Annotated in this window: 108 protein-coding genes and 3 riboswitches (2 of these 111 cut by a window edge); of the genes, 70 read left to right on the top strand and 38 right to left on the bottom strand. The window is 72.2% G+C overall.

Annotated elements, in window-relative coordinates; translation table 11 throughout:
• A protein-coding gene (locus ACFFR3_RS15365) for a hypothetical protein (RefSeq protein WP_364373963.1) crosses the window boundary here: on the top strand, positions 1–306 show its 3' end. It extends 1,137 nt beyond the left edge of the window; only the last 306 of its 1,443 coding nucleotides appear in the window; its start codon lies beyond the left edge, outside the window; it ends in the stop codon at positions 304–306.
• 71 nt (positions 307–377) lie between these two features.
• Here ACFFR3_RS15365 and ACFFR3_RS15360 read toward each other — a convergent pair whose 3' ends face one another.
• The 6 genes from ACFFR3_RS15360 to ACFFR3_RS15335 all read right to left on the bottom strand — a co-directional run bounded on the left by ACFFR3_RS15360 (position 378) and on the right by ACFFR3_RS15335 (position 7,735).
• A complete protein-coding gene (locus ACFFR3_RS15360; RefSeq protein ID WP_345400999.1) occupies positions 378–3,377 on the bottom strand; it encodes an FtsX-like permease family protein in 3,000 nt (999 codons plus the stop codon).
• On the bottom strand, positions 3,374–4,186 hold the full coding sequence (locus tag ACFFR3_RS15355; RefSeq protein ID WP_379483310.1) for an ABC transporter ATP-binding protein: 813 nt from the start codon (positions 4,184–4,186) through the stop codon (positions 3,374–3,376). Before ACFFR3_RS15355 ends, ACFFR3_RS15360 begins: the two co-directional genes overlap by 4 nt.
• A gap of 147 nt (positions 4,187–4,333) precedes the next feature.
• On the bottom strand, positions 4,334–4,996 hold the full coding sequence (locus tag ACFFR3_RS15350) for an ATP-binding cassette domain-containing protein (protein WP_364373954.1): 663 nt from the start codon (positions 4,994–4,996) through the stop codon (positions 4,334–4,336).
• Between the two features lie 185 nt (positions 4,997–5,181).
• Complete coding sequence (locus ACFFR3_RS15345) at positions 5,182–7,026, bottom strand: PH domain-containing protein (protein ID WP_379483309.1); 1,845 nt, start codon at positions 7,024–7,026, stop codon at positions 5,182–5,184.
• Positions 7,023–7,514, bottom strand: a complete 492-nt coding sequence (locus tag ACFFR3_RS15340; RefSeq protein ID WP_379483308.1) for a PH domain-containing protein — start codon at positions 7,512–7,514, stop codon at positions 7,023–7,025. Before ACFFR3_RS15340 ends, ACFFR3_RS15345 begins: the two co-directional genes overlap by 4 nt.
• Positions 7,511–7,735 (bottom strand): hypothetical protein, encoded by a 225-nt coding sequence (locus tag ACFFR3_RS15335; protein WP_345401023.1) that lies wholly within the window; start codon positions 7,733–7,735, stop codon positions 7,511–7,513. Before ACFFR3_RS15335 ends, ACFFR3_RS15340 begins: the two co-directional genes overlap by 4 nt.
• 111 nt (positions 7,736–7,846) lie before the next feature.
• On the opposite strand from ACFFR3_RS15335, the gene ACFFR3_RS15330 reads away from it, so the two are divergent.
• Both ACFFR3_RS15330 and ACFFR3_RS15325 read left to right on the top strand, forming a co-directional pair.
• Positions 7,847–9,091: a sensor histidine kinase gene (locus tag ACFFR3_RS15330; RefSeq protein WP_364373942.1), complete on the top strand. Its 1,245-nt coding sequence runs from the start codon at positions 7,847–7,849 to the stop codon at positions 9,089–9,091.
• The gene (locus ACFFR3_RS15325; protein WP_345401032.1) at positions 9,088–9,771 is read left to right on the top strand and encodes a response regulator; all 684 of its coding nucleotides are present in this window, start codon (positions 9,088–9,090) and stop codon (positions 9,769–9,771) included. Before ACFFR3_RS15330 ends, ACFFR3_RS15325 begins: the two co-directional genes overlap by 4 nt.
• Here the strand turns inward: ACFFR3_RS15325 and ACFFR3_RS15320 are convergent.
• Entirely contained in the window at positions 9,753–10,829 is a 1,077-nt protein-coding gene (locus ACFFR3_RS15320; protein WP_379483307.1) for a phosphotransferase family protein, read from the bottom strand. The two genes, ACFFR3_RS15325 and ACFFR3_RS15320, sit on opposite strands and share 19 nt — an antisense overlap.
• A gap of 144 nt (positions 10,830–10,973) precedes the next feature.
• On the opposite strand from ACFFR3_RS15320, the gene ACFFR3_RS15315 reads away from it, so the two are divergent.
• The 6 genes from ACFFR3_RS15315 to ACFFR3_RS15290 all read left to right on the top strand — a co-directional run bounded on the left by ACFFR3_RS15315 (position 10,974) and on the right by ACFFR3_RS15290 (position 18,401).
• On the top strand, positions 10,974–12,296 hold the full coding sequence (locus ACFFR3_RS15315; RefSeq protein WP_364373933.1) for an NYN domain-containing protein: 1,323 nt from the start codon (positions 10,974–10,976) through the stop codon (positions 12,294–12,296).
• A gap of 146 nt (positions 12,297–12,442) precedes the next feature.
• Complete coding sequence (locus ACFFR3_RS15310; protein ID WP_364373930.1) at positions 12,443–13,357, top strand: C40 family peptidase; 915 nt, start codon at positions 12,443–12,445, stop codon at positions 13,355–13,357.
• Between the two features lie 679 nt (positions 13,358–14,036).
• A riboswitch (cyclic di-AMP (ydaO/yuaA leader) is annotated at positions 14,037–14,202 on the top strand.
• Between the two features lie 94 nt (positions 14,203–14,296).
• The gene (locus tag ACFFR3_RS15305) at positions 14,297–14,803 is read left to right on the top strand and encodes a C40 family peptidase (RefSeq protein ID WP_379483306.1); all 507 of its coding nucleotides are present in this window, start codon (positions 14,297–14,299) and stop codon (positions 14,801–14,803) included.
• 132 nt (positions 14,804–14,935) lie between these two features.
• The gene (locus ACFFR3_RS15300; RefSeq protein WP_345401054.1) at positions 14,936–15,745 is read left to right on the top strand and encodes a gluzincin family metallopeptidase; all 810 of its coding nucleotides are present in this window, start codon (positions 14,936–14,938) and stop codon (positions 15,743–15,745) included.
• An 11-nt stretch (positions 15,746–15,756) separates the two neighbouring features.
• Positions 15,757–17,304 carry a M48 family metallopeptidase gene (locus tag ACFFR3_RS15295; protein ID WP_379483305.1) on the top strand — a complete coding sequence of 516 codons (1,548 nt, stop codon included), beginning with the start codon at positions 15,757–15,759 and terminating at the stop codon, positions 17,302–17,304.
• Positions 17,271–18,401 (top strand): glycosyltransferase family 4 protein, encoded by a 1,131-nt coding sequence (locus tag ACFFR3_RS15290; protein WP_345401062.1) that lies wholly within the window; start codon positions 17,271–17,273, stop codon positions 18,399–18,401. The genes ACFFR3_RS15295 and ACFFR3_RS15290 overlap by 34 nt, the downstream gene beginning before the upstream one ends.
• Before the next feature lie 3 nt (positions 18,402–18,404).
• On the opposite strand, the gene ACFFR3_RS15285 is transcribed toward ACFFR3_RS15290, so the two are convergent.
• From ACFFR3_RS15285 to ACFFR3_RS15275, 3 genes are read right to left on the bottom strand one after another with little or no spacing between them, the layout of a single operon-like run.
• On the bottom strand, positions 18,405–19,262 hold the full coding sequence (locus ACFFR3_RS15285; RefSeq protein ID WP_345401065.1) for a carbohydrate ABC transporter permease: 858 nt from the start codon (positions 19,260–19,262) through the stop codon (positions 18,405–18,407).
• A complete protein-coding gene (locus ACFFR3_RS15280; protein ID WP_379483304.1) occupies positions 19,259–20,131 on the bottom strand; it encodes a carbohydrate ABC transporter permease in 873 nt (290 codons plus the stop codon). Before ACFFR3_RS15280 ends, ACFFR3_RS15285 begins: the two co-directional genes overlap by 4 nt.
• On the bottom strand, positions 20,131–21,411 hold the full coding sequence (locus tag ACFFR3_RS15275; protein WP_379483303.1) for an ABC transporter substrate-binding protein: 1,281 nt from the start codon (positions 21,409–21,411) through the stop codon (positions 20,131–20,133). The genes ACFFR3_RS15280 and ACFFR3_RS15275 overlap by 1 nt, the downstream gene beginning before the upstream one ends.
• 133 nt (positions 21,412–21,544) lie before the next feature.
• Between ACFFR3_RS15275 and ACFFR3_RS15270 the strand changes: the two genes are divergently transcribed.
• A complete protein-coding gene (locus ACFFR3_RS15270) occupies positions 21,545–22,825 on the top strand; it encodes a hypothetical protein (protein WP_379483302.1) in 1,281 nt (426 codons plus the stop codon).
• Positions 22,826–22,830: 5 nt separating this feature from the next.
• On the opposite strand, the gene ACFFR3_RS15265 is transcribed toward ACFFR3_RS15270, so the two are convergent.
• Complete coding sequence (locus tag ACFFR3_RS15265) at positions 22,831–24,582, bottom strand: AMP-dependent synthetase/ligase (RefSeq protein ID WP_364373907.1); 1,752 nt, start codon at positions 24,580–24,582, stop codon at positions 22,831–22,833.
• Positions 24,583–24,736: 154 nt separating this feature from the next.
• Between ACFFR3_RS15265 and ACFFR3_RS15260 the strand changes: the two genes are divergently transcribed.
• From ACFFR3_RS15260 to ACFFR3_RS15230, 7 genes are all read left to right on the top strand, one after another.
• Positions 24,737–25,504 carry a metallophosphoesterase family protein gene (locus tag ACFFR3_RS15260; protein WP_345401079.1) on the top strand — a complete coding sequence of 256 codons (768 nt, stop codon included), beginning with the start codon at positions 24,737–24,739 and terminating at the stop codon, positions 25,502–25,504.
• A gap of 49 nt (positions 25,505–25,553) precedes the next feature.
• A complete protein-coding gene (locus ACFFR3_RS15255; protein WP_379483301.1) occupies positions 25,554–25,991 on the top strand; it encodes an SRPBCC family protein in 438 nt (145 codons plus the stop codon).
• Between the two features lies 1 nt (position 25,992).
• Positions 25,993–27,174: an ArsA family ATPase gene (locus ACFFR3_RS15250; RefSeq protein ID WP_364373900.1), complete on the top strand. Its 1,182-nt coding sequence runs from the start codon at positions 25,993–25,995 to the stop codon at positions 27,172–27,174.
• 27 nt (positions 27,175–27,201) lie between these two features.
• Complete coding sequence (locus ACFFR3_RS15245) at positions 27,202–27,723, top strand: DUF5304 family protein (protein ID WP_345401085.1); 522 nt, start codon at positions 27,202–27,204, stop codon at positions 27,721–27,723.
• A 14-nt stretch (positions 27,724–27,737) separates the two neighbouring features.
• On the top strand, positions 27,738–28,670 hold the full coding sequence (locus tag ACFFR3_RS15240; protein ID WP_345401089.1) for an ROK family glucokinase: 933 nt from the start codon (positions 27,738–27,740) through the stop codon (positions 28,668–28,670).
• A gap of 125 nt (positions 28,671–28,795) precedes the next feature.
• On the top strand, positions 28,796–29,494 hold the full coding sequence (locus tag ACFFR3_RS15235) for an endonuclease/exonuclease/phosphatase family protein (RefSeq protein ID WP_345401092.1): 699 nt from the start codon (positions 28,796–28,798) through the stop codon (positions 29,492–29,494).
• A gap of 38 nt (positions 29,495–29,532) precedes the next feature.
• Positions 29,533–30,642: a hypothetical protein gene (locus ACFFR3_RS15230; protein WP_364373893.1), complete on the top strand. Its 1,110-nt coding sequence runs from the start codon at positions 29,533–29,535 to the stop codon at positions 30,640–30,642.
• A 25-nt stretch (positions 30,643–30,667) separates the two neighbouring features.
• Here ACFFR3_RS15230 and ACFFR3_RS15225 read toward each other — a convergent pair whose 3' ends face one another.
• Positions 30,668–31,150, bottom strand: coding sequence for a hypothetical protein (locus tag ACFFR3_RS15225; RefSeq protein ID WP_345401098.1), 483 nt, complete (start codon positions 31,148–31,150; stop codon positions 30,668–30,670).
• A gap of 46 nt (positions 31,151–31,196) precedes the next feature.
• Positions 31,197–31,955 (bottom strand): alpha/beta hydrolase, encoded by a 759-nt coding sequence (locus tag ACFFR3_RS15220; protein ID WP_345401101.1) that lies wholly within the window; start codon positions 31,953–31,955, stop codon positions 31,197–31,199.
• A 162-nt stretch (positions 31,956–32,117) separates the two neighbouring features.
• On the opposite strand from ACFFR3_RS15220, the gene ACFFR3_RS15215 reads away from it, so the two are divergent.
• Positions 32,118–32,825: a lysophospholipid acyltransferase family protein gene (locus tag ACFFR3_RS15215; RefSeq protein WP_345401104.1), complete on the top strand. Its 708-nt coding sequence runs from the start codon at positions 32,118–32,120 to the stop codon at positions 32,823–32,825.
• 61 nt (positions 32,826–32,886) lie between these two features.
• Here the strand turns inward: ACFFR3_RS15215 and ACFFR3_RS15210 are convergent, their stop codons facing one another.
• A complete protein-coding gene (locus tag ACFFR3_RS15210; protein WP_345401107.1) occupies positions 32,887–33,348 on the bottom strand; it encodes a MarR family winged helix-turn-helix transcriptional regulator in 462 nt (153 codons plus the stop codon).
• A gap of 78 nt (positions 33,349–33,426) precedes the next feature.
• Between ACFFR3_RS15210 and ACFFR3_RS15205 the strand changes: the two genes are divergently transcribed.
• On the top strand, positions 33,427–33,852 hold the full coding sequence (locus tag ACFFR3_RS15205) for a DoxX family protein (protein ID WP_345401110.1): 426 nt from the start codon (positions 33,427–33,429) through the stop codon (positions 33,850–33,852).
• Between the two features lie 17 nt (positions 33,853–33,869).
• Here the strand turns inward: ACFFR3_RS15205 and mmuM are convergent, their stop codons facing one another.
• From mmuM to ACFFR3_RS15190, 3 genes are all read right to left on the bottom strand, one after another.
• A complete protein-coding gene (gene mmuM, locus ACFFR3_RS15200; RefSeq protein ID WP_364373885.1) occupies positions 33,870–34,736 on the bottom strand; it encodes a homocysteine S-methyltransferase in 867 nt (288 codons plus the stop codon).
• Between the two features lie 61 nt (positions 34,737–34,797).
• Complete coding sequence (locus ACFFR3_RS15195) at positions 34,798–37,233, bottom strand: VIT domain-containing protein (RefSeq protein ID WP_379483300.1); 2,436 nt, start codon at positions 37,231–37,233, stop codon at positions 34,798–34,800.
• The gene (locus tag ACFFR3_RS15190; protein WP_345401119.1) at positions 37,230–37,826 is read right to left on the bottom strand and encodes a helix-turn-helix domain-containing protein; all 597 of its coding nucleotides are present in this window, start codon (positions 37,824–37,826) and stop codon (positions 37,230–37,232) included. Before ACFFR3_RS15190 ends, ACFFR3_RS15195 begins: the two co-directional genes overlap by 4 nt.
• 116 nt (positions 37,827–37,942) lie before the next feature.
• On the opposite strand from ACFFR3_RS15190, the gene ACFFR3_RS15185 reads away from it, so the two are divergent.
• On the top strand, positions 37,943–38,410 hold the full coding sequence (locus ACFFR3_RS15185) for a Dps family protein (RefSeq protein ID WP_345401122.1): 468 nt from the start codon (positions 37,943–37,945) through the stop codon (positions 38,408–38,410).
• A gap of 171 nt (positions 38,411–38,581) precedes the next feature.
• On the top strand, positions 38,582–39,604 hold the full coding sequence (locus tag ACFFR3_RS15180) for an alkaline phosphatase PhoX (protein WP_364384984.1): 1,023 nt from the start codon (positions 38,582–38,584) through the stop codon (positions 39,602–39,604).
• A 4-nt stretch (positions 39,605–39,608) separates the two neighbouring features.
• Here the strand turns inward: ACFFR3_RS15180 and ACFFR3_RS15175 are convergent, their stop codons facing one another.
• Positions 39,609–40,460: a bifunctional helix-turn-helix transcriptional regulator/GNAT family N-acetyltransferase gene (locus ACFFR3_RS15175; RefSeq protein WP_379483299.1), complete on the bottom strand. Its 852-nt coding sequence runs from the start codon at positions 40,458–40,460 to the stop codon at positions 39,609–39,611.
• A gap of 94 nt (positions 40,461–40,554) precedes the next feature.
• Here ACFFR3_RS15175 and ACFFR3_RS15170 point away from each other — a divergent pair, with 94 nt between their 5' ends.
• Together ACFFR3_RS15170 and ACFFR3_RS15165 are read left to right on the top strand one after the other, a co-directional pair.
• Positions 40,555–41,469 (top strand): lactonase family protein, encoded by a 915-nt coding sequence (locus ACFFR3_RS15170; RefSeq protein ID WP_345401131.1) that lies wholly within the window; start codon positions 40,555–40,557, stop codon positions 41,467–41,469.
• Positions 41,470–41,521: 52 nt separating this feature from the next.
• Positions 41,522–42,847: a N,N-dimethylformamidase beta subunit family domain-containing protein gene (locus tag ACFFR3_RS15165; RefSeq protein WP_379483298.1), complete on the top strand. Its 1,326-nt coding sequence runs from the start codon at positions 41,522–41,524 to the stop codon at positions 42,845–42,847.
• A gap of 159 nt (positions 42,848–43,006) precedes the next feature.
• On the opposite strand, the gene ACFFR3_RS15160 is transcribed toward ACFFR3_RS15165, so the two are convergent.
• Positions 43,007–44,476 carry an FGGY family carbohydrate kinase gene (locus tag ACFFR3_RS15160; RefSeq protein WP_379483297.1) on the bottom strand — a complete coding sequence of 490 codons (1,470 nt, stop codon included), beginning with the start codon at positions 44,474–44,476 and terminating at the stop codon, positions 43,007–43,009.
• A 152-nt stretch (positions 44,477–44,628) separates the two neighbouring features.
• On the opposite strand from ACFFR3_RS15160, the gene ACFFR3_RS15155 reads away from it, so the two are divergent.
• On the top strand, positions 44,629–45,654 hold the full coding sequence (locus tag ACFFR3_RS15155; protein WP_364384969.1) for a 6-phosphofructokinase: 1,026 nt from the start codon (positions 44,629–44,631) through the stop codon (positions 45,652–45,654).
• A gap of 137 nt (positions 45,655–45,791) precedes the next feature.
• On the opposite strand, the gene ACFFR3_RS15150 is transcribed toward ACFFR3_RS15155, so the two are convergent.
• Entirely contained in the window at positions 45,792–46,610 is an 819-nt protein-coding gene (locus ACFFR3_RS15150; protein ID WP_345401138.1) for an MHYT domain-containing protein, read from the bottom strand.
• 118 nt (positions 46,611–46,728) lie between these two features.
• Positions 46,729–47,709, bottom strand: coding sequence for an MHYT domain-containing protein (locus ACFFR3_RS15145; RefSeq protein WP_345401141.1), 981 nt, complete (start codon positions 47,707–47,709; stop codon positions 46,729–46,731).
• Positions 47,710–47,983: 274 nt separating this feature from the next.
• Between ACFFR3_RS15145 and thiI the strand changes: the two genes are divergently transcribed.
• The gene (gene thiI, locus ACFFR3_RS15140) at positions 47,984–49,180 is read left to right on the top strand and encodes a tRNA uracil 4-sulfurtransferase ThiI (RefSeq protein WP_345401144.1); all 1,197 of its coding nucleotides are present in this window, start codon (positions 47,984–47,986) and stop codon (positions 49,178–49,180) included.
• Positions 49,181–49,349: 169 nt separating this feature from the next.
• Here thiI and aroF read toward each other — a convergent pair whose 3' ends face one another.
• Positions 49,350–50,390: a 3-deoxy-7-phosphoheptulonate synthase gene (gene aroF, locus ACFFR3_RS15135; protein ID WP_379483296.1), complete on the bottom strand. Its 1,041-nt coding sequence runs from the start codon at positions 50,388–50,390 to the stop codon at positions 49,350–49,352.
• A gap of 241 nt (positions 50,391–50,631) precedes the next feature.
• Between aroF and ACFFR3_RS15130 the strand changes: the two genes are divergently transcribed.
• The 3 genes from ACFFR3_RS15130 to ACFFR3_RS15120 are packed head-to-tail and all read left to right on the top strand — an operon-like array spanning position 50,632 to position 53,212.
• Positions 50,632–51,228 (top strand): molybdopterin-dependent oxidoreductase, encoded by a 597-nt coding sequence (locus tag ACFFR3_RS15130; RefSeq protein WP_345401147.1) that lies wholly within the window; start codon positions 50,632–50,634, stop codon positions 51,226–51,228.
• 54 nt (positions 51,229–51,282) lie between these two features.
• On the top strand, positions 51,283–52,413 hold the full coding sequence (locus tag ACFFR3_RS15125) for a sensor histidine kinase (RefSeq protein WP_345401150.1): 1,131 nt from the start codon (positions 51,283–51,285) through the stop codon (positions 52,411–52,413).
• A gap of 58 nt (positions 52,414–52,471) precedes the next feature.
• Positions 52,472–53,212, top strand: a complete 741-nt coding sequence (locus ACFFR3_RS15120; RefSeq protein WP_345401153.1) for a LytR/AlgR family response regulator transcription factor — start codon at positions 52,472–52,474, stop codon at positions 53,210–53,212.
• A 797-nt stretch (positions 53,213–54,009) separates the two neighbouring features.
• Here ACFFR3_RS15120 and ACFFR3_RS15115 read toward each other — a convergent pair.
• Positions 54,010–54,849 (bottom strand): deoxyribonuclease IV, encoded by an 840-nt coding sequence (locus tag ACFFR3_RS15115; RefSeq protein ID WP_345401156.1) that lies wholly within the window; start codon positions 54,847–54,849, stop codon positions 54,010–54,012.
• A 171-nt stretch (positions 54,850–55,020) separates the two neighbouring features.
• Between ACFFR3_RS15115 and uraD the strand changes: the two genes are divergently transcribed.
• The 10 genes from uraD (at position 55,021) to alc (ending at position 63,257) form a co-directional block, all read left to right on the top strand.
• The gene (uraD, locus tag ACFFR3_RS15110) at positions 55,021–55,521 is read left to right on the top strand and encodes a 2-oxo-4-hydroxy-4-carboxy-5-ureidoimidazoline decarboxylase (RefSeq protein WP_364384956.1); all 501 of its coding nucleotides are present in this window, start codon (positions 55,021–55,023) and stop codon (positions 55,519–55,521) included.
• Positions 55,518–55,817, top strand: a complete 300-nt coding sequence (gene uraH, locus ACFFR3_RS15105; RefSeq protein ID WP_345409676.1) for a hydroxyisourate hydrolase — start codon at positions 55,518–55,520, stop codon at positions 55,815–55,817. The genes uraD and uraH overlap by 4 nt, the downstream gene beginning before the upstream one ends.
• The gene (pucL, locus tag ACFFR3_RS15100) at positions 55,818–56,678 is read left to right on the top strand and encodes a factor-independent urate hydroxylase (protein WP_364384952.1); all 861 of its coding nucleotides are present in this window, start codon (positions 55,818–55,820) and stop codon (positions 56,676–56,678) included. It abuts the gene before it with no gap.
• Between the two features lie 6 nt (positions 56,679–56,684).
• Positions 56,685–57,545, top strand: a complete 861-nt coding sequence (locus tag ACFFR3_RS15095) for an FAD binding domain-containing protein (protein WP_345401159.1) — start codon at positions 56,685–56,687, stop codon at positions 57,543–57,545.
• Positions 57,545–58,015 carry a (2Fe-2S)-binding protein gene (locus ACFFR3_RS15090; protein WP_345401162.1) on the top strand — a complete coding sequence of 157 codons (471 nt, stop codon included), beginning with the start codon at positions 57,545–57,547 and terminating at the stop codon, positions 58,013–58,015. Before ACFFR3_RS15095 ends, ACFFR3_RS15090 begins: the two co-directional genes overlap by 1 nt.
• Entirely contained in the window at positions 58,012–59,397 is a 1,386-nt protein-coding gene (locus tag ACFFR3_RS15085; protein WP_345401165.1) for an 8-oxoguanine deaminase, read from the top strand. Before ACFFR3_RS15090 ends, ACFFR3_RS15085 begins: the two co-directional genes overlap by 4 nt.
• 36 nt (positions 59,398–59,433) lie before the next feature.
• Positions 59,434–59,646, top strand: a complete 213-nt coding sequence (locus tag ACFFR3_RS15080; RefSeq protein ID WP_345401168.1) for an EF-hand domain-containing protein — start codon at positions 59,434–59,436, stop codon at positions 59,644–59,646.
• Positions 59,647–59,850: 204 nt separating this feature from the next.
• Positions 59,851–61,005, top strand: a complete 1,155-nt coding sequence (locus ACFFR3_RS15075; protein ID WP_364384945.1) for a glycerate kinase — start codon at positions 59,851–59,853, stop codon at positions 61,003–61,005.
• On the top strand, positions 61,002–62,312 hold the full coding sequence (allB, locus tag ACFFR3_RS15070) for an allantoinase AllB (RefSeq protein ID WP_345401171.1): 1,311 nt from the start codon (positions 61,002–61,004) through the stop codon (positions 62,310–62,312). The genes ACFFR3_RS15075 and allB overlap by 4 nt, the downstream gene beginning before the upstream one ends.
• On the top strand, positions 62,313–63,257 hold the full coding sequence (alc, locus tag ACFFR3_RS15065; RefSeq protein ID WP_345401174.1) for an allantoicase: 945 nt from the start codon (positions 62,313–62,315) through the stop codon (positions 63,255–63,257).
• Positions 63,258–63,324: 67 nt separating this feature from the next.
• On the opposite strand, the gene pknB is transcribed toward alc, so the two are convergent.
• The 4 genes from pknB to ACFFR3_RS15045 all read right to left on the bottom strand — a co-directional run bounded on the left by pknB (position 63,325) and on the right by ACFFR3_RS15045 (position 67,631).
• On the bottom strand, positions 63,325–65,250 hold the full coding sequence (gene pknB / locus ACFFR3_RS15060) for a Stk1 family PASTA domain-containing Ser/Thr kinase (protein WP_345401177.1): 1,926 nt from the start codon (positions 65,248–65,250) through the stop codon (positions 63,325–63,327).
• 257 nt (positions 65,251–65,507) lie between these two features.
• Positions 65,508–66,263 carry a thiazole synthase gene (locus tag ACFFR3_RS15055; RefSeq protein ID WP_379483295.1) on the bottom strand — a complete coding sequence of 252 codons (756 nt, stop codon included), beginning with the start codon at positions 66,261–66,263 and terminating at the stop codon, positions 65,508–65,510.
• Entirely contained in the window at positions 66,256–66,456 is a 201-nt protein-coding gene (thiS, locus tag ACFFR3_RS15050) for a sulfur carrier protein ThiS (RefSeq protein WP_345401180.1), read from the bottom strand. Before thiS ends, ACFFR3_RS15055 begins: the two co-directional genes overlap by 8 nt.
• Complete coding sequence (locus ACFFR3_RS15045) at positions 66,453–67,631, bottom strand: FAD-dependent oxidoreductase (protein ID WP_345401183.1); 1,179 nt, start codon at positions 67,629–67,631, stop codon at positions 66,453–66,455. Before ACFFR3_RS15045 ends, thiS begins: the two co-directional genes overlap by 4 nt.
• Positions 67,622–67,738: riboswitch (TPP riboswitch) on the bottom strand. It overlaps the preceding gene by 10 nt.
• Positions 67,739–67,791: 53 nt before the next feature.
• Here ACFFR3_RS15045 and ACFFR3_RS15040 point away from each other — a divergent pair.
• The 3 genes from ACFFR3_RS15040 to thiE are packed head-to-tail and all read left to right on the top strand — an operon-like array spanning position 67,792 to position 69,991.
• Positions 67,792–68,961, top strand: coding sequence for an NAD(P)/FAD-dependent oxidoreductase (locus ACFFR3_RS15040; RefSeq protein WP_345401186.1), 1,170 nt, complete (start codon positions 67,792–67,794; stop codon positions 68,959–68,961).
• Positions 68,962–68,991: 30 nt separating this feature from the next.
• Entirely contained in the window at positions 68,992–69,366 is a 375-nt protein-coding gene (locus ACFFR3_RS15035) for an Rv2175c family DNA-binding protein (protein ID WP_345401189.1), read from the top strand.
• Positions 69,344–69,991, top strand: coding sequence for a thiamine phosphate synthase (thiE, locus tag ACFFR3_RS15030; RefSeq protein ID WP_345401192.1), 648 nt, complete (start codon positions 69,344–69,346; stop codon positions 69,989–69,991). Before ACFFR3_RS15035 ends, thiE begins: the two co-directional genes overlap by 23 nt.
• A 94-nt stretch (positions 69,992–70,085) precedes the next feature.
• On the opposite strand, the gene ACFFR3_RS15025 is transcribed toward thiE, so the two are convergent.
• A complete protein-coding gene (locus ACFFR3_RS15025) occupies positions 70,086–71,153 on the bottom strand; it encodes a polyprenyl synthetase family protein (RefSeq protein WP_364384928.1) in 1,068 nt (355 codons plus the stop codon).
• A 104-nt stretch (positions 71,154–71,257) separates the two neighbouring features.
• Between ACFFR3_RS15025 and metF the strand changes: the two genes are divergently transcribed.
• A complete protein-coding gene (gene metF, locus ACFFR3_RS15020; RefSeq protein WP_364384925.1) occupies positions 71,258–72,178 on the top strand; it encodes a methylenetetrahydrofolate reductase [NAD(P)H] in 921 nt (306 codons plus the stop codon).
• Between the two features lie 234 nt (positions 72,179–72,412).
• Here metF and ACFFR3_RS15015 read toward each other — a convergent pair whose 3' ends face one another.
• Both ACFFR3_RS15015 and ACFFR3_RS15010 read right to left on the bottom strand, forming a co-directional pair.
• Complete coding sequence (locus ACFFR3_RS15015) at positions 72,413–72,865, bottom strand: GNAT family N-acetyltransferase (RefSeq protein ID WP_364384991.1); 453 nt, start codon at positions 72,863–72,865, stop codon at positions 72,413–72,415.
• A gap of 130 nt (positions 72,866–72,995) precedes the next feature.
• Positions 72,996–73,472 (bottom strand): YbaK/EbsC family protein, encoded by a 477-nt coding sequence (locus ACFFR3_RS15010; RefSeq protein WP_345401198.1) that lies wholly within the window; start codon positions 73,470–73,472, stop codon positions 72,996–72,998.
• Between the two features lie 99 nt (positions 73,473–73,571).
• Here ACFFR3_RS15010 and ACFFR3_RS15005 point away from each other — a divergent pair, with 99 nt between their 5' ends.
• Positions 73,572–74,399, top strand: a complete 828-nt coding sequence (locus tag ACFFR3_RS15005; RefSeq protein WP_364384921.1) for a L,D-transpeptidase family protein — start codon at positions 73,572–73,574, stop codon at positions 74,397–74,399.
• Here ACFFR3_RS15005 and ACFFR3_RS15000 read toward each other — a convergent pair.
• A complete protein-coding gene (locus ACFFR3_RS15000; RefSeq protein WP_345401201.1) occupies positions 74,396–74,956 on the bottom strand; it encodes a hypothetical protein in 561 nt (186 codons plus the stop codon). The two genes, ACFFR3_RS15005 and ACFFR3_RS15000, sit on opposite strands and share 4 nt — an antisense overlap.
• A 59-nt stretch (positions 74,957–75,015) precedes the next feature.
• Positions 75,016–75,621 carry a TetR/AcrR family transcriptional regulator gene (locus tag ACFFR3_RS14995; protein ID WP_345401204.1) on the bottom strand — a complete coding sequence of 202 codons (606 nt, stop codon included), beginning with the start codon at positions 75,619–75,621 and terminating at the stop codon, positions 75,016–75,018.
• Positions 75,622–75,716: 95 nt separating this feature from the next.
• Here ACFFR3_RS14995 and ACFFR3_RS14990 point away from each other — a divergent pair, with 95 nt between their 5' ends.
• The 3 genes from ACFFR3_RS14990 (at position 75,717) to ACFFR3_RS14980 (ending at position 78,168) form a co-directional block, all read left to right on the top strand.
• Positions 75,717–76,907 (top strand): cytochrome P450, encoded by a 1,191-nt coding sequence (locus ACFFR3_RS14990; protein WP_364365896.1) that lies wholly within the window; start codon positions 75,717–75,719, stop codon positions 76,905–76,907.
• A 6-nt stretch (positions 76,908–76,913) separates the two neighbouring features.
• The gene (locus ACFFR3_RS14985; protein WP_355429495.1) at positions 76,914–77,105 is read left to right on the top strand and encodes a ferredoxin; all 192 of its coding nucleotides are present in this window, start codon (positions 76,914–76,916) and stop codon (positions 77,103–77,105) included.
• 616 nt (positions 77,106–77,721) lie between these two features.
• The gene (locus ACFFR3_RS14980; protein ID WP_364365899.1) at positions 77,722–78,168 is read left to right on the top strand and encodes an SAV_6107 family HEPN domain-containing protein; all 447 of its coding nucleotides are present in this window, start codon (positions 77,722–77,724) and stop codon (positions 78,166–78,168) included.
• A gap of 832 nt (positions 78,169–79,000) precedes the next feature.
• Here ACFFR3_RS14980 and bldD read toward each other — a convergent pair.
• From bldD to ACFFR3_RS14950, 6 genes are all read right to left on the bottom strand, one after another.
• The gene (gene bldD / locus ACFFR3_RS14975) at positions 79,001–79,495 is read right to left on the bottom strand and encodes a transcriptional regulator BldD (protein ID WP_026214021.1); all 495 of its coding nucleotides are present in this window, start codon (positions 79,493–79,495) and stop codon (positions 79,001–79,003) included.
• 302 nt (positions 79,496–79,797) lie between these two features.
• On the bottom strand, positions 79,798–80,667 hold the full coding sequence (locus ACFFR3_RS14970; RefSeq protein WP_345401213.1) for a universal stress protein: 870 nt from the start codon (positions 80,665–80,667) through the stop codon (positions 79,798–79,800).
• 302 nt (positions 80,668–80,969) lie between these two features.
• Entirely contained in the window at positions 80,970–82,391 is a 1,422-nt protein-coding gene (locus tag ACFFR3_RS14965; protein WP_379483294.1) for an amino acid permease, read from the bottom strand.
• 9 nt (positions 82,392–82,400) lie between these two features.
• Positions 82,401–83,336 (bottom strand): carbamate kinase, encoded by a 936-nt coding sequence (arcC, locus tag ACFFR3_RS14960; RefSeq protein ID WP_345401216.1) that lies wholly within the window; start codon positions 83,334–83,336, stop codon positions 82,401–82,403.
• Position 83,337: 1 nt separating this feature from the next.
• Positions 83,338–84,345, bottom strand: coding sequence for an ornithine carbamoyltransferase (gene argF, locus ACFFR3_RS14955; RefSeq protein ID WP_345401219.1), 1,008 nt, complete (start codon positions 84,343–84,345; stop codon positions 83,338–83,340).
• Between the two features lie 16 nt (positions 84,346–84,361).
• Positions 84,362–85,606, bottom strand: coding sequence for an arginine deiminase (locus ACFFR3_RS14950; RefSeq protein ID WP_379483293.1), 1,245 nt, complete (start codon positions 85,604–85,606; stop codon positions 84,362–84,364).
• A 240-nt stretch (positions 85,607–85,846) separates the two neighbouring features.
• Here ACFFR3_RS14950 and pyrR point away from each other — a divergent pair, with 240 nt between their 5' ends.
• From pyrR to ribD, 24 genes are all read left to right on the top strand, one after another.
• Positions 85,847–86,425, top strand: a complete 579-nt coding sequence (gene pyrR / locus ACFFR3_RS14945; RefSeq protein WP_364365911.1) for a bifunctional pyr operon transcriptional regulator/uracil phosphoribosyltransferase PyrR — start codon at positions 85,847–85,849, stop codon at positions 86,423–86,425.
• Positions 86,422–87,339, top strand: a complete 918-nt coding sequence (locus ACFFR3_RS14940; protein WP_364365914.1) for an aspartate carbamoyltransferase catalytic subunit — start codon at positions 86,422–86,424, stop codon at positions 87,337–87,339. The genes pyrR and ACFFR3_RS14940 overlap by 4 nt, the downstream gene beginning before the upstream one ends.
• Positions 87,336–88,622 carry a dihydroorotase gene (locus ACFFR3_RS14935; protein WP_345409683.1) on the top strand — a complete coding sequence of 429 codons (1,287 nt, stop codon included), beginning with the start codon at positions 87,336–87,338 and terminating at the stop codon, positions 88,620–88,622. The genes ACFFR3_RS14940 and ACFFR3_RS14935 overlap by 4 nt, the downstream gene beginning before the upstream one ends.
• Entirely contained in the window at positions 88,619–89,725 is a 1,107-nt protein-coding gene (carA, locus tag ACFFR3_RS14930; RefSeq protein WP_379483292.1) for a glutamine-hydrolyzing carbamoyl-phosphate synthase small subunit, read from the top strand. Before ACFFR3_RS14935 ends, carA begins: the two co-directional genes overlap by 4 nt.
• Positions 89,712–93,011 (top strand): carbamoyl-phosphate synthase large subunit, encoded by a 3,300-nt coding sequence (gene carB, locus ACFFR3_RS14925; protein WP_345401222.1) that lies wholly within the window; start codon positions 89,712–89,714, stop codon positions 93,009–93,011. Before carA ends, carB begins: the two co-directional genes overlap by 14 nt.
• Positions 93,012–93,050: 39 nt before the next feature.
• The gene (locus tag ACFFR3_RS14920) at positions 93,051–93,902 is read left to right on the top strand and encodes a dihydroorotate dehydrogenase electron transfer subunit (RefSeq protein WP_364365924.1); all 852 of its coding nucleotides are present in this window, start codon (positions 93,051–93,053) and stop codon (positions 93,900–93,902) included.
• Positions 93,892–94,869: a dihydroorotate dehydrogenase gene (locus ACFFR3_RS14915; RefSeq protein ID WP_355420560.1), complete on the top strand. Its 978-nt coding sequence runs from the start codon at positions 93,892–93,894 to the stop codon at positions 94,867–94,869. The genes ACFFR3_RS14920 and ACFFR3_RS14915 overlap by 11 nt, the downstream gene beginning before the upstream one ends.
• Before the next feature lie 34 nt (positions 94,870–94,903).
• On the top strand, positions 94,904–95,596 hold the full coding sequence (pyrF, locus tag ACFFR3_RS14910) for an orotidine-5'-phosphate decarboxylase (RefSeq protein WP_379483386.1): 693 nt from the start codon (positions 94,904–94,906) through the stop codon (positions 95,594–95,596).
• 423 nt (positions 95,597–96,019) lie between these two features.
• On the top strand, positions 96,020–96,343 hold the full coding sequence (mihF, locus tag ACFFR3_RS14905) for an integration host factor, actinobacterial type (RefSeq protein WP_020541698.1): 324 nt from the start codon (positions 96,020–96,022) through the stop codon (positions 96,341–96,343).
• A gap of 115 nt (positions 96,344–96,458) precedes the next feature.
• Positions 96,459–97,052: a guanylate kinase gene (gene gmk, locus ACFFR3_RS14900; protein ID WP_364366960.1), complete on the top strand. Its 594-nt coding sequence runs from the start codon at positions 96,459–96,461 to the stop codon at positions 97,050–97,052.
• Positions 97,053–97,057: 5 nt separating this feature from the next.
• Complete coding sequence (gene rpoZ, locus ACFFR3_RS14895; RefSeq protein WP_043638590.1) at positions 97,058–97,327, top strand: DNA-directed RNA polymerase subunit omega; 270 nt, start codon at positions 97,058–97,060, stop codon at positions 97,325–97,327.
• Positions 97,328–97,335: 8 nt separating this feature from the next.
• A complete protein-coding gene (gene coaBC / locus ACFFR3_RS14890) occupies positions 97,336–98,844 on the top strand; it encodes a bifunctional phosphopantothenoylcysteine decarboxylase/phosphopantothenate--cysteine ligase CoaBC (RefSeq protein ID WP_379483291.1) in 1,509 nt (502 codons plus the stop codon).
• A gap of 377 nt (positions 98,845–99,221) precedes the next feature.
• Positions 99,222–99,584 (top strand): hypothetical protein, encoded by a 363-nt coding sequence (locus ACFFR3_RS14885; RefSeq protein WP_364365931.1) that lies wholly within the window; start codon positions 99,222–99,224, stop codon positions 99,582–99,584.
• A 128-nt stretch (positions 99,585–99,712) separates the two neighbouring features.
• Positions 99,713–100,900, top strand: a complete 1,188-nt coding sequence (gene metK / locus ACFFR3_RS14880; protein ID WP_345401234.1) for a methionine adenosyltransferase — start codon at positions 99,713–99,715, stop codon at positions 100,898–100,900.
• A gap of 238 nt (positions 100,901–101,138) precedes the next feature.
• Positions 101,139–103,298 carry a primosomal protein N' gene (locus tag ACFFR3_RS14875; protein WP_379483290.1) on the top strand — a complete coding sequence of 720 codons (2,160 nt, stop codon included), beginning with the start codon at positions 101,139–101,141 and terminating at the stop codon, positions 103,296–103,298.
• Between the two features lie 49 nt (positions 103,299–103,347).
• Positions 103,348–104,817, top strand: a complete 1,470-nt coding sequence (locus ACFFR3_RS14870) for a hypothetical protein (protein ID WP_379483289.1) — start codon at positions 103,348–103,350, stop codon at positions 104,815–104,817.
• A 37-nt stretch (positions 104,818–104,854) separates the two neighbouring features.
• A complete protein-coding gene (locus ACFFR3_RS14865; RefSeq protein WP_379483288.1) occupies positions 104,855–106,198 on the top strand; it encodes a hypothetical protein in 1,344 nt (447 codons plus the stop codon).
• Positions 106,199–106,253: 55 nt separating this feature from the next.
• Positions 106,254–106,802, top strand: a complete 549-nt coding sequence (gene def / locus ACFFR3_RS14860) for a peptide deformylase (protein WP_345401243.1) — start codon at positions 106,254–106,256, stop codon at positions 106,800–106,802.
• A 4-nt stretch (positions 106,803–106,806) separates the two neighbouring features.
• A complete protein-coding gene (gene fmt, locus ACFFR3_RS14855; protein WP_379483287.1) occupies positions 106,807–107,733 on the top strand; it encodes a methionyl-tRNA formyltransferase in 927 nt (308 codons plus the stop codon).
• Positions 107,734–107,919: 186 nt separating this feature from the next.
• Positions 107,920–109,413 carry an RsmB/NOP family class I SAM-dependent RNA methyltransferase gene (locus ACFFR3_RS14850; protein WP_379483286.1) on the top strand — a complete coding sequence of 498 codons (1,494 nt, stop codon included), beginning with the start codon at positions 107,920–107,922 and terminating at the stop codon, positions 109,411–109,413.
• Positions 109,414–109,668: 255 nt separating this feature from the next.
• On the top strand, positions 109,669–110,694 hold the full coding sequence (locus ACFFR3_RS14845) for a phosphatase PAP2 family protein (protein ID WP_379483285.1): 1,026 nt from the start codon (positions 109,669–109,671) through the stop codon (positions 110,692–110,694).
• Positions 110,695–110,706: 12 nt separating this feature from the next.
• The gene (gene rpe / locus ACFFR3_RS14840; protein WP_364365959.1) at positions 110,707–111,369 is read left to right on the top strand and encodes a ribulose-phosphate 3-epimerase; all 663 of its coding nucleotides are present in this window, start codon (positions 110,707–110,709) and stop codon (positions 111,367–111,369) included.
• A gap of 216 nt (positions 111,370–111,585) precedes the next feature.
• Positions 111,586–112,395: an oxygenase MpaB family protein gene (locus ACFFR3_RS14835; RefSeq protein WP_345401255.1), complete on the top strand. Its 810-nt coding sequence runs from the start codon at positions 111,586–111,588 to the stop codon at positions 112,393–112,395.
• Positions 112,396–112,471: 76 nt separating this feature from the next.
• Positions 112,472–112,602, top strand: a riboswitch (FMN riboswitch).
• Between the two features lie 110 nt (positions 112,603–112,712).
• Positions 112,713–113,157 carry the start of a bifunctional diaminohydroxyphosphoribosylaminopyrimidine deaminase/5-amino-6-(5-phosphoribosylamino)uracil reductase RibD gene (gene ribD, locus ACFFR3_RS14830; protein ID WP_379483284.1) on the top strand. 737 nt of this gene lie beyond the right edge of the window, so the window shows 445 of its 1,182 coding nt (coding positions 1–445); its start codon is at positions 112,713–112,715; its stop codon lies beyond the right edge, outside the window.

The raw sequence follows: 113,157 nt of genomic DNA, 5'->3' as shown, positions 1-113,157 counted from the left end.
TCCGCGGGCAGCGCCGAGTCCTCGCTCGGCGGCATCACCTGGGGCGAGCTGACCGACGTGAAGGGGCTGGGCGACCAGGCCCACCGGCAGTACGTCCAGTCGCGGGTCGGCGATGTGTCGGCCGGCAGCGGCTCGTACGTCATCCGCAAGGGCGCCGTGGTGATCGAGGTCGACTACACCGGACATCAGCGACCCGAGAACGCGGAGAAGAACGCGTCCAATGTCGTGCTGATGCCGGAGAAGGAGGCGTTCGAGGGCGCCCTCACCCTGGCCAAGGCCTACCTGAACGTCCTGGACGGCGGCTGACGCCACCGGCCCGATCGTGCGTGCCGGGCGCCCGTACGGCCGCCCATCCGGCCGCCCATCCGGCCGCGCGCTCAGGCGGGGGCGTCGCGGAGGCGTTCGACGCGGATGCCGCGCAGCAGCAGCTCCGACACCGTCGCCGCGGCCAGCAGCGTCACGAGCAGGGCGGCGCCCACGACGAGCGCGACGGGCGCCGCCGCGATCTCGTGCGGCAGCGGCGGCGTGACCGGCGGCTCGGTGAACTGCGGGATGCGCCGCAGCGCCGCCTGCGCCGCGACGAGCCCGGCCAGCACCCCCGACAGCGTCCCCGCCATGACCGTGATGAGCTGTTCGAGCAGCAGCGACACCCGCAGCGCCCCCATCTTGGCGCCGGACGCCTCCAGCGCGGCCAGCTCGTAGCCGCGCCGCCGGGCCGCCGTGCGCAGCGCCAGCACCGTACGTCCCAGCGCGAGCGCCGCCGCGGCCAGCGCCGACACCAGCAGCAGCAACAGCGCCAGCCCGGGACCGCGCGCCGCGAACGAGGCGGCCAGCTCGCCCGCGTGCCGCCGGCTCACCACCGACAGCCCCTGCTCGGCCAGCGCCCGCTCCAGCGCGGCCACGTCGGACGTCCGCGTCCACACCTGGAACTGGGCCTGCTCGTGCACGCCGTACGCCATCCTGTCGGCCTGCTCCAGGTCCACCACCGCGCCCGCCTCCGTCAGCCCCGGCGCGGCGGCGGAGGTGGCGACGGCGTGCACGGGGGAGGCGTAGGCGTTGTCCAGCCCTGGCAGCGCCCGCCTGCCCAGGTCCGCGACCGCGAGGGCGGCCGGCTCGGCCCGGTAGGTGTCGGGGCGCAGCGTCTGGTTGCCGACCGGGGTGATGCCGAACGTGCCGCCGCGCTCGCGCGGGTTCTCGTCCACCCGCCAGGGCGGCAGGTCGAGCGCGGTCCAGCGGCCGTCGTCGCGTACGGACATGGCGGTGACCCGCACCCGCACGAACGCCGACTCGGTGTACTCGGCGGGCGGCACCGGCTCGCCCTGGAAGGCGCGCAGCTCGCAGGCGGCGTTCCGGCAGCTCGGCGGCAGGTTCCAGGCGTGCACGCCGGAGCGTCCGCGCAGCTCGCCGAGCGGGATCAGCGTGGGGCTCAGCCGGTCGGGTACGCGCAGCAGCGCCGTCAGCCGGATCGTCCAGCCCTCCGGCGGCAGGTCGTGGGTGACCGCGACACGGAAGCGCTCGCCCTTCAGCCACACGCGCGGCGTGCCGGGCCCGGTCAGCCCCGACACCGCGGACGCCAGCGACCTGCCGCCCGCCAGCTCGGGACGCCAGTGACCGACGGCGGCCAGCCTGGCCGGGTCGGTCGCGATGAGCTGCGGCGGACCCGGCATCCTGACCACCGGCGCGGCCAGGGTGCCCGACGGGTCGGCGGCGTCCACGGCGGCCAGCAGGCGGCTCGGCTCGACCGGGCGTACCGTGATGGCCGTGGGCGCGCCGTTGTGGAACCTCGCCGTCTCCGCGTAGTCGCCCGACGTGGCGCTCCACGCCGACACCGCGAACGTCGCCAGCCCGAACGCCGTGCCCAGCACGATCACGCTGCCCGCCGTCACCGGGCCGCGCGCGACCTGCCGCAGCGCGAGGAACGGCCCCAGACCGCCGCGCCGCCTGGTCACCCCGAACAGCCGCCCGGCCAGCACCGGCACCGCCCGGCTCGCCAGCAGCGCCGTGCCGAGCGCGATCAGTCCTGGCACCGCCAGTGCGCCCGAGCTCTGCCCCGTCACGTCCGTGATCACGCCGGTGGCCAGCAGCTCAACCAGGCCGACCGCGGTCACCGCGAGCACCACAGCGTCCAGCACCCAGCCCCGCGCCGACCTGCGCGGCGTGCGCCGCCACTCCTCGGTGACCGGGCGGGTCGCCGTACGCCAGGCCGCCAGCGCCGCCGCCAGTACTCCGCCCAGCATGGCCGCCACCCCGGCCGCCACCGCCTCCACCGGGAACGTGACCGGGATGCCGGGCGGCAGCAGCACCTTCGCCATCGCGTCGGCCGCCACCCTGCCCAGCAGCAGGCCCAGCGGCACGGCGGCGGCCAGCAGCAGGACCGGCTCGGTCAGCGCGTAGCGCCACACCCGCGCCCGCCCGTGGCCGCGCAGCCGGGCCAGCGCCAGCTCCGCGCTCCTCGCCCGTACCAGGTCGCCCACGGTCTGGAAGAGCAGCATCCAGCCGAGACCGACGAGCTGGGCCACCACCAGCAGCGTCGGGACGCCCAGCGAGCCGGTGTCGGCGGTCAGGCGTCTGAGCGTGTCGGCGACGCGCGAGTACACGATGGCCTCGCTCTGCCTGCCCGCCCGCTCCGCGCTCGCCTGGATCGCGGCCAGCTTCGGGACGTCGGCCCCCTCGACGCGCGACGGGTCCACGTAGACGATGCCGTAGTCGGTCCAGCCGTTCGGGCGACCGGAGGCGTCGGTGCCGCCGCCGATCGCGTACGTGCCGAGCCGCGTCTCCGGCACCGTGAACAGCGCGTCCGTCCTGCCCTCACCCGGCGCGCGCGAGGGGGAGAACAGCGTGCGGCCGAACCAGAACGGGTCCGACGGCGAGCCTGGACGGTAGATCCCCACGACGGTCAGCGGCGCGGGCACCCGCCGCGTCGCCGCGCCAGGCTCCATCTCGACGATCGAGGTGAGCCGCACCCGCTGGCCCACCTTGAACCCGGACGCCGCGCTCGCCATCACCTCCCTGGCCGCGCTCGGGCAGCGGCCCTTCGCCAGGGTCAGGTGCTCGCACTGGCCGTCCTGCCAGAGCAGCGTGTAGACGCTCTCGTCGTTCACCCTGCCGCTGGACGTCTCCATGCCCAGGACCGGCGGGGTGGTGAAGCGGGCGCCCGCCGTGAACGCCGCCAGCTTCTCCTCGATGCCGCCGAACCTCGTCGTGTACCGCCAGCCGCGGCCCTCCACCGGGGCCGTCTCCAGCGCGTTCCTGGCGATGGCGGTGCGGGCGGCGGCCGAGTAGACGGGGCCGACGGCCGCCGACGCGATCGGGACGAGCGCGATGAGCAGCACGACGAGCGAGAGCGTACGGCGTTCCCAGAGGCCACGCAGGATCACGGCTCCGCCCTCCTGAGCGCGATGCCGTCCGGCAGCTCCTCGATCCTCGCCATCGAGCCAGGGGGCAGCAGACGGTGGTACTCGGGCGGCACCTGCACGCCGCCCTCCCTGCCCACCACCACGAAGTCCTCGCCGCGCCTGCCCTCGGCGCCGACCCGGCCGTCCCTGATCGTCACCGTACGGCTCAGCGCCGCGCTGACCGCCGTGTCGTGCGTGACCACCACCGCCGTCGTGCCGTCGGCCGCGGCCGCCCGCTTGATCAGCTCGACCACCCGCGCCCCCGACTCCTCGTCGAGCTGGCTGGTCGGCTCGTCGGCGAGCAGCAGCCTGGGCCGGTTCGCCAGCGCGACCGCCACCGCCAGCCGCTGCTGCTCACCGCCCGACATGCGCCCCGCCGGCCGGTCGCCCGCCTCGCCGAGCCCCACCCTGCGCAGCAGCTCGGCGGCCCTGCGCCGGTCCCTCCTGACCGCCCGCTGGGCGAAGGCGACGTTCTGGGCGGCGCTGAGGTAGCCGATGAGGTTACGCGCCGGGTTCTGCAACACCATGCCGATCCTGGACGCCCGCAACCGGTCCAGTTTGCGCTGGTCGAGCCGCCCCATGTCCGTGCCGTTGAACCACAACCGCCCCGCGCTCGGCCGCACCAACCCCGCGAGCAACCACAGCAACGTCGACTTCCCCGCCCCCGACGGCCCCAGCAGCGCGACCGTCTCCCCCTCATCGATGACGAGATCCACGTCCCGCAACGCGACCACCTCGACGTCGCGCGCCTTGTAGATCTGCACGATCCCGTCACACCTGACGAGACTCATCCCCGTGCCTCTCCGTAGCGGGTGATGGCGTGATGGGGTGCGGGGCGGTGGCGTGACGGCGGTGTGGGGCGATGGTGCGGTGCGGCCGTGGGGCAGCGGTGCGACGGCGGGCGGGGCCTGGCGGTGTGCGGCGGAGGGCGGGGGAGGTCATGAGGTGGTCCTGGCGGGGTGGGTGGGGGCGCGGAGGTCGATGACGCGGTCGCAGCGGTCGGCGACCTCCGGGTCGTGGGTGGCGATCACCAGGGTGGTGCCCTCGTCCGCCGCTGCCAGTAGCTCGTCCAGGACGATCGCGCGGTGGTCGGCGTCCTGTTCGGCCGTCGGTTCGTCGGCCAGCAGGACCCGGGGGCACAGGGCCAGCGCCCTGGCCACCGCCACCCGCTGCTGCTGCCCGCCGGACAGCTCCTCCACCAGGTGGCCGGCGAACTTGGCGACCTTCACGCGCTCCAGCGCCTGCTCCGCCAGCCGCATCGCCTCCGCCGGCGGGCGGCCCGCGGCGCGCAGCGCGACCTCGACGTTCTCGGCCGCCGTGAGCAGGCTCAGCAGCCCGTACGACTGGAACACCAGCGCCAGCTCGGCCCGCAGCGCCGGTTGCTCGTCCAGCGGCACCCCGCGCACCAGGACCCGGCCCGCCACCGGCGGGAGCAGCCCGGCCAGCGTGGTCAGCAGCGTCGTCTTGCCCGATCCGGAAGGGCCCATGAGCGCGACACGCTCGGCGGGGAACAGCTCGAGCGTGAGGCCGGCGATGATCGTACGGCCGCCGGCACGGCAGGTGAGGGCGCGACACGCGAGCGCCGGTCCGCCAGTCGTCACGGGCGGATCATCACCTGACAGGACATCCCCGTCAACGGTTAATGCGGCTGCAACCCGGTTGCAAGTCGGACAAATACCGTTATCAACGTAGGCGCTTGAGCCGCGCGATGGGGTTTGCCCAGTACAGGGGCATGGGCAAACCCCGGGGGATCGCGCGGCTCGCCTGCTTTCCAGTGCCTCCTGGGTCACCTCCGTGAGCAGCCGCGGACTGGGAGGTGGACTGGGAAACGGACTGGGAAGCGGACGAGGAACGGGTCGAGCAGGCCGGGGACGGTGGCGGCGGCCAGGTCGAGGCCGTCGGAGCGGCCGACGTCCACCACCTCGTAATGGCCGCGCCCCGCCGCTGTCGTGGCCGAGACCGTCACCAGGCCGGAGCGGCGCTGGAAGAACGTCTCGGTGAACGTCCAGCCCGCGACACCCCGGCGATCGAGCGCCACCGTACGCCGCACCACCGCGCCTCTCCTCGTGACCAGGTGCTCGGGGCTGAGCGCGTGCCCGAGATTCGCCGCCCCCACCACGGCCAGCCAGAGCCCGTACGCCAGCACGACCAGCGTCCCCACGGCCGCCGCCACGGTCCAGCTCGCACCCTCGGCCCACGGCACGGCTCCCGCCGCCACGGCCGCCGACAGCCCGGCCGCGACGCCGGTCGCCGCCAGCGCGCGCATCACCCGCCTGCGCCGGGCGGCGGCCGGGTGCCGCGTCAGGGCCACCATGGCCTCTTCCAAGGAAGACCCCGCGGTGGTGACCGCAGTGGTGGCAGCGGTGGTGACCGCGGTGGTGGCCGCCGTGGTGGCCGCCGTGGTGACCGCCGTGGTGACCGCGGTGGCGATGCGGAGGGCGTCGGGGCGGGGGAGCGGCGGGGTGAGGGCGGCGGCGTCCTCGGTGTCCTTGTCGTCGGACCTGCTCAGTCCCGTGGCGATCGTCCTGACGCGGGCGGCTCCGGCCAGGCGGAGCAGGAGCGGCTCGCTGAGCTCGACGCCGCGCAGCCGGCGTTCCTGCATCGTCAGGGAGCGGGTGGTGAGCAGGCCGCGGCGCAGCCGGAGGCGGCCCGGCTCACGGTCGAGCCGGTAACGCCCCCACGACTCGGCGAACAGCAGCATCGCCCCCGCCGCCCCCACCGCCACGTTGAGCGCGAGCAGCGGCGGGACGGCGAGCAGTGGCTGCGCCGCGATCCACGCCCACAGCTCGGACGCCAGCCGCGTGGTGAACCTCTTCATGCCGAACGACTCGGACACCTTGTAGACCGCGCCCAGCACCACCGCCGCGCCGGTGAACGTCCACACCGACAGCGGCGCGTACCTGATCCACGACCACCGCAGCTCCGCCAGCGGCCCCTCACCGGCCGGGGCGCCCTGGCGCAGCAGCGTGCGGCGCAGCGCCTCGGCGTCGTGCCTGGTCAGCGGGTCGAGTGTCAGCTCGGGAGCGTCGCCCGCGTGCTCGCCGGTGCCGACCTTGACCACGGCCAGCCCGAACATCCGGTGCACGGGGTCGGCGCGCAGGTCCACGCTGCGTACGCGGTCGCGCGGGACCGAGCGGTGCTGCCGGGTGATGATGCCGGAGCGCAGCTCCAGCCGTTCGGGGGTCAGGCGCCAGCGGATGGCACGCACCCTGATCCCGTCGTACGCGACCGTGCCCGCCACGACGAGCACCACGGCCCCGGCGCACGCCGCCACGATGCCCCCGACCGGCCAGTCACGGCCGGCGAGGAATCGGACGAGGCCCAGCACGGCCCCCGCCGCGACCGCCAGCGACCTGACCCCGGTCACCCACGGACTCCGCCGCGCCACCCCCCGCCACGCCATGCCGGTTTCCGGCCCGATTTCCGGCCGCACCTTCGTCCCCACGTCCGTCCCCACGTCCGTCCCCACGTCCGTCCCCACGTCCGTCCCCACGTCCGTCCCCACGTCCGTCCCCACGTCCGTCCCCACGTCCGTCCCCACGTCCGTCCCCATGTCGGCCCCCGTCGCCGCCCCCGGCTCAGGCCCCGGGACGGGGCCGGGAATGCCGGTGTCCGGCTCGCGCGTGTTCACGTGGCGTCTCCCGGGGTGGCCTGGGTGCGGGTGGTCAGGTGGGCGGCGAGGTCGGCGGCCAGCTCGTGGCCGAGCCCGGCGATGGTGATCGCGCCCGCCGACGACGCCGTGGTCACCGTGACGTCGGCCAGCCCGAACAGCCGCTGCACCGGCCCCCGCGCGGTGTCGACCCGCTGGATCCGCGACATCGGCGCCACCTTCCACGTGTGCGTGAGCAGCCCCCGGCGGGTGTAGACGGCGTCGTCGGTGACCTCCCACCGCTCGACCCGGTAGGACATCCGGGGCGCCACCACGGCGAGCACCAGGCACCCTGCCGCGAACACCGCCACCAGCACCCCCAGCCAGCCGGGCCGCACGGTGAACAGCAGGTAAGCGACGACGGCGGCCCCGGCCAGAGGGACCATGAGCATGAGCCACCGCGCCGTCCACCACGCCACCGCCCGGGGATCGGCCCGGTGGCGCGGCGGACGCAGCCCGGTCGCGCTCATGCCTCCCCCTCCCGCCGCAGCGACCCGGCCACGGACAGCAGCGCGAAGCCGAGCACGCCGATCACGATGGACCCGAACACCTCATATCCCTTCAGCGCGGGCACCACGTTGACCACGAGCAGCCCGTGCGCCCATTCCCACCAGTTCCACAGGGCGTCGCCCAGCCCGGCCACTCCCTGCAGGAGCAGCAGCCAGCCCGACACCGTCAGCACCGCTTGCATGCCGCCAAGCCTGGCCAGGCCGGTGCGCCGGGCACATCGGCCCTAGGTCTCGCACGGCATCGACTTTGGTCGCTGTCGCCGTACCTCGCGTAGGGCCTAACCTCGATGAACGTGACGGAACTGCGGGGAGACGGCGTGCCCGCCCACGAATACCGGTGGGCGCTGCCGTCGGTGCTGCTGGGCGACGCCCGTGAGGGCGGGCGCGTGCGCCGCTCCACCCGCGACTGGATCGTCGACACGCTGATGTTCCTGGCCGCCTGCCTCATCACCTACCTGTCGCTCGTCGAGCTGGACAAGAAGCCCGAGCCCGACCCGCTGATGGCGCTGGAGCAGGTGACGGGGGCGCTGGCGTGCGTGGCGGTGTGGCTGCGGCGCCGGTGGCCGGTGGCGCTGTCGGTGACCACCGCGCTGCTGTCGTCCTATCTGGAGCTGGTGGGCGGGGCGTGCGTGGTGGCGCTGTTCACGGTGGCGGTGCACCGGCCGCTGAAGATCTCGGGGCCGGTCGCGCTGCTCAACTTCCTCACCCTCGTCCCCTTCGTGGCCCTGCGCCCGGAGGACGACGACGAGCGGGCATGGGCGGTGGCGCTGGGCGTGACGGTCGTGCTCATGGTGTTCGCGTGGGGCATCGTGGTCAGGGCGCGGCGGCAGCTCGTCTGGTCGCTCAGGCAGCGCGCCGACAGCGCCGCCGAGCAGGCCAAGCAGCTCGAACGCGAGCGCATCGCCAGGGAGATGCACGACGTGCTGGCCCACCGCATCTCGATTCTCAGCCTGCACGCGGGCGCGCTGGAGTTCCGTCCCGACGCGCCGCCCGCGGAGATCGCCAGGGTGGCGGGTGCCATCAGGACCAGCGCCCACCAGGCGCTGCAGGACCTGCGCGAGGTGATCGGCGTGCTGCGGCACGCGGGCCCCGAGGCCGACGTCGTGCCCGACCGGCCGCAGCCCACGCTGGCCGACCTGCCCGCGCTGGTGGAGGAGTGCCGGCAGGCGGGCATGGACGTCCGGCTCGACCTGCGGGCCGGCGACGTGCCCGACGGGCAGGGCCGTAACCTCTACCGCATCGTCCAGGAGGCGCTGACCAACGCGCGCAAGCACGCGGGCGACGTCCCGGTGAGCGTCGTCGTCGCGGGCGAGCGCGGCGAGGAGCTGTCGGTCGAGGTGCGCAACCCGCTCGGGGCACGCCCGGTCCGCCCGTCCGGGGCCCGTCTGCCCGGCGCGGGCGCCGGGCTCATCGGGCTGACCGAGCGGGCCGAGCTGGCGGGCGGCCGGCTGGAGCACGGCGCGACGCCGGAGGGGGAGTTCGTGGTACGCGCCTGGCTGCCGTGGCCGCTGGAGACGACGCGGGAGGACGTTCCATGACCACAGCCGACCAGGACGGCCCGATCAGGGTGCTCATCGTCGACGACGACCCGATGGTGCGGGCCGGGCTGTCGATGATCCTCGGCGGCGCCGGCGACATCGAGATCGTCGGTGAGGCCGCCGACGGCGCCGAGGTGCCGCCGCTGGTCGCCGAGCACCGGCCGCGGGTGGTGCTGATGGACATCCGCATGCCCGGCGTCGACGGGCTGACCGCCACCGAGGCGCTGCGCCGCACGTCCGCGCCGCCCGAGGTGGTGGTGCTGACCACGTTCCACGCCGACGCGCAAGTGCTGCGCGCGCTGCGGGCCGGGGCGGCCGGGTTCCTGCTGAAGGACATCGCGCCGGTCGACCTGGTGGCGGCCATCAGGAAGGTCGCGGCGGGCGAGCCGATCCTGTCGCCCGCGGTGACGCGCCAGCTCATCAGCCATGTGGCCGACAGAGGGGCCGACGGCGGGGCCGGCGACCGCACCCAGCGGGCCAGGAAGCTGCTCGCCCGCCTCAGCGAGCGCGAGCGCGAGGTGGCGATGGCCGTCGGGCAGGGCAAGTCCAACGCGGAGATCGGGCGCGAGCTGTTCATGAGCGTGCCCACGGTCAAGGCGCACGTCTCGCGCATCCTCACCAAGCTCGACCTCAACAACCGGGTGCAGGTGGCGCTGCTGGTCTACGACGCCACCTCGTAGCTCGCCAGCAACCGCTCGATGGTGGCGCGGTGCAGCACCAGGTCGTCCGGGTCGTCGGGCATGGCCTGCTCGCCGAAGTGGATGCGCCGCCGCCAGACCCTGGCCATCACGACGCCGTGCCGCAGGGCGGCGTACAGCTCGTAGAAGTCCAGGTCGCGGGGCTCGTACCCGGTCAGCTCGCGGTAGGTGCGGCAGACGTCGGCGCTGCGCATGAAGCCCGGCATGCCGGGCAGGCCACCGCCCACGGTGAGGTCCTGGAAGAAGCGGTGCAGGAAGATCATCCAGGACACGTCCAGCTCGGGCGGTCCCACGGCGGCCATCTCCCAGTCGAGCACCGCGGCGGGCATGAAGTCCCGGTAGATGATGTTGCCGATCCTGGCGTCGCCCCAGCTCAGCACGTCGGGGCCGGGCTCCTTCGGCCAGTGCGCCTCCAGGCAGTCGAACGCGCGCTCCAGCAGCGGGATGCGGTACGTGCCGTGCGCCCACTCGTAGTAGGCCCGTTGCGCCGCGACGTGCGCGCGCAGCCCGGCGGGTCCGAGCGGGGCCAGCTCGGCCGGCGTGAACGCCGTACGGTGCAGCGCCGCGAGGATCCCGACGCTCGCGTCCTGCAGCCGCCGCCGGTCGGCGGGGGAGGCGTCGTAGAGCCATCCCCCGAACGTGTACGGCATCACGTCCGGCGGCACCTCACCGTCCACCCGCTCCATGACCAGGAACGGCGTGCCCAGCGGCGCCGGGTCGGGCTCGAACCAGAGGGCCCTCGGCGCTGGGATCCCAGCTTTTTCCCTGGCCAGGCGCATCAGCTCGAACTGCGTGCGCAGATCGTAGGAGGGGAAGACGGGAACGGCCTCCTGCGCAGGTGCCAGGCGGGCCACGCAGCGGGTGGAGCGGCCGTCCCAGGTGGCGGAGAAGAACAGGGTCTCGCTGGACAGCCCGTTCTCCGCAGGCCTGGACATCTCCGACACCGACGCGCTCGCGCCGACCTTGGCACGGAGCCAGGCGGTGGCGCGTTCCCGCAGTTCGGCCAGGTCGCGGGTGGACGTACGAAGCTGCTCGGCCACGGTGGACCTCCCGGGGGGAGACGAGTCCTGCGACAGTCGTATACCGCCTAGCAAGCGCTTGTCCACAAGCGGGTGGCCGTTACGGTCAGGTACGCAACAGCCGTACCCTTGTCTGAAAGGGCATGTCACGAAGGGACAAGTGGGATGAGTTCAGCGGGTGAAGGCCTGTCTCGCCCGCTTCCCGAGCAGGTGCGGCTCAACGTCGTCGATCTGGCGTCGCAGGTCCTCGGCACGGTGCCGACCGCGACGATCCCGCCACCCCTGCGCGGCATCGCCAAATTCGACCCCCGCAAACGCGCCAAACTCGGCGGCGCGCCCATCGCGGCGCAGCTCGAGAACGACAAGAAGTTCCGCGAGCTGGTCGCCGAGTCCGTCGCCGCGGGCTGGCCCGAGCTGGTCTCCGCACTGGCCGAGGGCAACGTGCCACCGGCGGCCGATCCCGTGCTGGTGGCGGCGGCAGCCTATCTGACCCGGCCGCCGGGTTGGGCGGAAATGATCGAAACCGCCCGAGCCGACCTCGAACGTTCGGCCGTGGCGGCGGAGGGCTCCGAGCGCGAGGAGGCGGTCGCCCGCCTGCGCGAGCAGCTCGCCGCCCAGAAGACCGCCGCCAAGGAGGAGGCCGACCGGCTGCGCGAGCAGCTCAAGGCGGCCCGCGCGGAGAACTCCGACCTGCGCCGCAAGCTCCACGACGCCCGCGAGCGGGCCAAAGCGGCGGTGCGGCGGGCCGAGGAGATGGAGCACGCCGCCGAGGAGGCCAGGACCGCCGCCTCCCACGCGGGCAGCGGCGCCGAGGCCGAGCTGCGGCGGCTGCGCGAGCGCCTCGCCGACGTGGAGAAGCAGCTCGAAGCCTCGCGCCGGGCCGCCCGCGAGGGAAGGAGCATCGAGGACGCCCGCATCCGCGTGCTGCTCGACGCCCTCCAGGACGCCTCCGCCGGGCTGCGCCGGGAGCTGGCGCTGCCGACCACGATCAGCCGGCCCGCCGACTCGGTCGCGGCGGTCACCGGCGAGCGCCCCAACGTCCGCGGCGTGCCCGCCCGCGCGCTGGCCGACGACGACCCGCAGCTGCTCGACCAGCTCCTCGCGCTGCCGCAGGTGCACCTCATCATCGACGGCTACAACGTCACCAAGACCGGCTACGGCACGCTCACCCTCGCCGACCAGCGCACCCGCCTCATGAACGGGCTCGGCGGCCTCGTCGCCCAGACCCGCGTCGAGGTGACGGTGGTCTTCGACGGGGCGGAGCTCAACGCGCCGGTGCAGGTGGTGGCGCCGCGGGGGGTGCGGGTGCTGTTCAGCGCGCCGGGGGAGATCGCCGACGACCTGATCCGCCAGCTCGTCCGCGCCGAGCCGCCGGGCCGGGCCATCGCCGTCGTCTCGTCCGACCGCGAGGTGGCCGAGTCCGTACGCCGGATGGGAGCCAGACCCGTTCCGTCTGGTTTGCTGCTGCGCCGACTGAGTCGCGCCTAAGTTACGAATTGGTAGGTTTAGCACTAGCTCACCCGCCACTTCTGTACTATTTCGCCCCAGATGTAAATCCTGGGGAGGGCGATACAGTGAGGTTTGGCCGGGTGCCGATGGCCGCGGGTCTCGCGTTCGGACTGATGCTGACTCCGATGGGAGCGGCTCTCGCTGATCCCCAGCCCACGCTGGCCCAGGCGAAGGCCAAACTGGAGAAGCTCAACGACAAGGCGGACAAGGTCGTCGACCGGTACAACACCGCCACCGAGCGCTACAAGAAGGCCAAGGGCACCTACTCCTCGCTCGACACGAGCTACAAGCGCAAGCTGGCCACCGTCGCCGACCTGCGCGCCCAGGTGGCCGGCATGGCCGTCGACAGCTACAAGCTGGGCGAGGACATCACCTCATGGCCCGGCATCTTCGGCTCGAACGACCCCCAGGGCCGCCTGTCCGGGCTCGCCGTGGCCGGGCAGCTCTCCCAGGAACGCCTGCAGAAGCTCGCCGCCTTCGACCGGGAGAACCGGGGGCTGAAGATCGAGCGGGACAAGGCGCAGAAGGCGCTCAAGGCCGCCGACAAGGAACGCGACGCCGTACAGAAGGAACGCTCGGAGATCCTCAAGCTGGTCGCGCAGCAGAAGAAGCTGCTGAAGAAGCTGGGGGCGTACAACCCGGGCAACCCCAACAGCACCGGCATCAAGTACACCGGGCCGGCGTCGGGGAGCGCGGCCTCGGTGCTGCGGTTCGCGTACGCGCAGGTCGGCAAGCCGTACGTGTTCGGCGGCACCGGGCCCGGCGGGTACGACTGCTCGGGGCTCACGCAGGCGGCCTGGCGGGCCGCCGGGGTCTCGCTGCCCCGGACGACGTGGCAGCAGTGGGCCTGGGGCCAGAGCCGGCGGGTCTCCCTGGACGCGCTGCAGCCCGGCGACCTCATCTTCTCCGAGGGCCTGGGACACGTCAGCATTTATGCGGGCAACGGGCAGATCGTCCACGCGCCGCAGACCGGCGACGTCGTCAAGGTCGTCAAACTCTCCGCCTACGGCCGCAACCTCGTCGGCGCCATCCGCCCGTAGCCGGCCATCCGGCTCCTGGCCCCCGGCCCCCGGCATCCAGCTTCCGGCTCCGGGCGATCCGGCCGCCGGGGCTTACTGCGTGACAGCGGGGGTTCCGGCCTGGCGTCGGCTCCTGGCGCTCGCCGTTCCGCACGCCCCTCATCGCGGTCGCGTTCAGCATCAGCACTCTGCGCAAGCGGTGGCCGCTCGGCTGTGATCCATGTCGCAGCTCATCTACGAAGATCGATAGTTGCCAAGGTCCTTGATCGGCGTGCTTCGACGGGCGTGACCTCCTGATCGGTCACTACTAGGGCGAGTCGTACAAAGGGTGGATTTTTCGGGGTGAGCGTCCCTCGCGTCCGGCCGGCCAGCGGGGGCGAGAAGGGTGTTCGCGTTTGTGACTGCTGTGACTCATGTGACTGCTGGGACCTGACAAAAGCCCGGGAAAGCAAGTGTGAGTGAGGTCACATTTTGGTCACAAGACCTGGGGTTCCAGCAGGGGTTTCAAGTCTGACAAATCCCGCTATCCGATCTTTACAGGGCCATTCACGCTTTGCAGATTCTTGACCCTTCGGCGTAGCTTCTGGCGTCGTCGCGGTGAACAAGCCATGTCGCCGCGAACCGGCATCGGTCCCTCCCGATGTGAGACAGACAAAAATCCGCCGGTCGGCCCTGATATCCCCATCGCACTTCTGATCGGGGTGCCGACCTGCCGAATCCGTGCAGCCAGGAGGCACGGAGCCGGGGACCCAGCGATCCCACGTTCCCCAAGGGATCAGGGGTGAATCGGCGCGCCCATCGCGCCGTAGGGCGACTTCCACGCCCGAATCCGTCAGCTAACCCGGTAGGCGTTCGTGGAAGACACAAGGAGAAATCCTGTCTAACTCCCTGCAGAACCCCCGCCTGTCCCGCCTTGCCCTGAGTGGTGTCGCACTCACGATGACCGTGACGGCCGGAGGTATGGTCCTCCATGCTCCGGCAGCTCAGGCGGCGACGACCCGCGAGACCAGTGCGGCGGCCGGCACGACGGTGAAGGCGGCGACCACCGCCCGCACCACGGCGTCGGCGAAGGCCCGTAAGAAGGCCGCCAAAGCCGCCCGGCAGAAGGCGAGGGCCGGCAAGGCCGTCGCCGTGGCCAAGAAGCAGATCGGTGACCCGTACCGTTACGGGGGCACAGGACCTGGTTCGTTTGACTGCTCAGGCCTCGTCCAGTTCGCCTGGAAGAAGGCCGGCGTCAAACTCCCGCGCGTGACGAACAGCCAGTTCGCCCGCACGAGGAAGAAGGTCTCCTGGCGCCATCTCAAGCCAGGTGACCTGATGTTCTTCAACGGGCTCGGCCATGTGGGCATGTACGTCGGCAAGGGCAAGATGATCCATTCACCGCGGACAGGTGAACGGGTACGCATCGACAAGCTGAGCGGATGGCGAAGGTCGTCCTTCGTCGGCGCCGTCCGTCCCGGCGTGTGAAGAAGCCCCGTCCGGATCCTCCCCGATCCGGACGGGGCTCTCGCGTTCCCGAGCTTCGACTCGTGGGGTGCGTACGGGGGCTCTCGCGTTCCCGACCCTTGACCCGCAAGGCAGCGCATACGATCGGGCACTGTGTCCGAGCAGGTGAGCCGACGAGCCGCGGTGACCGGGCTGGTGCTCCTCGCCGTCTCGGCCGCCGCTCCGCTGCCTGACGCGCCCGTCCTGCCTGCGCAGGCGCGCGACCTGTGGCCGGGGCTCCACGTCGTACGCCGCGGCCGGTGGTCCACGGTCGTGGGCCACGACGCCGCGGGGCTCGACGAGCTGGCGCGCAGGGCCGATACGGCGGGCCGGAGGGTGTCGGCGGTGCTCGCCCGCTCCGTACGCCCCCTGATCGTCGTCCCGGCCGGCGCCCGTGAGGCCGCGCGCCTGGCCCGGGTGGGCGGGGTGGACGGGCTCGCGGCGGTGGCCGACGGCGCGCGGGTGATCGTCGTCCCCGAGGCGTTCGCCACCCTCAACCCCGTCGGCAGGGACGTCGTCCTCGCCCACGAGCTCACCCACGTCGTCGCCGGCACCGACAATCTGCCCGTCTGGCTGTACGAGGGTTTCGCCGACTACGTCGCCTACCGCGACGCCGGACTGCCCGTGGCGACGGCCGCCGCCGAGCTGGCCGCCGAGGTGCGCGCCGGGCGCCTCCCGACCGTTCTGCCCGGACCTGCGGCTTTCGCGGCGGACGGGGGTGACCCGGCCGGGCTCGCGCGGGCGTACCAGGAGGCGTGGCTGGCGTGTCGCTTCCTCGCTGACCGGTTCGGTGAGGGGACCCTGGTGAGGCTCTACCGTGCGGCCCGCGTGGACGGGGCCGATCGGGCGCTCGCCGCGCTCGGGCTCTCCGTCGCGACGCTGACCGCGCGGTGGCGCGCGTACGTGCGGGATCAGCTCGTATGAAGGGGAGGCAGATGAGCGAACGACAAGACCCGGACGACCGGGAGACGAACCACGCCCCGGAGGAGGAGACCCGAGAAGCGGAGGGCGCCCTGACAGCGGTGGGCGCCCCGAGCTCACCGGCCACGGAACCAGCCGCGAGCGATCCGGCGAACAGCGGGCCGAACGAGGGCAAGGCCCGCAGCGGCGGGCCGGACGGCGCGGGCGCCGGGGGCGGCGGTGAGGAGCGCGGACAGGACCGGGGCGGCGGGCCGGATGGCGCGGGCGCTGCGGGCGCCGGGGGCGGGGGGAAGGGTGCGGGGATGGACGAGCGGGGGGTGACCACGCCGGCGCTGCGCCGTCAGGCGGGCGTGGCGCTGGCGCTGCTGGGCATCGTGATCCTCGCCGTGGCCGCGTTCACCACGCCGTGGCACGTCCTGACGGGCGGCCCGCCCGACCCGGCGCGCGACTTCACCGCCGCCCAGATCGCCAGGGGAGAGGCGTTCGACGCGGCGACGAGCCTGCCGAGCTATCTCTCGCTCGCGCTCACCCTCATCTTCGCCGGCCTGCTGGTGGCGACCCCGTTCGGGGCGAAGGTGCTGGGCGTGCTGAAGGGCCCGTGGTGGCTGCGGGTGATCATCGGCACCGTGGTGATCACCGCGATCGTCGAGGCGCTCAGGTGGCCGCTCGGCATGTGGTTCGAGACGATCTTGCGCGAGTACGGCCTGTCCACCCAGGACTGGGCCGGCTGGACGGCGGACCGGCTGAAGAACCTGGGCGTGGAGACGGTCCTGCTCAGCCTCATGCTGCTGGTCCTGGTAGCGCTGGCCCGCCACGTGCGGCGCTGGTGGATCCCGGCGGCGCTGGGGGCGTTCGCGTTCACGGTGGCGGCCTCGTTCGTCTACCCGGTGGTGTTCGAGCCGCTGTTCAACGAGTTCACCCCCATGCAGCAGGGCGCGCTGCGGACGAACCTGCTCGACCTGGCCGCGCGCGACGGCGTGCCGGTGGAGGACGTGCTGGTGGCCGACGCCTCACGCAGGACGACGGCGCTCAACGCGTACGTGTCGGGCTTCGGCGCGACCCGCCGCATCGTCGTCTACGACACGCTGCTGCGGGCCCCGCAGCGCGAGGTGGAGCTGGTCGTGGCGCACGAGCTGGGCCACGCCAAGTACGACGACGTCCTGCACGGCACGCTCATCGGCGCGCTCGGCTCGGCGTTCGGCGCGATCCTGCTCTACCTGGTGTTCGACCCGCTGCGGCGGCGGACGAAGGTCACCTCGATCACCGATCCGCGGGCGGTCGGCGCGCTGCTGGGGCTGATGACGATCGGCGGGTTCCTGCTGGGCCCGGCCCAGAACCTGATCAGCCGGCACATCGAGGCCAGGGCCGACGTGCACGCGCTGGACCTGACGCGGGATCCGGCCACGTTCATCGCCATGCAAAAACGCCTGGCAACAACCAACATTTCCGACTTGACGCCAAATGCGGTGGAATATGTGCTCTATGCCTCCCATCCGTCAAGTCCCGAGCGCATCGCCATGGCCCGCACATGGGCCCGGCTGAACGGCGTGCCCATCCCGTGACACCTTCCGCCGTGCTCTTCGTCACGAACGACTTCCCGCCCCGCACGGGCGGGATCCAGTCGTTCGTGCACGGGCTCGCGCTGCGCACGCCAGGCGTGACGGTCTACGCCCCCGCCTGGCCGGGCAGCGCCGAGTTCGACCGGCGCCAGCCGTTCCGCGTCGTGCGGCACCCCACCCGGCTCATGCTGCCTGTCCCGGCTGTCGCGCGCACGGCGGCCGGGCTGGTGGCCGCGCACGGCGTGCGGACCGTGGTGTTCGGGGCGGCGGCGCCGCTCGGCCTGCTCGCCCCGCGGCTGCGCGGGGCGGGCGCCGAGCGGGTGGTGATGCTCACCCACGGCCACGAGGCGTCGTGGGCGAGCGCGCCGGGCTTCCGCTCGGTGCTGCGCAGGATCGGCGGGCACGCGGACGTGGTGACGTACCTGGGGGAGTACACCCGCGCCAGGCTGGCCCCCGTCATCCCGCCGGGCAAGCTCGTCAGGCTCGCGCCCGGCGTGGACGCCGAGCAGTTCCAGCCCGGGGCGGGCGCGCCGGTCAGGGCCCGGCTGGGCCTCGGGGAGCGGCCCGTGGTGGTGTGCGTGTCGCGGCTGGTGCCGCGCAAGGGCCAGGACCGGCTCATCGCCGCCTGGCCGCAGGTGCTGCGCTCGGTGCCGGACGCGGTGCTGCTGCTGGTGGGCGGCGGTCCGTACCGGCGGCGGCTGGAACGGCTGGCGGGCGGGCACGAGTCGATCAGGTTCACCGGCACGGTCCCCGCCGCCGACCTGCCCGGCTACTACGCGGCGGCGGACGTCTTCGCGATGCCGTGCCGCACCCGGCTACGAGGCGTGGACGTGGAGGGCCTCGGCATCGTGTTCCTGGAGGCGTCCGCGACCGGCCTGCCGGTGGTGGCCGGCCGGTCGGGAGGGGCCCCCGACGCCGTACGATCCGGCGAGACCGGCCTGGTCGTCGACGGCGAGGACCCGCGCGAGATCGCGCAGGCCGTCGTCGAGCTGCTCACCGACGCCCAGAAGGCCCGCAAGATGGGCGCGGCCGGCCGCGACTGGATCACCGGCGAGTGGACCTGGGACGAGGTCGCCGCCCGCTTCCGCGCCCTGCTGTGACTCTCACCCCTTCGTCGAGCCCAGCGTGAGCCCGGCCACGAACTGCTTGTGCAGGAGCTGGAAGACGATCAGCGTCGGCAGCGCCACCAGCATCGACCCGGCGGCCAGCAGGTTGTAGTCGGTGAAGAACTGGCCGCGCAGGTTGTTCAGCGCCGAGGTGACCGGCAGCTTGTCGCCCGACGACATCAGCACCAGCGCCCACAGGAAGTCGTTGTACATCCAGGTGAACTGCAGCGTGCCGAGCGCCGCCAGCGCGGGCCGGCACAGCGGCAGCGTCAGCGTCCAGTAGCGCCGCCACACCCCGGCGCCGTCCACCAGCGCCGCCTCGGAGATCTCCTCGGGGATCGTGCGCATGAAGTTGGCCAGCACGAAGACGCAGAAGCCGAACTGGAACGCCACGTGGATGAGGATCAGCCCCAGGTGGGAGTCGTAGAGCGACTGCGAGTCCGACAGCCACGCGGGCAGCGGGACCAGCGTGTAGAGGGTGTAGAGCGGGGTGATGAGCACCTGCGGCGGCAGCAGGTTGCCCGCGGTGAAGACGATCAGCAGCGTCCTGCGCCCCGGGATGCGCAGCCGGGCGATCGCGAACGCCGTGAACGAGGCCATCAGCAGCGTCACCAGCACGCCGGGCACCACGATGTAGAGCGTGTTGAGGTAGTAGCGGGGCAGCTCGGCCTGCGTCCACGCCTCCGCGTAGTAGGTGAGCGTCAGGCTCTCCGGCAGCGAGAAGTAGCCGAGGCGGGCGGTCTCCTCGTACGGCCGCAGCGAGGCGTACACGGCGAGCACCAGCGGCAGCAGCCACCCCAGGGCCACCAGGGCGAGGAAGGCGTGCAGCAGCACCCGCAGCGGCCGCCACCTCATCGCTCCTCCCTGAACAGCTGCGACAGGTACGTGACGATGAACCCCAGCGAGATCACCAGCAGGATCACCGCGATCGCCGAGCCGAACCCGATCCTGCTGGCCTCGCCCACGATGTTCTCGGTGACCAGCACCGACAGCAGCTCCAGCCCGTTCCTGCCCTTGTTGATGGCGTAGACGATGTCGAAGGCCCGCAGCGCCTCGATGACCGTGATCACCAGCACGATCACGTTGACCGGGCGCAGCGTGGGGAACACCACCCGGAAGAACGCCTGCCGCTCGTTCGCCCCGTCGATGGCCGCGGCCTCCTTCAGCGCGGGATCGACCGCCTTGAGCCCGGCCAGATAGATGATCATGACGTAGCCGACGTGCCGCCACGCCGCCGCCACCATGACGACCCAGATGTTGACCGCGCGGTCGCCCAGCCAGTCCACGCTCAGCCCGGTCACCGCGTTCAGCACGCCGTAGTCGGAGGAGTAGACGAGCTGCGCGATGAACCCCACCACCGCCAGCGAGAGCACGACCGGCATGTAGAGGGCGCTCTGGTAGAAGCGCGACAGCCGCAGCCGCCGGTCCAGCAGCACCGCGCAGAACAGCCCGAACGGCGTCGCCACCAGCCCCAGGAAGCCCAGCCACAGCACGTTGTTGCGGACCGCCGACCAGAACGGCGGATACTCCGCCGCCAGGTCGTGATAGTTCTCCCCGCCCACCCACTCGATGGGCCCGATGCCGTTCCAGCTCGTGCCGGAGAGCCAGACGGAGGCCAGCGTGGGCCCCCAGACGAGGCCCACGTTGACGACGATGGCCACCCCCAGCCCGATGACCAGGATGGTCACGTCGCGGGCGGAGTAGCGACGGGTCTTGGTGGCCATCAGCGGAAGATGTTCGCCTTCTGCTTCTCGATGGCGGCCAGCAAGGGGTCGATCTCGTTGGGTTCGCCGACGAACGTCTGCAACGACGGGATCATCACGGTCGAGGCGAAGTCGGGCCGGGTGTCGCGGTCGAGGAACTGCGCGATGTGCGTGGCCTTCGACACCAGCTCGGCGCCGCGCTTCTGCAGCGCGCTGTAGCCGGAGGTGTCGGCCTTGGAGCTGGCGGCCAGCGTGCCGGGATCCAGCTTCGTGGCGACGTTCTGGGAGGACGCCTGCGCGAAGTGCTTGATCAGGGCCTTCGCGCCCGCCACGTTCTTGGCCTTGGCGGAGATCATGTAGCCGTCGATGGGGGCGTCGATCGAGTCGGTGCCGTACGCCGGGTTGATCTCGGGGAAGGTGAAGAAGTCCAGGTCGTCCCGGTCGGCCTCGGGGAACTGCTGGGCGACGAACATCCCGAGCAGGTACATCCCGGTCTTCTTCTGTGCCAGCGACTGCCCGGCCTCCTGCCACGTACGGCCCAGCGCGGCCGGCTGGTGGAACTCCATCAGCCCCCGCCAGGTGTCGAACACCTGCCTGACCCGGGGGTCGGTCCACGACTCCTTGCCCGCCATGAGGGAGATGTGGAAGTCGTAGCCGTTGATCCGCATGTTGAGGATGTCGAACGTGCCCATCGCGGGCCAGCCGTCCTTGTCGGCGAACGCGATGGGCACGATGCCGTCCGCCTTCATCTTCCTGGCCAGCGCGGTGAACTCGTCCAGCGTCGCGGGCGGCTCGTAGCCCCGCTCCTGCCACAGGCTCTTGCGATAGAACACCGCCCACGGATAGTAGGTGAACGGGACGAAGTACTGCTTGCCGTCCACGCCCGTCGACTGGTCCTTGAACGCCTGCGTGTAGTCGCCGCCGATCTCCTGCCACACGTCCGAGATGTCCACCGCGAGGCCCTGCTCGGCGAAGAACTGCATCCGGTACCCGGCGAACCAGGTGAACACGTCCTCGGGGGTGCCGCGCAGGTAGCGGTTGATGTTCTCCTGGAAGGTGTTGTGGTCGACGGTGTTGATCCTGGTCGTGGCCTGGGTGAAGCCCTTGACCACGGTGTCCAGCGTCTTCTTGGGGATCTCGTCGGAGGCGTTCGAGCCGATGGTGACCGTGCCCAGTCCGCCGCCGCCCTGACCTGTCGGTGACGGGGCGTCCGAGCCGCAGCCGGCCAGGACGGCGGGGACGCCGAAGGCGGCGGCTCCTAAGATGAGGTTGCGGCGGGAGATCGGCGATGGTTGGTCCATGTGGGTGCCTCCTTGCCGGAATTCCCCCGACTTTGCGCACTTTCCTTCATCGAAAAGGCCCCTTTTCGGACTGTCAACGCCCGTTTTCATGACAACCTGCGCCCTAGCAGGTCGTGTCCGGAATAATTCGCCTATGTTCTGGCGACCTGTGCCCGTGGTTCTGACGGCTGTGGCGGTGCTCGCGGGCGCGGCCGGATGCGCCTCAGGAGGGCCGGAGCCGGCGGCCACGCCCAAGCCGTCGAAGGGCGCGGCCACGTCCGGGCCGTCGCAGCGCGCCGCCGCCCCCGACTGCACGAAGGCCGGGCCGCGGGACTTCGACGGCGACGGCCGGGACGACGTCGCCGTGGGGAACAGGATGCTGTCGGGCGGCCAGGTCTCCCTGCTGACCGCCGGCAGGCTCGTGCCTCTGACCATCCAGGACGAGGCCGCCGACGCCGTCGGGTCGTCGGTGGCCCTGACACGGGTGGACGCCGACGGCTGCGCCGACCTCGTCGTCGGAGCGCCGTACACGAAGGTGGACGGGAAGGGCGGCGCCGGCGCGGTCTACGTCCTGTACGGCGGCGGCACCCGCCCCCACCGCAAGCTCGTCGCCCCCGAACCCCAGGAGAACGCCAGGTTCGGCAGCTCGGTCGCCGCGTACGGCGGCACCATCGCCGTCGGAGCGCCCCTAGAGGAGGAGCGGGGCGCCCGCGCGGCGGGAGCCGTGTACGTCTTCCCCGAGGGGGCCGACGCCCGCCGCATCAGCCAGGAGACCGAGGGCGTACCGGGCAACAGCGAAATGGGCGACCGTTTCGGCCACTCCCTGGCGCTCGGCCCCCTGCCGGACGGGCGGCTGCGCCTGCTCGTCGGCGCCCCCGACGAGCGCAAGGACGGCACGGGCCAGCAGCTCGGGCGCGGGGGAGCGGGCCACGCGGGCTCCGTCACCCTGATCGACGAGGTACGGGCGGAGCGTTACCAGGCACTCAAGTTCGACGGAGCATCGGAGGAGTGCGCCTACGGGGCGGCCGTGGCGCACCTGCCCGGCGACCGATGGGCGGTCACCGCGCCCCGCTGCGGCACCCTCCAGGTCAACGGCACCTCCGGCCCGGTCAGGACCGTCTCCTGCCAGGCCTGCGCCGGTTCCCTGTCGGCGCTGGCGGTCTCACCGGACGGCCGCCTGGCGGTGGCGTGGGGCGACTCGGCGGTGGTGCTGGTGCCGGACGACGAGGAGGGCGTACGCGACCAGGTCGTCCCGACGCTGCCCGGCGGCAACTGGCCGGTCGCCTTCTACGGCTCCAAGCTGGTCTTCGGCCGCCCCAGGGACACCCCGCCGCTGACCGTGACCGTCCACGACCCCGCCACCGGCACGGCGGAGGAGGTCGCCATCGAGGGCGGCACCGGCGACGTTGAAGGCGTCGGCGAGGCACTCGGCTGACGTATCTACGATCGGGAGTCGTAGAGCGCTTCGATCTCGCCGGCGAAGTCGCGCATCACCAGGTTCCGCTTGACCTTGAGGGTCGGCGTGAGGTGGCCGCTCTCCTCGGTGATGTCCGCGTCGAGGATGACGAACTTCTTGATCTGCTCGGCCTTCGACACCATCGCGTTGGCCCGGTCGACCGCCCCCTGGATCTGCGCCAGCACCTCGGGGTCGGACTTGAGGGCGGCGACGGTGGCGCCTTCCGGCAGGGCCTCGGGGTCGAGGGTGATCAGGGCGGCGACGAACGGCCGCCCGTCGCCGATGATCATGGCCTGGGAGACCAGCGGGTGGGCACGCAGCGCGTCCTCAAGGGGGCCAGGCGCGACGTTCTTGCCGGCCGCCGTCACCAGGATCTCCTTCATCCGCCCGGTGATGCGCAGGTAGCCGTCGGCGTCGAGCTCGCCCACGTCGCCGGTGTGGAACCAGCCGTCGGCGTCGATCACCTCGGCGGTGGCCTCCTCGTTCTTCCAGTAGCCGTGGAAGACGTTGCGGCCCTTGGCGAGGATCTCGCCGTTGTCGTCGATGCGCAGCGTGACGCCGGGCAGCGGCTTGCCGACCGTGCCGATCTTGTTGCCGCCCGGCATGTTGACCGAGACGGGCGCGGAGGTCTCGGTGAGGCCGTACCCCTCGAAGACCTCGATGCCGACGCCGCGGAAGAAGTGGCCGAGCCGGTCGCCGAGCGCGGAGCCGCCGCTGACCGCGGCGGACAGCCGCCCGCCGGTGGCCGCGCGCAGCTTCGCGTAGACCAGCTTGTCGAACACCGCCCGCTGCAGCCGCAGCCCGAGCGGCGCGCCGCCCGAGCTCTCCGCCTTGCTCCAGGCCACCGCGACGTCGGCCGCGCGGGCGAAGATCTTGCCCTTGCCGCCGGAGATCGCCTTCTGCTCGGCGGCGTTGTAGACCTTCTCGAACACGCGCGGCACGCCCAGCAGGAACGTCGGCTGGAAGTCCTGCAGGTCGGGGGCGACGTTCTTCATGTTGGGCGTGTGCGCCATGATCGCGCCCGCCTCGATGAGCACCACCTGGATCATCCGGGCGAAGATGTGCGCCAGCGGCAGGAACAGCAGCGCGGCCGGCTCCTTGCGGGCGAACATCGGCTCGAGCGGGCCGCGCAGCACGTTGAGTGCGGTGAACAGCAGGTTGTCGTGCGTGATGCGGCAGCCCTTGGGCCGCCCGGTGGTGCCCGAGGTGTAGACGACGGTGGCGAGGTCGGCGGAGGTGACCTGCTTCCTGCGCGCCTCGACGTCGGCCTCGGTGACGCCGCCGGTCTCCAGCGTGCCGTCCACCCGCCACAGCGCCTTGAGCTCGGGCGCGGCCTCCTTGACGGCCTGCTCGTGCGCGTCGAGCTCGACGAACGCCGCCTTGGCCGCGCTGTCGGCGATGATCCACCTGATCTGCTCGACGGAGGAGGTCTCGTAGACCGGCACGGTGACGGCGCCGATCGTCCAGATGGCGTAGTCGACGAGCGTCCACTCGTAGCGGGTGCGCGACATGAGCGCGACCCGGTCGCCGTGCTCGACGCCGGCCGCGATCAGGCCCTTGGCCACCTCGACCACCTGGTCGCGGAACTCGGCCGCGGTCACCACCGGCCAGCCCGACTCGGCCTTGCGCCGCATCACCACGACGCCCGGCTCCTGCTCCGCGCGCCGGAAGACGGTGTCGGCCAGGCCGGCGGAGGCAGGCACATCGACCAGGACGGGGACGCTGTACTCGCGCACGAACTCAACTCCTCTTCGGACTCCGCCTGGACGTTACCGCCTGAAGTTACGCGCCGGTAGCTCCGTCATTGAGGCGTTATGAAGGGCGTTTCACACGCTAGCAAGCCGAAGGCCGTCCTGCGGTGCGGCGGCGGCCGCGCATAGGATCTGCCCCATGAGGGTCCACGTCGTCAGCGACGTCCACGGCAGGGCGGACGCGCTCGCCAAGGCGGGTGACGGCGCCGACGCGCTGATCTGCCTCGGCGACCTCATCCTGTTCGTCGACTACGACGACCACGCCCAGGGCATCTTCGCCGACCTGTTCGGCGCCGACAACGCCACCCAGTTCATCGCGCTGCGCACGGCCAAGCGCTTCGACGAGGCCAGGGCCATGTCGGCGCGCCTGTGGGCGACGCTCGACGGCGACCCGCGCGAGCACATCGAGCGCAACGTCCGCGCCCAGTACGCCGCCCTGTTCGCCGCCATGCCCACCCCCGCCTACCTCACCTACGGCAACGTCGACCTGCCGCGCCTGTGGTCCGACTACGTCAGGCCGGGCCACCAGGTGCTCGACGGGCAGGTGGCGGAGATCGGCGGGCTGCGGTTCGGGTTCGTCGGCGGCGGGCTGAAGACGCCATACCGCACGCCGCACGAGATCAGCGACGAGGAGTACGCCGCCAAGGTCGAGGCCGTCGGCGAGGTCGACGTCCTGTGCTGCCACATCCCGCCCGCCCTGCCCGAGCTGCTCTACGACGTGGTGGCCAGGCGGTTCGAGCGCGGCAGCGAGGCCACGCTGGAGGCGATCAGGCGCACCCAGCCCCGCTACGCCCTGTTCGGCCACGTGCACAATCCCCTCCACGCGCGCGCCCGCGTGGGCCGCACCGAGTGCGTGAACGTGGGCCACTTCCGCAGCAGGGGCGTCCCGTACGTCCTCGAATGGTGATCTGGGCCCTTACGCCGCCACCGGCGGTTTGTGCACTAACGTGGTCGCCATGGCTGATCGGACCACTTCGAGCACCACGATCGGCGCCGGGCGCGCCGACGTCATGGCGGTCATCGCCGACTTCCCCAGCTACCCCCAATGGGCCGGCCAGGTCAAGAGCGCCGAGGTCCTGACCAGCGACGACGCCGGCCGGCCGAGCACCGTGCGGTTCACTCTCGACGCCGGGCCGATCAGCGACACCTACACGCTCGGCTACACCTGGCAGGGCGACGAGGGCGTGAGCTGGCAGGTCGTCGAGCCCGGCAAGATGGTCTCCGACCTGCGCGGAAGTTACCGGCTCTCCGACTCGGGCAGTCGCACCGACGTGACGTACGAGCTGACGGTCGACCTCAGCGTCCCCATGATCGGCATGATCAGGCGCAAGGCCGAGAAGGTCATCGTGGACACCGCGCTCAAGGGCCTCAAGAAGCGCGTCGAAGGCCGCTGAGGTGCACCCGCGGGTTCTGCTCTTCACCGGCAAGGGCGGGGTGGGCAAGACGACGGCCGCTGCCGCGACGGCCACGCTGGCCGCCCGCCGCGGGCTGAAGACGCTGATCGTGTCCACCGACACGGCCCACTCGCTGGCCGACGCGCTCGCCGCCGAGCCCGGCGAGATCGCGCCCGGCCTGCACCTGCACCAGGTGGACACGCAGAAGTCGATGGAACGCCACTGGGGCGAGCTGCGCGACTACGCGCGGGGCGTGCTGGCCGAGCTGGGCCTCGACGAGATCACCTCCGAGGAGATCACCGTCCTGCCGGGCGCGGAAGAGCTGATCGCCCTGCTGGAGCTGCGCCGCCACGCCCGCGACGGCTGCTGGGACGTCATCGTCGTCGACTGCGCCCCCACCGCGGAGACGCTGCGGCTGCTGGCGCTGCCCGAGGCGCTCGACTGGCACGTCAACCGGCTCATGCCGGTCGGGCGCCGGGTGCTGAAGCTGGTCTCGCCGTTCGTCCGCGGCGTGGCCCGCGTCAGCGCGCCCGGCGACGACGTCATGAACGCGGGCGAGCGCTTCCACCGCGGCCTGATGGAGGTGCGCGAGCTGCTCACCGGCGACCACGCCTCCGTGCGGCTCGTGCTCACCCCCGAGTCGGTGGTGCTGGCCGAGGCCAGGCGCACCCTGACCTCACTCAGCCTGTACGGCTACCGCGTCGACGCCGTCATCGCCAACCGGGTCTTCCCCGGCGGCGACGGCGCCGACGCGTGGCGCAACGGATGGGTGGAGGCGCAGTCGAGGCTGCTGGCCGAGGCCGAGCAGTCGTTCGCGCCGCTGCCCGTCCACGTCGTGCCCTACCTGCCCGCCGAGCCCGTCGGCAAGGACGCGCTGGCCGAGGTGGGCGCCGCGATGTACGGCGACGCCGACCCGTTCGCCGCCCACTCCGTACGCCCGCCGCTGCGCATGAGCGCCGACGAGCTGGAGCTGGCCCTGCCCGGCGCCGACCGGGAGAACGTCGACCTGGCCCGCAAGGGTGACGAGCTGATCGTCACGGCGGGCCCGTACCGCAGGATCCTGGCCCTTCCCGCGGCGCTGGCCCGCAGGGAGATCAGCGGAGCGGCGCTGCGCGACGGTGTGCTTCGCGTCACGTGGTCCGCCGAGGGAGCGAATCCGCGACCTGATGAGTTGAATGGATGAGCGACCCCACGAGCTTGGAGGACCAGGATGAGCGACAACAGTGACAGGAACGGCAGAGACGCCCATAGGGACACCCATAGGGAGACCGGGCGGGAGACCCCTGGCCAGGCCGACAGGGACCCGATCGGCACGGTGGCCGACGAGGCGCGCAAGCTGTTCGAGTCGCTTCAGGGCCGGGCCACCCGCCAGGTCGGCAAGAGCGTGTTCGACTCCTTCACCGGCTCGCTGTCCGGCGCGGTCGGCGGTCGCTCCCGCAGGGAGCGCGACGTGTGGGAGGAGGCCGTCTCCGAGTCCCACGACGAGTACATCTGCCGGGCCTGCCCGGTGTGCCGGGCGATCGCGGCGCAGCGCGAGTCGGGCGGCGACGTGACCGGCCACCTGGTGGCCGCCGGCGGTGAGCTGTTCGCCGCCTTCCGAGGCGCGCTCGACGCGCTGAGCAAGCCCGCCCCCCGCGGGCCCCGTGACCGGCGCGACACGCAGCGCGAGGACCGTGACCATCGCGACAGTCGCGACAGTCGCGACAACGTTCAACACATAGATCTGGGATAGGGAGACACGCGGCAATGCTCACGATCGGTGTCGACATCGGCGGGACGAAGGTGGCCGCCGGTGTGGTCGACGACAACGGCGAGATCGTCGACCACACGCTGAGGCCCACCGCCGCCGACCGCCCCGACAAGGTGGCCGAGACGGTGGCCGACGTCGTTCGCGAGCTGTCCGAGGGCCGGGACGTCGAGGCGGTCGGGGTCGGCGCGGCCGGCTTCGTCGACGAGAGCCGGTCCGTCATCCGCTTCGCGCCCAATCTCGCCTGGCGCGAGGAGCCGCTGCAGAAGAAGATCAGCGGCCTCGTCGGCCTGCCGGTCGTCATCGAGAACGACGCCAACGCCATGGCCTGGGGCGAGACCAGGTTCGGCGCGGGCAGGGGGCAGTCCCACGTCGTCTGCCTGACCCTCGGCACCGGCATCGGCGGCGGGCTCGTCTTCGACGGCGCCCTCTACCGCGGCCGCTGGGGCATGGGCGCCGAGCTGGGCCACATGCAGGTGCAGCCGGGCGGGCGCGAGTGCGGCTGCGGCAACATCGGCTGCTGGGAGCAGTACGCCAGCGGCCAGGCCCTGGTCAAGGAGGCCAGAGAGCTGGCCGACGCGCAGCCGGAGCGGGCCGCCACGTTGCTCGGGCTGGCCGGCGGCAAGATCGAGGGCGAAGAGGTCACCGAGGCCGCCAGGCTCGGCGACGAGGTCTCCCTGGCCGCCTTCGCCAACCTGGCCGACTGGCTCGGGCAGGGCATGGCCGACCTCGCCTCCATCCTCGACCCCGGCTGCTTCATCGTCGGCGGCGGCGTGTCCCGCGCCGCCGACCTGTTCATCGACCGCGCCAGGGAGGCGTTCGCCGAACGGCTCACCGGCCGCGGACACCGCCCTCTGGCCGAGATCCGCCTGGCCGAGCTGGGCGCCTCGGCCGGCGTCGTGGGCGCCGCCGACCTCGCCCGCCGCCGCTAGCCCCTGCGGCCGGTGACGACCTCCCCAGCCGGTGCCGGGGCCCGGCGACTCGTGGCCGCCTGGCCGGTCGGCGGGGCCCGGCGATCCGTGATGCCAGGGCCCGGCGGCGACTTGTGACGCTTCCTGTGCACGTCCGGGTCGGGACGTACAACCTGCACGGGATGCGGGCCGGGCTCGCCGCGCTCGCGCCGGTCGTCGTCGCGCTGCGCGCCGACGTGCTGTGCGTGCAGGAGGTGCCGAAGTTCGTGCGATGGCGGGCCAGAAGGGGCGCGCTGGCCGCCTCGGCGGGGCTCGCCGTCGCCACCCACGGCAGGGTGGGCGGCGTCGCCGTGCTCACCGGGCCTGGCATGCGCGTGCTGCACGCCGAGCACCACGCGCTGCGCCCCTTCCGGCGGCTGGAGCGCCGCGCCCTCGCCCTGGCCGTCGTGGAGCCGATCGGGGACGAGGGCCGGCTGGTGGCGGGGTCGTTCCATCTCGACCTGGACGAGGCGGCGCGGGCGTACCACGTCGAGGAGATCATCGCTCTCATGGAGGACGCCGCCGCCCGGTACGACGCCTCCATCGTGCTCGGCGGCGATCTCAACGAGCAGGACCACCAGCCGGCCTGGCGCCACCTGGCGGCGCGGCTGGCCGACTGCCACGCCGAGGCGCCGGCGGGCGGCGGCCCGACGTTCAGGTCACCGCGCCCGCGCCGGCGCATCGACGCGGTGTTCGCCGCCCGCGAGATCGCCGTCGTGTCGTGCGGAGTGCCGCTCAACGGCACCGATCAGGCGGGCGCGAGTGACCATTTCCCGGTCGTGGCGGAGTTGAGAGTTGGGCACTAACGGGCAAGATAGGCGCGTGAACCCGTAGCATTTCCCTCATGACCCGTCGCTCTCAGCGGCGTGCGCTCTCTCTGATCTTGGCGACGTCCGTGGCCTTGACGCAGGTCACGCCCGCCGCGCATGCCGATCCCCGGCCCGCCGCCGAAGCGTGGCAGCAGTCGACCAGCGTGCGCCTCCAGGCCGACGGCTCGCTGTCCGACGTGCTCGCGATCACCGCCGACAACGTCTGGGCGGTGGGCCAGCAGGAGATCTGGGACGTCTGGAAGAACCGCGGCACCATCCGCCACTGGAACGGCAGCAGGTGGGCCGAGATCGGCATCCGCGACGCCACGGCCGCGGGCAGCCTGCGCAGCCTGGCCGCCGCGTCGGCCTCCGACGTCTGGGCGGTCGGCGACGGGCACGACGGCCTGCCCTACCTCGCCCACGGCGACACGGCCGGGTTCGACCGGGTCAGGCCCCCAGGGCTGCGCGCCGGCGACTGGCTCGGCGGCATCGACGCCAAGCCGGGCCGCGTCGTGGCCGTCGGCAGCCGCGAGAAGAACGGGCTCATCCTCACCGGCCAGGGCAACACCTGGAGCGTGCAGCAGACCAAGGAGAAGGGCGCCCTCTACGCGGTCTCCGGCGGGTTCGCGGTCGGCGACACCGGCACCAGACCGCTGGTCGTCCACTACTCGGGCGGCTCGTGGAAGTCGATGACGCTGCCCTCCGTCCCCGGCGGCTACCTGCGCGACATCCAGGTCGACAGCTCCAAGCGGGCGGTGGCCGTGGGCGGCGTCTACCGCGGCCCCGGCGACATCTCGCCGCTCGCGCTGGTCTGGAACGGCAAGCGCTGGAGCCGCCTGCGGCTGCCCGGCACGTCGGAGGCCAGGCTCTACGGCGTCACCGGCGACGGCAAGGGCCGCTACTGGATGACCGGCTACGACCCGGCCCACGCCGCCGTGCCGTTCATGCTGCGCTGCGAGAAGGGCTCCTGCACGATCATCCGCGGCGCCACCCAGAAAGACCGCGACAGCGTACGCCTGCAGGCCGTCACCTACCTCGCGGGCAAGGGCACGGTGTGGGCGGTCGGCCACGCGGTCGACCCCGACGACCAGTACACCGACGTGGTGGAGTCCTTCGTGCCCAGGACCAGCACCCAGAAGTCCTAGCCCCGGGCCCGCACCCCTTCAGCGCTCACAGGACGGCGCCGTCGTCCCAGCCCGAGTCGTTGGGCGGGCCGTCGCCCATGCGCACGACCAGCGCCACGAACCCGCCGATGAACGCCGCCACCGCCGTGAACAGCGCCCACCCCTCCATGTGCCAGCTCGCCATGGCCGCCACCAGGAGATAGGCGGGACCGCCGAACAGGGCGACCCACGCCAGCTTGGTCACCAGGTCGAGCTTGGGCAGCGGAGGCGGCGGCGGAGGCACGAAGTGGCCCTCCTCCGCCTCCTCGTCCTCGGAGCCCTCGCCCGTGCTGTCGTCGGCGCCGTCGCGCGGCAGGTCGTCGTCCTCGCCCGGCTCGCCCTCGGGCGGCTTGACCACCCGGCGGGTCGGCTCGGCGGGGAGGTTTTCGCTGTCCGGCCATGGCTGGTCGGCCGAATCGCGCTCGGCTGTGTCGTTGAAGGACGCGACGATCTGCCGCCAGACCTCGTCCTCGTCACTCTGGGGCGTCACCTAGATGGGCCTCTCCGCAGCGATCGCGACTTCCCCCTGGGTGCGATCAGTCCCTCTGCAAGGGTACCGAGGCATGTGTCCGGATGAAGTCGAGGCTCCCGGCAAAGATCCTGTCGGCATCGTTGTCCAGCGTCGCAACATGGTAGCTATCGGTAAGCTCCTCGATCGTGGCCTGCGGGACCTTCGCGCGGATGATCGCGACACTCGTCGGCTTCACCACGTGGTCCTCCGTGCTGTGGAAGACCAGCAGCGGTTGTGTCACCTTCGCCAGGTCGGCCTGCACCAGCGACCACAGGCCCGGCAGCGAGGCCGCCGCCTTGACCGGGGTGCGCGTGTAGGCCAGCTCCGTCACGCCGGGCTTCTTGACGTCGTTGGCGACGCCTGGCACGGACGCGACGAACCACTTGAGCAGCGGAGCCAGCCTCAGCAGCGGCACGTCGAGCGCGATCGAGGGGTTGACGACCATCACGCCCCTGATCGCCGCGCCGTGCACCTCGGCGAGTCGCAGCGCGAGGCAGCCACCCAGTGACAGCCCCGCCACGAACACCTCCGCGCAGCGGCCCTGGAGATCGGCGAACGCCTTCTCCACCTCGGCGTACCAGTCCTCCCAGCGGGTGCGGTTCATCTCCTGCCACCTGGTGCCGTGACCGGGCTGGCGGGGCAGCGAAACGCTGAGCCCGTGGCCGGCCAGGTATTCGGCCCACGGCCGCAGCGACTGCGGCGTGCCGGTGAACCCGTGGCACAACAGCACGCCCACCGGGCCTGCATCATGGTGGTAGGGCTCCGCGCCTGGCATGAGCGGCATAACAGCTCCTCCGTGCTGTTTCATTCCGGCAATTTCTGTCGGAACGGCCCGATCGTCGCACGTTCTTGGGTAATTGTGCGAGAGGTGAGGTAGGAGCAGGGCCCGCGAGGTGGGAAGATGACTCTGCCGATCTCGACGACGTGAGCAGGGAAGAGGTGCCAGGTGTTCTACTGGGTGGTCAAGGCCATCTTGGGGCCGTTTCTCCACCTCGTGTTCCGGCCCTGGACCGAGGGCGCGGAAAACGTGCCCAAGCAGGGGCCCGCGATCCTCGCCGGCAACCACCTGTCCTTCGCCGACCACTTCTTCGGCCCGCTGCAGATCCGCCGCAAGGTCATCTCACTCGGCAAGGCCGACTACTTCACCGGCCGCGGCGTCAAGGGCTTCTTCACCCGGCTGTTCTTCAGCGGCGTCGGCACCGTGCCCATCGACCGCTCGGGCGGCAAGGCCAGTGAGGCCGCGCTGCGCACCGGGCTGCGCATCCTGCGCGAGGGCAACATCCTCGGCATCTACCCCGAGGGCACCCGCTCGCCCGACGGCCGCCTCTACAAGGGCAAGACCGGTGTGGCGCGGCTCGCGCTCGAGTCGCGGGTGCCGGTGATCCCGTGGGCGATGATCAACACCTACGAGATGATGCCACCCGGGCGCCCGCTGCCCAAGCTGGGCATCCGTCCCGGCGTGAAGTTCGGCAAGCCGCTCGACTTCTCCCGCTACTACGGCATGGAGGACGACCGGCTGGTGCTGCGCGCGGTCACCGACGAGATCATGTACGCGCTCATGGAGCTGTCGGGCCAGGAATACGTCGACAAGTACGCCGCGAGCGCCCGCGTCGAGATGGAGCGCGCGGCCCGCGCGGCGGCCGCCAAGAGCTGAAGGCCAGAGCTGCGGGGCAGAGTTGCGGGCCAGAGCTGTGGGCGAAAGCTAGGGGGGCCGCTCACGCGGAGGAGCGTAAGGCCTCCTCCGCCCTGCGCATGGCGCTCGTCATCGCCTGCAGCTCCTCCCTGCTGAGCCGGTCGATGAGGTACGCCCGCACCACCTCCAGGTGACCGGGCGCCACCCGCTCCAGGCAGCGCACGCCCGCCTCGGTCAGCACGGCCAGCACACCCCGGTCGTCCGACGGGCACGTCTCCCGCTCGACCAGCCCCGCCTTCTCCAGCTGGGTCACCTGGTACGTCAGCGCGCTCTTCGACACCACCACCCCCCTGGCCAGCTCGGTCATGCGCAGCCTGCGGCCGGGGGCGGCGGAGAGCCGCACCAGGATCTCGTACTGCGGGTGGGTGAGCCCGGCGGAGGCTTTGAGCTGTTCTTCGATGCGCCGCTCAAGCAGGTGGGAGGTGGCCAGGAAGGCGCGCCATGCGGCCATCTCGGTCGAGTCCAGCCATCGGGGGTCCGTCACCGACTCAGTGTACTGTCGTTCGAATTTGAACCATCACTGCTAGAGTTGTCGTTCAAATCTGAACATGAAGGAGCACGCATGGTGGATCAGGGGCGCCCCGTCGTCCTGCTGCTCGCCAGGGTCGCCGTCGGGGTGATCTTCCTGGTGCACGGCTATCAGAAGTTCGCGACCATGGGCATCGAGGGCACGACCAAGTTCTTCGAGTCGGTGGGCATCCCGCTGGCCGGCGTCGCCGCGCCCGCCGTGGCCGCGCTGGAGGTGCTCGGCGGGCTGGCGCTGATCCTCGGCGTCGCGCTGCCCGTCGCCGGGTCGCTGCTGGCCCTCGACATGCTCGGCGCCATCGTCTTCGTGCACGGCTCCAACGGGCTGGCCGGTGAGGGCGGCTACGAGTTCGTGCTGGCGCTGGCCGCGGCCAGCCTGGCGGTCGGCTTCACCGGCGGGGGAGCGTTCGCCCTCGACAACGTGCTCCTGCGCCGCCGCCGCACCGCCCCGGCCGTCGCCTGACCCGTAAGGATCGTGGCTCAGGACAGGTGGGCGCGGATCTGCCTGACGTACTCCGGCGTCGTGCGGCAGCAGCCGCCGATCAACGACGCGCCCGCCTGTTGCCACTCCTTGGCCGCCTGGCCGAACTCCACCGGGTCCGCCAGGCCCGTCCAGCGGCGCAGCCCGGCGTCCCACGTCTCGCCCGAGTTCGGGTAGACGACCACGGGCAGCCCGCCCGACAGGCAGCCGATCAGGCCGGGGATGTGGCGCGGCGCCGTGCAGTTCGCCCCCACGGCCACCACCTGCGGGTTGCCGCCGAACACGGCCGCCGCCTGCGCGATGGGCGTGCCGTCGCTCAGCCGCTCGCCGTCGCGGCACGAGAAGGCCACCCACGCCTTCACCTCGGGCGTGCCTGCCAGCAGCCGGGCCAGCGCCCGCGCCTCCGGATAGGAGGGGATGGTCTCGCAGGCCAGCAGGTCGGCCCCGGCCGCCGCGAGGATCTCCCAGCGGGGGCGGTGCCAGGCGTACAGGCCGTCCTCGTCGAGGTCGTAGTCGCCGGTGTACTCGGCGCCGTTGGCCAGATAGGCGCCGTACGGGCCCACCGAGGCCGCCACCAGGCCGCGCCCGTGCTCGTCGCGGGCCTGCGCCGCGAGCTTCACCGACAGCCGCAGCAGCCGCTCCGCCTCGCCGGCGCCGAGCCCGCGCCGCTCGAACCCCGGCAGCGTCGCCTGGTAGCTGGCCGTGGTCGCCACGTCGGCGCCGGCCGCGAAGTAGCACGCGTGCGCGCGCCTGATCAGCTCGGGCTCCTCCAGCAGCAGCCGCGCCGACCACAACTCGTCGCGCAGGTCGGCGCCGAGGCTCTCGAGCTGGGTCGCCAGCCCTCCGTCCAGGACAAGTGTCGTCACCCGTTCAGCGTACGCAGCCGCGGCCCATGCCCGTCGCGACGGGCATGGGCCGCGGCGTCCGTCAGGTGCGCTTCCAGAAGGGGCCGCGCCTGCCTCCGTCGCCGGGGGCGCCCGGAGTTCCTGGGTCGCCCGCCGGTCTCGGGTCGCCCGCCGAGCGTGGGTCTCCCGCCGGTGGCGGGGGAGTGGGGCCGGTCAGGGCCGTGAGGACCTCGACGGCGCGGGCGTGCAGGGCGTGGGCGTCCGCGCCAGGACGCTCGGCCGCCGCCAGCTCGGCCGCCAGGCGTTCCAGTTGCTCGTTCCCCCCGAGGTACGCCGCCAGCGCCGCCAGCCGGGTGCCCAGGTCGGCCAGGTAGAGCAGGTCGGGTGCGGGCAGGGCCCTGAGGCGGTCGAGCTCGGCCACGAGCTGGGGGCGTACCGACTCCAGACGCCCGCCGGCCGCCCGGCCGCGACCCCGGCGCGGCCCGCCGGGAGTCATCGGCATGGGCGCCGGCGAGGGAGGCAGGGCGCCGCCGTCCTGCGGCCCTCCGGTGAGGAAGCCCCGCTCCATCTCCATCCCGCCCGCGCTGCTCAGCCCGGGCTGCGGCGTCCGCATCCTGGCCGGGCTCGCCGGCGCGGCGGCCAGCATGACGTTCGCCCCGAAGGCGCCCATCCCGGGCGACTGCGGCGGCTCCCACCCGCTCGGCGGCTCGACCGGCTGGATGACGCGATGCTGCGGCCCCTCGCCGGCGACCTGCCGGGTGTCCACCGCCACGTACGCGGTGAACCGGCAGAGCACGCCGTACTCCAGCGAGGTGCGCACGATGCGCTCCTCCAGGTCGTGCTCGCCCATGGCGTACCGGTCCTCCAGCTCGCGCAGGTGAGCGCGGGCCCACACGGCCGTGATGGCCGGATTGTCCACCGTGACGCCGTCCACGCGCTCCTCCCACGGCCCCCGCGCGGTCAGCCCCCGCACGGTCACCGACGAGCCCTCGCGACAGCGCCCGTACGCGCGCAGCGGCACCCCCGGGAAGATCGACCCCAGGTGGGTGACGGTCTCCGGCTCGACCTCCAGGCCCTTGAGCGCCAGGTCGGTGACCAGGGGAGCGCCGATCCTGCGGTGGATGTGCTCCATGGCCGCGTCCAGCCGGTCCTCCGACTCGACCAGCTCGCACCGGCCCGCGCCGAGCCCCGCGAGACGGCCGAGGAACCCGGCGTTCACCGCCCTGTCGATGCCCACCGCGTGCACCCGCATGGCCGACAGCGCGCCGCCCGCCTGCTCCAGGATCTGGTCCTCGTTGCCGACCTGGCCGTCGGTGACGAGCACGACGACCCGCTCGCGGCCCTCCGTGCGGCCGTCGAGCAGCGCGACGGCCCGGCGCAGCGGCTCCAGCAGCTCGGTGCCGCCCCGGGCGTCGACCCTCGCGAGGTGCTCGACCGCGCGGTAGCGGTTGCGGTCGGACGCCTCTGCCAGCCCCTCGAACGCCTCCTCCACCACCGAGTCGAACGTCAGCACCGCGAACCTGTCGTGCGAGGTCAGCGTGTCGACGATGCGCGCGGCGGCCCGGCGGGCGCAGACCATCTTCCAGCCGCCCATGCTGCCCGAGCGGTCGAGCAGCAGCACCAGGTCGCGCGGCGTGCGGGCGCCCTCCAGCGGCGGCGGCAGCACGGTCAGCGCGAACGTGCCCTTGCCGCCCGCCTGCCCGTCCGCCTGCCCGCCCGCCGGCCCGTCCAACTGGAGAGCTGTGGAAGCGGCGAACGTCAGCCGCAGCACGAAGTCGCGGTCCAGCCGCTCGCCGGGGCGCAGGCGTACCGTGCCGCCCTCCTCCTCGACCACGTGCAGGCTGGAGGCGAGCTCGCGCAGCTCCAGCCCGGCCGCGTCCACGGTGGCCGTCAGCGACAGGCGTACGGGGTTGGGGAAGCCGGGCAGCAGCACCGGCGGGCTGATCCTGGAGGCGTCGGGCACGGCGTCGGTGTCGGGCGCCACGCCGTCTCCGGCCGGCGGGCCGTCGATCGGGCGGCCGGGGATGTAGCGCGGCGCCACGACCAGCGGGAACCTGAACGTGGCGGCGCCGTCCTCGTACGGCAGCGGCTGGCTCATGCTCAGGCGCACCGAGACGCGCTCGCCGGGCAGGATGTTGCCCACCCTGATCGTGAACACGTCGGGCCGGTCCTCCTCGGCGATCGCCGCCCGCCTGCCCTCGCGCAGCGCCCGGTCGTAGTCGGCCCTGGCCTGGCCGCGCTCCTTGAGCACGCCCTCGACGACCCGGTCGTCGGCCTCCATGCGGAAGCCGGTCACCGCCGCCCTGTCAGGCAGCGGGAAGACGTAGGTGGCCTCCAGCGTCACGTCGTACGGGTTGGTGAACCCCTGCGTGACCTCGACCCCGGCGATCAGGCCCGAGATGGCGGCGGTCACGTCCACGCTCTCCAGCGGCAGGTTGCCGCGCTCGGTCAGCAGCGCGCCGAACCCGGCGTCCGGCACCGGCAGGCACCGCGCGGGCTCCAGCGAAGTGATCTTCATGTCAGCTTCCTCTCTTCGAGCACCGCGAGCAGCGGCCCGGCCGCCGCCAGCACCGCCTGAACGTCCTCATCCGACAGCGCCCGTCTTCCGTCGAGCACCAACCGCACCCCATCGCCCAGCCTGACCCCCGTGACGACCCCGGCCGCCGGCCCAGGCTCAGCAGCGCCGGCGGCGGACACCTCCGGTGGGCTACCCGGCCGCTCAGCCCAGAAGCGCGCCCGCTCCCCGCCCCCTGCGGCGGCCGGGGCGGGGCCGGGGCGGGGGAGCGACCCGTTCAGGCCGGACGCCTGCTCCAGGGTGTGGTCGGTGGCGCCGGTCAGGGCGGTCTGGATCTCGGCGATCGAGTGGCCGGCGGCCTGCATGCGCTTGACCGCCACGAGCTGCAGGAGGTGGCGGCGGCCGTAGCGGGCGATCCTGCCGCGCCGGGTGAGCGGCGGGTCGAGCAGCCCGATCGTCGTGTACCACCTGATCAGCCGCTCCCCTGGCACATCACGGACCCGTCCGTTCGCGGAGTGACCGGCGGCCGCCGCGCCGTCGCGCAGCGCGCGGGCCGCGTGCTCGGCCAGCTCGCCGATCGTCCAGGTCTCGCTCATACCTCCACAATGACACTGTCATTGTTACAGTGTCAACGTGCTCGTGTGGCGGAAGAACCGCAGGCCGAAAACCGTTCTAAATGTGTAAAAGCCGACCGGCGGGGAGGAAAGTACGCATGGCTACAATCACCGGACCACTCTCGGGCGACGCCAAGAACACCGTCGTCGAGGCCCTCCAGGGCGCCCTGGTCGATCTCATCGATCTGTCCCTGGTCGCCAAGCAGTCCCACTGGAACCTCATCGGCTCCCACTTCCGCCCCATCCATCTGCAGCTCGACGAGGTCACCGACCTCGCCAGGACCCACATGGACACCATCGCCGAGCGCGTGGTGGCCCTGGGCGCCAACCCGGACGGCCGCGCCGCGACCGTCTCCCGCGAGACCAAGCTCCAGCAGCCGGACGGCGGCTGGCAGGAGGACGGCAAGGTCGTGGCGACCATGACCGACATCCTGGGCGGCATCAGCAAGCGCATGTACGAGCGCATCGCGGCCACCGAGGAGGCCGACCCGGTCAGCCAGGACCTGCTCATCGCCGTGGCGCAGGAGGTCGACAAGCAGCACTGGATGTTCCAGGCACAGCGCTGATCCGAGGGTGCGCGACGAAGGAGAGCCCGGGCGTACGGCCCGGGCTTTCGTGTGCCCGGGGCCGTCCGTGCCGGGGGCGGTGGCGAGGTTTGCGGAGAGTTTGGTTTCGCGAGTCCCTGTCATTCATGTCGGTGCGGTCGACTAGCGTGGCACCTAGAGGGAGGCCCCACGATGTCGCACAAGACTCTCCTCCGCACGGGCCCGCTCTTGCCGGGCGGCATCAGCCCGTACGGTCCGCTCGGACTTCCGGGCCCCGACGGCCTGGCGCTGCCCCCTGGGTTCGCCGGCCGGGTGGTGGCCCGCAGCGGTCACAAGGTCGCCGGCCTGACCTGGCACGCAGCCCCCGACGGCGGCGCCTGTTTCCCCGACGGCGCCGGCTGGATCTACGTCTCCAACTCCGAGCTGCCCCTGCTCGGCGGCGCGTCGGCGCTGCGGTTCAGGGCCGATGGCAGCATCGGCGACGCCTATCGCATCCTGTCGGGCACCGACCTCAACTGCGCGGGCGGCGCCACGCCGTGGCACACGTGGCTGTCGTGCGAGCTCGGCCACCGCGGCCGCGTCTTCGAGTGCGACCCCTACGGCGCCCGCGCCGCGCGTCCCCGGCTGGCGATGGGCCGCTTCAAGCACGAGGCCGCCGCCTGCGACCCGGAGCGGCGGGTCATCTACATGACCGAGGACGAGCCCGACGGCTGCTTCTACCGGTTCAGGCCGGGCGACTGGGGCGACCTGACGGAGGGCACGCTCGAGGTGCTGTGCTCGTCGGGCCGCTGGCAGGCGGTGCCGTCGCCGGCCGCGCTGCTCAAGGAGGCCCGCCACCAGGTCGAGGGCGCCCGCCACTTCGACGGCGGCGACGGCTGCCACTACGCCGGCGGGGTGTGTTATTTCACGACGAAGGGCGACACCGGGCTGTGGGCGTACGACGCGCAGACCGCCACGCTCGACCGGCTGTGCGAGGGCGTGCGGGCCATCACCGCCGCGCCCTCCGGTGACCTCTACGTCGCCAGAGAGCGCGCCGAGATCGACGTGATCGCGCCCGACCGGGCGGTCACCCCGTTCCTGCGCCTGGAGGGCCACCACGGGGCCGAGCTGACCGGGCTCGCGTTCTCGCCCAGCGGAGAGCGCCTCTACTTCTCGGCCAGGCGCGGCCGCACCGAGGGCCACACCTTCGAGGTGACGGGCCCCTTCCGTCCCTGAGCGCTCAGGCGAGGTCGAGGGACCACATCTCCTCGACCAGCTCGACCCCGTTCTCCGAGCCCTTCTCCGCCGACTCCAGCTCGAACCCGGCCGCCCGGTAGATGCGCCGCGCGCTGGTCAGGCAGTCGCGGGTCCACAGCGTGACGCGCCGGCAGCCCTCGTCGCGGGCGTGCCGTACGCACTCCTCGACCAGCCGCCGCCCGATGCCGAGGCCGCGCGCGGACGGCTCGACCAGCAGCAGCCGCAGCTTCGCCGTCTCGTCGTCCTGCCGCATGCAGAAGACGCAGCCGGCCCGCTCGCCGTTCACCTCGGCGATCCACCCGGCGTCGCGGGCGGGGTCGAAACCGGCCACGATGCCGGCGACGAGCTGCTCGAACGCGGTGCCCCAGCCGTACTCGGCGCTGTAGAGCACGCCGTGCCGGTAGGCGACCCAGCCGAGGTCGCCGGTGCGCGGGGGCCTGATCACGTACGAGCGGGGCTCGCGCGCCCCGTCGAGCACCTGCCTGATCGCCGCCATGCCGCCGACCAGCCGCGCCTGGTCCTCCTCGGCCAGCTCGCCGAGCAGCTGCGCGATCTCCTCGCCCGAGCGCCGGTCGAGCGCCGCGAAGACCTCGGCCCCGCCGGGGGTGAGCCGGACGAGCTGCTTGCGCGCGTCGGAGGCCGAGCGCTCGCGCTCCACGAGCCCGTCGTTCTCGAAGCGGGTCAGGATGCGGCTGAGGTAGCCGGCGTCGAGGCCGAGCAGGCCGCGCAGCTCCCCGGTCTCGACCCGGTCGGTCTGCGCCAGCTCGAACAGCACGCGTGCCTCGGTCAGTGAGTACGGCGAGTCGTGCATACCCGCCTGGAGCACGCCGATCATCTTCGTATAGAACCGGTTGAAGGCCCTGATCTCAGTAACCCTTGCTTCTGTCAACGAACTCATTGCTTCAGTCAACCATAGGAGGATCCCCGCTGTGAAGCACCTGCGCATAGGCGGATACGGCCCGGGCATCGTCACGATCGATGACGGAAAGGAGCACGGCCTCGCGCGGGTGACGGCGCCGTCCTTCCTCGCCGCCCACCCCACGCTCCCGGTGCTGTACGCCGCGGGCGAGCTCGAACGCGGCTGGCTCACCGCCTTCGAGGTCACCAGCGAGCTGACTCCCTTCGACGAGCGCCCGAGCGAGGGCCACAGCCCCTGCCACGTCGCCGTCGACCCCACCGGCACGCTGCTCGCGGCCGCCAACTACGGCGACGGCACGGCGGTCGTGTACCACCTGGACGAGCGCGGCGCCTTCACGGGCGAGCCGCTCGTGCTGCGCAACGAGGGCTCGGGGCCCCACGCGGAGCGCCAGGAGGGCCCGCACGCCCACCAGTGCGTCTTCCACGACGGCCTGCTGCACGTCTCCGACCTCGGCACCGACGAGATCCGCCGCTACCGCCCCGACGGCACCCGGCTGGAGCCGATCACGCTGAGCCCCGGCACGGGCCCGCGCCACTTCGCGTTCGCCGGCGACCGCCTCTACGTCGCGGGCGAGCTCGACGGCACCGTCACGCTCATCGACGGCGAGCGCCGCACCAGCGTGCCCGCCTCCCGGCAGGAGGGGGCCAACGCGCCCTCCCACCTCCAGCTCGACGGCGACTTCGTCTACGTCGCCAACCGCGGCCCCAACACCGTCTCGGTGCTGCGCGCCGGCGACCTGTCCCACGTGGCCGAGGTGCCGACCGGCGGCGACTGGCCCCGGCACTTCGCCATCGACGGCGAGCACATGTACGTGGCCAACCAGTACGCGAACACGGTCACTCGCTTCACCCTGCGCGACGGGGTGCCCGCGCCGGACGGGGTGGCGTACGAGGTGGACAGCCCGGCCTGCGTCCTGGTCATGTAAGGACTTCGCCAAGTCGCGGCCGGAGGAGGCACGCCACGCCGACCATGGGCGCGTGCGCAAGGTGCTCCTCGTCGTCCTCCTGCTCGCCGCCGGCTGCGGCGAGCCTCCTCCGGCCGCGCCGCGACCCGTCGCGCCGCCCGCTCCGATCGTGGGGGCGGACGTGCAGGAGTCCTGGCGGATCCACAAGCAGGGCGCCGAGCACGAGATCGAGGGGTACGCCGACCGGGTGAGCGTGCTGCCCGGCGAGCGGCTGCGGCTGCACGTCTCCACGACCGCGCCGCGCTTCACCGCCCGCGCCTTCCGCATGGGAGCCAACCCGGCGAAGGTGTGGGAGTCCGACCCGGTCAAGGGGGTGCGCCAGACGCCCGCCAAGGTCGTGGACGGCACCGTCACCGCCGCCCACTGGACGCCGTCGCTGACCGTGGACACCGGCGGCTGGCCCGAAGGCTCGTACCTCATCAGGCTCGACGCCTCCACCGGCGCCCAGCGCTACGTGCCCGTCACCGTGCGCTCGGCCTCCACCGCCGGCCGCGTCGTCCTGGTGAACGCGGTCACCACCTGGCAGGCGTACAACCTGTGGGGCGGGCGCAGCCTCTACCAGGGCCCCGGCGGGTACGCGGACCGCTCCCGCGCCGTCACCTTCGACCGGCCGTACGACCACAGTGGCGCCCGCCTCTTCCTCGACTTCGAGAGTGAGGCGCTGGCGGTGGCCGAGCAGAGCGGCGTGCCGCTGGCGTACCTGACGAACCTCGACCTCGTCCCCGGCGCGCTCGACGGCGCCCGCGCGGTGATCTCGCTCGGCCACGACGAGTACTGGTCGCCCGGCATGCGCCAGGTCGTCACCCGGGCCAGGGACAGCGGCACCAACCTCGCCTTCCTCGGCGCGAACGCCGTCTACTGGCGCATCGCCGTGCACGGCAGGACGGTCGCCTGTGACAAGGAGCGCGACTGCCGGCTCTGGCGCGACACCCGGCCGGAGAGCGCGCTGGTGGGGCAGATGTACGACTGCTTCCCCGCCGAGGGCGTCTACCGGGTCAGCAGGCCCGACCACTGGATCTTCGCCGGGACCAAGGGGCGCAGCTTCCCCGGGCTCGTCGGCGTGGAGACCGACCGGGTGTCGCGCGGCTCGCCCGACGGGGTGCAGGTGCTGGCCGAGTCGCCGTTCTCGTGCGGCGGGCGGCGCAGCGTCACGCACAGCACCTACTACACGGCGCCGAGCGGGGCCGGGGTGTTCGCCTCGGGCACGATGCGGTGGGTGTGCGGGCTGCGCGGCAAGCGCTGCGGCCACGGCGTCACCGACTCCGCCGCCGCCTTCACCCGCCGCGCCACCTTGAACCTCCTCACCCGCTTCGCCCAGGGCCCCGCCGCCAAACCCTGATCCCACACCCCCGGGTGGCCCGTCGGCATGACCTGATCCCGCGAGCGCGCCCCCCGGGCCCCGGCAGGGCTCTTTGTCAGGGGGTGGGGTGGGCCACGCCTGCGCAGGCTGCCCCGCGAGCCCCAGCCCCATCTCTGCCGGGTGCTCGGAGGGGGTGGGTCAGGTGGGGTGGGCGGCGGTGCGGGTCAGGGTCACCGCGGCCTGCCAGCGGGCGTAGGCGGCATCGTCGCGCTCGCCGGGCTCGAAGCGGCGGTCGAGGCGCCAGGTCTCGCGCAGCTCGGCCTGCGAGCCCCACACGCCCGCCCCCAGGCCGGCCAGGAAGGCCGCGCCCAGCGCCGTGGTCTCCTGGATCGCGGGGCGCTCGACGGCGGTGCCGAGCTGGTCGGCCTGGACCTGCATGAGCAGGTCGTTGGCGCTGGCCCCGCCGTCGGCCTTGAGCACCTGCACCGACCCGGCCGTCATCGACTCGACCACGTCGCGCACCTCGAACGCGATGGCCTCCAGCGTCGCCCTGACCAGGTGCGCCCGGGTCGTGCCGCGCGTGATGCCGGTGATCAGCCCGCGCGCCTCGGGCTCCCAGTGCGGCGCGCCGAGCCCGGTCAGCGCGGGCACGAACACCACCCCGCCGCTGTCGGCCACCGTACGCGCCAGCGCCTCCGACTCCGGCGCCGACCCGATCAGCCCCAGCCCGTCGCGCAGCCACTGCACCGCCGCGCCGGTGACGAAGATCGACCCCTCCAGCGCGAACGTGCGCTCACCGGCGGGCGTCTGCCAGGCCACCGTGGTCAGCAGCCCGTTCTCCGGCCTGGCGATCTTCTCGCCGAGGTTCGCCAGCACGAACGAGCCGGTGCCGTAGGTGCACTTCACGTCGCCCACGTCGAAGCACGTCTGCCCGAACAGCGCCGCCTGCTGGTCACCGGCGACCCCGCTGATCGGCAGGTCGAGCCCGAGGAAGGAGGACGGGTCGGTCCGGCCGAGCGGCCCGAAGTTGGGCACGATCTCCGGCAGCGCCGGCTCGGGCACGCCGAACAGCTCGCACAGCTCCGGCTCCCACCCGCCGGACGCGAGCCCGTACAGGAGGGTGCGCGAGGCGTTGGACGGGTCGGTGACGTGCCGCGCGCCCGCCGTCAGCCGGGCGATGAGGTACGAGTCCACCGTCCCCACGGCGACGGCCCCCGACGTGACGCCCGCCCACACCCCGGGGTCGTGCTCGGCCAGCCAGGTGAGCTTGGTGGCGGTGAAGTAGGGGTCGAGCCGCAACCCGGTCAGCTCGCTCACCCGCGGCTCGTGCCCGGCGTCGCGCAGCCGCCCGCACAGCCCCGCGGTGCGGCGGTCCTGCCAGACGATGGCGCGGCGCGGCGCGGCCAGCGTGTGGCGGTCCCACAGCACGGCGGTCTCACGCTGGTTGGTGATGCCGACGCAGGACGGCCGCAGCGAGGTGCCGCGCAGCGCGGCGGCGCAGGCCGACAGCGTGGCCTGCCAGATGTCCTCGGGGTTGTGCTCGACCTGGCCCGGCTCGGGGAAGTGCTGGGCGAACTCCTCGTACCCCTTGCTCGCGACGCTTCCGTCCTCCGTGACGACGAGCGCCGTCACCCCCGTCGTCCCGGCGTCGATGGCCAACACGGTCACGGACATTCCTCCTCTAACGATCACGACACGACCGGGCGCCCAGGTTTAATTCCGCAGCCTCGCGTTTGGTCTAGACCACTGCGTGTGATGCCGGGCACAATGCGAGTCTGACATCAGGTCTGGTTCGTGACCCCTATCGGGAGGAACCCGCCATGCGTATTGGAGTGCTCACCGGAGGCGGCGACTGCCCCGGGCTCAACGCCGTCATCAGGGCAGTGGTGCGTAAGGGGGTGAGCGTCTACGGGCACGAGTTCGTCGGCTTCCGTGACGGCTGGCGCGGCCCCCTGGAAGGCGACACGATGCCACTCGACATTCAAGCCGTACGCGGCATCCTGCCGCGCGGCGGCACCATTCTGGGCTCTTCCCGCACCAATCCGATCAAGATCGAGGGCGGTGTCGACCGGATCAAGGAGAATCTCGCCGCGACCGGCGTCGACGCGCTGATCGCCATCGGCGGCGAGGACACCCTTGGCGTCGCCAAGCAGCTCTACGACCGTGACGTCCACGTGGTGGGCGTGCCCAAGACCATCGACAACGACCTGTCCGGCACCGACTACACCTTCGGCTTCGACACCGCCGTCAACATCGCGACGGAGGCCATCGACCGGCTGCACACCACCGCCGAGTCCCACCACAGGGCGCTCATCTGCGAGGTCATGGGCCGCCACGCCGGCTGGATCGCGCTGCACGCGGGCATGGCGGGCGGCGCCAACGTCATCCTCATCCCGGAGAAGCCGTTCGACATCGACCGGGTCTGCGAATACGTCGAGTCCCGCTTCCGCACCCGCTACTCGCCGATCATCGTGGTCGCCGAGGGCGCACACCCCGTCGAGGGGCAGATGGAGCTGCAGGCGGGCACGCTCGACGCGTTCGGGCACGTCCGGCTGGGCGGCATCGGCGAGGTGCTGGCCAAGGAGATCGAGAAGCGCACCGGCAAGGAGGCCCGCACCACCGTGCTCGGCCACATCCAGCGCGGCGGCACCCCGACGGCCTACGACCGGGTGCTGGCCACCAGGTTCGGGCTGCAGGCCATCGACGCGGCCCACGAGGGCGACTTCGGCAAGATGGTCGCGCTGCGCGGCACCGACATCGTCCGCGTCGGGCTCGACGAGGCCACGGCCGAGCTGAAGACGGTGCCGGTCGAGCGCTACTCCGAGGCCGAGGTGTTCTTCGGCTGACTGTAAGCCGGTTGCAAGCGGGCGGCCGTACCGTCGAGAGCAGCGGGGTTATCCGCTACAACCCCCTCGGGGTACGGCTTGCGCCGCGTCACGTCGGCGGCCCACCTGTGCGCCGCAAGCCGTACCCATGACATAGCTCAACCGCGGGGCGTGCCGAAGAGATCCACCTCCGGCGCGCCCTCGGCGTTTCCGCGGCGCAGCCGCTCCTTGAACTCCGCCTCGCTGCGCAGCTCCTTCTCCGACGGCGACAGGACGACGGCGAGCAGGAGCCCCACCGTGACCAGGCTGATGCCGACGATGAGCGGCAGCAGGAAGTCGATGCCCTGAGCGCCGGCCACCGGCACCATGTCCGAGTGGGTCCGCACCGACATCGACGCCATGCCGGTGTAGTGCATGCCGGCCACCGCGATGCCCATGACGAGCGCGGCACCGCCGATCTTCAGCGCGCCGGTCACCCGCAGCGCGAACCACAGCGCGGCCGTCGCCGCTGCCACCGCGATGAGCACCGACAGCGCGACGACGGGCGGGTCGTAGGAGACGTGGCCTGACATGTTCATCGCGGCCATGCCCAGGTAGTGCATGCCGGCCACGCCTGCGCCGGTCAGCACGCCGCCCGCGATCAGGCGGCTCGGCCGCTCGCCGCCGTGCGAGGCGAGGAACAGGCCGGCGCCCACGACGACGATCGCGAGCAGCGCCGACGCCACGGTGAGCGGCACGTCGTAGCGGATCACCGAGCCGGGCACGGAGAAGCCCAGCATGGCGACGAAGTGCATGGTCCAGATGCCGGTGCCGCCGATCGCGACGGCCGCGCCGGCCAGCCAGTACTTGGCCTCACGGCCGCCGGTGAGCCGGGCCCGCGCGGTCAGCAGCAGCCCCAGCATCGAGCCCACGCTGGAGACGGCGTACGCGAGCAGGGGCGTCAGCAGCCCGTGCGAGAAATGCTCGATCGGCGACATGCCCCACCCATCCCCTTACCGCATCGATGAGGGGAGTATGAGTGGGGCTCAGCTCTTCGCGCAAGTATCAGCAGGCACGGCCTTCAGCCGCGCCTGCTCACGCCTCCTGCGTTTCTTCCTAGCGGCGCCTGCCCCTGGATCGCGCGGGCTGCTGGCGGGGCGACGGGGCCGGCTGCGGCTGGACCGGCTGCGGTTGGGCCGGCTGCGTGGGCGGCATCGGCTGCATCGGCTGCTGTCGGCCCTGCATCGGCTGCGGCCGGCCGGGCACGGGAGCGGCCAGCGGCGCCGGGTAGGCGGCCAGCTGCTGCTGTTGCTCGGAGTTGCGCCGGCGCAGCTCCAGCTTGGCGAGCAGCTCGGCGTCCTCGGTGAGCTCCTCCTCCGACGGGGACAGGATCACCATGAGGAGCATGGTCAGGGTGATCAGGCTGATGACGGTCATGAGCGGGACGAGGAAGTCCAGCGCGTCGGCGCCGGCGACGTCGCCGATCACCGGGTCGACCGTGACGTGCATGGCGTACATGCCGGTGTAGTGCATGCCGGCCACCGCGAGGCCCATGACGAGCGCGGCGCCGGTGATCCAGATGGGCTTCCTGACCCGGGTGGTGAACCAGAGCGCGACCGTGGCCGCCACCACCGCGATCGCGACGGAGACGCCGACGAGCACGCGGTCGTAGGAGACGTGGGCGGACATCTTCATCGCGTACATGCCGAGGTAGTGCATGGAGGCCACGCCGAGCCCCGTGAGCAGGCCGCCGCCCAGCAGCGCAGGCCACCGGCCGCCGCCGTAGGAGACGAGGAACAGGCCGGTGCCGACGACCACGATGGCGACCAGGGCGGAGGCCGCGGTCAGCCAGACGTCGTACTTGATCTGGGTGCCCTCCACCTGGAAGCCCATCATGGCGATGAAGTGCATGACCCAGATACCCGTGCCGCCGATGGAGACGGCCGCGCCCAGCAGCCAGCGCACGCGTGCTCCGCCGCGCGAAGCGTGCGCCTGCGCGGTCAGCCGCAGCCCGAGCATCGAGCCCATGCAGGACATGACGTAGGCGAGCAGCGGTGTGAGCAGTCCGTAGGTGAAGTGATCCACAGCGGAGGTCATCTATCGGTCCTTGCGATTTAGGGGTTCCCGGATTTTGCCATCCCGGATGTCCCATTCGCATGGATATTGCAACTATCTGTCAAATCGCACTGTCGGAAACATGAGACATCCTCATAACTCTCCGGGGTGCGTGTGCCGCGCAGAGTGAGGGCAGAGTGAGGGCAGAGTGAGGGCGGAGTGAGGACGGTGAGGAGGGCGCGGCGCGGACTAAACTCGATGGGTCGCGACGTTGCCATCAACGGCCGCGTTCCCCATCTTCCCCGGAGGTTCCACCATGACGATGTCCGCCCTGGGCGAGCCGTGCGTTCTGCTCAAGCTGGGCGAGATCGTCCTCAAGGGCAAGAATCGCGAGCTGTTCGAACGCCGCCTCATCGGCAACATCCGTGACGCGCTCCAGAGCGTCGGCATCCAGGTCGACGTCCGCAGGCGGCACGGCGTGGTCGCGATCTTCCTGCCCAAGGGCGCCACCGCCGAGCAGGCCGACGCCGTCGCGGAGCGGGTCGCCGACGTGCCAGGACTGGTCTGGATCCACCGCGCCTGGCGGGTCGCCAAAGACCCCGACACCGTGCTCAAGGCCGGTCTCGAGCTGGCCGGCGAGAGCGAGGCGGCCAAGCGCGGCGCCCCCTTCGCGGTCCGCTCCCGCCGCCGCGACAAGCGCTTCCCGCTCAGCTCCAACGAGCTCGACCGGTTCGTCGGCGGCGCCATCAACGACGAGTACAACCTGCCCGTCGACCTCAAGAACCCCGAGCTGACCATCTTCATCGAGGTCGACAGGGACGAGGTGTTCGTCTTCACCGGCGGCATCCCCGGCCAGGGCGGCCTGCCCGTCGGCAGCAGCGGGCGGGCGCTCGTGCTCATGTCGGGCGGCATCGACTCGCCGGTGGCCGCCTACCGCATGATGCGGCGCGGGCTCCACGTCGACTTCCTGCACTTCTCCGGCATCCCCTTCACCACCTCCGAGTCGATCTACAAGGCGTACGCGCTGGTCAAGAAGCTCGACCGGTTCCAGGGCAAGTCGCGCCTGTGGGTGGTGCCGTTCGGCAAGGCGCAGCAGTCGATCCGCACCTCCGGCCAGGACCGCCTGGCCGTGATCGCGCAGCGGCGGCTCATGCTCAAGACCGCCGAAGAGGTCGCCCACCGCATCCGCGCCTCCGCGCTGATCACCGGCGACGCGCTCGGCCAGGTGTCGTCCCAGACGCTGGCCAACATCACCGCCCAGGACAACGCCGTCGACCTGCCGATCCTGCGGCCCCTCGTCGGGTGGGACAAGACGGAGATCATGGCCGAGGCCCGGCGCATCGGCACGCTCGAGATCTCCGAGCTGCCCGACGAGGACTGCTGCTCGCTGCTCGCGCCCAAGCGGGCCGAGACGCGGGCCAAGATCGAGGACCTCAAGCAGATCGAGAAGCGGCTCGACGCCGAGGAGCTGTGCGTCCAGCTCGCCGACTCCATCCAGGAGTACACGCTCTGAGATTCAGGAGCACATGCCTGTGAGCCGCTCCCCGGACCCCGCGGCGGCGGGGCCGGGGATCGCTTCGGCGAGGCGTCAGGCGGTGGCCGTTGCCCTGCCTGGCGTCAGGCGATGGCTGGGCGGAGGTGGCGCCAGTGACCGTCAGGCGGTGACCGTCAGGCGGTGAACGTCAGGCGGTGACCGGGGTGGCGGTGGCGGCGGCCGTCCTGCCGAGCAGCGGCGGGAAGTCCGTCATGATCTGCGCGAGCTCGCCCAGGTCGGTGTCCACGAGCGCCTGCGGGCCGTCGCAGAGCGCCTGCTCGGGCTGCGGATGCACGTCGATGATCACGCCGTCCGCGCCCACGGCGACGGCCGCCCTGGTCAGCGGCAGCACCAGGTCGCGCCGCCCGCCCGAGTGCGACGGGTCGACGATGACCGGCAGGTGCGACAGCCGCTGCGCCACCGGCACCGCCGAGACGTCGAGCGTGTTGCGGGTGGCCGTCTCGAACGTCCTGACGCCCCGCTCGCACAGCACGATGTCGAGGTTGCCGCGCTGCGCGATGTACTCGGCGGCCATCAGCCACTCCTCGATGGTGGCCGTCATGCCACGCTTGAGCATCACCGGCCGCCCGGTGGCGCCGACCGCCTGCAGCAGCGCGAAGTTCTGCATGTTGCGGGTGCCGACCTGCAGCATGTCGGCGTAGGAGGCCACCAGCTCGACGTCGCGGACGTCCACGACCTCCGTGACGATCGGCAGCCCCGTCTCCTCCCGCACGTCCGCCAGGATGCGCAGGCCCTTCTCGCCGAGGCCCTGGAAGGCGTACGGGGAGGTGCGCGGCTTGAACGCGCCGCCGCGCAGCAGCACCGCGCCGGCCGCCTGCGCCATCCGCGCCGCGTCGAGCGTCTGCCGGTGCGTCTCCACCGCGCACGGCCCCGCGATCAGCGTCACGGTGTCGGGGCCGATGGGCACGCCGCCCACGTGCACGGTGGAACGTTCCGGATGATTCTCCCTGCTGACCAGCTTGTACGGCGTCGAGACCCGCATGACGTCCCGCACCCCGCCCATGCCGCGCAGGGCGGCGGCGTCGAGCTGCGTCACGTCGCCCACCAGGCCGACGATCGTCCTGCGCACGCCCTTGCTGACGAACGCCTCCACCCCGGCCGCCTCGACGACCGACACGATCGCCGCGAGATCGTCCGCGGTGGCCTCAGGGCCCATCACGATCACCATGTTGCCGCTCTCCTTCTCCGGAAAACACGAAAGGCCCCGGGTCCTTGAGGACCCGGGGCCTTTCGTTCGCCTGTCTGCTAGTGCAGCGTCAGATGGCGAACGGACTCGGGTCCGTCGCCATACCAAAACAGGAACGCTGCGCGCATAGCCCTAAACGATAGCGCACCGCACCCGCTGCCGAGGCACGCGACGGCCGATGGCAGGATGGCCACGAGACGCGAGAGCGGTGAAGGGAGTGTTCGTGGAGGAGTCGCGCCTGCCTCCAGGCCAGTACGTCCCACGCGGCAGGCCCGTGATCCACTACGGCCGCGTGCCCGCGTTCAAACCGGAGAGCTGGGACTTCCGGGTGTTCGGCGCGACCGCGTCGGGCGAGGAGCACTGCTTCACCTGGCCGGAGTTCGAGCGGCTGCCCCGTGACACGCGGGTCGAGGACTTCCACTGCGTCACCAAGTTCTCGCTCATGGCCAACGAATGGCGCGGCGTCACCCCGGCCACGATCATGGCGGCCGCCCCGCCCGACCCCGGCGTCCGCCACGTGATGATCTGGGCCGAGTACGGCTACAGCGCCAACCTGCGCATGTCCGACTTCGCCGCGCCGGGCACGCTGTTCGCCCTGGAGTTCGAGGAGAAGCCGCTCAGCGCCGACCGCGGCTTCCCCGTACGCATCGTGGTGCCCCACCTGTACGCGTGGAAGAGCGTCAAATGGGTGCGCGGCATCGAATACCTGCTGGAGGACCGCCGCGGATTCTGGGAGGAGCGCGGCTACCACAACGTCGCCGACCCGTGGCGTGAGCAGCGCTACTCCTATCAGGAAGAACCCGGCGAAGGCCCCGACTGACTTCACCCTCCGTTCGCCCCCGTGCACCGTGCGTTTGCGGCTACGGTTTCCCGCATGCTGACCACCGGGTGCGTGGCGCTGGCCTGCCTGTCCTTCCTCCTGGGCCACGCGTTCGCCCGCCGCCGCCAGGCGCCGCCGCGCAGGACGGACGCGGCGACGTTCGCCACGCTGCACGTCGCCGCGATGGCCGCCCCCGCCCTGCGCGCGGGGCTCGACCGCGACTCCGCCGGCAAGGCCGTACGCCACCTGCACACCCTCCTCGGCACCAGGGCCGTCGCCCTCACCTCGGCGGACGCCGTGCTGGCCGTCGAAGGGCCGGGCGCCGGCCGCGTGCTCGGCCACGCCACGGCCGCGCTGGCCGCCGGACGGGCCCAGGTCTTCCCCGACGAGCCGTACGCGGCGGTCGTGGTGCCGCTGACCGTGGACGGCACGGTCGTCGGCACGCTGGCCGCCTTCGACGACGAGGTCAGCGCGGCGCTCGTGCGTACCGTCACCGAGGTCGCCGGGTGGGTGTCCGGCCAGCTGGAGCTCGCCGAGCTGGCCGCCTCACGGCAGCGCGCGATGGAGGCCGAGATGCGGGCCCTGCGCGCCCAGATCTCGCCGCACTTCGTCTACAACGCGCTCACCACGATCGCCTCGTTCGTGCGGACGAACCCGCGGCGGGCCCGCGAGCTGCTGCTCGACTTCGCCGACTTCTCCCGTTACGCGCTGCGCCGCGCCCACGACTTCACCACCCTGGCCGACGAGCTGACCTGCGTCGACCGCTACCTGCTGCTGGAGCGCGCCCGCTTCGGCGACAAGCTGCGCTTCAGCATGCAGGTCGCGCCCGAGGTGCTGCCGGTGCCGGTGCCGTTCCTGTGCCTGCAGCCGCTGGTCGAGAACGCCATCAAGCACGGCATGCGCGGCCGCGGCGGCCCCGGCGAGGTGCGGGTGGTGGTGCGCGACGCCGGCCCCGAGGCGCACATCACGGTCGAGGACGACGGCGCCGGCATGGACCCCGAGTGCGCCCGCCGCATGCTGGACGAGGACCCGGCCCGCGAGGGCAGCGGCATCGGGCTGGCCAACGTGGACCTGCGCATGCGGCAGATCTACGGCGACGGCTACGGGCTGGTCGTCGAGACCGCGCTGGGAGCGGGCACGAAGGTGCGGCTGCGGGTCCCCAAGTCTCTTTCTGTGGTCGAATGATTACGCTATGCTGACGTGTCTCTTGTGACCTCTGCTTTCATACGACAGCGTGGTGGACATGCTGAGAGTGCTGGCCGTCGACGATGAAGTGCCTGCTCTGGAGGAGCTCGCCTACCTGTTGCGCCAGGACGACCGCATCGAGCACGTCACGACGGCGGCCGACGGCGTCACGGCGTTGCAGGACATGGTGCAGATGATCGGCGGCGGTGAGCGGCTCGACGGGGTGTTCCTCGACATCCGGATGCCCGGCCTCGACGGGCTCGACCTCGCCCGGCTGGTCGGCGGCTTCCCCAGCCCGCCCCGGCTGGTCTTCGTCACCGCCCACGAGGAGTGCGCGGTGCAGGCGTTCGAGCTGGAGGCCGTCGACTACCTCCTCAAACCGGTCAGGGCCGAGCGCCTGTCCGAGGCCGTGCGGCGGCTGGAGGCGGCCACCTGTCCCGCGCCCGAGCCGGGGCAGGACGACGTGATCCCGGTCGAGCTGGGCGGGCGCACCCGGTTCGTGCCGCAGCAGGCGGTCTGGTTCGCCGAGGCCAAGGGCGACTACGTACGCCTGCACACCGTCGACGGCAGCTACCTCGTCCGCATGTCGCTGGCCGCTCTGGAGCGGCGCTGGTCGGACGCCGGGTTCATCCGCATCCACCGCAGCACGCTCGTCTCGGGGCGGCACGTCAGCGAGCTGCGCTTCGAGGGCGGCCGGGTGACGCTCACCGTGGGCACCGAGACCCTCCAGGTCAGCAGACGTCACAGCCGCCAGGTTCGCGACCAGCTCGTCCGCCACCACCGCGGCTCGCTGCCGTAAGGGGCCCGTCGACGCGGCGGGCGGAGCGGTCGCGGTGGGCGTGATCGCCGGTGGGGTGTGATGGGGGCGGTCGTTTCGGGGGAGCGGGCGGGCGTGAAGCCGGGGGTGCCCGCATCGTGTCCCGTGGGCGTTGCGGCGTGCGAAGCCTGCGCGGTGATGGTAATGATTTCCCTGGTCACCATGGGTCGGCCGCGCGGGGGGCGGGCTGGGCGATTGTCAGGATGCATCTCCCCGGGTGACTTGCGGGCCCCCCTTGCTACCGTTCGTCGCGCCCGGATGACCGCTGGTCGTCTGGCCACTCTCCGTATGGCGATGACTACAGACCGCTCAACGAGCTGTACGTGAACAGGGTATCCCCCACAAGATCGCAACCGTAGTGTTTCGGCATCGGAAGCCATCCCGGCGCATCGGGAGGGACGAGCCGGGGGGCTCACGACAGGCTCGATGCGCCGGCTTCACCGGCGACGCGCAGGTCGCCGCGGCGGCCGGGCCCTTGACCGGGGGGTAGGGCCCGACACGCCGATCCGTGAAGGGGCGCCCGCGTGGCCGCGATTCTGGGCCCCGCGATCCGGCACGCGGGGGCGGCCGCATCGCGCGAACGGGCGCCCCTGTCACGGCCACCGCTCTCCCGGGCGCCTCATCCCGTTACACCACCCCACACCCTGAGACGGCCCCTCACACTCCCGGGCCTTCCCACCGCCGCACGCCGGACAGCGGCCGACCCGGGCGACGGGCGGCCTCTTCTGCGGCGTCGCGCCCTCCGGCCGCTCGTGCCCTCCGAGCTCCGGCAGAAGAGGTCAGCCGTCGCGGAGTTTCTTCAGCAGGGCGATGTCCTCGGCGTGTTTCGGGGCCTTGCCTGGAGTCTCGATGCAGATCGGGACGCCGGCGACCGCCGGGTGGCGCATCAGGTCGGCGAAGGGCTGGGTGCCGATGTGGCCGGCGCCGATGTTCTCGTGGCGGTCCTTCTTCGAGCCGCACACGTCCTTCGAGTCGTTGGCGTGGACGAGCTTGAGCCGGCCGGGCGCGATCGCGTGGAGCGCGTCGAACGTCTCCTGCACCCCGCCCTCGGCGGCGAGGTCGTGTCCGGCGGCGAAGGCGTGGCAGGTGTCGAGGCAGATTCCGGCCCGGGGATGCCAGTCGAGGGTGGCGAGATAGGGCTCGAGGTCCTGGACCGTGGCGCACAACATGGCGCCCTGGCCGGCCATCGGCTCGAGCAGCAGGTCGGGCCCGCCCTCGGGGATCTCGTCGAGCAGCGGCAGAAGATGCTCATGGAGCTGGCGCATCGCGTCGTCGCGCGACTGCGTGACCGCCGAGCCGGTGTGCACGACCACGCCGCGCGCGCCGGTCTCGACCCCGCGCCGCAACGTGTGGCGCACGATCGCGACGGAGTTGGCCAGCGTCTCGGGGCTGGGCGAGCCGAAGTTGACGAGATAGGGCAGGTGGATGAACGTGGGCACGCCGGAGGCGGCGAGCGCCGCGTCCTGGTCGGGCTTGCCCTCGGTGAGCGCCCAGCCACGCGGGTTGGTGACGAACACCTGGATCATCTCGGCGCCGATCTCGGCCATGTAGGACAGCCCGCCTTTGGCCAGGCCGCCGGTGACGGACACGTGCCCGCCGATCAGGGATGTTGGGGTCATGATGGCACCCAGTTTAGGGCCGCCGGCCGACACTTCCGCAGATCAGCGCCGCCGCGCACGACCGCGCTCCGCGCGATTGGAGCATGACACGAAAAGTGCCCGGGTTCGTGGCCGTGAGTTGGGAGTTCTGGCGGATGGACCGGGCACGGAACCGCTGTGTGTACTTCTGCTATGGCCGACCGACTCGCGAGCTTCAACGCCCGGCCCAGGGCCGAGGCCGTGGCCGACCTGCTCACCTGCTGCGCCTCCCCGGTCTTCGCCGGCGAGGTGGCGGGGCGCAGGCCGTACGGGGACCTCGACGAGCTGCTGGACACCGCGAGCACGGCCGTGCGGGACCTCGGCTGGGACGAGGTGCTGCGGGCGCTGAGCGCCCACCCCCGCATCGGCGAGCGGCCGAAGGGGGAGGGGAGGGAGGCGTCCTGGTCGCGGCAGGAGCAGTCGGGCGTTCCCGACGCCATGCGCGCGGCGCTGGCCGACGCCAACCGCGCCTACGAGCGCCGCTTCGGCCACGTCTACCTGGTCTGCGCCACCGGCCTGACCGGCGCGCAGCTGCTGGCCAGGCTGGAGGAGCGGCTGGCCAACGACGAGGAACGCGAGCGCGAGGTCGTCCGCGCCGAGCTGGCCGCGATCGCCCGGCTGCGGCTGGCCAAGCTGATGAAGGAGGGGGCATGAGCCTGTCCACCCATGTGCTCGACGCGGTCACCGGCCGGCCCGCCGCGGGCCTGCGCGTACGTCTCGAACAGGACGGCCGGGTGCTGGCCGAGGGCCGCACCGACGACGACGGCCGCATCAAGGGCTGGAACCCGGGCGCCGGGGTGCACCGGATCGTCTTCGACACCGGGTCGTACCTGGAGGACACGTTCTACCCCGAGGTCGTCGTCACCTTCACCGTCAAGGACCCGGCCGCGCACCACCACGTGCCGCTGCTGCTCAGCCCGTATGCCTACAGCACGTACCGAGGGAGTTAGATGGCCGTCAAGCTTGGCGCCAACCGCTACGGAAAGGCGGAGACGAGGCTCGTCCACGTGGTGAGGGACGGCCCCGTCCACCACCTCAAGGACGTCAACGTCAGCATGTCCCTGTCGGGTGACATGGAGGCCGTGCACCTGACCGGCGACAACGCCGCCGTGCTGCCCACCGACACGCAGAAGAACACCGTCTACGCCTTCGCCAGGAAGCACGGGGTGGGCCAGATCGAGGCGTTCGCGCAGCGGCTGGCCAGGCACTTCGTGGCGTCCCAGCCGGCCGTCAGGCACGCCAGGGTGGAGATCGAGGAGTACGCCTGGCGGCGGCAGGGCCCCCACTCGTTCGTCCGCGACGGCACCGAGGTGCGCACCTGCCTGGTCCACCACGACGAGGACGGCCGCACCACGGTCGTGTCGGGCCTGAAGGACCTGGTGGTGCTCAACACGACCGGCTCGGAGTTCCACGGCTACGCCGTCGACGAGTACACCACGCTGCCGCCGACCACCGACCGCGTCCTCGCCACCGCCGTCACCGCCCGGTGGCGGCACGACGGCGACACCCCCTCGTACGCGACGTCGTACGGCCAGGTCAGGCAGGCCCTGCTGGACGCCTTCGCGCACACCCACAGCCGCTCGCTGCAGCAGACCCTGTACGCCATGGGCGAGCGCGCGATCACCACCTGCGAGGGGATCTGCGAGGTCCGCCTGGCCCTGCCCAACAAGCACCACTTCGCGGTGGACCTGTCGCCGTTCGGCCTGGACAACGACAACGAGGTCTTCCACGCCGCCGACCGTCCTTACGGACTCATCGAGGGCAGTGTGCTGCGTGCGGACGCACCCGACGCCGGATTCGCCTGGGAGTAGACACCGATGGACTTCTTGCGCCCCACGACGTGGGAGGAGGCGCTGGCCGCCAAGGCGGACCGGCCCGACGCGGTGCCCATCCAGGGCGGCACCGACGTGATGGTGGAGATCAACTTCGGCGTGCGCAGGCCGCCCGCGCTGCTCGACCTCACCGGCGTGGCCGAGCTGCGGGACTGGTCGATGACCGGGGGCATGTGCCGGCTGGGGGCCGGGGTGCCGTACGCGGTGGTCGTCGACCGGCTCGGCGACGTGCTGCCGGGGCTCGCGCAGGCCGCGCGCACGGTGGGCTCGCCGCAGATCCGCAACCGCGGCTCGGTCGGCGGGAACCTGGGCGCGGCCTCGCCGGCGGGCGACAGCCATCCGCCGCTGCTGTCCGCGGGCGCGGTGGTCGAGGTGGAGTCGCGCGACCGCGGCGTGCGGATGATCCCGGCCACCGAGTTCTACCTGGGCGTCAAGCGCAGCGCGCTGGAGCAGGACGAGCTGATCAGGGCCGTGCACGTGCCGCCCGCCACGGGACCCCAGTACTTCTCCAAGGTCGGCACCCGCAACGCGATGGTGATCGCGGTGTGCTCGTTCGCGATCGCGCTGCACCCGGGGGAGCGGCGGGTCGGTACCGGGCTCGGCTCGGCCGCGCCCACCCCGCGCCGGGCGCTGGAGGCCGAGGAGCTGCTGGCCGCCGAGCTGGACTGGGAGTCGCCGCTCGATCCGGCGCTGGCCAGGCGGTTCGGCGAGCTGTGCGCGCGGGCCGCCGCCCCGATCGACGACGTCCGCGGCGCCGCCGCCTACCGGGTGCACGCCATCGGCGTGCTGGCCCGCCGCACGCTCGCCTGGGCGTGGACCGACCATCTGGGAAAGAGGGCCGCGTGATGCGCGTCACGTTCACCGTCAACGGCCGCGAGGAGATCGCCGAGGACGTCTGGGAGGGCGAGAGCCTGCTGTACGTGCTGCGCGAGCGCCTCGGCCTGCCCGGCTCCAAGAACGCCTGCGAGCAGGGCGAGTGCGGCTCCTGCACGGTCTACCTCGACGGCGTGCCGGTCTGCTCCTGCCTGGTCGCGGCCGGTCAGGCGGAGGGGCGGCAGGTCCGTACGGTGGAGGGCCTGGCCGACGGCGACCGGCTCGACCCGGTGCAGGAGGCGTTCGCGGAGAGCGGGGCGGTGCAGTGCGGCTTCTGCACGCCCGGGCTCATCGTCCAGGCCCACGACCTGCTCGAACGTGTCCGGCGCCCGTCCGACGCGGAGATCAGGGAGGCGCTGGCGGGCAACCTGTGCCGGTGCACGGGCTACGAGAAGATCCTCGACGCGGTACGCCTGGCCGCCGAGCGCAAGGCGGCGCCGTGACGCTGATCATCGAGAACGTCCACATCGCCCCCGTCTCCGGCCCCGAGATCCCGTCGGGCTTCCTCAGGATCGACGGCGACACGATCACCGAGCTGGGCCCCGGTCAGGCCCCCGACGTGCCCGGCGCCGAGCGCGTCGACGGCGCGGGCTGCCTGGCCACCCCCGGCCTGGTCAACACCCACCACCACCTCTACCAGTGGGCCTCGCAGGGCCTGGCGCAGGACGCCACCCTGTTCGAGTGGCTCGTGGCGCTCTATGAGGTGTGGGCCGCGATGGACGCCGAGGTCGTCGAGGGCGCCGCCACCGCCGCGCTCGGCTGGCTGGCGCTGTCGGGCTGCACCACCTCCAGCGACCACCACTACATCTTCCCCAAGGGCAGGGGCGACCTGCTCGCCGCCGAGATCGAGGCCGCCCGCGCGATCGGGCTGCGCTTCCACCCGGCGCGCGGCTCCATGGACCGGGGACGCTCGCAGGGCGGGCTGCCGCCGGACGTCGTGGTCGAGGAGCTGGACGACATCCTGGCCGCCACCGCCGAGGCCGTTGACGCCTACCACGACCCGTCGCGCTCCTCCATGCTGCGGGTGGCGGTCGCGCCGTGCTCGCCGTTCTCCGCCAGCGGCGCGCTGATGACCGAGTCCGCCGCGCTGGCCAGGGACAAAGGAGTACGCCTGCACACCCACCTCGCCGAGACCCTCGACGAGGACGAGCACTGCCTGGAGCAGTTCGGGCTGCGGCCCGTCGACTACATGGAGAAGCTGGGCTGGCTCGGGCCCGACGTGTGGCTCGCGCACGCCGTGCACCTGAGCGACACCGACATCGCCAAGCTCGCCGCCACCCGTACCGGGACGGCCCACTGCCCCTCGTCCAACGGGCGGCTCGGCGCGGGCGTCGCGCGCGTCTCCGAGATGCTCCGGCAGGGCGCGAACGTCGGACTCGGCGTGGACGGCAGCGCCTCGTCCGAGCTGACCCCGATGGCCGGGGAGATGCGCCAGGCGCTGCTGTTCCAGCGGGCCCGCTACGGGCCGCAGGCCCTGACCGCGCGGCAGGCGCTGGAGCTGGCCACGCTGGGCGGCGCGCGCAACCTCGGCAGGCAGGACGAGCTGGGCACGCTGGAGCCGGGCAAGCTGGCCGACGTGGTGCTGTGGCGGGCCGGCGGGCCGTTCCACGCCGCCGTCACCGACCCGGTCTGCGCGCTCGTCTTCGGGCCTCCGCCGCCGGTGGAGCTGGTGCTGGTGGGCGGGCGTACTGTGGTCGCCGGCGGCGAGCTGCGCACGGTGGCGCAGGACGCGGCGGGACGGGCGGGCGCCGATGCGCACCGGCGGCTGCTGCGGCTGGCCGGGGAGCGCGGTGTCACCGCCGCCCGGCGGGTGCACGGGGACTAGTGTGGAGATATCCGGACGAACAGGAAAGGCGGTCCCGTGTCGGCGGAATCCCCAGACGAGCGGCTGGCGCAGCTCAAAAGCACCTTCGCGGCCATCGACACCGACGGCGACGGCTACATCACCGAGGCCGAGCTGAAGCGGCACTTCCCCGACCTGCCCGCGGAGGCGCTCGGGGCGATGAGCCAGGAGGCCGACTACGACCAGGACGGCCGCTACTCCCTGGAGGAGTTCATCCGCACCCTCTCCTGACGGACGGCACCCTCTCCTGACGGACGGCTCCCGCCCGCCCGGCCGGCGTGCCTGGGCACGGGCGGCAGGCCCTGATGGAACCGGCTTCCCCCGGCGCGTGAGGCGGGCAGGGCGGGATGTGATGATGAGTCACGCCTTCCTGCCCGCTCGCACCGGGCAGGAAGGCGTGTCAGCACATTGTTCATCATCAGGCGGGAGTTCGTAGTGGTTCAGCACGTTCTAGTAGCCCCCGACAAGTTCAAGGGGTCACTGACGGCCGCCGAGGTCGCCTCTCACGTCTCGGCGGGGCTGGGCGTGCCGACGGTCGAGCTGCCGGTCGCCGACGGCGGCGACGGCACCGTGGACGCCGCCGTGGCCGGCGGCTACAGCCGGATCACGATCGAGGTCACGGGCCCGACGGGGCAGCGGGTGCCCGCCTCGTACGCCTGGCGGCCCACCGGCACCGCCGTGGTCGAGCTGGCCGAGGCGTCCGGGCTGCGCCGCCTGCCGGGCGGCCTCGAACCGCTGACCGCCACCAGCCGCGGCACCGGCGAGCTGATCGCCGACGCCGTACGCCGCGGCGCCAAGCGCGTCGTGCTCGGCCTCGGCGGCAGCGCCTGCACCGACGGCGGCGCCGGACTGGCCCAGGCACTCGGCGCCCGCCTCATCGACGCTGCGGGCGATGACCTGCCGCCCGGCGGCGCCGCGCTCAAGCGGCTCGACCGCATCGACATGTCCGGCTTCCTCGACGTCTCCGGCGTGGAGTTCGTGGTCGCGAGCGACGTGGACAACCCGCTGCTCGGCCCGCACGGCGCCGCCGCCGTCTACGGCCCCCAGAAGGGCGCCACGCCCGGCGACGTCGCGACCCTGGAGGCGGGGCTGGCCCGCCTGGCCGCCGTCGCCACCGCCACCCACGGCCTGATGGGCGCGGTCGAGCACGACGACGTCCCGCGCGCGATGGGCGTCGCGGGCGCGCCGGGGGCGGGCGCGGCCGGCGGGGTCGGGTTCGCGGCGCTCGCCTTCCTGCACGCCGAGCTGCGGCCGGGCATCGACTACCTGCTCGACCTGCTCGGGTTCGCCGGGCACGTCGAGGGCGCTCGCCTGGTGATCACGGGGGAGGGCTCGCTGGACGAGCAGACCCTGCGCGGCAAGGCCCCGGCGGGCGTCGCGCGGGCGGCCGCGCGGGCGGGGGTGCCAGTGGTGGCCGTCTGCGGGCGCACCACGCTCTCCGAGGCCGACCTCAAGAGCGCGGGCATCGAGGCCGCGTACGCGCTGACCGACCTCGAGCCCGACACCGGCCGCTGCATGGCCGAGGCGGGCCCGCTGCTCGAACGCCTCGCGGCCAGGATCGCCGCCGAGCGGTTCCCGGAGGGCGAATGACACCGTTCGACCTGGTCGTCCGATCCCGCAGGACCGTCACGCCCGAGGGCGAGCGGGCCGCGGCCGTCGCCGTGCGCGGCGAGCGGATCGCCGCCCTGCACGACTACACCGCGCCGCTGGAGGCCGCCGAGGACGTCGACCTGCGCGACCTGGCGCTGCTGCCCGGCCTGGTCGACAGCCACGTCCACGTCAACGAGCCGGGCCGCACCCACTGGGAGGGCTTCGACTCGGCCACCAGGGCCGCCGCCGCGGGAGGCGTCACCACGATCGTGGACATGCCGCTCAACAGCCTGCCGCCCACGGTCAGCACCGAGGCGCTGGAGGTCAAGCTGCGGGCCGCCGAGGGGCAGTGCCACGTGGACACCGCGTTCTGGGGCGGCGCCGTGCCGGGCAACCTCAAGGACCTGCGGCCGCTGCACGAGCGCGGGGTGCGCGGGTTCAAGTGCTTCCTGTCGCCGTCGGGGGTCGACGAGTTCCCGCCGCTGGGCGCGGGCGAGCTGCGCGCGGCGCTGACGGAGGTCGCCGGGTTCGGCGGGCTGATGGTGGTGCACGCCGAGGACCCCGCGCTGCTGGGCGAGCCCGACGGGCCCGGCTACCGCGCGTTCCTCGACTCCCGGCCCGGCGCGGCCGAGCGCAGCGCCGTCGAGCGCGTCGTGCGGCTGGCCGCCGAGACCGGCTGCCGGGTGCACGTCCTGCACGTCTCCAGCGCCGAATGCCTCGACGTGCTGGAGGCGGCCAGGGCCGAGGGGGTCCCGGTCTCGGCGGAGACCTGCCCCCACTACCTGACGCTGGCGGCCGAGCAGGTGCCCGAGGGGGAGACGGCGTACAAGTGCTGCCCGCCCATCCGCTCCGGGCACAACCGCGACCTGCTCTGGGACGGCCTGGCCAGGGGCGTGCTGAGCTGCGTGGTGTCCGACCACTCGCCGTCCACCGCCGACCTCAAGGTGCCCGACTTCGCCGCCGCGTGGGGCGGCATCGCCTCCCTGCAGCTCGGGCTGGCCGCCGTCTGGACCGAGGCCGCGCGCAGGGGCCACACGCTCTCGGACGTGATCCGCTGGATGTCGGCCGCCCCCGCCGAGCTGGCCGCGCTGCCCGGCAAGGGCGCGATCGCGGCCGGGCACGACGCCGACCTCGTGGCGTTCGACCCCGAGGCCGACACCCTGATCGACGCCGCCCGCCTGCACCACAAGAACCCCGTCACCCCCTACCACGGCCGCACACTCAAGGGCGCCGTCCTGACCACCTGGCTGCGCGGCCGGCCGGTGGACGGCGCGCCGCACGGACGATTCCTGCTGGGAGCGCGATAGATGGACGGCTTCACCCGCCTGCCCGACCTGGCCCTGCGCACGTACGGCGGCTCGGTGGTGGCCGCGAGCGACGAGTCGTTCGCCGAGAAGGAGAGCCTGATCAAGCCAGGACGCCCCGGCTTCATGCCGGAGACGTTCGGGAACAAGGGGCAGGTGTACGACGGCTGGGAGACCCGCCGCCGCCGCGAGCCCGGCCACGACTGGGCGCTGGTACGCCTCGGGCTGCCCGGCGTGATCCGCGGCGTGGTGATCGACACGGCCTGGTTCAAGGGCAACTATCCGCCCCGGGCGTCCGTCGAGGCCACGTCGGTGGCGGGGCATCCGTCGCCGGCCGAGGTGCTCGCCGCGCCCTGGACCGAGATCGTGCCGCTGTCCGACCTCAAGGGCGACGCCGAGCACCTCTTCCCGGTGACCGACGACGCCCGCTACACCCACGTACGGCTGAACATCCACCCCGACGGCGGCGTCGCCCGGCTGCGCGTGCACGGCGAGGTACGTCCTGACCTGTCCCTCCACGACGGCCTCGGCATCGACCTGGCGGCGCTGGCCAACGGCGGCCTGGTCACCGCGTGCTCCGACGAGTTCTACTCCGCGCCCAACAACGTCATCGCCCCCGGCCTGGCCCGCCACCAGGCGGAGGGCTGGGAGACCGCGCGGCGCCGCGACGGCGGCAACGACTGGATCGTCATCAGGCTGGCCGGGCGCGGCGTCGTCAGGCTCGCCGAGATCGACACCACCAACCTGCTGTTCAACGCGCCCGGCGCGGTCGCGCTCACCGGGCTCGACGGCGACCGCGAGGTGGAGCTGCTGCCGAGGACGCGCCTGCAGCCCGACACGCCGCACCGCTTCCGCCTCGGCGCCGACACACCCGTCACGCACGTGCGCGTGGACATCTACCCGGACGGCGGCCTGGCCCGCGTCCGCCTGCACGGCCACCTGGTCTGACCCCTCAGGGCCCTTCGTGGCCCGCTCATGTGCGCTGAGCGCCGATCCCCGCCGGGGGGATCGGCGGTCACTGCCAGAGGATGACCGTGCTGCCCGGCGGGCGCTCGCTGTTGGGCAGCGGCCGCTGGAACTGCACCACGCCGCCGTTGCCCAGCCGCTGCACCCGCACCCGGAACCCCAGCGCCTCCAGCTCCGACTTGGCGTCGTTGACGTTCTTGCCGATCACCCCGGGCACCATCGAGAACTGCTGGTCGTCGCGCGCCTCGTTGTCGCCCCTGAACCAGTCGAGGAACGGCGTCTGGCAGCGCGCCACCGTGATCATCGCGGGCGCGCCCTTGTCGACCTCGGACTTGGCCTTCGGGGTCTGGGCGATGACCGTGCACGGCTCGGCGTCGTCGTCGACCTCGTTGACCTGCACCTGGAAGCCCTGCGAGCTGAGGAAGCCGGCCGCCTCGTCCTTCGGCATGCCGTTGACGTCGGGCATGGTGAGCCCGGCGCTGACGAAGATGTTGACCTTCGCGCTCTTCTTGATCTTCTCGCCCACCTGCGGCGAGGTGCGGATCACCTTGTCGCGCTCGACCTGCTGGTTGGGCTGCCGCTTGACGCTGCCGACGGTCAGCCCGGCCCTGGCGATGGCGGCGCGGGCGTCGTTGCCGTTCATGCCGGTGACGTTGGGCACCACGATGCGCTCGGGGCCGAGCGAGAGCGTCAGCGTGACCGTCGAGCCCTTGTCGAGCTCGGTGTCGGCCACCGGGTCGCTGCTCAGCACCAGGCCCTCGGCCATCTTCTCGTCGTACTGGCTCTCGCCCTTGCGCACCTTCAGCCCGGCGCCGACGAGGTCCTTCTCGGCCAGCGCCAGGTCCTTGCCGACCAGGTCGGGCACCTTCACCTGCTCGGGCAGCGAGAAGTACCACCCGGTCAGGCCCACCGCGACGACCATCACCACGGCCAGGACCGCCAGGAACCAGCTCGGCCGGAGCCGGCGCTTCGCCGGCAGCTCGGTCCGCGGCTGGATCATCGTGTGGGCCGGCGCCGCCTGCGGCACCGACGGGGCCGACGCGGCGAACGGGATGGGCCCTGACGCCGGCTGCGCGTTATAGACCGCCGTGCCCATCACCGGGCCCGTGCCCGGCGGGTTGGTCATGCGCGGCAGCACGCGGTGGGCCTCCACCGCGGCCACCAGCATCGCGGTCGCGTCGGCGGGACGGTCGTGCGGCTCGCGGGCGGTCGCGCTCGCCACCAGCGTGTCGATCAGCGGCGGCACGTCGGGATAGACCGAGGACGGCGCGGGCACGGTGTCGTGGACGTGGCGGTAGGCCACCGACATCGGGGTCTCGCCGTCGTAGGGCTGCTGGCCGGTCACCAGCTCGAACAGCATGATGCCGGCGGCGTAGACGTCGCTGCGCACGTCGGCGGCGCCGGTCATCACCTGCTCGGGCGCCATGTAGCCGATCGTGCCGATCAGCACGCCGGTGCGGGTCTGGTTGGTCGCCTCGATCGCCCTGGCCAGGCCGAAGTCGACGACCTTGACCCGGCCGTCGTCGGTCATCAGGACATTCTCCGGCTTGACGTCGCGGTGCACCATGCCGGCCTGGTGGGCCGCGCCCAGGGCGGCCAGCACCGGGATGAGGATCTCCAGCGCCTCACGGGCCGGCAGCCGGCCGCGCTCGCGCAGGATGTCGCGCAGGGTGCGGCCAGGGACGTATTCCATCGACAGGTAGACGACGTCGTTGTCGGTGCCCTGGTCGAAGACGTGCACCACGTTGGGGTGCGACAGGCTGGCGACCGACTTCGCCTCGCCGATGAACCTCCTGACGAACGCCGGGTCCTCGGCGAGCGAGCGGTGCATGACCTTCAGCGCGACGGTCCGGTCGAGCCGGACGTCCAGCGCGAGGTAGACGGTCGCCATACCGCCCCGGGCGATCCGGCCCTCGATGCGGTAACGCCCATCGAGGAGCCGCCCGACCAGGGGGTCCGCAGTCGTCGTGTCCACCCCGCTGAGTTTACGGGCGTTTTGCCACCGGCATGGCCCTAGCGCCCGAAACCGATGCGGAGACGTTCTCGTCCCGTGTGTCACGGCGATGCGGCAGTGGCCCCGGCGTGTCGCCGGGGCGCATGGTGCCGTCGATGCCGCTCCCGCCGGTCGGGACCAGGGGCCGGGCCTCCGCCGCCCGGTTCTGGTCACGGCTCAGACGCCCACTCTCCGGTGGAGGCTTCGTCGGCGTCCGTTCACGAGGCCGGGCGGGCGGCTCAGGGGGTCATCGGTGAGGAGGCCTCGGCGTAGCGGCGGCGCGGGATGCGGCCCGCCTGTGCCGCCAGCCGCCCGGCCACCACCGCGCCCTTCATGGCCGCCGCCATCAGGTCGGGCCGCTGCGCCCGCGTCACGGCCGTGGCCAGCAGCACGGCGTCGCAGCCCAGCTCCATCGCCAGCGCGGCGTCACTCGCCGTACCGATGCCCGCGTCGAGGATCACCGGGACGGACGCGGCCTCCACGATCAGCTCGATGTTGTGCGGGTTGCGGATGCCGAGCCCCGAGCCGATCGGCGCGCCGAGCGGCATCACGGCCGCGCACCCGGCCTGCTCCAGCCGCCGGGCCAGCGCCGGGTCGTCCCCGATGTACGGCAGCACCACGAACCCGTCGGCCACCAGCCGCTCCGCCGCGTCGAACGTCTCGATCGGGTCGGGCAGCAGCGTGCGCTCGTCGGCGATCACTTCGAGCTTGACCCAGTTCGTGCCCAGGGCCTCCCTGGCCAGCCGGGCCGTCAGCACGGCGTCGCCCGCGGTGAAGCAGCCCGCCGTGTTGGGCAGCACCTTGATGCCGCGCGCACGCAGCACGTCGAGCACCGAACCCCGGGCCGCGGGGTCGAGCCGCCGCATCGCCACCGTGGTCAGCTCGGTGCCGGACGCCGCCAGCGCCTGGTCCAGCACCTCCAGCGAAGGGGCGCCGCCGGTGCCCATGATGAGCCGGGAGGAGAACTTCTCGCCGGCGATGATCAGCTCATCCACCTTGCACCGCCGTCAGCACCTCCACGCGGTCACGGTCGCTGAGCGCCGTCGTCTCCCAGGCGCCGCGGGTGACCACCTCGTCGTTCACGGCCACGGCCACTCCGGTGGTGGCCGTCGTCAGCGTACGCACGGCCTGCGCCACGGTGGTGCCGTCGGCCAGCTCGTGCGCGGACCCGTTGATGGTAATAATCATGAAATTTCCTGAAACCTCCCCGGCGAGCACAGGGCCGCCAGCTCGCTCTCCTCGCCCATCAGGATGGCCGCCGTCAGCGGGGCCATCAGCACCCCGCCCCGGTGGTGTCCCGTCGCGTACGTCAGCCCCGGCGTCCTGCCGGGACCGATCACCGGCAGGTTGTCGGGCGTGCCGGGACGCAGCCCCGCCACCACGTCGGCGACCTCCAGCTCGGTGACGCCGGGCACCAGCTCCCTGGCGTCGCGCAGCAGCTCGTACAGGCCGCCCGCGGTCACCCTCGTGTCGTAGCCCAGCTCCTCCTGGGTGGCGCCGACCACCAGCTCGCCGTCGCCCCGGGGGACGAGGTAGACCGGCGAGCCGTGGACGGTGCCGCGTACGCAGCGGGTGAGCAGCGGCTGCGGCGAGCGCAGGCGCATGATCTGGCCCTTGACCGGCCGCACCGGCACCTCCGCCAGCTCACCGCTCCACGCCCCGGCCGCCAGCACCACCCGCCCGGCCGCCAGCACCTCACCTCCGGCTCGTCCGCCCGTGGCGGCGAGGGGTGCGGAACCGCGGCCTTCATCGGGTACGGCGGGCGGCTCGGCGAGGCGGACACCGGTGACGGCGCCGTCCGTGCGGACCAGCTCGCTCACGCGGGCCCGCACGACATTGACGCCGCGCCGCTCCAGGGCGGCCAGCAGCGCCGCCGTCACCCGGCGCGGGTTCACCCACGCGTCGCCCGGCGCCAGCAGCCCGCCGCGCACCGACGGGGCCAGCATCGGCTCAAGCCGCCGGCACTCGCGCCCGGTCAGCCGCTCGACCGGCAGGTCCAGCTTCTCCATGAACGCGGCCAGCTCATCGAGCGCCGCCATGTCATCGGCCCCGAACGCCACGTCCAGCGTCCCCTCGGCCCGCAGATCCAGCCCGCCCACCTCTTCGGGCCCAGCGGGTGGAAGGGCGGCGTCCTCGGCCAGGGCGCTGGCGAAGGCGGGCCAGCGGCGCAGGGCCGCGACGCCCAGCCGCAGCAGCGGCGCCTCGGTGTAGGTGACCTCGCTGACCGGCGCCAGCATCCCGGCGGCCGCGTGGGAGGCCCCGGAGGCGGGTGCCGGGTCGACGACGGTGACCGGCCGCCCCTCGCGCGCCAGCCGCCAGGCCACGGACAGCCCGACGACCCCGCCGCCCACGATCACATCCATGATCCGCTCCCTTCGCCGGCATGATCCGGATCAGGTGTCTTGCGGTCGAAGGCCCGCTGCAGCCTTCCTCTCAGCCCGGTCACGGCCGGACTCCCGCGCGTCCTTCCGTCCACAGCCTACGGCCTCGGTGCCGGGTCCACGCACCGCCCCCGTTATGGTCATGACCGTGGAGCATGTCGTGGTGGTGGGAGCGGGACTGTCGGGAGTGCGCACGGTGGAGGCCCTGCGCGGGCGCGGCTATGCCGGTCGCCTGACGCTGCTGGGCCAGGAGCGCCATCGCCCCTACGACCGCCCGCCGCTGTCGAAGGCGGTGCTCAAGGGCGACGCCGACACCAGCTTCATCGACACCGACCTCGAGCGGCTCCAGGTCGACTTCCGTCCAGGGGTCGCGGCGAAGTCGCTGCGCGCGGGCGTCGTGGAGACCACCGAGGGCGAGCTCGACTACGACGGCCTGGTCATCGCGACCGGCGCCGACCCGATCAGGCTGCCGGGCGACGGCCCTCAGCACGTCCTGCGCACCCTCGACGACGCCCACGAGCTGCGCGTGATGCTCGTCCCGGGCGCGCGGGTCACGGTCATCGGCGCGGGCTGGATCGGCGCCGAGGTGGCGACGGCGGCCCGCCGCGCGGGCTGCGCGGTGACGGTCATCGAGGCCGCCCAGGCCCCGCTCGCCAGCGCGATTGGCACGGAGCTCGGCGCCCGCACGATCCCCTGGTACGACGGCATCGACCTGCGCCTCGGCACCATGGTCGAGTCGGTCGACGAGGGCGGCGTCCGCCTGGTGGGCGGCGAGTTCGTCGAGTCCCACGTCGTCGTCACCGGCATCGGCGTGCGCCCGGCCGTCGAGTGGCTGGCCGACGCCGACATCGACCTGCACAACGGCGTCGTCACCGACGAGCACCTGCGCACCTCGCTGCCCGGCGTGGTCGCGGTGGGCGACTGCGCCGCCTGGTGGTCGCGCCGCTGGGGCGCCCGCCTCAGGGTCGAGCACTGGGACACCGCGATCAACGCCCCCGAGGTCGCCGCCGCGACGCTGATGGGGGAGGAGGCGGTCTACGACCCGGTGCCGTACTTCTGGTCGGAGCAGTTCGGCCACATGCTCCAATACGCCGGCCACCACGCGTCGGGCGAGCGGATCGTGCACCGGGGCGAGCCCGAGGGCAAGTGGGCGGCCGTCTGGCTCACGGCGGACGATAGGCTTGCCGCGGTGCTGGCCGTGGACCGGCCGCGCGATCTCGTGCAGGGCCGGCGCATCATCGAGGCGGGTCACCGGCTGGACACGGAACGCCTGGTAGATCCACAAGTGGCCCTACGAGATTGTGTTGTTTGAGCAAGGACGGCATGTGGTAGTTGTGGTTTCGTGACGCTTTCTGTTGCACAGATCGACCGGGAGACCGACCAGCTCGTCGACGAGTGGCTCACCCTCCCCGAAGTGGCCTCACGCCTCGATCTCTCGATCGGGCGGGCCAAGCAACTCCTGAAGGACCACAAGCTGCTCGGCGTGCGCCGTGGCAGCGGCGGGCCACAGGTGCCCGCGGTGTTCCTCGACGGAAAGGACGTGATGAAGGGCCTGCCAGGCACGCTCACCGTGCTCCAGGACGCCGGCTACGACGACGTCGAGGCGCTGCGCTGGCTCTTCACCCCCGACGAGTCACTGCCAGGCTCGCCCATCGAGGCGATCAGGGCGGGCCGTCACACAGAGGTCAAGCGGCGTGCCCAAGCCCTCGCTTTCTGAAGCCCGCCTCTATCTCTGCACAGACGGCCGCCGCGACCGCGGCGATCTGGCGGAGTTCCTCGACGCGGTGCTGGCCGGCGGTGTGGACATCATCCAGCTGCGGGAGAAGGGCCTGGAGGCACGCGAAGAACTCGCCCTCCTCGACGTCTTCCGCGACGCCTGTGACCGGCACGGAAAACTGCTCGCTGTCAACGACCGGGCGGACATCGCTTACGCCGCCCGGCCCGACGTGCTCCACCTGGGGCAGGACGACCTTCCCTTGACTGTCGCGCGAGAGATACTCGGCGACGACGTCGTCATCGGACGGTCCACCCACTCCGCAGCCGAGGCGTCCGCCGCGGCCGTGGAGGAGGGCGTCGACTACTTCTGCTGCGGCCCGATCTGGCCGACGCCGACCAAGCCGGGCCGCCCGGCGCCTGGGCCGCCGCTGCTGCGGCACGCGGCGGCGCTCGGCACCTCGCGGCCGTGGTTCGGCATCGGCGGCATCGACCTGGGCAACCTCGACGAGGTGATGGCGTACGGCGTGAGCCGCGTGGTGGTCGTCCGCGCGATCACCGACGCCGACGACCCGGGCGCGGCCGCCGCCGAGTTCGCCAAGCGGCTGGCCGCGGGGCCGGCCCGCTGAGCCTGCGAGGCGCCCGCGCTTCCCCGCGCGGGCGCCTCCTTATCCGCGGACTCGGCTTATCCGCGGGCTCGGCTTATCCGCGGACCCGGCGGGGTCAGGTCTTGCGGGACGTCGCCGCGATCGCCAGCTCGGTCAGCGCCTCGCGCGCCTCAGGCGTGACCGGCGCCGCGTCGAGCGTGGCCAGCGCCTGGCCGAGATAGCCGGAGATGAGGTCCTCGCACTCCTGCAGCGCCCCGGTGCCCTCGATGATGCCGCGCAGCTCCGCCACACCCTCCTCGTCCAGGCCGGGGTCGCCGAGCAGCCGGCGTACGGTGGCCGCGGCGGCGGGGGAGGCGGCGGCGAGGGTGCGGGCCACGAGCATCGTGCGCTTGCCCTCGCGCAGGTCGTCACCGGCCGGCTTGCCCGTCCGCGCCGGGTCGCCGAAGACGCCCAGGATGTCGTCGCGCAGCTGGAAGGCGATGCCGACGCGCTGGCCGTAGCCGGTGCACAGCTCGTCCATCCACGGCGCCTCCTCGCGGGCGGCGAGCACCAGGCCGAGCCGCAGCGGTTGCTCCACCGAATATCTGCCGCTCTTGAACAGCGCCACGCGCAGCGCCGAGTCGAACGTGTTCTCCCCGGTGGCCTGCTCCAGCAGGTCGAGGTATTGGCCGCACATCAGCTCGCTGCGCATGTGGTCGTGGACGGGCCGGGCCGCGTCCAGCGCCTCGCGCGGCAGCCCGGACGTCCGCCACATCTCGCCCGACCAGAGCAGCAGCAGGTTGCCCAGCAGGATCGCCGCGCCCTCGCCGAACTGCCCGGACGAGCCGTGCCAGCCCGCCTCCTCGTGCATCGCCTGGAAGCGGCGGTGCGCCGACGGCATGCCCCTGCGCAGGTCGCTCTTGTCCATCACGTCGTCGTGCACCAGCGCGCTGGCCTGCAGCAGCTCAAGGGAGGCGGCGGCGGTGAAGACGGCGGGCACGTCGGTGCCCCCTGCGCCCCGCCACCCCCAGTAGCAGAACGCGGGCCGCAGCCGCTTGCCTCCCGACAGCAACGCGTCGGCGGCCGTGCGCAACGGCGCGAACTCGGGCTCGCCCCCGGCGGGGAGCTTCCGTTGGACGAACTCGGCGAGCGCGCGCTCCACCTGGGCGCGCAGGATCTCCATGCCGGCGGCGTCAGTGGTCATGCCTTGAGACTAGTGGCCGGGGGAGCGGGCTTCGATCTCGGCTTCGATCTCCAGGTGCCGCTCTGGCCGGTGCGCGCGGAGGTTGTCGGGGTAGCCTTGTCGGCATGGCTCTTGGTCGACCCTCCATCCGGCCCGATCGCGTCCCCACGGTCCGCGACATGCTGGCCTCCGGTGCCCGGTCGTTCTCGTTCGAGTTCTTCCCGCCCAAGACCGACGAGGGCGAGCGGCAGCTGTGGCGCGCGATCAGGGAGCTCGAGTCGCTGCGGCCCACGTTCGTCTCGGTGACCTACGGCGCGGGCGGCTCCACCCGCGACCGCACGGTCGACATCGTCGAGCGCATCGCCCACGACACCACCCTCACCCCGGTCGCCCACTTCACGGCCGTCAATCACTCCGTGCGCGAGCTGCGCCACCTCGTCGGCCGCTTCGCCGACGCCGGCGTGCGCAACATCCTCGCCGTACGCGGTGACCCGCCCGGCGACCCCACCGCCGACTGGGTGCCCCACCCCGAGGGCGTCGTCTACGCCGAGGACCTCGTGCGGCTGATCCGGCAGTCCGGCGACTTCTGCGTGGGCGTGGCGGCCTTCCCCTACAAGCATCCGCGCTCGCCGTCCATCGAGTCCGACACCGAATACTTCGTCCGTAAGTGCCAGGCGGGCGCCGACTACGCGATCACGCAGATGTTCTTCCAGGCCGACGACTACCTGCGGCTGCGCGACCGGGTGGCGGCCAGGGGATGTGACACGCCGATCATCCCGTGCATCATGCCGGTCACCCAGATGAGCACCATCGCCCGCTCCGAGCAGTTGTCGGGGGCGCCGTTCCCGCCCGACGTGGCGGCCCGCTTCGAGGCGGTCAAGGACGACCCGGCGGCGGTGCGGCGGCTGGGCATCGACCACGGGGTGGAGCTGTGCCAGCGGCTGCTCGACGAGGGCGCGCCCGGCATCCACTTCATCACGTTCAACCGGTCGAGCGCGTCGCGTGAGGTGTTCCAGCGGCTGGAGCTCGCGAGCCTGCCCGCGTAGAACCTGCGCCGCGTAGGGCCTGCGCCGCGTAGAGCCTGCGCCGCGTAGAAATGGCCCGCGTAGAAATGGCCCGCGTAGAAATGGCCCGCCACCCGCCCGCAGGGGGACCGGGCGGGTGACGGGCAGGGGACACTAGACGGTGGGTAAAGGGTCGGCTACTTTCTGTCATGAATGGTGCCCGTGCGTCATCGCCGGTAAACCTGGGGTCACGCCGTCTTCAGCTCGCCCGGCTGCTCAGGTCAGGGGGAGGCGGCGGCCCGCGATCGCGTATTCCTCGTGGCCGCCGGGGAAGACGAACCTGGTGAGCAGGTCCATGAAGCCCATGCCGGCGTAAAGGTGGCGGGCCGCCGTGGGCTGGTCGTGGGTCGACAGGATGGCCGTACGCTCGCGACGCCCGGCGCACAGCGTCCTGATCATCTGGCGGCCGATGCCCTTGCTCTGGTAGTCGGGGTGCACGTGGATCTCGGCCAGCTCGAAGGCGTGGCCCATCCAGGCGTGCGCGGCCTCCTGGCCGATGCGGTCGGCCAGGCCGCGGACGACGACGTCGTGCCACCACTGGCCCGGCGCACCCCTGAAACCGTAGGCGAAGCCCACGATCCGGGGTTCCGGAGCTGCCAAATCTGGGGATGAATCACGCAATTCCGCGAAATAACACTGAAAATGGGGATATGTCGCGTGATTGCGCATGATGGTCTGGCGGCCGGTGATCTGGTCGAGAGGCGGGTTCATGGCCGCCGTGTAAATGTCGATCACCGTGTCCAGCCGTTCGGTGAACTGGGCCGGACCGGCTCCGCGAAACTCGATCACCCGTCGCACACTACTCGACGTCCACCGGCGTACCCCCGGTGATCCGCACCAGCTCGTCGAACGTCGTCGGAAAGACCGTGTGCGGGTGGCCGCCGGCCGCCCACACCACCTCGTGCTTGCTCAGCCAGTTGTCCACCAGCGTCCGCACCGGAGCGGGATGCCCGACCGGGGCCACCCCGCCGATGGGCTGGCCGGTCGCCGCCCTGACGAACTCCGGCGTGGCCCGGCGTACCCGCTCGGCGCCCGCCGTACGGGCAATCAGCTCGACGTCCACGCGGTGGGCGCCGCTGGTCAGGACGAGCAGCGGCGCGCCGTCGGCGTCGAAGATCAGGCTGTTGGCGATGGCGCCCACGTCGCAACCCAGCTGGGCCGCGGCCGCCGCGGCGGTGGGGGCCTTCTCCGGCAGGACCACGATCTCGCCGTCTGCTCCGCGTTCGCGCAGCGCGGACTCGACGACGACGGCGTTCGACGGCAACTTCTCAGGCATGGGGACACTCTAAACAGATTGGCCGCCCGATTACTCCCACAAGGGTCCTGGTGTAGGGTCCCGTGATCAGTTATGTACGGAATGTGAGAGGTGGTACCTGTGGGGTTTCCACGGCTGCCCGGGGTGGCTGCCCTCCTGACGGCCGGCGCCGTCGTCGTCTCGGGGTGCGGAACGCAGATCGCGTCGCGTACGGCCGCCCCGCCCCCGAGCGGCTCCGCCGCCTCCGTCGCGCCTCCCGCGGCGGCGAAGAGCGCCCCTTCCGCCGAGCCCGAGCCCGCGGCCGAGGCGCCCCGAAAGACGTTACGGCTGGGCGCCAAGGGATCGGCGGTCAAGTGGCTGCAGAAGCGGCTGACCGAGCTCGGCTACCGGCCTGGCAAGGCCGACGGCCGCTACGGCGGCACCACGCTGGCCGCCGTGTGGGCGTTCCAGAAGGTCAACGGCATCAAGCCGACCAGCACCATCGCCCGCCGCACCTGGCAGGCGCTGGAGACGCCGAAGGCGCCGCGGGTGCTGGCCCGCAACGGCCGGCCCACCCGCGCGGAGGTCGACCTCACCAAGCAGGTCATGGTCCTGTACGTGCGCGGCAAGGTGAAGCTGATCACCCACGTGTCGTCGGGCAGCAACATCCCCTATTGCGAGACCACCACCTGGCAGGGCAGGAAGCAGCGCTTCTGCGGCTCGGCCAGCACCCCCACCGGCGACTACCGGACGACGTGGCGGGTGAGCGGGTGGCACAAGTCCTACCTCGGCCAGCTCTACAACCCCATCTTCTTCAACGGCGGCATCGCCTTCCACGGCGCGCTGTCGGTGCCCCTCCATCCCGCCTCGCACGGCTGCGTCCGCATGCCGATGAACGTCGCGGAGGAGCTGCCCGGCCTGCTCGGCAAGGGCATGCCGGTGCACGTCAGGGGCAGGTTCCGCGGCTAGCTCCGCGCCTCGGCCGCTGAGCTCTGCGGGCTCTCCTGGCCCTTCCCGGCCGCCGCCGCGCGCCTGCCGTCGGCGGCGGCCATCACCATGCCGGCGGCCTGCGCCAGCCCGCCGATCAGGATGAGGTACGCCGCGTACGACTGCCAGCCGGGCAGGCCCGCCACGAATCCGGACTGCCCGGTCAGGCCCGCCAGCGCCCTGGCCGGGTTGATCAGCGCGACGGCGAAGACCAGCGTGTACGGCAGGACCAGCACGCCCGAGACCACCAGCAGCGCCGTGCGGCCCCTGCGCGGGCGGCGCAGCAGCAGGCCGATGACCAGGTAGGCGAGCGCCACCAGCCCGGCGAGCAGCGCCGTGAGCAGGATCATCTGCCAGGCGTCCGTGCCCGTGGACGTCATGCCCGAGTCGTCGATCGTGCCGCCCTCCCACTTGGGGTCGGCGATCTGCGCCCGCACCGCCGCGCGGACGCCCAGGTGGCCGGCGCCCGCGTACGCCGCCGCCAGCACGGGGCCCAGGGCCAGCAGCACGAGCCCGGCCGGTCGCCCGATGCGCGCCATGCGCGCTCCTCTCCGCTCGTTCGGGGTTCTTGGAGACAGCCTCTCACCGGATGCCGGTGCTAGCCGAGCGCGCGCAGCCCGGCCAGCGCGATCTCGCCCGCCCGGCGTACGGTGGCCATGATCTCCTCCACGGACCGGTCCTCGTCGACGTCCGTCATCACCGCCACCATGATCGCGCCGATCAACGCGCCGACCGTCGCGCCCGCCTCGGAGAGGGTGAGCCGGTCGCGGAACGCCTCGTGCAGCGCCTTGGCCAGCGTGAGCTGGCTGTCCAGCAGCACGTGCAGCGCCCGCGCCTGAAGGGACGGCACGGTCAGCACGAGCCGCACGCGCACAGCGGCGGCGTCGAACGTGCCGGCGCCCGCGATGGCCTGCCCGATGCTGTCGTCGATGAGCTGCAGCAGCAGGTCGGCCACCGTGTCGCCGGGCCGTCTGGCCGACAGCCGTGCCAGCGCCCTTTCGAGGCGGGCGCCGGCGTCGTAGAAGAGCACGTCCTCTTTGCCGGCGAAGTAGCTGAAGAACGTGCGCGTGGACACGTCGGCCTCCGCGGCGATCTCCGCGAGCGTCGTCTCCTCGAAGCCCTTCTCCTCGAACAGGCGCATCGCCGCCTGAATCAGCGCCTGGCGCGTGCGCTGCTTCTTGCGCTCTCGCAGTCCCTCAGCCATGGCGGCACTATAGTGCACTCGGTTATTTTTTACACTCGTTGCAATTTTTCAACCTGTGAGGTTTTCTGGAGACGTAGCGAGGAAAGGAGCCGAACATGTCCGAAGTCACCCTGGTCACCGCTCGCCAGCGCCCGCTCGACCCGCCGGACGAGGTCACCGGCCTGCGACGGGACGGGGCGATCCACCGCATGAGATACGCCGACGGGCATCTAGGGTGGCTCGTCACCGGGTACGCCGCCGCTCGCGCGGTGCTCGCCCACCCCCACCTCAGCAACAACCCCGAAGGGCACCACCCGCCCATCGCCTCCACCCGGGCCGAGCTCGCCGAACGCGGCTTCAAGCTGCCGCCCGGGTTCTTCCTGCGCATGGACGCCCCCGAGCACACCCGCTATCGCAAGCTGCTGACCGGGCAGTTCACCGTGCGGCGGATGAAGACCCTCGAACCGCGCATCGCCGAGATCACCCGCGACTGCATCGACGCCATGGAGGCCAAGGGCGGGCCGGTGGACCTGGTGGAGGAGTTCGCGCTGCCGATCCCCTCGCTGGTCATCTGCGAGCTGCTCGGGGTGCCGTACGACGACAGGGAGATGTTCCAGACGGAGTCGAAGAAGCTCTTCGACATCGAGGCGTCGGCGGACGACGCGATGGCCGCACTGGGACGGGTCTGGGCGTACCTGCACGGGCTCATCCAGCAGAAGCGCGAGCGGCCGGCCGACGACCTGCTCAGCGGGCTCCTGGAGGGCGGTGAGCTGAACGACGACGAGCTCACCGGGGTCGGGGTGCTGCTGCTGATCGCCGGGCACGAGACGACCGCCAACATGCTGGGGCTCGGCACGTACGCGCTGCTGACCAGCCCCGACCAGCTCGCCGCGCTGCGCGACGACCCCTCCCTGGTGGACAACGCCGTCGAGGAGCTGCTGCGGCACCTCACGATCATCCACCTCGGGCCCACCCGGGTGGCCAGGCAGGACGTCGAGATCGACGGCGTCACGATCAAGGCGGGTGAGACCGTCACCCTCCACCTGCCCGCCGCCAACCGCGACCCCGAGCGCTTCCCCGGCGGCGACCACCTCGACATCACCCGTCCCGCCGGCGGGCACCTCACCTTCGGCCACGGCATCCACCAGTGCCTCGGCCAGCAGCTCGCCCGCGCCGAGATGCGCATCGCGTACCCGGCACTGCTGGAGCGCCTGCCTGGCCTACGCTTGGCGGTAACACCCGAGGAGGTGCCGATGCGCTCGAAAATGTCGATCTACGGGGTGCACCGCCTCCCTGTCACTTGGTAGGTCACCATGAAAATCAAGGCAGACGAATCGGTGTGCATCGGGGCGGGCATGTGCGCGCTGACGGTGCCCAAGATCTTCGACCAGAGCGAGGACGAAGGCACGGTGGTGCTGTTGCAGGACGTGCCGCCCCAGGAGCTGGAGGACGCCGTGCGCCGCGCTGTGACCCTCTGCCCGTCGGGGGCGATCTCAGTCGAGTGAGGACCGCTCTCCGGGCCGGCTGACACCGCCCTGGGACGGTCTCCAGGCGACCTCAGGGCCGTCCGGCCCCGCACCGGGGCGTTTCCAGGGCTGGCTTGACCCGTCCTGAGAGTTGCCTCCGGACAGTCCGATCCCGTCATGAGGGCCGTCCACGGCGGCCCGTCACACCGTTATGCCGCCGCCGCCGCGACCTGAGTCGCGGCGGCGGTTCGCTGTGCCGCACACCCTGCTTCCTGCGCCTTCCTGTGCCTTCCTGCGCCTTCCGCCAAGGGCTACACCTTCGCTTCAAGGTCATCGAACCTTTGTTCGCGAACCAGTTGACAACTGGGCGTGATCGAAATTATGTTCGATCTAGTGACGGTGAGGCTCGCGGCTCAACGTCACCAGGACCTGGTCGCGGGCCATCGCTTCCCCAAGCGAGCCCCGCGGCCAGGCTCCTCGGGCGAAGGGCACGTCCTCGTCGTCGGCGGAGACGAGTGGGCGTGTCCTGGCCGGACGGGGAGAGGGGAAGCTCCTCGTCCGGCCGGCCCGGCGGAAATGTCGGTGGCGTCTGCGATTGTTGTCACCACCGGCGGAGACGCCGGCGCCGCCCACGACTCCAAAGGAGGCGCGCAAGATGGCACCACGGCCTAGAGAAACGCCCGGGCCCCGGCTGTCGCCTGCGGTTCGGGCACACCTGACCGATTCTCGTTCCTGCCTGGCGGAGGCGAGCGGCGCTCGCACCCCCGCATCCCGCTACGTCGCCGCCCACCTGGCGGCCCTGCGCGCGGCCGCGGCCCTGCTGGCCGCCCGCCCCAGGCCCACGGAGGGCCGCAGGCGACGCCTGCGCAGCGCGTGGGAGCAACTGCCCGAGGCCGAGCCCGCGCTGGCCGAGTGGGCCGCCTACTTCTCGATGACCGCCGCCAAGCGGGCCGCCGCCGAGGCGGGCATGGTGCGGCGGGTCAGCCAGGCCGACGCCGACGAGATCCTCGCCGAGGCCGAGACCTTCGTCTCCACCATCGAAGACCTCCTCGGCGTCCCGGGCCAGCCACAACTGCCAGTGGACGTCCCACTGGCAGGCTGACCCCCAGTCACCCCCAGCCCCCTGGCAACCGACGCGACACGCCGCCTGCCCACCGCAGGGACTGACACCACGGTCACGGCCGAAACGCGTCCTCACCCGCCCCCGCACCTCTCACCGCGGTATTGACACGAGGTTCCGCTTCCCCGCCGCAAGGACCGACGCCACGATCGCGGGCGAACGGTTGCGGCAAACGCGCTCTGTCCCGCTCCCGCTGCCCTCACCCGCAACGGCAGGCAAACCCGCCACGGCAACCTGACGCCCTCTCCCCGCAGCGGCCACGTCCCTTCTGCCGGCCGGCGAGCCGCCGCGCCATGGCAAGCTGACTGTCCCCCACCACGGCGCGCGGGCCCTCCTCGGACGCGGCTCTGTCTGGTCGGCCGAAGTTCGGTCGGCCTCTGTGCGGGGTGCTTCCCTTCCATGTCACCGGGACGTAACCCCGGGGGCCCTGCGCCCCGCTTGCCCCTGCGGCCCGCTTGCTCCCGGAGAGTTGCCCGTTCGGCGGTCCTCTTGCCGGCGCGTCAGATGTGGGGCTGGGCGGTGCTCCGTTGCGTTCTGCGGGGGTTTGGGCGTGGGGGCTGGGTGACCGGTCACTCTGGGCTCTGCGTGGCTTTCATGACCGTTCTGGGGGCGTTTGAGTGGGGGTCTGGGTCAAGAGGGAGGCAGGTAGATGTGCTGAAGGCTCGCCGAAGAACGTTCGGCGAGCCTTCAGGTGAGCGGGTGACCTCGCAAATGTGCCACCGTGGTTCCGGGCCGGTGGGGGCCGGGGCGGCCGTCTCCTACCGCGCAGGGTGGGAGAGGGCCTGATCCGGCGTCGGCCAGGAACGACGGGTGGTTAGAACGACTCCACGGCCCGGCGGGCCTCGGCGTCGAGGACGCCCCAGCTGATCAGCTCCTCGGTCAGCTCGCTGGGCGACTTGTCGTAGATGACCGCCAGGGAGCGCAGGTCCTCCTGGCGGATCGACAGCACCTTGCCGTTGTAGTCACCGCGCTGGCTCTGGATGGTGGCGGCGTACCGGGCGAGTGCGCCGGCCTTCTCCTTCGGCAGCGTGGCGAGGCGCTCCAGGTCGATCACAAGCTTGGGCGTCGGCCCGAGCGGGCTGGGGGCGGCTCCGCCCGGCAGCAGCTCGGAGACGGGCACCCCGTAGAAGTCGGCAAGCTCGGCAAGCTTCTGCACAGTCACGGCGCGGTCGCCACGCTCGTACGACCCCACGACGACGGCTTTCCACCGGCCACGCGACTTCTCTTCGACTCCATGCAGGGACAGGCCCTGCTGGGTGCGGATGGCGCGGAGTCGTGCACCCAGCGACTTTGCGTACTCAGACGGCATGGTGTGGCCCCCCGGCTCTCGTATGTATCGCTCTCAGTAGATTGTGCTCCCTTGCGGCGTATGCCCGGGCCACCGGGGGGTCTGGTGCCAGGCTCGGCACCATCGGTAGCCATGGCCCTGGGTTTACCCCAGAACGCCGCGCGGTGTGGTTACGCACAGTGACGGTAAAGGGGTGGACGCCTGAGGTCAAGCTGATTGGAAAAAAGATGCCGAATCCGGTCCGGTAGGGATCGCCACATTCGCCCCTCTTGTCGCGCTGGCAACACTACTTCGTCAGAGTTTGACGAGGAATCGTCACCTGTTCAGGGCTGCCTGGTCAGGATCATGACGGGGCAGGTCGCGGCCTTGATGATCTTGATGGAGGTGTCCCCGAGGAAGACCCTTCTGAGCGGCCCGGTGTCGCTGGAAGCGCATATGATCATCTCGCCGGGCAGCCACGAGGTCGCCCCGAGCGCCTGCGCCACGTTGCGGCCCTCCAGCACCTCGACCTCCACGGGTGCCTGCGAGCGCCGGTGCCCGCGTGCCGCCGTGCGCAGGTCCGCCGCGGCCTGGTCGCGCAGGCGTACGAGCATCTCCTCCTCGATCCGCGCCCGCCTGCCGCTGCTGAGCACCAGCGTGACCAGGCGCAGCGGCACGCCCAGCGTGGCCGCCGTCGCGGCGGCGACCTTGACGGCCTGGTCGCATCCGGGGCCGCGCCGGTAGGCGAGCGTGATGCGGTCGAAGGCGGCGGGCGGCCCCTCGCCGAAGCCGCGCGGCGCGAGCAGGACGGGAACGGAGGAGGAGTGCAGCAGCTGGTCGGCGGTGCTGCCCAAGGCGATGCGGCCCCTGCCGCCGCCCGGCGCGGGGCCGATCACCACGACGTCGGCGCCCCGCTTGCGGGCGAGCTCCACCAGGCCGCGCCCGCTGCCGCGATGGGCGGTGACGACGTAATCGGCCTCGTCGCCGGCCAGCTCGCGGGCCTGGGCGAGCGCGGTGTCGGCCTGCTCGCGCAGGTACGCCCGCCAGGCGCTCTCCTCGGCCCGCGCGGGCCCCGGGGTGGAGACGGCGGGCGGCCGCACGTACGCGACCGACAGCCGGGCCCCCGCCTGGGAGGCGAGCAGGACGGCCAGCGTCAGCCCGTCGTGTCCCCGCGGCCCCGGCACGTATCCGGCCAGCACGTCGTCGAGCTTCATCGAAACTCCTTGAGCGTGGATGTCCCGGGCTTGAGCCCTGGGAAGGAGACGCGGCACGGTGCCGCGCTGTATCGAACCGCAGCGGGCTGGCCAGAGCCCAGCGCGTCTGCGGCGCGACCCATGACCGGGACGTCGACGCCGCGATCAACGTCCTCGCCGCCGGGCCGGCGGAGAGGTGAAACGCCTGTGGAGCCGGTGTAAGACCTCAAGGGCCCAGGCCCGGCGGGCGACCGGCGGTGAAGCAGGAAACCCGGCCCGCGAGGGTCGGAACCCCCCGGCTTCAGCCGTGGGGAGGATGTCAATCAGCGCACCTCGGCATTCAGCCGCGAATGGCCATAGCCGTACAGGAAGTAGCAGACCAGGCCGACGAGCATCCACAGCCCGAAGGCCAGCCACGTCACCCCGGCGAGACCGGCCATGACCACGACGCACAGGATCGCGCCGAGCACCGGCGTGGCGGGAAAAAGCGGCGTGCGGAAGCTGCGCGGCAGCTCGGGGCTGCGGTAGCGGAGCACGAGCACGCCGACGTTGACGATGGCGAACGCGAACAGCGTGCCGATGCTGGTCGCCTCGGCGAGCTGCCCGAGCGGCACCAGCCCGGCCAGCACGGAGATGAACGCGGCCACGATCAGCGTGTTGAGCACCGGCACCTGGCGGCGGGGGTTCACCCGCTGGAAGACACGCGGGATGAGGCCGTCGCGCGACATCGCGAACAGGATGCGGGTCTGGCCGTAGATGACGGTCAGCACGACGCTGGCGATCGCGATGACCGCGCCGAAGGAGACGATCAGCCCCGGCCAGGTGGCGCCGATCGCCAGGTCGGCGATGTACGAAAGGCTCGCCTCGGTGCTGTCGGGGTCGAAGTCCTGCCACGGCATGGCCCCGATCGCGGCCAGGGCCACCGCGACGTAGACGACGGTCACGATGAGCAGTGACAGCAGGATCGCCAGCGGCAGGTCGCGCTTGGGGTTCCTGGCCTCCTCACCGGCGGTGGAGGCGGCGTCGAAGCCGATGTAGGAGAAGAACACCTGCGAGGCCGCCGCCGTGATGCCGGCCACCCCCATGGGCGCGAACGGCGCGAGGTTGCCGGATTCGAAGGCGGTGAACGCCACCACGCAGAAGAAGGCCAGCACCGCGACCTTGACGAGCACGAAGACGGCGTTGGCCGTGGCGCTCTCGGACGCGCCGTAGAGCAGCAGCCAGGTGGCCAGCAGCACGATGACGATGGCGGTGACGTTGACCACGCCGCCGTCCTGGCCGGGGGAGCGGGTGATCGCGTCGGGCAGCGTGAAGCCGAACAGCGAGCGCAGGAACGCGTTGACGTATTCGCCCCAGCCGACCGCCACGGCCGCCACGGAAACGGCGTACTCGAGCATCAGGCACCAGCCGCAGATCCAGGCCACCAGCTCGCCCAGCGTCGCGTACGCGTAGGAGTAGGACGAGCCGGACACCGGGATCGTCCCGGCGAGCTCGGCGTACGACAGCGCCGAGAACAGCGCCGTGACCGCCGCCAGCACGAACGCCAGCACGACCGCGGGCCCCGCCTTGGGCACCGCCTGCCCGAGGATCACGAAGATCCCCGTGCCCAGCGTGGCGCCCACGCTGAACAGCGTCAGCTGCCACAGCGACATCGTGCGGCGCAGCTCGCCGCCCTCACCGTGCCCGCCCTCGGCCACGATGCGGCCGGTCGGCTTGGTACGCAAGAGCCGTCGGGCCAGTGTCACGGACACCCCCTACAGCGTGCTCGTCAGCGGCCACCTGCCGTTGGGCGTCACGATCGTTCCCGCCGTGCCGCCGAGTATGCTCTCGGCCTGGTCAAGGCGGCCGATGGCGGCCATGTCGCCGGTCGTCTCGACGAAGCGGCAGACCGCCTCCACCTTCGGCCCCATCGACCCGGCGGGGAAGTCGAGCGCGCGCAGCTCGTGCGGCGTGGTGTGGCCGATCGCGCGCTCCTGCGGCGTGCCGAAGCCGCGCATGACGTGCGGCACGTCGGTCAGGCTGAGGAAGGCGTCGCAGTCGAGCGCCTCGGCCAGCAGCGCGGTCGTCAGGTCCTTGTCGACGACCGCCTCGACGCCGGTCAGCCGGCCGCGCTCGTCGCGGACGACGGGGATGCCGCCGCCGCCCGCGCACACCACGATCACGCCCTCGCCCATCATCCGGCGGATCAGCCGGGTCTCCACGACGCGCTGCGGGGCGGGGGAGGGCACGACGCGGCGCCAGTGGGAGCCGTCCTGCTTGACGGTCCAGCCGTGCTCGGCGGCCAGCTTCTCGGCCTCCTCCCGGTCGTAGACCTGCCCGACGAACTTGGCGGGCGCCCCGAACGCCGGATCGACGGCCGAGACCAGCGTCTGCGTCACCATGGCCAGCACCTGGCGGCCGGGCAGCGCGTTCTGCAGCGCCTGCTGCATCCAGTAGCCGAGCAGGCCCTGAGTCTGCGCGCCGAGCGCGTCGAACGGGTAGGGGCCGCTCAGGCCCGGGTCGGCGGCGCTCTGCATGGCCAGCATCCCGACCTGGGGCCCGTTGCCGTGGGTGATGACCAGCTCGTGCCGTCCTGCCAGGCCCGCCAGCGTCCTGACCGCATCGCGCACGTTGGCCACCTGCGTGGCGGCGTCGGGACGCTCGCCGCGCCGCAGCACCGCGTTGCCGCCGAGCGCCACGATGACCCGCACCTCAGCAGCCTCCCAGCGTCGCGACCATGACGGCCTTGGCCGCGTGCAGCCGGTTCTCGGCCTGGTCGAAGACGATCGAGCGGGGCGATTCGAAGACGGCGCCGGTCACCTCCAGCGCGTCGAGCCCAGTGCGGTCGAAGATCTCGGCGCCGACCTTCGTCCGCCGGTCGTGGAAGGCCGGCAGGCAATGCATGAACCGCACCGCCGGGTTGCCCGTCGCCCGCACCACCGCGTCGTTCACCTGGTACGGCAGCAGCAGCTTGATCCGCTCGTCCCACACCTCGGCGGGCTCGCCCAGCGACACCCACACGTCGGTGTAGAGGAAGTCCGCGCCCCTGACGCCCTCGTTCACGTCGTCGGTGACGGTGATCCTGGCCCCGGTCGCGGCGGCCATCTCCTCGGCGGGGCCCACCGCGAGCCCGGCGTCGGGCCACAGCGCCTTGGGCGCGACGACGCGGACGTCCATGCCCGCCATCGCGCCCGTCACCAGCAGCGAGTGGCTCATGTTGTTGCGCCCGTCGCCCAGGTAGGCGAGGGCCACCTCGTTCAGCGGCCGGCCGGCGTGCTCGCTCATCGTCAGCACGTCGGCCAGCGTCTGCGTCGGGTGCCAGGAGTCGCTCAGCCCGTTCCAGACCGGCACCCCGGCCAGCGCCGCCAGCTCCTCGACGTCGGCGTGGTCGCCGCCGCGGTAGAGGATGCCGTCGTACATGCGGCCCAGCACCCGCGCGGTGTCGGCGACCGACTCCTTGTGCCCGAGCTGCGAGTCCCCCGGACCGAGGTACGTCGTGTGCGCCCCCTGCTCGCGGGCCGCCACCTCGAACGCGCAGCGCGTCCGCGTCGAGGTCTTGCCGAAGACCAGCGCGACGGCGCGGCCGGTGAGCCGCGGCCGCTCGGCGCCGGCGCGTCTGGCGGCCTTGAGTCCGGCCGCCAGCTCCGCCAGCCGGCCGAACTCGCCGGGCGTGAAGTCCAGCTCCTTGAGGAAGCTGCGGTTGCGCAGATCGTCGCCCATCGGTCGGTGTTCCCCCCTAGACGGCGTCACGTTCGAGCGGGCAGCTCATGCACCGCGGCCCCCCGCGCCCCCTGCCGAGCTCGCTGCCCCTGATCGTGATCACCTCGATGCCGTTGTCCCGCAGGTAGTTGTTGGTGGTGGCGTTGCGCTCGTAGGCCACGACCACGCCGGGCTCCAGCGCGAGCCCGTTGCAGCCGTCGTCCCACTGCTCCCGCTCGGCGGCGTAGACGTCCTGGGTGGCCGTCAGGACCGTGATGTCCGGCAGGTCGAGCGCGTGCGCGATCGCCTTGTGCATGTCCTCAGGGGGGTGGTCGGTGACCTTGAGCTCCTTGGACGTCTCCCCGGGCTCGATCGTGTACGCCGGCAGCATGCCGAGGCCCGCGTACTTGGTGAACACCCCCACGTCCAGCATCGTCATCACGGTGTCGAGATGCATGAACGCGCGCGCCTTCGGCATGTCGAGCGCCACGATGCGGCTCGCCGAGCCGGCCCTGAACAGCCGCTGCGCCAGCATCTCGACCGCCTGCGGCTGGGTGCGCTCGCTCATCCCGATCAGCACCGCGTCGCGCCCGATGACCAGCACGTCGCCGCCCTCGATGGTGGCGGGCGCGGCGGCCCTGCCCGGCATCCAGCAGTGGTAGCCGCCCTGACCCGGCCGGTTGAAGCCGTCCGCGAACGTGGGGTGGTACATGTAGACGGCCTCCATGTTGACCGTCTCCCGCATGCGGGCCTTCTTCTTCATCGCGTTGATCGACACGCCGTCGTAGATCCAGCAGGACGTGTCGCGGGTGAACAAATGGTTGGGCAGCGGCGGCAGCACGAACCCGTCGTCGGCCGTGGTGTGGAAGGTCAGCGCCTTGGGGTCGCAGCCCAGCGCGACCAGCTCCCGCTTGGTGATGCCGCCGGTCAGATACATCTGCAGGGTCGCCGAGTCCATGCCGTCGAGGGTGTTGCGCACGTCGTCGATCGCGACCGGGCCGAGCCAGCGCTCGTCCACGACGGCGTCGAGGATGTGCTTGCGCGCCTCGGGGATCTCGACGGTCTCCTGGAGCAGGTCGGAAAGCAGGTGGACGCGGATGCCGCGGCTGGTGAGCACCTGCTGGAACTCCTCGTGCTCCTCGATCGCCCGCTGCACCCACAGCACGTCGTCGAAGAGGAAGGCGTCCTTGCTCGTGGGGGTCAGCCGTTTCAGCGCCAGGTCCGGCTTGTGCAGCAGGACCTGCCGCAGCCGGCCGACCTCGCTGTCCACATGAAAGGTCATCTCTGCTCTATCCCCCTCCCGGCGGCGGTACTCACGCCCGCCGGCCCGCCGCCGCGCCCGGGTCACGTGCCCCGCGCGGGCCGCTCCGACACGGGCGCGGGCCGGGAAATTACCTGATCAGGGAGATCGCGCCGCCGGGAGGGGCCTCGTGTTGTGGCTGGTAGCCCCTGGTACTGTGTGTCCCGACCAACACCCTTTTAAGACCCGTCCCGTGAGGCGGGAAAGGTGGTGAGCTTCGCCATGTCCGCAGAACCCGATACCAGGGAGCCCGCCCAGAAGGACTCCCGGGCGGTTCTCGAAGCCCCCGACATCCACCGGGCGCTGACCCGGATCGCGCACGAGATCCTCGAACGCACCAAAGGCGGCGGCGACGTCGTCCTGCTCGGCATCCCCACCCGCGGCGCCACGCTGGCGCGCCGGCTCGGCGAGCGCATCGAGCAGTTCGAGGGGCTGAAGATCCCCGTCGGCTCGATCGACATCACGATGTACCGCGACGACCTGCGCCGCGGCCCCGTGCGCCCGCTCGGCCACACCGAGGTCCCCTCCGGCGGCATCGACGGCAAGGTCGTCGTGCTCGTGGACGACGTCCTCTACTCCGGCCGCACCGTGCGCGCCGCGCTCGACGCGCTCAACGACATCGGCCGCCCCACGGCCGTGCAGCTCGCCACGCTGGTCGACCGCGGTCACCGCGAGCTGCCCATCCGCGCCGACTACGTCGGCAAGAACCTGCCCACCGCCAAGAGCGAGAAGGTGAAGGTCTACCTGCAGGAGACCGACGGCCGCGACGCCGTCCTGCTCATGAAGGAGGGCGCCCGGTGAAGCGGCACCTCATCTCCGCCGGAGACCTGGCCAAGGACGACGCGCTGCTCATCCTCGACACCGCCGAGGAGCTGGCGAGCGTCTCGGAACGTTCCATCAAGAAGCTGCCCACGCTGCGCGGGCGCACGGTCGTCAACCTGTTCTTCGAGGACTCCACCCGCACCAGGATCTCCTTCGAGGCGGCCGCCAAGCGGCTGTCGGCCGACGTGATCAACTTCTCGGCCAAGGGCTCCAGCGTGTCCAAGGGCGAGTCGCTCAAGGACACCGCGCTCACCCTCGAGGCCATGGGCGCCGACGCGGTCGTCATCCGCCACAGCGCGTCCGGCGCGCCGCACCGCCTGGCCAACTGGGTGCACGGCAGCGTCGTCAACGCCGGCGACGGCACCCACGAGCACCCCACCCAGGCGCTGCTCGACGCCTTCTCCATGCGCCGCCGCCTCGGCAATCTCGAGGGCCGCAAGGTCACCATCGTCGGCGACGTGCTGCACAGCCGGGTCGCCCGCTCCAACGTGCTGCTGCTCGACACCCTCGGCGCCGAGGTCACCCTCGTCGCCCCGCCCACGCTGCTGCCCGTCTCGGTCGGCAGCTGGCCGTGCGAGGTCTCCTACGACCTCGACGCGGTGCTGCCCAAGTCCGACGTGGTGATGATGCTGCGGGTGCAGAAGGAGCGGATGAACGCCGCGTACTTCCCGAGCGAGCGCGAATACTCCCGCCGCTACGGCCTCGACCGCGACCGCTTCGCCAAGATGCCGGACGACGCCATCGTCATGCACCCCGGCCCGATGAACCGGGGCATGGAGATCGCCGCCGAGGTGGCCGACTCGGCGCGCTCCACGATCGTCGAACAGGTCGCCAACGGCGTGACCATCCGCATGGCCGTCCTGTACCTGCTGCTCGGGGGAGAGACCGCATGATCATTCGAAACGTCAGGATCCTGGGCGGCGAGCCCGTGGACCTCCGCATCGCCGACGGCGTGATCGCGGAGATCGGCACCGGGCTCGAAGGGGACGAGGTCGTCGACGGCGCCGGCGCCGTCGTGCTGCCCGGCCTCGTCGACCTGCACACCCACCTGCGCGAGCCGGGCCGCGAGGACGCCGAGACCGTCCAGACCGGCACCCAGTCGGCTGCCCGCGGCGGCTACACCGCCGTGCACGCCATGGCCAACACCTCGCCGGTCGCCGACACCGCCGGCGTGGTCGAGCAGGTGTGGCGGCTCGGCCGCGAGTTCGGCCACTGCGACGTGCACCCCGTCGGCGCCGTCACCGTCGGCCTGGAGGGCAGGCAGCTCGCCGAGCTGGGCGCGATGGCCGACTCCGCCGCCCGCGTGCGGGTCTTCTCCGACGACGGCCGCTGCGTGGACGACGCCGTGCTCATGCGCCGCGCCCTCGAATACGTCAAGGCGTTCGACGGCGTCGTCGCCCAGCACGCGCAAGAGCCCAGGCTGACCGCCGGCGCCCAGATGAACGAGGGCGTCGTCTCCGGCCGGCTCGGCCTGACCGGCTGGCCCGCCGTCGCGGAAGAGGCGATCATCGCCCGCGACTGCCTGCTGGCCGCCCACGTCGGCTCCCGGCTGCACGTCTGCCACGTCTCCACCGCCGGCTCCGTCGAGATCCTGCGCTGGGCCAAGTCCAAGGGCTGGAACGTCACCGCCGAGGTCACCCCCCACCACCTGCTGCTGACCGACGACCTCGTGGAGGAGTCGCCGGTCGGCGCCTACAACCCCATCTACAAGGTCAACCCGCCGCTGCGCACCCGCGCCGACGTCGAGGCGCTGCGCGCGGCGCTGGCCGACGGCACGATCGACATCGTGGCCACCGACCACGCGCCCCACCCGGTCGAGGACAAGGAGACCGAGTGGAGCGCGGCGGCCATGGGCATGGTCGGCCTGGAGACCGCGCTCAGCGTCGTGCAGGCCGCCATGGTCGACACGGGGCTGCTCGACTGGGCGGCCGTCGCCGAGCGCATGTCCGTCGTGCCCGCCCGCATCGGCCGCCTCGCCGGTCAGGGCAGGCCGCTCGCCGTGGGCGAGCCGGCCAACATCACTCTGTACGACCCGTCCGTACGCACCGAGGTCGACCCGTCCGCCTTCGCGTCCAAGAGCCGGAACACCCCCTACGAGGGGATGACGCTGCCCGGCCGGGTAGTGGCCACGTTCCTGCGCGGCAGGCCGACCGTACTCGAAGGGAAGCTGGTTTGAACACAGCGGTGCTCATCCTGGAAGACGGCCGCGTCTTCCACGGATCTCCGTACGGCGCCGAAGGCGAGACGTTCGGTGAGATGGTCTTCAACACCGGCATGACCGGCTACCAGGAGACCCTGACCGACCCGTCCTACCACCGGCAGATCGTCGCCATGACGGCGCCCCACATCGGCAACACCGGCGTCAACGACGACGACCCCGAGTCGGGCCGCGTCTGGGTGGCCGGCTACGTCGTGCGCGAGCCGTCCAGGGTCGTCTCCAGCTGGCGGGCCACCCGCTCGCTCGACGACTACCTCAAGGAGCAGGGCGTGGTCGGGATCGCGATCTCCGGCACCCGCGCGCTCACCCGCCACCTGCGCGAGCGCGGCGCCATGCGGGCCGGCATCTTCAGCGCCCCCGACGCGCCGGTCGAGGAGCTGGTCGAGCGGGTCAGGCAGTCGCCCGGCATGGAGGGCGCCGACCTGGCGCGCGAGGTCGCCACCGGCGAGACCTACGTCGTGCCGGCCTTCGGGACCAGGCGCTTCACGGTCGCGGCCGTGGACCTCGGCATCAAGGGCATGACCCCGCAGCGCATGGCCGAGCGCGGCTGCGAGGTGCACGTGCTGCCGGCCGACGCCACGTTCGAGCAGATCATGGCGGTGAAGCCCGACGGCGTGTTCTTCTCCAACGGCCCAGGCGACCCCGCCACGGCCGACGTCAGCGCGCTGCGCAAGGTGCTGGAGGCCCGGGTGCCGTTCTTCGGCATCTGCTTCGGCAACCAGCTGTTCGGGCGGGCGCTGGGGCTGCCGACGTACAAGCTGCGTTACGGCCACCGCGGCGTCAACCAGCCGGTCCAGGACGTGCGCACCGGCAAGGTGGAGATCTCCGCCCACAACCACGGGTTCGCGGTCGAGGCGCCGCTCGACGGGCCGTTCGAGACCCCGTTCGGGCCGGCCGAGGTGACCCACGTCAACCTCAACGACCGCTGCGTGGAGGGGCTGCGCCTCATCGACGGGCGCGCCTTCAGCGTCCAATACCACCCAGAGGCCGCCGCGGGCCCGCACGACGCTGCCTATCTTTTCGACGAATTCTGCGAGGTCATGAGCCGTGCCCAAGCGTGAGGACATCAGGTCGGTCCTGGTGATCGGCTCTGGGCCGATCGTGATCGGCCAGGCGTGCGAGTTCGACTACTCAGGCACCCAGGCGTGCCGGGTGCTGCGGGCCGAGGGGTTCCGCGTCATCCTGGTCAACAGCAACCCCGCGACGATCATGACGGACCCGGAGTTCGCCGACGCCACGTACGTCGAGCCGATCACCCCCGAGTTCGTCGAGAAGATCATCGCCAAGGAGCGGCCCGACGCGCTGCTGCCCACGCTGGGCGGCCAGACCGCGCTCAACACGGCCGTCGCGCTGCACGAGTCGGGCGTGCTGGAGAAGTACGAGGTCGAGCTGATCGGCGCCGACTTCGACGCCATCCAGGCCGGCGAGAACCGCGAGCGGTTCAAGGAGATCGTCGCCAAGGTCGCCCGCGAGCACGGCCTCAACGCCGAGTCGGCCAGGTCGGCCATCTGCCACACCATGGACGAGTGCCTGGCCGCGGCCGCCGAGCTGGGCTACCCGGTCGTCGTGCGGCCCTCGTTCACGATGGGCGGCGCCGGCTCCGGCTTCGCCTACGACGCGGACGGCCTGCGGCGCATCGCCGGCGCCGGGCTCGACGCGTCCCCGACCACCGAGGTGCTCCTGGAGGAGTCGATCCTCGGCTGGAAGGAGTACGAGCTGGAGGTCATGCGCGACAAGGCCGACAACGTCGTCATCGTCTGCTCCATCGAGAACATCGACCCGATGGGCGTCCACACCGGCGACAGCGTCACCGTCGCGCCCGCGCTGACCCTGACCGACCGCGAATACCAGAACATGCGCGACGTCGCCATCGCGGTCATCCGCGAGGTCGGCGTCGACACCGGCGGCTGCAACATCCAGTTCGCGGTCGATCCGCGGACCGGGCGCATGATCGTCATCGAGATGAACCCGCGGGTGTCGCGCTCGTCGGCGCTGGCCTCCAAGGCCACCGGCTTCCCGATCGCCAAGATCGCCGCGAAGCTGGCCATCGGCTACACGCTCGACGAGATCCCCAACGACATCACCAAGGAGACCCCGGCCTCCTTCGAGCCGACGCTCGACTACATCGTGGTGAAGGTGCCGCGCTTCGCGTTCGAGAAGTTCCGCGGCGCCGACCCGACGCTCACCACGCACATGAAGTCGGTCGGCGAGGCCATGGCCATCGGCCGCTCCTTCCCCGAGGCGCTGCAGAAGGCGCTGCGCTCGCTGGAGAAGAAGGACTCCTCCTTCACCTGGGCCGGCGACGTGGCGGCCAAGGACGAGCTGCTGGCCGCCTGCCGCACGCCCCACGACGGCCGCCTGCGCACGATGCAGCAGGCCATCAGGGCCGGCGCCACGCCCGATGAGCTGTACGAGGCCACCAGCGTCGACCCCTGGTTCATCGACCAGCTCTTCCTGCTGCACGAGGAGTCAGAGGCCGTCGCCCAGGCGCCCGAGCTGACCGCCGAGGTGCTCGAGCGGGCCAAGCGCCACGGGTTCAGCGACGTGCAGATCGGCGAGATCCGCGGCATCGACGAGGCGCGGGTCCGCGACCTGCGCCACGCGCTCGGGCTGCGGCCGGTCTACAACACCGTCGACACCTGCGCCGCCGAGTTCGCCGCCAAGACGCCCTACCTCTACTCGACCTACGACGAGGAGAGCGAGGTCCCCTACGGCGAGCGCCGCAAGGTGATCATCCTCGGGTCCGGGCCCAACCGCATCGGCCAGGGCATCGAGTTCGACTACGCGTGCGTGCACGCCTCCTTCGAGCTGTCCAAGGCCGGGTTCGAGACCGTCATGGTCAACTGCAACCCCGAGACCGTCTCGACCGACTACGACACCTCCGACCGGCTCTACTTCGAGCCGCTCACCCTGGAGGACGTCCTGGAGGTCGTCCACGCCGAGCAGCAGACCGGCCCGGTCGCGGGCGTCATCGTGCAGCTCGGCGGGCAGACGCCGCTCGGCCTGGCCCAGGCGCTCAAGGACGCCGGCGTGCCTGTCGTCGGCACCTCGCCCGAGTCGATCCACCTCGCCGAGGAGCGCGGCGCGTTCGGGCGGGTGCTGGCCGAGGCCGGGCTGCCCGCGCCGAAGCACGGCACCGCGCTGACCGTCGCCGAGGCGCGCGAGATCGCCGGCGAGATCGGCTACCCCGTGCTCGTGCGGCCCTCCTACGTGCTCGGCGGAGCCGGCATGGCCATCGTCTACGACGAGGAGACGCTCACCGGCTACATGGCGGCCCAGGAGCAGCCCGAGGGCGCCGGCCACCCGGTGCTCATCGACAAGTTCCTGGACGAGGCCATCGAGATCGACGTGGACGCGCTCTACGACGGCGAGGAGCTGTTCCTCGGCGGCGTCATGGAGCACATCGAGGAGGCCGGCATCCACTCCGGCGACTCGGCGTGCGCGCTGCCGCCCATCACGCTGGGCAGCGCCGACATCACCGCCATCAGGGAGGCCACCAGGGCCATCGCCCAGGGGGTCGGCGTGCGTGGGCTGCTCAACGTCCAGTACGCCATGTCCGCCGGCGTCCTGTACGTCCTGGAGGCCAACCCGCGCGCCAGCCGTACGGTGCCGTTCGTGTCCAAGGCCACCGCCACGCCGCTGGCCAAGGCGGCGGCCCGGGTGATGCTCGGCGCGTCGATCGCCGGGCTGCGCGCCGAGGGCATGCTGCCCGCCACGGGCGACGGCGGCACGCTGCCGCTCGACTCCTCGATCGCGGTCAAGGAGGCGGTGCTGCCGTTCAACCGGTTCAGGGGCGTGGACATCGTCCTCGGGCCCGAGATGCGCTCGACCGGCGAGGTCATGGGCATCGACGAGTTCTTCGGCATCGCCTTCGCCAAGTCGCAGGCCGGGGCCTACGGTGAGCTTCCGACCAAGGGACGCGCGTTCGTATCCGTGGCCAACAGGGACAAGCGTGCGATGATCTTCCCTGTGAAGGCGCTGGCGGATCTCGGATTCGAGATCCTCGCCACCGAGGGGACCGCCGAGGTGCTGCGCCGCAACGGCGTCCATGCCAAGATCGTGCGGAAGCACAGCGAGGGAGCGGGTCCCGGAGGTGAGCCCACGAGTGTGCAGGCCATTCTCGACGGCGAGGTCGATCTGATCGTCAACACGCCCTTCGGCAGCCCGGGGCAGTCGGGGCCGCGGCTCGACGGCTATGAGATCCGCACGGCCGCCGTGCTGCGCGGCATCCCGTGCATCACCACGGTGTCAGGGCTGGCCGCCGCGGCGGCGGGCATCCAGGCGATCGTACGCGGCGATGTGGGCGTACGGTCCCTGCAGGAGCACGCGCAGGCAATCAGGGGCTGACCCCGCCACGGGAGGTGAAGACGACTGGCCGGTACACCGGTGCAGGTGACGGGCACGGTGCTGACGACGCGCCGGGTCGACGCCTACCATGCGCTGACGGTGGTGGCGCCCGGCATCGCCGAGCGTTACCGCCCCGGCCACTTCGTCTCCGTGGCGGTCGGCGGGGCGTACACCTCGATGGTGACGCGCCGCGCGCTGTCCATCCACGACGTGAAGTCCGACTACGGCGGCACGGTCGAGCTGGTCTTCACCACGCGCGGTCCCGGCACGGCCTGGCTCGCGGAGCGGCGCGCCCGTGACACGCTCGACCTGGTCGGGCCGCTCGGGCGGCCGTTCCCCCTGCCCCGCGACCCGGTCCACTGCGTGCTGGTCGGCGCCGAATACGGCTCGGCCGTGCTGTTCCCGCTGGCCGACGCGCTGCTGGCGCGCGGCTGCCGGGTCGACTTCGTGCTGGGGGGAGCGGGGGCCGAGCGGGTGTTCGGGGCGATGCGGGCCCGCAGGATGGCCGAGACGACCACGCTGACGACCGAGGACGGCTCGCTCGGGCTGCGCGGCAAGGTCACCGACGCGCTGCCGTCGGTGATCGCCGACACGCGGGCCGACGTCGTCTACGCCTGCGCGCCCATGGAGACGCTGCGGGCGGTGACGGCGGTGGCGATGGAGTTCGACATCCCGGTGCAGGTGGCCGTCGAGGAGGCGATGGCCTGCGGCATCGGGGTGTGCATGACGTGCGTGCTGCCCGTCATCGGCGACGACGGCTCGACCAGGATGGTCAGGGCGTGCGCCGAGGGGCCGGTGTTCCGGGGGGAGCGGGTGCGCTTCGAGGACGTGGGAACGATCCCGTTCGACGCGCTGGGCGCCCCCGGGGGCGGTGCACGACATGTCAGTTGATATGCGGACTTTTCTGGCGCACGTGGAGCTGGCGAACCCCATCACCACGGCCGCCGGCTGCGCCTCCTCCGGGCGCGAGCTGGCGCAGTTCTTCGACCTGCACCGGCTCGGCGCCCTGACCACCCGCTCCATCACCATGGCGCCCCGCGCGGGCCGTCCCACGCCGCGCATGGCCGAGACGCCCTCCGGCATGCTCAACGCCGTCGGGCTGCAGGGCCCCGGCATCGACGCGTTCCTCGAACGCGAGCTGCCCTGGCTGGCCCAGCGCGGCATCAAGACCATCGTCTCCATCGGCGGCGGCACCGTCGCCGAATACTCCGAGCTGGCCCGCAGGCTCGCCGACGCGCCCGGCGTGACCGCGCTGGAGGTCAACCTCTCCTGCCCCAACATGGAGGACCGCGGGCGCGTCTTCGCCCGCGAGGGCAGCGCCGCCGCCGAGGTCATCGCCTCCGTACGCTCGATCATGCGCTACGACGTGCCCGTCGTCGCCAAGCTCGCCCCCGACGTGGCCGACATCGTCTCCGTCGCCCGCGCCTGCGTGGACGCAGGGGCCGACGCGCTGTCCATGATCAACAACCCGCTGGGCATGGCCATCGACACCGAGGCCCTGCGTCCCTCGCTCGCCGCCGTCACCGGCGGGCTGTCCGGTCCGGCCATCCTGCCGCTGGCCGTACGGTGCGTCTGGCAGGTCCACGCGGCGCTGCCCGGCGTGCCGCTGATCGGCATCGGCGGCGTGATGACCGGCAGGGACGCCTTCCAGCTGGTCCTGGCGGGCGCCTGCGTCGTCGGAGTGGGCACGGCGCTCTTCCACGACCCCTACGCCTGCCTGCGCATCGAACGCGAGCTTGAGGACCTCCTGAGAGCTCGCGGCTTCCAGCGGCTGGCCGACGCCGTCGGCCTGGCCCACCGCCCGCCGGGGAGCGCACCCCGGCACCTGTTGGTAGACACCGAGGAGAGCACGCCTTGACTCCCGAGCGCCTGGAGAGCACGTCTTGACGCCCTTGACCCCCGCACCCATCGCCGTCGCTCTCGACGCATCCGACCTGGAGACCGCCGCGCGGTGGGCCGCCCTGGTCACCCCCCACGTCAGCACCGTCAAGGTCGGCCTCGAGCTCTACATGCGCTACGGGCCCGACGTCATCGCCTCCGTGCGCGGCGCCAGCGGCGTACGCGTCTTCCTCGACCTCAAGCTGCACGACATCCCCAACACCGTCGCCGGTGCCGCCAAGGCCGTGGCGCGGCTGCGGCCCTCCATCCTCACCGTGCACGCCGCCGGCGGGCCCGCGATGATCAGGGCGGCCGTCGAGTCCGCGCCGCACACCCAGATCGCCGCCGTCACCGTGCTCACCTCGCTGACCGAGGCCGATCTCGAGCGCATCGGGATCGCCGGTCCGGCCGACGACGCCGTACGCCGGTTGGCAGCGCTGTCGGTCGAGGCGGGCGCCACCGCGCTGGTGTGCTCGCCCAACGAGGTCGCGAGCGTACGCGCCGAGGTCGGCGACGGCATCACGCTCATCACGCCCGGCGTGCGGCCCACGGGCGCCGACACCCAGGACCAGAAGCGCGTGGCCACCCCGGAGCAGGCGCTCGCCGACGGCGCGGACCTGCTCGTGATCGGCCGGCCCATCACGGGCTCGCCCGACCCGGGAGCGGCGGCCGCCGCGATCGCCGCCTCGCTGCGCCGCGCGTCCTGACGCGCGTCGTCAGGCCGGGCAACGCTCCGACGACGCGGCGTCGCCGCACAGGGCAGGGTGACGGACTGTGAGCACAGTGCGCCGAGGGCGCGGGAGTGTCCCGCTCACAAGATCATAAGGCATCCGTTGCGAGCCGCGTGCAAGATCGCCGGAATGGTTTCGGCCCAGGTGTGGCAGGGGTTTCGGACATCGGAGGGTGGCTCGGGATCGATCACCGTTGCGTTTCGCGACACCGGCGCGGGCCGACGCGTGTAGGCGGATGTGAGGGCGATTTGATCAGCGCAAGGTGATTTTACAATCACGGAGAGTGATGAAGTGGATTTTGTCGCGAGAGAAACCGCTCTTGACGTTGCTTAGGGGGCGATGACCAGCTAGTTTCCCATCCCGTCCGAGTACATCGACAGAAATTCGAGGTGACCCGGCGTGGCTCTTCCTCCCCTGACCCCTGAGCAGCGCGCCGCAGCCCTGGAGAAGGCTGCCAAGGCCCGTAAAGAGCGTGCCGAGGTCAAGAACCGGCTCAAGCATGGCGCGGTTTCTCTGGCTGAGGTGCTCAAGGATGGGCAGACCGACGACGTCATCGGCAAGATGAAGGTCTCGGCTTTGTTGGAATCGCTCCCCGGCGTGGGCAAGGTCCGCGCCAAGCAGCTCATGGAGCGGCTTGCCATCGCCGAGTCCCGCCGCGTGCGGGGCCTCGGCGCGAACCAGAGGGCCTCCCTCGAGCGCGAGTTCGGTGGCAACGAGAGCTAATCTCTGTTCCACACGGAAACGCGGGTTCAACGGGGGGTAGGAAGTGACCGAGAGGTCCTGGTCCGGCGATGTCAGTGCCCACGAGGCGGTCGGGCCAGGAGCGGAGGTCGGTTTCCTGCCCTTGAGCGAGCGGCGGCTGACGGTCCTTTCAGGGCCGTCGGGCGTCGGCAAGTCCACGGTAGTCGCCGAGCTCCGGCGGGCACACCCCGAGGTGTGGCTGTCGGTCTCGGTGACCACCAGGAGGCCCCGGCCCGGCGAAGTGCACGGGGTCCACTACTTCTTCGTCGACGGCGCCGAGTTCGACCGGCTGGTCGAGGCGGGCGAGCTGCTGGAGTGGGCGGAGTTCGCCGGCAACAGCTACGGCACCCCGCGCGAGCCGGTGCTGAAGAAGCTCGCCGAGGGCGTGCCCACCCTGCTCGAGATCGACCTTGAAGGCGCCAGGCAGGTGCGCAGGAGCATGCCGGAGGCGCTGCTGATCTTCCTGGCCCCGCCCTCGTGGGAGGAGCTGGAGAAGCGGCTGCGCGGGCGCGGCACCGAGCCAGAAGAGGTCATCGCCCGCCGGCTGGAGGCCGGGCGCATCGAGATGGCCGCCGAGGACGAGTTCGACGTCACGCTCGTCAACACGAACGTCCAAGACGTGTGCCATCGGCTGATAGCCTTGATGACTGACCCTCAGGGGGTCACGACAACCACCAACCGAGAGGTCTGACAATCGTGGCAGGCACCACCCCGGCCGCGGAGGGCATCACCAACCCGCCGATCGACGCGCTGCTCGACATCGTCGACAGCAAATACTCCCTGGTGATCATGGGCGCCAAGCGCGCTCGCCAGATCAACGCCTACTACTCCCAGCTCGGCGAGGGCCTGCTGGAATACGTGGGTCCCCTGGTCGAGACGCACGCCCAGGAAAAGCCGCTGTCCATCGCGCTGCGTGAGGTCTCCGAGGGCCTGCTCAACGCCGAGCCCATCGAAGGCGCGGTCTGACCCCTTCGATGAAGGTCGTCCTGGGCGTCAGCGGCGGCATCGCCGCTTACAAGGCGTGTGAGCTGCTGCGCCTGTTCACCGAGTCGGGGCACGAGGTGCGGGTCGTGCCGACCCGCGAGGCGCTGAAGTTCGTGGGCGCGCCCACCTGGGCCGCCCTGTCGGGCAACCCGGTCTCTGCCGAGGTGTGGGACGACGTCCACGAGGTGCCCCACGTACGCATCGGCAAGGGCGCCGACCTCGTCGTGGTCGCGCCCGCCACCGCCGACGTGCTCGCCAAGGCCGCCCACGGGCTGGCCGGCGACCTCCTCACCAACACGCTGCTGACGGCCACCTGCCCGGTCGTGTTCGCGCCCGCGATGCACACCGAGATGTGGCAGCACCCCGCCACCCGCGCCAACGTCGCCACCTTGCGCTCACGGGGCGCCGTCGTGATCGACCCTGCCTCCGGGCGGCTCACCGGTGCCGACACCGGTCCCGGACGGCTGCCCGATCCCGACGAAATCTTCCAGGTCTGCCTGCGGGTCGCCAGGGGGCGGCCGCGCGACCTCGCAGGGCGCAAGGTCGTCGTCTCCGCCGGCGGCACCCGCGAGGCCATCGACCCGGTCCGCTACATCGGCAACCGCTCGTCGGGGCTGCAGGGCTACGCGCTGGCCCGCACCGCCGTCGCTCGGGGGGCCGAGGTGACGCTCGTGGCGGCCAACGTCTCGCTGCCCGACCCCGCAGGGGCCGCCGTCGTACGCGTGGAGTCGGCGGCCGAGCTGCGCGACGCGGTGCTTTCCGCGTCCGCCGACGCCGACGTGGTCGTGATGGCCGCCGCGGTCGCCGACTTCCGGCCCGCCGCGCGCCACGACACCAAGATCAAGAAAACGGACGGCGAACCCGAGGCCATCCACCTCGTCAAGAACCCCGACATCCTCGCGGAGCTGGGCGACCGCCGCCGCCAGAGCAGATCAGGCCCGCCCACCGCGACCGGGACGCCCGCCGCGACCGGGACGCCTGCTGGGGGCGGCTCGTCTGCCGCGTCCGGGACGCCCGCTGGGGGTGGCTCGTCTGCCGCGTCCGGGACGCCTGCCGAGGGTGGCTCGTCTGCCGCGTCCGGGACGCCTGCTGAGTGCGGCTCGTCTGTCGCGTCCGAGGCGTCCGGTGGGGGTGCGGTGCGTGAAGCGGTGCGGCCCTCGGATGGCGCGCCCTCCGAGCTGGCTGAGCTGGTCAGGGGCGACACGCCCGGGATCGGCGCGGGGCAGGAAAAAGCGGCCGGTCACCGTGCCGGGCCCCAGGTGATCGTCGGATTCGCCGCCGAGACCCACGACGTGCTCGCCAACGGGCAGGCCAAACTGGCCCGCAAGGGCTGCGATCTGCTGGTCGTCAACCAGGTCGGCGAGGGGCTGGCCTTCGGCACGGCCGACAACGCGGCCACGGTGCTGGTGGCCGGCGGAGAGCCGGTCGAAGTGCCGTTCGGCCCCAAGGAAGACCTCGCCGACACCGTCTGGGACCTGGTCGCCACCCGCCTCTCCTGACCCGTGCGGGCCGGCGGTCGCCCCTGGCCTCTCCCGCCCTACGGGTCGGCGGTCGACCCGGCCCCTCCTGAACCCACCGGCCCTCGCCCTTCCGGGGCCGGTGATCGCCCTCTTGCCTGTGCTGCACCGCCTGCGGCCGCTGGGCTGGATGTGGGCGTGGCACGCTCTCGCAGACCTGACCTGACCTGACCTGACCTGACCGGGCCGCCACCCGCCCTCGGCCTCCTGGGTCTGGTGAGGATCGAGGGGCGGTGGAGACCGCTGGGGTAATGGGATGCGAGGGTTATAGGGCGTACAAAGTGTGCAGATCCCACTACTCGATCACCTGTTGCAACACCCCCGCACGCCTGCGGATACTTGGGGCAAAGGGGGATGGAATGCCGGTGGGTTCCGCTGTTAGAGATCGTTGTAGGACGCTGCTGGGTGACCAAGGGGAGATTCATTACCTCTTCCCCGCCTTCTCCTCGGGGCCGGCGGGGACGGGGAACTTTCTGATCGTGGTCACGCGTGCGGCCATCTCCGTGCTGGCGACGAGGACGCTGAGGACCGACCGTCCCGTGTCGGTGTTCGCGGAGTTTCCGCGGCACACGAGGCTCGGCCCCATCCTGCCGGGCAACGCTCTCGAGCTCGGCTCGATGGTGTTCGAGTTTGATGAGGAGTACGCGGCGGTGATCGCGGCTGCGGACGCGGAGATCTTCGCGCCGGAGACGCTGCCGCCCGACCCTTTACCCGAACTGTGATGGGAGACAGATCATGGACGGTTTCGCCGCAGGGCACCAGGTAGGGCTAGACTTCGGCGAGGCCCGGCCATGCCCATTGGTCCCGGGCCTCAAATCCGTCAGCAGCCGCTGCATGAGGAGCCACTGAGTTGTCACGTCGCCTGTTCACCTCCGAGTCGGTCACCGAGGGCCACCCGGACAAGATCGCCGACCAGATCAGTGACGCGATTCTCGACGCCATGCTCAAAGACGACCCCAAGAGCCGGGTCGCGGTCGAGACGATGATCACTACCGGCCAGGTCCACGTCGCAGGCGAGGTCACGACTGAGACCTACGTCGACATCCCCGGCGTCATCCGGGAGAAGATCCTGGAGATCGGCTACGACGCCTCCCACAAGGGCTTCGACGGCGCCTCGTGCGGCGTGTCGGTGTCCATCGGCGCGCAGTCGCCCGACATCGCCCAGGGCGTCGACGACGCCTACGAGCACCGGGTGGTCGGTGACGGCGACGAGCTCGACCGCCAGGGCGCCGGTGACCAGGGCCTCATGTTCGGCTTCGCCTGCCGCGAGACGCCCGAGCTGATGCCGCTGCCGATCACGCTGGCCCACCGGCTGGCCCAGCGCCTGTCCGAGGTGCGCAAGTCGGGCACGGTGCCCTACCTGCGCCCCGACGGCAAGACGCAGGTCACGATCGAGTACGACGGCGACACGCCGGTCCGTCTCGACACCGTGGTCGTCTCCACGCAGCACGCGGCGGAGATCGACCTCAAGGAGATGCTGACCCCCGACATCAAGGAGCACGTGGTCGACCCCGTGCTCGCCGACCTCGAGCTCGACACCGAGGGCTACCGCCTGCTGGTCAACCCGACCGGCCGCTTCGAGATCGGCGGCCCGATGGGCGACGCCGGGCTCACGGGCCGGAAGATCATCATCGACACCTACGGCGGCATGGCCCGCCACGGTGGCGGTGCGTTCTCCGGCAAGGACCCGTCCAAGGTCGACCGTTCCGCCGCCTACGCCATGCGGTGGGTGGCCAAGAACGTCGTGGCCGCCGGGCTGGCCGACCGGTGCGAGGTGCAGGTGGCGTACGCGATCGGCAAGGCTCAGCCGGTCGGCCTGTTCGTCGAGTGCTTCGGCACCGAGAAGCTGGCGGTGGAGAAGATCCAGGAGGCCGTGCTGCAGGTCTTCGACCTGCGTCCTGCCGCGATCATTCGCGACCTCGACCTGCTGCGCCCGATCTACTCCGAGACCGCCGCCTACGGGCACTTCGGCCGCGAGGGCTTCTCCTGGGAGTCCACCGACCGCGCCGAGGCCCTGAGGACCGCCGCCGGTCTCTGACCCGTCACCGGCCGGCGCCACGCCGCCGGCCGTTCGCTGCGAGCCGATCGGTGCCGCCCGCCTCTCTCACGTCGGGCGGCACCGCTCGGTGTTTTCCGTGCCGCCGAACAGCGAGGCGGTCCGCGCACGGCCGGGCACACGTCGTCGTGGCGAAGTCCCCGCGTGCGTCTCCGGTGTGCCGCGACGGGCCGGCGTTCCGGTGGGGTGGTCATGGCCGGGGGTCTGGTAGACGTTGTTCGTGACCGACTCCTCCGACGACGCCCTCCTGCCGCTCGAAGCCGTGCGGCCCCCGGCGTCCGAGAAGGACACCAGGGGAGCGGTGCTCCCCGCCCCCGAGAATCCCGTGGCCAGGGTGGTCGTCGACAGCCCGCTGCCGCACCTCGACCGGCCCTTCGACTACCTCGTCCCGGCCAAGCTGCACGAGACCGCGGAGCCCGGCGTGCGCGTGCGGGTGCGGTTCGCGGGCAAGCTCATCGACGGCTTCCTCCTTGAGCGTGTCCCCAAGAGCGACCACGAGGGCCGGCTCACCCCCCTCGAACGCGTCGTGTCGCCCGAGCGCGTCCTCACCCCCGAGATCGCCGGCCTGGCCAGAGCCGTGGCCGACCGGTACGCGGGCACCCTGACCGACGTGCTGCGCCTGGCCGTCCCGCCCCGGCACGCCAGGGCCGAAGGCGAGGAGCCCAAGCCCGTCCCGCCGCAGGAGCGCCCGCAGGCGCCCTCCCCGAGCGCCTGGGACGCGTACCCGGCAGGCCCCTCCTTCCTCGCCGCCCTGCGTGACGGCCGCGCACCGCGGGCCGTGTGGTCGGCGCTGCCCGGCGCCACCGGCTGGGCGGAGCCGATCGCCGAAGCCGTGCGGGCCACCCTCGACGGCGGCAGGGGAGCGGTCGTCGTGGTCCCCGACGGCAAGGACGTCGCGCTGGCCGACGCCGCGTTCCTGCGCCTGCTCGGCCCCGGCGCTCACGTGGCGCTCACCGCGGACCTCGGCCCCGCCGAGCGCTACCGCAGGTGGCTGCGGCTGCTCAGGGGCGAGGTACGCGCGGTGGTGGGCACCAGGGCGGCCATGTTCGCGCCGGTCGCCGAGCTGGGCCTGGTGGCGATCTGGGACGACGGCGACGACCTGCACGCCGAGCGGCTCGCCCCCTACCCGCACGCCCGCGAGGTGCTCGGGCTGCGCGCCCACCGGGCGAACGCGGGCCTGCTGATCGGCGGCTACGCGCGTACCGCCGAGGCCACCCAGCTCGTCGCGAGCGGCTGGGCCAGGCCGATCGTGGCGGCCCGTACGACGATCAGGAGCCTCGCCCCGCGCGTACGCCCGGCGGGCGAGGACGCCGAGCTGGCCAAGGACCAGGCCGCCCGGCAGGCCCGGCTGCCCAGCATCGCCTGGCGGGCCCTGCGCCACGGCCTGGACGGCGGCCCCGTGCTGGTGCAGGTGCCGAGGCGCGGCTACCTGCCCGCGCTGGCCTGCCGCCACTGCCGTGCCCCGGCCCGCTGCGTCCTGCCGCCTACCAGGAGCACCCAGGACGTCCCGCCGCACGGGCAGGGCACGTTCCCGGCGCAGCAGGCCGCGCCGCAGCTCGGCACCACCTTGCAGGAGACCGCTCGGCAGGCGGGTGAGGCGGCCGGGGGGCCGCGCTGCCACGGGCCGCTCGCGCTGCGCGGCGGGCACGCGGCGCCCTACTGCCGGTGGTGCGGCCGGGTCGACGCCGACTGGCGCTGCCCGTCCTGCGGCAGCCCCAGGCTGCGCGCGGTGGTCACCGGCGCCAGGCGGACCGCGGAGGAGCTGGGCAGGGCGTTCCCCTCCGTGCAGGTGCGCACGTCGGGCAGGGACGGGGTGCTGGCCACGGTGCCCGCCGCCCGCGCCCTGGTCGTCGCCACCCCCGGGGCGGAGCCGGTGGCGGAGGGGGGCTACACGGCCGCGGTGCTGCTGGACGGCTGGGCCCTGCTCGGGCGGGCCGACCTGCGGGCGGGGGAGGAGACCGTGCGCCGCTGGATGAACGCCGCCGCGCTGCTGCGTCCCGGGGCCGAGCTGGTGGTGCTGGGCGACGCGGCGCTGCCGGCCGTGCAGGCGCTGCTGCGCTGGGACCCGGTCACCCACGCCGAGCGCGAGCTGGCCGACCGGGCCGAGCTGGGGTTCCCGCCGGCGGTACGGATGGCCACGCTCACCGGCCCGGCCAGCGCGGTCAGGCAGATGATCGACGAGGCCCGCCTGCCCTCCGACGCCCAGGTGCTCGGCCCCGTACCGGTCGATGACGACGGGCAGGAACGCGCCATGATCAGGGTGCCCAGGGCGGGCGGCGCGGCGCTGTCGGCCGCGCTCAAGGGCGCCAGTGGCGTACGCGCGGCGCGCAAGACGCCGGATGTCGTCAGGGTGAGTGTCGACCCCCTCGACCTGATTTAGCCCGTTTCCCCGATTCGCTCATCCGTTGGCCAGCCGTTAGCGTGCCCATGTGTCGATCGAATGGGTGAACCAGGCCATCGACGACCTGCGTGCTTGGGGGCGCACGCGGGACGTCGAAGTGGACGCGGACGAGGTCCGCCTGCTCTGCGACTACGCCAGCGACTACCTCAACGTCAACGAACTTCGCGACTTCACTCCCGAGACCTTCGACGAGCTGCTGCTGTCCATCTATCCCCGCAAGGTCATCGCTCCGCCCGAGAGCGCGCCCGAGACCGTCGCCGCCGCCCGCACGCTCGTCGACTACCTCAGCGAGGCCGGTCAGGTGAGCGCCGAGACGGCGGCGGCCATGCGTTCCAGGCTCGACGACATCGAGCCCCGCATGCCGGAGGCGCTCGCCGATCCGGCGAACTTCGGCATGGCCAAGAGCCTGTTCAGCTCCATCGGCCCAGAGTCGCTCGAACAGTCGATCGCCATCCCGTCCGGCGAGCTGCCCGACCTCGGCGAGGCGCCCTGCGACTGCCCGGCCTGCACGCCGCTGCCCGCCGTCCGCCTCGCCGAGCCCGAGGAGCTGCGGGCCGCGCTGCCCGCCGTCCCCATGCTGGCCGAGCAGCCGCTGACCGGCGACGGCGACCCGCTGGCCGCGTGGGCCCGGCGCGTCGCCGACCTGCTCGACCACGACACAGGCGGCGCCGTCACCGGCTCTCCCGAGCTCGACGAGGGCCTCTACGACCTGTTCGACATGCTCTACCGGCTGCAGACCCGGGTGCCCGTCACGGTGATCGGCGACTACCTCGACGAGATCGCCGGCGACCGCGCGATCGACCTGCCCGCCGTGCTCGACCGGCTGGAGTGGACGGGCCTGCTGCGCGTCACCGGCGACACCGCCGAGCTGACCCCGGTGGCCGTCTGGGTGCTGCGCGAGCACTACCTTTCGGTCGGCGTCGAGGCGCCCGAGGCTCCCGACCTGGCCGAGGCCGACGCACTCGGGCTCATCGAAGGGCTGCTCGAAGGCGTGCCCACCGAGCTGGCCGAGGCCGACATCGACCGCTGGCTGGCGGGGCGGGTGCCGGTCGAGGCCGCCGGCGAGCTGCTGGCCGCCGCGTCGGGCGCGCCCGCCGTGGCGCGCGGCATCGCCATCACCATCGTCGACCGGCTCGGCCCCGAGGCCGAGCCCGCCGTCCGCGGCTACCTGGAGCACCAGGAGCTGCGCCCGCACGCCATCCACTGGCTGGCGGCCCGTAAGCTCTCCGCGCCGCCCCTCACGCAGGACGAGCTGCTGTGGGTCAGCGTCGACATGCTGGCCCTCGCCATGCCGGCCGCCGAGGCCGATCCGGAGATCTTCGCCGAGAACATGGCCGCCTCGGGCCCGCCCGCCCATCTGATCGAGGAGATGTGGCGGGTCGACCACCCCGACGTGGTCGAAGTGCTGGAGCTGCTCGGACGCTCCATCCCCGACGGCACGGTCGCCAAGGCGGCGCGCAAGGCCGCGTTCAAGGCCCGGTCCCGAGCCATCCGTTGAGTACGCTCATGTGACCGGTGTGCAGTAAGTTTCGTGGGTGGCAAACAACGTCTTCGACCTCGCCGAGCTGCGCAAGCTGATCGATGAGCAGGCCGCCGTGCCTCCACGGCCCCCTGAGGAGACCCCGGAGGAGCGCGAGGCCCTGACGTTCCCGCCGGTCCTGCCGGCGCCGGACGCCGAGCTGGCCGCGGCGGTGCCCACGGTGCCGCTGGTGGCCGACGCCATCCGGCTGACCACCTGGACGGACACCCGCAAGGTCGGCGCCGACGGCCACCTGAGCGCGGCCGACGCCGCCGCGGCCGCCGCCCACCTCGGCGTCCCGCTCACGCGCCTGCGCCTCATCTGGGTCGTCGCCGTCAACACCGGCCTGCTGCAGATCCTCGGCGGCCAGGCCACCCGCGGCCCGCTGTCGATGCAGCTGACGGTCGAGGCCACGCTGGAGTTCTGGGACGGCGTGGTCATGGACGTCCTCGACCGCGCCGACGACGGCCTGACCGGTTCCGCCGTGGTCGACGGCCATCTGGCCGAGATGCTCGCCACGATCTACTCCGTACGCTCGGGCGTCGCCACCGCCAACCTGGCTCGCGGCATCCTGCAGTCGCACGAGGTCGCCTGCGCGCCCGGCCCCGCCGAGATGCGCAAGATCGCCGCCGCGCTGCCGGCCGAGCTGCTGGAGGCGCTTTCGCTGCTGGCGTACTGCGGGCTGGTCGAGCAGACGCCCGCGGGGCGCACCGCGCTGACCCCGCTCGGGGTGTGGGCCATCCGCCGTGACCTGCTGCGCGAGGGCCACGACGCGCCGACCACCGCCGAGGTCGAGGTGTTCGCCGACCTGTCGGCCGCCGAGCTCGTCGAGGCGCTGGTCAAGGGCAGCGCCACCCAGAGCGCGGTGGCCGGGTGGCTGGAGCGCCGCTCGCCCGAGTCCGCGGCCCGCGACCTCATCGAGATCGCCGCGTCCGGCACCGCAGGGCAGCGCGGCGCCGTCGGGGCCATCATGGAGGAGCTGGGGCCCGAGGCGGAGGCGCCTGTCAGGCAGGCGCTCGACCACCCGCTCACGCGCCGCTACGCCGCCTCCTGGCTGCACATCCGCGACCTGCCCGCGCCCGCGCTCAGCTCTGAGGACCACACCTGGATCGCCGTCGACTCCCTGGCGGCCCTCATGCACCTGTCCAGCCCCGCCGCCGGCCGCCTCGACCCGCCGGAGCCCGGCGAAGACCTCATCAAGCTGATCGGCGAGATGCCCGCTGTCGGCCACCCCGACACCGTCGCCGTGCTCGACATGCTCGCCGCCGCCCACGACGACCCCGCCGTGGTCAAGGCGGCGCGCAAGGCCGCGCTGAAGGCCAGGACGCTGGAGCACGCCAGGACGCACGGCCCCCGGTGACGCCCGCACCTGCACTAAACTGGGCTGATCCACGCATGAGAACGGAGTGACCCCCTTGGCGATCCAGCCCATCCGGCTGTTCGGAGATCCGGTGCTGCGCACCCCGGCGGCCCCGGTCGTCGACTTCGACAAGGAGCTGCGCAAGCTGGTCAAAGACCTGACCGACACGATGATGGACGCCCCGGGCGCCGGTCTCGCCGCCCCTCAGATCGGCGTGGGCCTGCGGGTGTTCACCTACTACGTGGACGAGCAGCTCGGCCACCTCATCAACCCCGACCTCGACCTGTCGTCCGACCTCGACGAAGAGGGCGAGGAGGGCTGCCTGTCCTTCCCCGGCCTGTCGTTCCCCACCCCGCGCGCGGTGCGCGCCGTGGCCAAGGGCTTCGACATGCACGGCGAGCCCGTCACGCTCGAGGGCACCGACATGATGGCGCGCTGCTTCCAGCACGAGACCGACCATCTCGACGGCATCCTGTTCATCGACCGCATGGACCCCAAGCAGCGCAAGCTCGCGATGAAGGCCGTGCGCGAGGCCGAGTGGAGCGGGCTGGCCGCACCGGTGGTCAGGTTCTCGCCCCACGCCACCGGCGGAAAGGCACTCTGACAGCATGCGTCTGGTCTTCGCGGGCACACCCGAGACGGCACTGCCGTCCCTGCGCACCCTGATCGACTCGCCACGGCACGACGTCGTCGCGGTCGTCACCCGTCCCGACGCGCAGTCCGGCCGGGGGCGCAAGGTCCACCCCTCCCCGGTCGCCGAGCTCGCGGAGGAGGCCGGCATCGAGGTGCTGCGCCCGCAGAAGGCCGGCGACCCCGCCTTCCTCGACCAGTTGCGCTCGTACGAGCCCGACTGCTGTCCCGTCGTCGCCTACGGCGCGCTGCTGCCGCAGAGCGCCCTCGACGTGCCGAAGCACGGCTGGGTCAACCTGCACTTCTCGATCCTGCCCGCCTGGCGCGGCGCGGCGCCCGTCCAGCACGCGATCCTGCACGGCGACGAGATCGGCGGGGCCAGCACGTTCCAGATCGTCAAGGAGCTCGACGCCGGGCCCGTCTACGGCGTCGTCACCGAGGAGATCCGCACCACCGACACCAGCGGCGCGCTGCTGGAGCGGCTGTCGGTCTCCGGGGCGGGGCTGCTCGCCGCCACCCTCGACGGCATCGAGGACGGTACGCTCGAGCCGCGCCCCCAGCCCGCCGACGGCGTGACCGTCGCCCCCAAGATCACCGTGACCGACGCCCGCGTCGACTGGGCCAAGCCCGCCATGCACGTCGACCGGCTGATCCGCGCCTGCACGCCCAACCCGGGCGCGTGGACCGAGTTCCGCGGCCAGCGGATCAAGCTCGGCCCCGTGCGCCCGGCGCCCGGCGAGAAACTCGCCCCCGGTGAGCTGGCCGCCACCAAGGCGCGCGTGCTCGTCGGCACCGCCACCGGCGCGGTCGAGCTGAGCGAGGTGCAGCCGCAGGGCAAGCGGCTGATGGGGGCGGGGGAGTGGGCCCGCGGGGTGCGCCTCGAGGGCAAGGAGACCTTTCAGTGACAGCGGCCTGGACCGGCGCTTCCCACGGCCCTTCGGCCTGGGCCGGCGGGTCTCGCGGCCCTTCGGCCGTCCGTGTGGGGCGCCGTCGCTGGGGTGCGGGCGGTGGCCGGACGCGTTGTTTCCGACGGGGTTGTCGACAGGGTTTCTACGGGGTGCTGTGCCGGGCGTGAGTGAGGGTTCGTGGGCATGAAGGCCAGGGGGCATCAGGGGTCCGGCGGCGGTAACCGGGCGCGCGGGCCACGCCGGCCGACGCGTGATCCCGCCCGTAACGCCGCCTACGACGTCGTACGCGCGGTGGACGAGCGCGACGCGTACGCCAACCTGCTGCTGCCACGCCTGCTGCGCGACCGGGGCATCAAGGGGCGCGACGCCGCACTCGCCACCGAGCTGGCCTACGGCACGCTGCGCGGGCTCGGCACCTACGACGCGATCATCGAGATGTGCAGCGACCGGGCGCCCGATCCCGACGTACGCGACGCCCTGCGCATCGGCGCCCACCAGCTCCTGCGCATGCGCGTGCCGCCGCACGCCGCCGTCGGCACCACCGTCGACCTCGTACGTCTGCGCATCGGCGCCGGTGCGGCCAAGTTCGTCAACGCGGTGCTGCGCAAGATCGGCTCCAGGACGCTCGACGAATGGCTGCCCATCGTCGCGCCCGACCCGGCCGACGACCCGGTGGGCCATCTCGCCATCGCCTACGGCCACCCCCGGTGGATCGTCTCCGCCTTCCGCGACGCCCTCGGCGCACCCGACGAGATGCCCGACCTGCTCGACGCCGACAACGCTCGCCCGCTGGTGACCCTGGTCGCCAGGCCGGGGCGTTCGTCGGCCGAGGAGCTCGAAGACGTGGGCGCCCTGCCGGGCCGCTACTCGCCGTATGCGGCCTACCTGCGCGAAGGCGACCCCGGCGGCATCGACGCGGTCGCCGAGACGCGCGCCGCCGTCCAGGACGAAGCCAGCCAGCTCGTCGCCCTGGCCCTGACCCGGGTGCCCGTCGAGGGCGACGGGGACGAGCTGTGGCTCGACATGTGCGCCGGCCCGGGCGGCAAGGCGGGCCTGCTCGACGCCATCGCCGTCCACGGCGACCTGGCCGGCCTCGCCGAGGAAGCGCGCGCACCGGGCGCGTCCTCGTCCGGAGAGCCGCTCACCTCGTCACGGGGAGGGGCGGCCTTTCCCGGTGGGGCTCGGGTGCTGGCCGCCGACGTACAGCAGCACCGGGCGCGGCTGGTCTGGGAGACCACCAAGGACGCCTCGGTGATCACCGCCGACGGCACCGAACCCGCGTGGCGGCCCGGCGCGTTCGACAGGGTGATGCTCGACGCGCCGTGCACGGGGCTCGGGGCGTTGCGGCGGCGTCCCGAGGCACGGTGGCGGCGCGACGCCGCCGGCGTCGCCGAGCTGGGCAAGCTCCAGCGGCGCCTGCTCGGCACCGCGCTCGACGCCGTGCGTCCCGGTGGTGTGGTGGCGTACGTGACGTGCTCGCCGCACCTCGCCGAGACCCGCGTCGTGGTCGGCGACCTGCTGGCGCGCCGCGACGACGTCGAGCAACTCGACGCCCGCGACTACCTGCCCGAGGTCGAGGGCCTCGGCGACGGCCCGCACGCCCAGTTCTGGCCCCACAGACACGGCACCGACGCCATGTTCCTGGCCCTGCTCCGCAGAAAGCCCCGGCCGTCCTGAACGCCCGCCTGGGCCGGCGCGGCTGCTCGGACTGAACGCACGCTCGGGCGTGTGGTCCGCTCGGGTGTGTGGGTTCGCCTGGCCTTGGGCGGCCGCTGGGCCTGGACGGTCGCTCGGACCTGCGCGTTCGTCCGCGTTTGAACGTCTGCCACGTGTTGCTGGGTGAGGGCGGGGCAGGGGGTGGGGCGGGCGGATTCGGGGGGTGTGGGGGAGTTGTGTGGCGGTGGGGGGTGGAGGTGTGGTCCGATCGGCGGCGTGGACTTTCTGGACGATCTTCATAGGGCGGAGCTCGGGCCGATCGCCTGGCTTCAGGGCTGGCCGGATGTCGTCAGGCCGGTGATGGAGCTGGTGTCGGTGTTCGGCACCAACACGTTCTTCCTGCTCGTCCTGCCGGTTCTGTACTGGTGTGTCAATCCGGCGCTGGCGTTGCGGCTCGGGTTCACGGTGATGGTGGCTGCGGGGACCAACGCCATCGGGAAGCTGGCGTTGCATCAGCCGCGGCCTTACTGGATCGACCCCGGAATCCGGGCGTTCTCCGTTGAGGAGAGCTTCGGGTTGCCTTCTGGGCATGCTCAGGTCGGCACCGCGGGGATGGGGCGGCTGGCGGTGGCGGTCGGGCGGCCGTGGGCGTGGTGGGTGGCGGTGGTGACCATGGCGCTCGTGTGCTTGAGCCGGGTCTATCTGGGGGTCCACTTCATCTCCGACGTCGTGGTGGGGGTGGCGCTCGGGGTCGTGGTGCTGGTGGTCGTGCTGCGGGTGGAGCGGCCGGCGACGCTCTGGTGGCGGCGGCAGGCACTGTGCGTGCAGCTGTGCGCCTCCGTGGCGGCGTCGGGGGTGCTGCTGGGGGTGGCGGCGCTGGCCAGTGCGCCGTACGGGGACTGGGCCGTGCCCGCGGGCTGGAGCGCGGCCGGGATGGTCGATCCCGAGAGCCTGGACACCGTCGTCGTGATGTCAGGGGTGCTGCTGGGGACGCTGGCGGGCACGTCGGTGATGTACCGGATCGGGTGGTTCGATGCGGGCGGGCCGCTCGGACTGCGGGCCGCACGGTGGGTGCTGGGCACGGTGGTGGCGGTCGCCATCTGGTACGCCGAACGCGAAGTGCTGCCCGAGAGCGGGGCCTCCACCTTCGTGGCGTTCGCCGTGCTGGCGCTGTGGGTGCAGCTCGGGGCGCCGGTGCTGTTCATCCGGCTGGGGCTGATGGAGCCGGCGGCCACCGCCGAGCCCGCCGTGAGCGCGGGGGCCCGGAGCGGCGGGGGCGGTGGGCACGGGCGGGGTCACTAGACTTGGGGCATCATGGCCGTACAGATCTCGCCCAGCATCCTCGCCGCAGACTTCGCCAGGCTCGCCGATGAGGCCGCCGCCGTCCCCAACGCCGACTGGCTGCACGTCGACGTGATGGACTACCACTTCGTGCCCAACCTGACCCTTGGGCTGCCCGTGGTCGAGGCGCTGCGCAAGGCGACCGACACACCGCTCGACTGTCACCTCATGATCGCCGATCCCGACCGCTGGGCGCCGCAGTACGCCGAGGCGGGGGCGGGCAGCGTGACCATCCACGCCGAGGCGGCCAAGGCGCCCATCCGGACCTTCAGGGAGATCCGGTCCCTGGGGGCCCGCGCGGGGCTGGCGCTCAACCCGGCGACGCCCGTCGAGCCGTACGAAGACCTGCTCGCCGAGATCGACATGCTGCTGCTGATGACCGTCGAGCCGGGGTTCGGCGGGCAGAAGTTCCTCGACGTGGTGCTGCCGAAGGTGCGGCGGGCCCGTGAGCTGGTCACCCGGTACGGCGGCCGGGTCTGGCTGCAGGTCGACGGCGGTGTCGACGCCGACACCATCGGCCGGTGCGCCGAGGCGGGCGCCGACGTGTTCGTGGCGGGCAGCGCCGTCTACGGTGCCTCCGACCCGGTGGCCGCCATCGACGAGCTCCGCGCCGCCGCCGACCGCGCCACCTCCTGAACCCGCTTCTTCTTGCGCCGGTCGTGCGGTCTTCGAGGAGCGCGGCCGACCTCGCTGACCGCAAGGGCTCCTGAGGGGGCGCAGCCCCGGAGACCGCGGGGGCGATTCCCGCCGCCATCCGCGGCGACCCCGCCTCGGCCGTGCGGTGGGGTCGGGCCTGTGGTCGTTCATCGTGAAGTGACATGAAATGTCTGTCACCTGGGTAATTCTTCACTTATGAGCGACTATGGGATCTTCGGGCCCCGCTCGGTGACGTGGCGGGTGATGGGGGAGCCGATCCTGCTCGTGGGCGGGATCCGGGCGCTGCTCATGCAGGGGCTGCATCCCAGGGCGATGCGCGGGGTGCTGCAGAACTCCGCGCTCATGGACCCGAACGAGGCCTGGTCCCGGTTCGTCAGGACGACCGAGTTCGTCCGCGTGCGTACGTACGGGACGCACGCGGAGGTCGAGCGGGCCGGTCGCCGGGTGCGGAAGATCCACGCCAGCCTGACCGCCCACGACCCGGACACCGGCGAGACCTACCGCCTCGACGAGCCCGACGCGCTGCGCTGGGTGCACGTGGGCGAGGTCGACTCGTACCTGTCGGTGGCCCGCAGGGCGGGGGTGCGGCTGTCGGACGAGGACGCGGACGCGTTCGTGGCGGAGTGGCGGCGCGCCGCCGAGGTGGTGGGGCTGGCCGGGGACGAGGTGCCGGGGTCGGTGGCGGAGCTGCGCGACTACATCGAGGCCGAGCGCCCGCGGCTGCGGTTCGTGCCCGAGGCGTCCCATCCGCTGCGCATGTCGCTGAACGCCCCGCTCCCGCTGCTGCTCACGCCGCTCAAGCCGGCGCTGCCCGCGCTGACCCTGCTGTCGTTCGCCACCCTGCCGCGCTGGGCCAGGCGCCTGTACGGGCTGCCCGCCACGCCGGTCGGCGACCTGTGGGCGACGGCGACGCTGCGTACCCTGCACACCGGGATCGGCCTGGTCCCGGGGCACGTCCTGCACAGCCCGGCGGCGCGCAGGGCCCGCCGCATGATGGCCGCCTGAACGAGCGCTTGCTCAAAAGATGAGGGGCGGTCGCGTGCTTTGCGAAGGACGTGGCAGACTGGTGGCGAAAGAGAGCTAGCGTGCTCCGGGGTCGGTGAAAGTCCGAACCGGCGGTGACAGTCCGCGACCCGGCCGATGCCATCGGCCGGTTGACCCGGTGAAATTCCGGGACCGACGGTTAAAGTCCGGATGGGAGGAAGCGCGCGAGGTGTCCGGTGTCCCAGCCGGGCGCCTGCCGTGACGTATGGCATGCGTCTCGGCGAAAGATCCCCCGGGGCCCGCCGTGGCTTGGAGCTACTGGCGAGTAGGAGACCCGGGTGGAGATACCCGAGCAAGACGCCGCGCACATGGCGCGCGCCGTCGAACTGGCCGGTCGTGGACACGGCAGCACCACCCCCAACCCCGTCGTCGGCTGCGTCGTGCTCGACGCCGCGGGGCAGGTCGCCGGCGAGGGCTTCCATGCGTACGCGGGCGGCCCGCACGCCGAGGTCGTCGCCCTGGCGCAGGCGGGAGAGCGAGCGCGGGGCGGCACCGCGTACGTGACGCTGGAGCCCTGCGACCACACCGGCCGCACCGGGCCGTGCAGCCTGGCGCTGCTGGAGGCGGGCGTGGCCCGCGTCGTGATCGCGGTCCCCGACCCCAACCCCAAGGCCGCAGGCGGTGCCGCGCGGCTGCGCGCCCACGGCGTGGCCGTCACCTCAGGGGTGCTGGCCGAGGCCGCCGAGCGGGCCAACGAGGAGTGGCTGACCTTCGTCCGGCTCG

The sequence above is a fragment of the Nonomuraea salmonea genome, from assembly GCF_042428605.1.
Lineage (GTDB): Bacteria > Actinomycetota > Actinomycetes > Streptosporangiales > Streptosporangiaceae > Nonomuraea > Nonomuraea salmonea.
The sequence above is the reverse complement of the archived record's forward strand: the minus strand, read 5'-3'. Positions and strand labels throughout refer to the sequence as shown.

Excerpts from the sequence above, each read along its gene's own strand:
- ACFFR3_RS15315 (WP_364373933.1), top strand. The coding sequence starts at position 10,974 with ATGAGTTCAGCGGGTGAAGGCCTGTCTCGCCCGCTTCCCGAGCAGGTG.
- ACFFR3_RS15095 (WP_345401159.1), top strand. The coding sequence starts at position 56,685 with ATGGACTTCTTGCGCCCCACGACGTGGGAGGAGGCGCTGGCCGCCAAG.
- ACFFR3_RS15150 (WP_345401138.1), bottom strand. The coding sequence starts at position 46,610 with ATGTCGCCGATCGAGCATTTCTCGCACGGGCTGCTGACGCCCCTGCTC.
- ACFFR3_RS14915 (WP_355420560.1), top strand. The coding sequence starts at position 93,892 with ATGTCAGTTGATATGCGGACTTTTCTGGCGCACGTGGAGCTGGCGAAC.
- ACFFR3_RS14980 (WP_364365899.1), top strand. The coding sequence starts at position 77,722 with ATGGCACCACGGCCTAGAGAAACGCCCGGGCCCCGGCTGTCGCCTGCG.
- ACFFR3_RS15145 (WP_345401141.1), bottom strand. The coding sequence starts at position 47,709 with ATGACCTCCGCTGTGGATCACTTCACCTACGGACTGCTCACACCGCTG.
- uraD (WP_364384956.1), top strand. The coding sequence starts at position 55,021 with ATGGCCGACCGACTCGCGAGCTTCAACGCCCGGCCCAGGGCCGAGGCC.
- ACFFR3_RS15155 (WP_364384969.1), top strand. The coding sequence starts at position 44,629 with ATGCGTATTGGAGTGCTCACCGGAGGCGGCGACTGCCCCGGGCTCAAC.
- ACFFR3_RS15185 (WP_345401122.1), top strand. The coding sequence starts at position 37,943 with ATGGCTACAATCACCGGACCACTCTCGGGCGACGCCAAGAACACCGTC.
- ACFFR3_RS15205 (WP_345401110.1), top strand. The coding sequence starts at position 33,427 with ATGGTGGATCAGGGGCGCCCCGTCGTCCTGCTGCTCGCCAGGGTCGCC.
- thiI (WP_345401144.1), top strand. The coding sequence starts at position 47,984 with ATGACGATGTCCGCCCTGGGCGAGCCGTGCGTTCTGCTCAAGCTGGGC.
- ACFFR3_RS14935 (WP_345409683.1), top strand. The coding sequence starts at position 87,336 with ATGATCATTCGAAACGTCAGGATCCTGGGCGGCGAGCCCGTGGACCTC.
- ACFFR3_RS15275 (WP_379483303.1), bottom strand. The coding sequence starts at position 21,411 with ATGGACCAACCATCGCCGATCTCCCGCCGCAACCTCATCTTAGGAGCC.
- ACFFR3_RS15120 (WP_345401153.1), top strand. The coding sequence starts at position 52,472 with ATGCTGAGAGTGCTGGCCGTCGACGATGAAGTGCCTGCTCTGGAGGAG.
- allB (WP_345401171.1), top strand. The coding sequence starts at position 61,002 with ATGACACCGTTCGACCTGGTCGTCCGATCCCGCAGGACCGTCACGCCC.
- ACFFR3_RS15230 (WP_364373893.1), top strand. The coding sequence starts at position 29,533 with ATGACCCGTCGCTCTCAGCGGCGTGCGCTCTCTCTGATCTTGGCGACG.
- ACFFR3_RS15335 (WP_345401023.1), bottom strand. The coding sequence starts at position 7,735 with ATGCAAGCGGTGCTGACGGTGTCGGGCTGGCTGCTGCTCCTGCAGGGA.
- ACFFR3_RS15255 (WP_379483301.1), top strand. The coding sequence starts at position 25,554 with ATGGCTGATCGGACCACTTCGAGCACCACGATCGGCGCCGGGCGCGCC.
- ACFFR3_RS15260 (WP_345401079.1), top strand. The coding sequence starts at position 24,737 with ATGAGGGTCCACGTCGTCAGCGACGTCCACGGCAGGGCGGACGCGCTC.
- ACFFR3_RS15290 (WP_345401062.1), top strand. The coding sequence starts at position 17,271 with ATGGGCCCGGCTGAACGGCGTGCCCATCCCGTGACACCTTCCGCCGTG.
- ACFFR3_RS15010 (WP_345401198.1), bottom strand. The coding sequence starts at position 73,472 with ATGCCTGAGAAGTTGCCGTCGAACGCCGTCGTCGTCGAGTCCGCGCTG.
- ACFFR3_RS15325 (WP_345401032.1), top strand. The coding sequence starts at position 9,088 with ATGACCACAGCCGACCAGGACGGCCCGATCAGGGTGCTCATCGTCGAC.
- ACFFR3_RS15240 (WP_345401089.1), top strand. The coding sequence starts at position 27,738 with ATGCTCACGATCGGTGTCGACATCGGCGGGACGAAGGTGGCCGCCGGT.
- ACFFR3_RS15180 (WP_364384984.1), top strand. The coding sequence starts at position 38,582 with ATGTCGCACAAGACTCTCCTCCGCACGGGCCCGCTCTTGCCGGGCGGC.
- ACFFR3_RS15175 (WP_379483299.1), bottom strand. The coding sequence starts at position 40,460 with ATGATCGGCGTGCTCCAGGCGGGTATGCACGACTCGCCGTACTCACTG.
- ACFFR3_RS15310 (WP_364373930.1), top strand. The coding sequence starts at position 12,443 with ATGGGAGCGGCTCTCGCTGATCCCCAGCCCACGCTGGCCCAGGCGAAG.
- fmt (WP_379483287.1), top strand. The coding sequence starts at position 106,807 with ATGCGTCTGGTCTTCGCGGGCACACCCGAGACGGCACTGCCGTCCCTG.
- coaBC (WP_379483291.1), top strand. The coding sequence starts at position 97,336 with ATGAAGGTCGTCCTGGGCGTCAGCGGCGGCATCGCCGCTTACAAGGCG.
- ACFFR3_RS15015 (WP_364384991.1), bottom strand. The coding sequence starts at position 72,865 with ATGCGCAATCACGCGACATATCCCCATTTTCAGTGTTATTTCGCGGAA.
- alc (WP_345401174.1), top strand. The coding sequence starts at position 62,313 with ATGGACGGCTTCACCCGCCTGCCCGACCTGGCCCTGCGCACGTACGGC.
- metF (WP_364384925.1), top strand. The coding sequence starts at position 71,258 with ATGGCTCTTGGTCGACCCTCCATCCGGCCCGATCGCGTCCCCACGGTC.
- ACFFR3_RS14885 (WP_364365931.1), top strand. The coding sequence starts at position 99,222 with ATGCCGGTGGGTTCCGCTGTTAGAGATCGTTGTAGGACGCTGCTGGGT.
- ACFFR3_RS15195 (WP_379483300.1), bottom strand. The coding sequence starts at position 37,233 with ATGAAGATCACTTCGCTGGAGCCCGCGCGGTGCCTGCCGGTGCCGGAC.
- ACFFR3_RS15190 (WP_345401119.1), bottom strand. The coding sequence starts at position 37,826 with ATGAGCGAGACCTGGACGATCGGCGAGCTGGCCGAGCACGCGGCCCGC.
- ACFFR3_RS14970 (WP_345401213.1), bottom strand. The coding sequence starts at position 80,667 with ATGAAGCTCGACGACGTGCTGGCCGGATACGTGCCGGGGCCGCGGGGA.
- ACFFR3_RS14995 (WP_345401204.1), bottom strand. The coding sequence starts at position 75,621 with ATGGCTGAGGGACTGCGAGAGCGCAAGAAGCAGCGCACGCGCCAGGCG.
- ACFFR3_RS15355 (WP_379483310.1), bottom strand. The coding sequence starts at position 4,186 with ATGAGTCTCGTCAGGTGTGACGGGATCGTGCAGATCTACAAGGCGCGC.
- ACFFR3_RS14985 (WP_355429495.1), top strand. The coding sequence starts at position 76,914 with ATGAAAATCAAGGCAGACGAATCGGTGTGCATCGGGGCGGGCATGTGC.
- ACFFR3_RS15270 (WP_379483302.1), top strand. The coding sequence starts at position 21,545 with ATGTTCTGGCGACCTGTGCCCGTGGTTCTGACGGCTGTGGCGGTGCTC.
- rpe (WP_364365959.1), top strand. The coding sequence starts at position 110,707 with ATGGCCGTACAGATCTCGCCCAGCATCCTCGCCGCAGACTTCGCCAGG.
- bldD (WP_026214021.1), bottom strand. The coding sequence starts at position 79,495 with ATGCCGTCTGAGTACGCAAAGTCGCTGGGTGCACGACTCCGCGCCATC.
- ACFFR3_RS15040 (WP_345401186.1), top strand. The coding sequence starts at position 67,792 with ATGACCGTGGAGCATGTCGTGGTGGTGGGAGCGGGACTGTCGGGAGTG.
- ACFFR3_RS15280 (WP_379483304.1), bottom strand. The coding sequence starts at position 20,131 with ATGGCCACCAAGACCCGTCGCTACTCCGCCCGCGACGTGACCATCCTG.
- ACFFR3_RS14835 (WP_345401255.1), top strand. The coding sequence starts at position 111,586 with ATGAGCGACTATGGGATCTTCGGGCCCCGCTCGGTGACGTGGCGGGTG.
- ACFFR3_RS15220 (WP_345401101.1), bottom strand. The coding sequence starts at position 31,955 with ATGCCGCTCATGCCAGGCGCGGAGCCCTACCACCATGATGCAGGCCCG.
- ACFFR3_RS14990 (WP_364365896.1), top strand. The coding sequence starts at position 75,717 with ATGTCCGAAGTCACCCTGGTCACCGCTCGCCAGCGCCCGCTCGACCCG.
- ACFFR3_RS15340 (WP_379483308.1), bottom strand. The coding sequence starts at position 7,514 with ATGAGCGCGACCGGGCTGCGTCCGCCGCGCCACCGGGCCGATCCCCGG.
- ACFFR3_RS15245 (WP_345401085.1), top strand. The coding sequence starts at position 27,202 with ATGAGCGACAACAGTGACAGGAACGGCAGAGACGCCCATAGGGACACC.
- argF (WP_345401219.1), bottom strand. The coding sequence starts at position 84,345 with ATGGGCGACGATCTGCGCAACCGCAGCTTCCTCAAGGAGCTGGACTTC.
- ACFFR3_RS15045 (WP_345401183.1), bottom strand. The coding sequence starts at position 67,631 with ATGGATGTGATCGTGGGCGGCGGGGTCGTCGGGCTGTCCGTGGCCTGG.
- ACFFR3_RS15125 (WP_345401150.1), top strand. The coding sequence starts at position 51,283 with ATGCTGACCACCGGGTGCGTGGCGCTGGCCTGCCTGTCCTTCCTCCTG.
- ACFFR3_RS15305 (WP_379483306.1), top strand. The coding sequence starts at position 14,297 with ATGGTCCTCCATGCTCCGGCAGCTCAGGCGGCGACGACCCGCGAGACC.
- ACFFR3_RS15000 (WP_345401201.1), bottom strand. The coding sequence starts at position 74,956 with ATGGCGCGCATCGGGCGACCGGCCGGGCTCGTGCTGCTGGCCCTGGGC.
- uraH (WP_345409676.1), top strand. The coding sequence starts at position 55,518 with ATGAGCCTGTCCACCCATGTGCTCGACGCGGTCACCGGCCGGCCCGCC.
- ACFFR3_RS15295 (WP_379483305.1), top strand. The coding sequence starts at position 15,757 with ATGAGCGAACGACAAGACCCGGACGACCGGGAGACGAACCACGCCCCG.
- ACFFR3_RS14950 (WP_379483293.1), bottom strand. The coding sequence starts at position 85,606 with ATGACCTTTCATGTGGACAGCGAGGTCGGCCGGCTGCGGCAGGTCCTG.
- ACFFR3_RS15025 (WP_364384928.1), bottom strand. The coding sequence starts at position 71,153 with ATGACCACTGACGCCGCCGGCATGGAGATCCTGCGCGCCCAGGTGGAG.
- ACFFR3_RS14850 (WP_379483286.1), top strand. The coding sequence starts at position 107,920 with ATGAAGGCCAGGGGGCATCAGGGGTCCGGCGGCGGTAACCGGGCGCGC.
- ACFFR3_RS15090 (WP_345401162.1), top strand. The coding sequence starts at position 57,545 with ATGCGCGTCACGTTCACCGTCAACGGCCGCGAGGAGATCGCCGAGGAC.
- thiS (WP_345401180.1), bottom strand. The coding sequence starts at position 66,456 with ATGATTATTACCATCAACGGGTCCGCGCACGAGCTGGCCGACGGCACC.
- pucL (WP_364384952.1), top strand. The coding sequence starts at position 55,818 with ATGGCCGTCAAGCTTGGCGCCAACCGCTACGGAAAGGCGGAGACGAGG.
- ACFFR3_RS15285 (WP_345401065.1), bottom strand. The coding sequence starts at position 19,262 with ATGAGGTGGCGGCCGCTGCGGGTGCTGCTGCACGCCTTCCTCGCCCTG.
- ACFFR3_RS15115 (WP_345401156.1), bottom strand. The coding sequence starts at position 54,849 with ATGACCCCAACATCCCTGATCGGCGGGCACGTGTCCGTCACCGGCGGC.
- pyrR (WP_364365911.1), top strand. The coding sequence starts at position 85,847 with ATGTCCGCAGAACCCGATACCAGGGAGCCCGCCCAGAAGGACTCCCGG.
- aroF (WP_379483296.1), bottom strand. The coding sequence starts at position 50,390 with ATGGTGATCGTGATGGGCCCTGAGGCCACCGCGGACGATCTCGCGGCG.